The sequence below is a fragment of the Chryseobacterium endophyticum genome (assembly GCF_056333165.1).
In genome coordinates, this window is the sequence record NZ_JBWGXE010000009.1 from 1 (window position 1) to 115,343 (window position 115,343).

Sequence of the window (115,343 nt, forward strand, 5' to 3'; positions counted from 1 at the left end):
TATTAGATGATATAGATATGACTATCTATAACTTTCAAGATATTAAAAAATGGGAATGGTATAGTTCTTTGGAAACAAAGAAAGGATTTGATATTATTGTAAAAGGCAAATTTAATGCTGGACAATTCATTAGCTTCATCCATTGTCAAAATGTTCCTTTAGATAATATCAGAATTATAGATGCCGATAAACAAGAATTTTATGAGCTAAAAACTATTAAAGATTATACGTCTTATAAAATCCTAAAGTAGTCGTACAGCACAGATAAATTCAATACATACATGAAAAATCCTTAGAAGTTTATTCTAAGAATTTTTTATTAAAGCTATATTTTAAATAATACGTCAAGTTTTTTTTCGTGATGCATAACCTATAAATCAATGTGCTTCATACAAAATGAATATTGAAGATTTTAAAAGAATATTTAACAAAAAAGCAGTAATTATTAAAAAATAAAGTGATGACAGAACAAGGAAACATAAAATATAATACAAAAGGGGAAAAACCTTTAAAAGGCTATCAGATAGTTAGAGTAAGAAATGTAGCTCATTCAAAAGAAGTATTAGACAACTTTAAGAATGCAGTTTTAACAATCTTAAAAAACAAGAACTTAAGTGATGAAGACCCTAAGTGGGAGCAACTACTACCACAGGGAATTGTAAACAAGCTAAAACAATTAAGTGATGATGACTACAAATACGATGAACTTTTATATAGAGTCCATTCAAGTGTTGATAATTTTATTGATAAAGGTATCAGAAGATGGGAATGGTACAGCTCCTTAGAAACAGAGAAAGGATTTGATATCATAGTGAAAGGAAAGTTTAATGCCGGACAGTTTATTAGCTTCATCCACTGTCAAAATGTTCCTTTAGAAGATATCAGGATTATAGATGCTGATAAACAAGAAATTTATGAACTGAAAACTATTAAAGATTATACGTCTTATAAAATCCTAAAGTAGTCCTATAGCACAGATAAATTCAATACATACACGAAAAATCCTTAAGTTTATTCTAAGGATTTTATGATAACAATATTAATTACAAGCTTAACATTCCGCAACATTCACAGCAATTGCCAGCCCTCCTTCAGAAGTTTCCTTAAACCGGTCATTCATAGAGAGTGCGGTTTCCCACATGGTCTGGATTACCTGGTCGAGACTTACTTTGGCTTTGGCAGGATCGCTTTCCAGGGCAATATTTGCGGCGGTAATAGCCTTGATGGCACCCATCGTATTTCTTTCAATACACGGAATCTGAACCAGCCCTTTGATCGGATCGCAGGTCATCCCCAGGTGATGTTCCATGGCAATTTCAGCAGCCATCAGTACCTGCCCTACGCTTCCGCCGAGAATTTCTGTAAGTCCTGCTGCTGCCATCGCCGAAGAGACGCCGACTTCTGCCTGGCAACCTCCCATCGCAGCAGAAATGGTGGCATTTTTCTTGAATAAAGTTCCGATTTCCCCGGCAACCAGTAAGAAACGGATGATGTCGTCATCGCTCGTAAAGGGAGTAAATGCCTGGGCATACATCAGCACTGCCGGAATCACGCCACTGGCCCCATTGGTCGGCGCTGTAATGATTCTTCCGAAACTTGCATTCTCTTCATTTACAGCTAATGCAAAACAGGAAATCCATTTGTTGATATTGGTAAAGTTCTCTTCCGCATCAACGACCTGCTGAAACCATTGGTCTTTGTTTTTATAAATTTTATCACCCAGCAGCTTCCTGTTGATCCCGGCAGCCCGGCGGGAGACATTGAGTCCTCCGGGCAGTGTGCCTTCCTTATTGACTCCTTTGTAGATACATTCTTTGATCTGCTGCCAGATATAGAGTGCCTCCTGTTTGGTTTCTTCCTGGGATCTCCAGCTTTCTTCATTCATTAAAATAAGATCCGAGATTCTTTCAAGCCCAAGCTTTTCGCAGTATTTTACGATGTCAGAAGATTTATGACATGGGTATAAAGTACGGATACAGTGTTTTTCAATAGATTTTTTTTCCTGGCTCATGATGAAACCACCGCCCACAGAATAAAAATCCTGTACCAGTTCGGTTCCGTCTTCAAAAATGGCTTTGAAAATCATTCCGTTGGGGTGATAATCGAGTGATTTATGCATATTTAAAAGCAGGTGATGCCCATAGATAAAAGGAATTTCCTTTTCGCCACCGAGATTAATGGTCTGCGTACTTTTTATTCTTTCGATCTTCTCGTCGATCTTTGTGGTATCGATGGTTTTATAATCTTCCCCATTGAGTCCGAGCATTCCCGCAATATCAGTTCCGTGCCCGATTCCTGTTTTGGCCAGAGAGCCGAAGAATTCCAGGAAGACTTCTTTCACCTCGGCTATTGTCCTTTCTCTTTTTATAATCCTGATAAATGCTGATGCCGCATTCCATGGGCCCATGGTGTGTGAACTGGATGGCCCGATTCCAACTTTTATAATCTCAAAAACCGATATTGATTCCATATAGAAAATTCTTCCTTTTTTCCTTCGTACAAAGATACACGATAAATCCAAACGCAAAAGCCGGAGATGAAAAATCAGCCCCGGCTTTCTAATTAAAACTATATGAACACTAGTAGATTTTTTTGTCAATGGTGAATGGTCAATTCGCTGCGCTTGTCAATTTTTGGTTAAAAAAATTCACTATTGACAATTGACCACATACGTCAATGGTGAATGGTCAGTTCGCTGCGCTTGTCAATTTTATCTTTGGTTTAAAAAATTCACTATTGACCATTGACTTTTCACCCGATATGCCAATGGTGAATGGTCAGTTCACTGTGCTTGTCAATTTTATCTTTGGTTAAAAAAAATCACAATTGACCATTGACTTTTCACCCGATATGTCAATGGTGAATGGTCAGTTCGCTGCGCTTGTCAATTTTATCTTTGGTTTAAAAAATTCACTATTGACCATTGACCATTGACAATTGACTTCCCCCCAACCATTACATTCAGCAGATACGCTCTTCATGTTGGGAAATATCCAATCCCATTTCTTCAGATTCTTCCGAAACCCTTAGAGTAATAATACGGTTTGTTATTTTATACAGAAGAAGCGATCCGAAGAAAGTGAATACAGACACCAAAAGGAGGGCTGCCATGTGATGGGCAAAAACTTCCAGTCCGCCATGTAGGAGACTCGCGTTTTCGCCGTGGGCAAAAATAGCGGTAAGGATCATCCCCATGATTCCTCCTACGCCATGACAGGCAAAGACATCCAGCGTGTCATCGATTTTCTTCAAAGCTTTCCAGTTGACCATCAGATTGGATACGATGGCTGAGATAAACCCGATAAACAGGCTTTCCGAAATGGAAACAAATCCGCATCCGGGCGTAATGGCCACCAGTCCTACGACCGCACCGATACAGGCGCCCATGGCAGATACTTTTCTTTTGTTGATTCTGTCAAAAAAGATCCAGGTCATCATCGCAGAAGCAGAGGCAATGGTGGTTGTTCCGAATGCTGTAGCAGCCGTTGCATTGGCACTGAGTGCAGAGCCAGCATTAAAACCAAACCATCCGAACCAAAGCATCCCGGTTCCCAGCAATACATAAGAAATATTGGAAGGATCGTGATGAGGTTTTTTACGGTTCCCTACCACCATAGCACCGGCAAGGGCCGCAAAACCTGCGCTCATGTGAACAACCGTTCCGCCGGCGAAATCTTTCACTCCGAAATATTTATTTAAAAGCCCGTCCGGATGCCACACCATGTGACAAAGCGGGGTATAAATACATAAGCTGAAAAGTACCATGAACAACAGGTAAGAAATAAAACGGACACGCTCAGCAAAAGATCCGGTGATCAGGGCCGGCGTGATCACGGCAAATTTCATCTGAAACAAAGCAAAAAGAATAAAAGGAATAGTGGAAGCCATATATTTATGAGGCAACACCCCCACCCTGCTGAAAAAAGGGTAACTCAGGGGATTACCGATAATTCCGTAATGCTCGCCGTTCATCGTAAAGCCAATGGAATCACCGAAAGATAATGAGAAACCGATAACGACCCATAATATGGAGATCACGCCTAATGCGATAAAGCTCTGAAACATGGTAGAGATGACATTTTTTTTACCAACCATTCCTCCGTAGAAAAATGACAGGCCGGGAGTCATCAGCAGTACAAGACCTGCTGCGGCAAGAATCCAGGCGACGTCTGCGCCTACGATTTTATCTTCACCCAGAAATTCCCCGGTATTGGGAAAGTCTGCAATAGGACTCCAGAATAATCCGCCAACGGCGACCAGTGTAATAATACAGAAAGAAACGATCCATTTTAAACCGACTGTCATAAAATTTTAAATTTACCCCTTCAAAAGTAAGAATAAATTTTCAAAATATTATAAATTTTAAAACAAACCCCTTTAAACTTAACATCAAAATAATATTTAATTATTATTTCACTCGAACACCCCCTTTAAAATACCGGAAACTTCTTTAGATTTTGTTGCGGGAAACAAATGGGTACCGCCTTTGATAATATAATCCGGCCGACAGTTTTTAATGGGAAATACAATATCTTTATCCCCCATGATCTGAATAACCTCCGGATTCTCCTCGAATTTCCAGTCCGATATCTTTTCGATCGACCATTTAAGGTAATAAGGATCCCTGACCTGAAAATACTGAAGAATGCGGGGATTTTTCGGATCGAAAAATCTCCTGATCATAGAATAGATATTTGTCGTCTTTTCATTGAAAAATTTTACCGGCAGCAATTTGGGAATCCTGGTGATCTGACCCGTTTTTATCAACCTCGATTTCTCACGGTTAGATTTTATACTTCCCATAATCACCACTTTTCTGGCAGGCTTTATCTTATTGATTTCCTGAACCAGAATTCCGCCGAAAGAATACCCCAGAAGATAAAAAGGCTGTGAGTCGTCGATCTTTTCGGCCATCCTGTTTACGTAATGCAGGAAGTCTTCATGATACTCCGGAATGATCCAATCGATAAAAACGACCTCATGATGTTCCGGAAATTTAATCTTTTCAAGTACTTTGAAGTCTGCGCCAAGTCCGCTTACCACATATATTTTCATACTACTAAAATAAAAAAAGGAGACAAAAAAAATGAGCGGTTTCCCAAGAAATCGCTCATTTTTTTATTAAAACTTCTGTTTTATTTTTTCTTTTTAACAGGCGTTCTGTTTTCGTTATCCAATTTCTCAGTAGAAAGCTTGAACTGGATATCCATTTCGTTTTTAATGAAATAATCTTTTAAGGAAGACTGATAGAATACTTTGAAATCTCTTCTGTTTAATGAGAATTTTGCAGATTCTATCACTACCGTAAACTGTGTGATGTATACATTGGCAGGGAAAGTAATGGTTTTTCTCACGCCTTTAATCGTCACATCTCCGTACACTGTAGAATTATAATCGCTGTTTGCCAGTGGAATAATCTTCGTCAAATGAAATTTTGCCAACGGAAATTTTTTAACTTCAAAGAAATTGGTACTCTTCAGATCGTTGGTCAGTTTTACCATATCTTCATCCTGGCTTGATACGTCACCGGCCATGATCGATTTCATATCGATAACAAACTCTCCGTCTACCAGGACTGTTTTATCAAAAGTGAACTTTCCGCTTTTCAGTTTTACCGTTCCAGAGTGTGTTGTAGGAACTGTTTTCACTACTTTATATCCCCACCATCTGATTTCCGATGATGTTACTTTTACCACCTTATCTCCTTTCTTCTGACCGAAAACAAATGACATGCTGATACACATCATAGCAAACAATAGTAATCTTTTCATTCTTTTTTATTTACAATTCAACAAAAATAAAAAAAAGTGTAGAACTTCTACACTTTTAACAATCTTTTTTTGATTAAATTATTTTGCTGTTACTTTTACCTGCAAATCCATATCATCTTTCACAAGAACGTCCTGCATAGTAGATTTGTAAGCGACATCAAATTTTTGTCTGTCGATAGAGAATTTTTTAGACATTAAGCTTACGGTTCCGTTAGCATAAGTAATTTTTGCAGGGAAAGAAATGGTGTTGGTTTTTCCTTTTACTGTCAGGTTACCCGTTACTAAAGAATTGTACACTTTGTCGTTGTTTTTCTTTACACCTGTGATTTTAAAAGTTGCTGTAGGATACTTCTCAACCTCGAAGAAATCTCCGTTTTTAAGGTGTCCGTTAAGCTTTTGCTGGTACTCACCGGTAAGATCCGTCGCATTGATCGAAGTCATATCTAAAACGAAAGTACCGCCAACCAACTGGTTTCCTTTCATGATCATATCACCTGATTTCACCTTTACCGTTCCGTTGTGAGAGCTTGCCTCAGACTTTGCGATTTTATAACCCCACCACTGAACGTCAGAGCTTACTACTTTTTTTGCCTGTCCGAATGCTAAACCACTAGCTAAAACTGCTAATAAGAATATTTTTTTCATTTGAATAAAAATTATTTGCTTGTTTATTATTTACTGGTGCAAATGTAGTCAACAGAAGTGATAGATTTCGTTGATGTATATCAATAAATGCAATAATTTTTATAAATAAAAAACTCCGGATAACCGGAGTTTAAAGTTAGTCTTGATAATAAGCGGTGTATAGCGCTGCGCCATTCAAAGCTGTATTTTCATTTTTATTCAGATAAATCGGAATGTTTCTGAGCATTTCTTCCATTTTATCACTGATCTTGAATTTTTCGTAGAACTTATCTTTATCAATATATTCCCGGATCGCCTGAGGAATATCGCCTGAAATGAGCAATCCTCCTGTTGCCTTTAATTTCAGCGTAAGGTTATTGGCTTCTCTGGCCAGGAATTCAAGGAAAGTATCCAGGGCTATTTTGCAGATCAGCACGTCGTCTTCAACCGCCGCTCTGTATAATTCATGGACAAAATTTCCTTCTGCCAGTCTCTCGGCAAGCCATTCCGGTTCAGGATGTCTCTTTACGTCTCTCAGGAAACGGTAGATATTAAAAAGACCGGTTTTGGACAACACGTTTTCCCAGCTTACAATTCCGTAGATATTGTTCAGAAACTGGTAGAATTCAACTTCCACATTCGTTCGCGGAGAAAATTCAGAATGACCTCCTTCGGTGGCAAAAGGTCTTATAAAACTTCCGTCAAAGAAATACCCTGCTTCTCCCAACCCGTTTCCAGGAGCCAGAATAGCAACATTTCCTTTTTCAAGATGACCACTCGTATAGATGGGATCGAGATCACTGTCTTCCAGAAGACCCATACCGTACGCAGAAGCCTCCTGGTCATTCAGCATATCTACGCTTTCGAAATCAAAATCTCTTTTAAAATCTTCCACATCAAGGTTCCACCCAAGTCTCTCCGGCGTACTTTTCCCATTGATGACAGGTCCCGGAACGGCCATTCCAAGTCTTTTCACATTTTCCAGCTGATTATCCTGAATAAATGCTTTTAAGATATCTGTAAAGGAAGCATACTCTTTAGTAGGATAATTATGTTGGATTTTAATCTCCAGGCCCTGGTTCGCAGAAACAAAATAGCCTAAAGTTGTCATATCTTCACGAAGGTTGGCGCCGATGATAGAAATGTTATCATTGCCATCGTTTTTTACTCCTGGTAAATAAAGCGGAAATTTCGGATTCAAAATCATAACCTCAAATTTTATCAAATATAATAATAGTTTTCGTAAATTTTCGTTAGAAATAAAAAACCTTCTCAAAAATTCGAAAAGGTTTGGCTGATAATTGCTTATATTTAAATCTAACTACTTTCCTAACGGAATATTGTAAGAAAATCCTACTCCAATGTTACCTACATTGTAGTCCTGATTTGGCAAATCACCTTTGCTTCCTACAAATACTTTCTGATACTGTACAAAGAAATTCCAGTCCTGGTTGTGGTACCCGATCTCCGGCTTGATGTAAAAACCTCCGTCAGGTCTGTCAAGAGAAGCGTTGGACGCAACTTTTTCATCGCCCACCAGGAAACCGTATCCTAAGTCGGTCCCGAAATAAAAACCGGTTTGTTTCGGATAAATCCTGATCAATGCACCCACCGGTACAACACCTACGTCATTGTTATTATATCCGTTGTTGTCTTTCCCAAAATAATGAGTATATCCGGTCGCGATACCCAATCCGAATCCCGGCGTGATTAAATTCTGATAAGCTACATCTACGCCAACAGCCATAGAAGTATTATCAGACGGAACTGCTAAACCAACATTAGCGCCTACTTTGATCATATTGTTCATCTGCGCACTCTGTGCACTCAATGCTCCGGCAGTGAAAATCCCTGCAAATAAAATGGCATGCTTTAACACTTTCATAACTTTTATTTTAAAATTTTACTTAGCTCAAAACTGTAAAAATCGTGCCAACCAATTTTGTAAACAGTGCATCAGATCCGATAATTCCTACAAAATCATGATTTTCAGTTTTTTAAAATATGGTAAAATTTAAATAAGTGTTTAATTAAAGTATTCGTTTCTTCCGCTACGCCCATTTAAAATTTTCACATCTCACATCCATATTAACAATTCTTAACCGTTATTAATTTTAACCTTACCATTGGACAGAGATCCAAAATATAAAATACGACTATGGCCGTACCGTCATTAATTAACAACAAGCATCTCCTTTGGCGAGCAGGCTTCGGCCCGGGAATCAACCAATTTGCGAAACTTAAAAACAAGGACCGCACAATGCTTTTGCATGAGTTGTTTAAAGAAGACTCCTTTACCTATATAGACTACCAGGTTCCTGACACAGATTCCCTTGATTATATGAATAATCAGTCACCAGCGGAAAAGAAAAAGGAAATTCAGAAGATCAGCCGGCAGCAAAATGAAGAACTTAATCTTAATTTCCTGAATCAAATGGTCACCGGAAACGACCAGCTCAGAGAGAAAATGGCTTTTTTCTGGCATGGTCATTTCGCATCGAGAGTACAGAATCCCAAATTCAACCGCCAGCTTTTGAATGTGATCCGTAAAAATGCATTGGGAAACTTCAGGGAACTGCTGTTTGAAGTAAGCAAATCTCCGGCTATGCTGAGTTTTTTAAATAATCAGCAAAATAAAAAAGATCATCCCAATGAAAATTTTGCGCGGGAAGTAATGGAACTTTTCACCATGGGAAGAGGAAATTATACGGAAAAAGATATCAGGGAAGGCGCACGGGCTTTCACGGGATGGGGATACGACAAACAAGGAAACTTCCAGGAGCGGAAAAAACTTCATGACGAGGAAACCAAAACCTTTCTCGGCAAAACCGGAAATCTTACGGGAAATGACGTTCTAAATATTATTCTCGAACAGAAGGCTACTTCAAGGTTTATTACCACTAAAATTTATAAGTTTTTCGTGAATGAAAATGCTGATGAATCGATCATCAGCACCCTAAGCGAAAACTTTTATGAATCCGGTTATGATATTAAAAATCTAATGACCGAAATTTTTTCAAGCGAATGGTTTTATGATGAGAAAAATATCGGGAACAGGATTAAATCTCCTATAGAACTGATGGCCGGAATGATGCGCACGCTTCCGATGAATATTCAAAATCCGGAAAATCTTATTGTTTACCAGAAGCTGCTGGGTCAGATGCTTCTATATCCGCCAAATGTTTCCGGCTGGCCCAACGGAAAATCCTGGATCGACAGCTCGACACTCATGCTGAGGCTTCAGATCCCGCAGATATGGTCAGGACTGAGACCTTTGGAGTACAGTCCGAGACCGGATGACGATATTGATATGGGAATGAAATCCAGGGAGAGTGCATTAAACAAAACCTTTAAAAACCCCAACATCACGGTTAACTGGGATCGTGTAGAAAAAGTTTTTAATGGTAAAAACATCGAAGAATACCTGATACAGAACACAAAATCCCTTGATATGAATTCCATAAAAAGCTTTTCGGACCAAAGTGTAAAAATGAACGTCATTAATCTTATGTCTACTCCCGAATACCAGCTGATGTAGTTTACCTTTAACTTAATACCAGACCGTATGTTAATTAAAAGAAGAGAATTCCTCAAAATAAGTTCACTGGCAACCGCCTCACTGCTGATGCCCAATTTCCTCAAAGCCCTGACGATTGATGATGCCCTGGAACCTGAACAGAAGATATTGATCGTTCTGCAGTTTACAGGCGGAAACGACGGATTAAACACCATCATTCCCACCGGAAACGATATTTATTTCAAACAAAGAAACAGCATTGCGATCCAAAACGCTTTACCACTGAGTGACGAAGCGGGAATCAATCCCGCCCTTTCCTACTTTAAGGAACTTTACGATAATGGTGAACTTTCGGTCATGAACAATGTGGGATATCCCAATCCTGATAAATCCCATTTCAGAAGTATGGACATCTGGCAATCTGCCAGCAAAAGCGATGAGTACCTTGATACCGGCTGGCTCGGCAGGTTTCTGGACGAAGAGTGTTATCGCTGCGAACATCCTACGCAGGCCCTGGAAGTGGATGATATGCTCAGTTTAGCTTTAAAAGGTGAAAAAAACAAAGCGTTTGCCTTTAAAGATCCCAAAAGACTCTACCAAACCAGCCAGGAAAAATATTTCAAATCCCTGTATGACCATCATCATGATGACGAAACGGTTTCCTATTTATATCAGACGTTAGGTTCTACCATCAACAATGCCGATTATATCTTTGAAAAAAGCAAGACTAAAAAAAGTACCGAAACCTATCCGAATTCCCAGCTGGGAAAAGATTTTAAAACGGTTGCCTCGCTCATTAAATCTGACATCAACACAAGGGTTTATTATCTTTCCATAGGAAGTTTTGATACACACGTGAACCAGAATGAAAGACAGCAAAAACTTTTCAGTGATATCAATGAAACCGTAAGATCATTTGTAGCCGATATGAAAAGTAATGGTCTTTTCGATCAGATTATGTTGATGACATTTTCAGAGTTTGGACGCCGTGTAGCCCAGAATGCCAGTAACGGTACCGACCACGGCACAGCCAATCAAATGTTTTTTATCAGCGGCGGATTAAAGAAAAAAGGGATTTTAAATGCACTTCCCGACCTTACCAGACTGAACGAAGGCGATCTTATCTACACCGAAGATTTCAGAAAAGTATATGCTACAGTTTTAAAAAATTGGCTGAAAGCAGATTCATCGAAAGTATTGGGCTGGAAAAACGGGATTTATGATTTTGTATAAAAAAAAGAGGCAGTTTATTGTAGATAACGCCTCTTTTTCATAATATTTAAATTAACTACTCCCAATTTTGCACGGGAACTTGTTTTTTGTCTTCCGCTGGTTTTTCATCAAATTTCTCAGCGATTTTTTTGATGATAAATTCTATCACCAAAGGGGCTACGACCGCTACCACAGCTTTTAGTATTCTTGATTTCATATATTTATTTTTGTTTTTTGGATAATACAATTTCCAAGCCACAACGATTACTGCGGTTCCTTGTTTTCTTCCGCATCAAGATTCTGGTAATTTTTAAAACCTGCCCTGAATTTCTCACGCATCCTTTCCCTGAGTCTCTTTGGCTGATGCACAATCAGGCAATCACCAAAGCCTAACAGAAGCCGTTCCAGTTCATAATTGATCTGTACACAAATTCTGAAAACTGTCGCTTCAGCTGTTTCCGACACTGTTTCCTGGCTTTTATGCAAAGGTTTTGTCCGCACATAAGGAGCATTGGAAGCGTCTACGGAAAAAACGACATATCTCGGTTTTGTTTCAGAAACCGTAACGCCTACAATATTTTTAAAATATTCATCTCCATCCAGATTCCTGTCAATATATTCTGCCTTTTCCTCCTGCTCTATATGCTCCATCCGGTCAAGGGCCAGGTTATACATTTTTCCTTTATAAAGACAGATCAGAAACCAGCGGTTGTTATATTCTTTTAGCAGCTGTGGATGAACGGTAAAAATATTTGCATCTCTTGCCGTGAAGCTTTTGTACTGAATCCTGAGCACTTTCTTACTGATAATACTTTCATACAGCACATCAATATGCTCAAGCCCTTTCAGTTGTTCATTTTTGTCCAAATGAATGATCGATTTCTGATGGGTAGAATGGATCGAGTCTTCCAGCTTCTGGATCACCCCGTTCATTTCCTTGAACATCGAAAAATCCTTGAACTGCTTCAGGATCTGTACGGCATTGTTCATCGCTTTCAGGTCGCTTTCATTCACCGAAATGTTGTGGATGCTGTAGTCGGGGTCGCTGTAGCGGTAATACTTCCGTTCATACACTTCGATTGGCGCTTCATAGCCGAATTTCTCACTCCTCATATTCTGCAGGTCGAGCTGTACGGTACGTCTGCTGACGAAAGATTCCTTGCCCTCGAATTCAAAAAGGGCTTCGGAACACTCGTCGATAAGATCATCCAGCGTATATTTCCGGTATTTGTTTTTCAGGCATTTATCCAGCGTTTTGTAGCGGATCAAAGCATTTTTATTGGATGACATTTTACTGATTTTAAAATTAATAAGCAGTTAAAAATGAGTTTTCCTAGCTGAATTTACTCCAAATCTTCTCCTGTAATGGTTTTATAAAAATGATCCGTTGAATACATCCTGCCTTCATATTCAAATCTTTTGGAAAACGGATCTACTTCCACTGAATAATACCTGGAACCATCGGGATAAATTCTGAACTTTATCTTTAAAACCTTTTCATCCACCTCCTCAATATGATCAAGATTAAAGTGTGAAATGAAAGGAAGGATTTGTTCGCCCGTCACTGCATTTTCCAATCCGAAACCGTTAATCCATAATGACATTCTAAATTCATTCATTTCTGTAACGAGCCTGAAGCTCCCGTTACAAAATATTTTCTCCTGTCTGTACCGCATTTTAAATTGTGGCTTTTTCAAGGGTTCTTAATTTATTTTCTCTGTAAAGCTTTTCCTTCAAAAGAAATTCCTTCCCAGCCGGTCTGCATGAAGTTTCTGATATTCTGGTGATCGGCTCCATCAGGATTTTTCAGCACATCTTCCCGGTAAAACTCCCCGAAAAGATTCAGCGTTTCTTGCGAAGAAAGATCATTCAACTGAGCAAAACTGAAAACTTTACACGAACCATTGTTCTGTCCGGCTTCGTTTACGGTATTGCCATTGGTAAATTTTGTCGGCGTAAAATCGTAGTTTTCATCAATAAAAGCAATAACATCTTTGAACTGAATGTCGTCCGCTGATTTTTCTAAGTTTTCAAATAACATTGTCTATAATTTTTTCAAAAATAATTAAAAAAAAAATTTATCTGCGCAAAAACATTGCATACTTACAGTCTTACTTTGCATCAACAAAACAACAGAACATGGATTTTAACGGAAACAACTTAATCGAATTAGGATACCGACCGGCAAAATGGTTTAAAGAAGCCATCCAATTCATTAACGAAAATCATTTAGATGAAACTCAGATCAAAATATATTTAGAGCAGTTCAGGCAGCCGGAAATCATTCCGCTTCATGAAACGGCGAAGGATTTTATAATTAATATCAGAGCAGAACATGATAGTGAGAACGACAATGTGGAAAAGGTGATCAGCACGATGAAAGTCCTGATGAAAACGCCCACCCTGATCGGAGGAGCGCTGATGCCGGATGCCTGCCCTACAGGTCCTGCGGGACATATCCCGGTAGGAGGCGTGGTGGTTGCAGAAAATGCCATTCACCCAGGATTCCATAGCGCGGATATCTGCTGTTCGGTGATGCTTACGGACTTCGGGAAAGCCGATCCTAAGGAAGTATTGGATATTGCCCATTCGGTGACGCATTTCGGGTACGGAGGAAGGCCAAGAGGAGAACAGATGCCGATGTCGCAGGAATTGATGGATGCCTTTAGGGAAAACGACTTCCTGAATGACGAAAAATTAATCAGTATTGCCCGTTCGCATATGGGAACCCAGGGCGACGGAAACCATTTCCTGTTCGTCGGGATCTCCAGAAATACCGGAAACACGATGCTGGTGACACATCACGGATCAAGAGCGCCCGGAGCTGCCTTGTATGATAAAGGAATGAAAGTGGCCAACCGATTCAGAATGGAAATGTCACCGGAAACTTTAAGGGAAAATGCGTGGATTCCGTACGATACCGAAGAAGGAAAATCGTATTGGGAAGCCCTGCAGCTGATCAGAGCTTGGACGAAAGAAAACCATACTTCAATTCACGACGCTGTTTTGAATAAAATGAAAGTTGAAAAAGAAGACCGTTACTGGAACGAGCATAATTTCGTCTTCAAGGATGGGGATTTATTCTACCATGCTAAAGGAGCGACTCCATTGGATGATAAGTTCATGCCGGATATTACCGGGCCGAGGCTGATCCCTTTAAATATGTCGGAACCCGTTCTGATCGTGAAAGGAACCACCAACGAAAGAAACTTAGGTTTTGCCCCGCACGGGGCCGGAAGAAATTTCAGCAGGACACAGCATAAAAAGTCACTGGCACATAAAACGATCGAAGAAGTCTTCGCCGAAGAAACCCAGGGACTGGATGTCCGTTTCTTCACCAACGAAATCGATATTTCCGAGCTGCCGACCGCTTATAAAAGCGCCAAAAACGTAAGAGCGCAGATCGAAGAATACGGATTGTGTGAAGTCCTGGATGAAGTGATGCCGTACGGATGTATCATGGCAGGAGATGTGCAGAAAAATGCGCCGTGGAAGAAAAAGAAGAAATTCAGAAAGGCTTAGTACTTTCTTTATATGAAAACTAAAAGTCGGATATAAGATGATTTAGATTCTAAATAAAAAATTTCCTTCGTAAAAAACTTTTACCCAAGTGCTAAACAATTTTATCCTGGTGTAAATCGATATTATCCTTGAAAAATAGATTTTACCCTAGTGAAGTAAGCCTTTATCCTAGTGAAAAACCGTTTTATCCTGGCGCAAACCGATATTATCCTTGAAAAATAGATTTTACCCTAGTGAAGTAAGCCTTTATCCTAGTGAAAAACCGTTTTATCCTGGTGTAAATCGACATTATCCTTGAAAAATAGATTTTACCCTAGTGAAGTAAGCCTTTATCCTGGTGAAAAACCGTTTTATCCTGGCGCAAACCGATATTATCCTTATAAAATAGATTTTACCCTAGTGAAGTAAGCCTTTATCCTGGTGAAAAACCGTTTTATCCTGGTGTAAATCGACATTATCCTTGAAAAATAGATTTTACCCTAGTGAAGTAAGTCTTTATCCTGGTGCAAATCGATATTATCCTGGTGAAGTAACTTTTGCCCGGATGTGAAAACATTTTAATGAACATAAATTCTTTACTATTTAATTTTCATTCGTTTTTATTAGAAAAAAATACCCCCCAAAGGCATTTACCATTGGGGGATTTTATTTTCATTAAATTATTTATTCCTGTGGTATTATTCTCTGTTTTTAAGCATAATCCAACCGGACTGGCTCATATTTACTTTTGATTTCGGGTACTGGAAGTTGAACTTGTACCAGTAAGTTGCCGTTGGAAGTTTCTTACCGCCTACAGTACCGTCCCACACAGGACTTTGTTTTGAGAATCTGAACATTTCAGAACCGTAACGGTCGTAAATAGATCCCGTAAAGTTATTAAATCCTCCAAGAGCGGTAAGGTCAAGAGTATCATGAATTCCGTCCTGATTTGGAGTGATGACATTTCTTACGTGGAAGGTAAAGAATTCCAAAGCACCTACGCAATGCGTACCCACGGATCTCACCTGGATCTGGTACGTGGTATTGTCCTGAAGACCTGTAAATATATTAGTCGGCTGCCATGAGATTCCTCCGTCGATAGAATACTCTACAGTCTGAGGAATGTTATTGATCATTGGAACTTCCGCCGTAATGGTTAAGGTATTATTACTGTAATCAAGATTAGAAACAAACGGAGAAGCTGCACCCAATACATTTACCGTGAATGTTTTTTCACAATATCCATTGTTGATTTTTACACTATAAATTCCATATTGGTCTACATTGATCGTTTGTGTAACGGCACCTGTACTCCAGAGATAAGTATAGTTCGGTCCTGATCCTGCGTCAAGAACTACCCGGTCTCCCTGGCACATCTCCACGTCTCTCAGCGGAGAAGTAAGTTCCGGAACCACTTCTACCGTAATGCTTGCCGGCTGCAAAGATTTACATCCTTTCGCTCCCAAAGAATATACCGTAAAAGTTGTGGTATTGTAAACGGTTGCCGTCTGCGTATTTCCTGTTCCCTGGAAATTTGCCCATTCGTAAGTAACACCTCCGGTCGCCGTAAGCTGTACCTGAGTACCCGGGCAAACTTTAATCTTGGAAGCCACTACACTTACGGTTGGGGTTGCTTCCTTAAGGAGGGTTAACTCAATCATTTTACTACAGAAGCCTCCGTTAGAAACTACAACATAGAGAATCTGGCCATCGTTACCGTTGTAATGTAAAATATCCTGGATGTAATCGCCATTCTGGGCAATAGCATCGTTCTGGTCTTCATAAAAACGGAATACAGCACCAGCCGTCGTACTGATCGATGGCATCGCATTCGTTAAATCGAACCATGTAATATCCGGAGTGGTACAAAGCAGTAAAGAAGCATCAGCCGCTATAGGCGTTGTTCCTCCGTTGATTTTAATATTAGCCTTTCCAGGACATGGATTCCCCGGGAAACTCACTTGGATTTCATAGTTACCCGGCTGATTTGCCGTGATCGTCGGTGTGGTTGCCCCCTGAATAGCAGTCCCGTTATAGAACCACTGGTACGTAAGGTTCGGGTCGCTTACAGATGCCGTGATTACCTGAGGAACGTTATCACAAACGTTGATCTCTGCCGGTAAAACAGCTCCCGAAGGATCCTGTAATTCTACTCCGATATTGAAAGATCCTCCTTCCAGGAAAACCGCTGAATCATAACGGTAATCAATAGCATCCGCCACAACCATTTTAAAATGATAAGACTGTCCTGGAACAACGGTTGCCGTTGCCTGCAATGGGACTGTTCTACCGTTATAGTTTGTTTCGATAGCTGAGGTGTTATAGCCATCGAAAAAGGATACATTGGGCGCGCCACAACCCATGTCATCTCCAGCAAAACTGTTTTGAGGGTGGATATTGGTAACACTTACAGGTCCGCTACCCGGTGCCGGCAAAACCGCCATATTAACGTAAGGTCCTCCGCTTGTAGGTCTCAGCAACAACGCAAATGCATCAGAGAAACCACAAGGAAAGGTCGATGTATATTCTTCAGAAGCAAATAAGTAATTAAACTTGACCTGGCTTGAAGTTGGTACGAAATCAAATTCTAAAACAACGGCATCATTAAGACTGCCAGAAGGATTTGTGGCGGCTACAAGATCGGGATCACTCCCTGTAGGCAAATCATCTTCTAAAGTTTCACTTATAAATGCATTTCCAGATTTACGAACATAACCGGTGGAAAGAACGATACCGTCTTTAAACGGAAAATTGGTTGTTCCTCTATTAAAATATCCCCAAGACCTTTGCACATTACTGGCCGGTAAATTTGGGCTTACCTGAACGTTAGACACACTAGGTGTAACACATGAGTTTGTACCGGAAGAAATTAAAACATCTTTAACTAATTGTATGGGAGTATAATCTGTTGGTGCATATCCAGCCGCATTGACATCAATAAAAGCACCAGCCTTCATCGTTAAACCTGAAGCTTTTTCCTGTTGCCCCTTTCTGGGAGTAATTTTTTGTGAATAAAAGAGACTCGACGACGAGGCCATGAGTAAAGAAAACAATAGTAAGCATCTCTTCATAAAATAAGTAATTTCAACAAAATTAATTTTTTTTTATCAATACCATATACATATTTGAAATTTTTATAAAAAAAACAAAAAAAACCTCTCAATTTGAGAGGTCTATTGTTTGTCGTATTTAGTTTCTGTTTTTCAGTAAAATCCATCCGCTTCGCTGCTCGAGCTTTTTACTGGCGGGGTTTTCCCATTGTACACGGTACCAATAAGTCGCTGTCGGAAGAATAAGGGTGCCTTTAAGCAAACCGTTCCAGCTGGTTTCGTTTTTGCCGGCTTTGAAAACCTCCTGTCCGTATCTGTCGAAAATAGACGCTGCAAAATTGTTATACTTACTGATTCCTGTAAAATCCACGGTATCATTCTTACCGTCAGAATTTGGTGTAATGGCATTGATAACCACAAAGGTAAAGAAAGACAACGTTGTTCCACATTTGGCATCTTTTGCCCTTACCATTAGATTGTAATTCGCATTATCAAGAATATTGTAGAATATATTTGAAAGTTGCCATGTCACTCCTCCATCTACAGAATACTCCAAAGGCCCACCGGTAGGATTTGTTGTCGACAGGGTAAGTACATGATTGTTATATGCTACATCGGTAAACTGCGGAAGTGCCGGGTTGATCAGCTGCGCACTGAATACTTTAGAACAGGTTCCGTTACTGATGGTTACGGAATAGGTGCCTGCGGTATTGACTGATATGGTTTGTGTAGTAGCTCCTGTGCTCCACAGATAAGTATAATTTGGTCCTGAGCCCGCATCCAGAATTGCAGAATCTCCGGCACACGCATACACATCCTTCAGCGTAGATTCAATTGCCGGAACAACCTGAATGGTAATTGAAGTAGGATCATCCACCTTACAGCCGTTTCCACCTAAAGCATATACGGAGTAAATGGTGTTCTCTGTTGGCGATACTACCTGGGTATTTCCATTGCCCGGTAAACCGACCCATTCGTAGGTAACGCCGCCGGTGGCCGTTAATGTAACAGATTCTCCCACGCAGATTTTAGATTTTGATGCTGCAAGCACAGCAACAGGCGGACCCACTACAATTGTAATCGTTGCCGTATTTGATGATACACAACCATTGGCTCCCGTCGCAGTAACCGTATAAACCGTAGTATTGGCAGGCGATACCGTCTGTGTACTTCCATTCCCCGGAAGCGTCCCCCAGTTGTAGGTAGCACCTCCGGAAGCTGTCAAAGTAACAGATTCTCCCGGACAGATCTGCAACACCGGTGCTGTAAGCGTAACTACGGGAGGCGTAGTATTCTGCACTACCGTTACATTGGCAGTATATGAACAGTTTAAATTACCCGGCTGATTAACATTTGTTACCGTCAAAGTATAAACACCGCCTGTATTTACCACAGGTGTCAGTGTATTAGCCCCGGAGACAATATTTCCTCCGCCTGTTGCATTCCAGGCAATGGTAGAACCGGTTGGAATTACGGAAGACGAGGCATTTAATGTGATTTGTGGTGTATTGCATGTGATTTGTTGAGGCTGTGCAATCGTTAAGGTAGTTTCAGGAGTTGACAACAGCTGTAAAGTCACCACATACCGGCAGCCCCCATTTGACACCAAAACGTAAATCGTCTGATTCCCGGCACTGTTGAATGATGTCGTATTGGATATCGTATTGTTATTCCCTGCATTAGCATCTGAAACATTTAAATAATAAGAGAAAGTCACCCCAGTGGCAGATGTGATCTGAGACTGAGCCTCCGTTAAATTATAATTAATTCCTCCGGTCTGATAACATTTAAATAAAGTAGCATTCTGAACAGTGATCGGCTGTGAAACCTGTATCGTGATCGTGGCAGGATTCTGTGACACACACCCATTCGCTCCAACAGCGGTTACGGTATAGGTCGTGTTGGTCGTTGGCGAAACCGTTTGTGTATTTCCATTTCCGGTAAGGCCTACCCAATTATAGGTGGCGCCTCCGGATGCTGTTAAGGTAACAGATTCTCCGGCGCAGATCAAAACTTTTGAGGCTGTGAGACCTGTAGTGGGAGGAGCACTGTCACCGGTTACAGTAACGCTTGCAGTAGTTGTACACGTAAGATTTCCGGGCTGATAAGTATTCGAAATCGTCAACGTGTATAGTCCCGCCGTATTGATGACAGGATTTAATGTATTGGCTCCGGAAACAATATTTCCGTTTGTTGTCGTCCAGGCAAAAGTAGAACCGGCAGGATAAGTGGACGCAGAAGCATCTAATGTAATCTGCGAATTTGCACAGGTTAAGACAGGCGGTGCCGCAATGCTGGCTGTGACCTGTGGCGCTTTGATTAATTGCAACTGGGCAACTTTTGAACAGAATCCGTTTTTAACGAGAACATATACCGTCTGGCCGGCACTCTGGAATATAGTCGGACTGGTGATCGTATTGCCATTACCCGCTAAAGCATCCGACTGATTAATATAATAAGCGAAAGTAGCCCCCGGCGTTGTGCTTATTGAGCTTTGTGCAGAGGTAAGATTAAAGGTTGCGTTTCCTTGGGCATAGCACGCCGTCAGTGTAGCATTCTGTACGGTTGGTGAGGTTCCCCCCACAATCGTTACAGAGGCTGTACCCGGACAATTATTTCCCGGTAAAAATACCTGAACGGTATACACGCCGGGCTGTGTTGCGGTATAAGAAGCACTGTTTGCTCCGGGAATAGGATTATTCCCTAATAACCACTGATATGTAGCCCCATTACCCTGAACCGAAGCAGTAAGTATCTGAGGAGCATTGTCACATACATTAATAGATGAAGGAAGCTGAACACCGGCAGGATTGAGAAGCTGTACACCAATATTAAAAGATCCGGCTTCAAGAAAAACCGCAGAATCGAAATTTGAATCTTCATAATCGGCTAAAACCATTTTGAAGTGATATGTCTGGCCCGGAATTACGGTCGCCGTTGCTGTTAAGGGAATCGTACGCCCGTTAAAGTTAGTTTGGATTTGAGGATTGTTCAATCCTGCAAAATACTGGGCATTTTGAGGACCACAAGGTAAATTTGAAGGGATAATATTGGTAACACTTACAGGATCGCCATTGGGTAAAACGGCTAAATTGGTGTAGGTAGGATCTCCTACTTTTTTCAGTAATAATGCAAAACCGTCAGAGATTGTACACGTAAAATTGCCCTGATACTCTTTTGATGCAAATAAATACCGGAATGTAACCGTTGTAGAGACCGGTACGAAATCAAATTCTATGTAGGTGGCATCCCTTAAACTTGCATTGCTTACATTCAGGGCTGTCGCGAGGTCGTTGTCTCCACCCGAAGGAAGAGGATCACTTAAGTTTGCCTCAAAAGTATTTCCTGTTTTTCTGGCATATCCAGTAGTAAGGACGATACCTTTAGCAAAAGGGAAGTTGGTTGTGGCTTTGTTAAAATATCCCCAGCTTCTGTCCTGGTCACTTATTGCTAAATTGGGAGAAACAACCACATTGCTCACATTGGCCGAAGCACATCCGGAACCACCACTGATAAGAACATCTTTTACCAATTGTGTGATACTGTAGCTTGATTCGGGATATCCGGCTGCATTTACATCGATAAAAGCTCCTGCTTTCATACTCGCAGCCGTAGGTTTTTGAACAATACCTTTACTTTGTCTGTTCTGAGCAACAAAGCATTGGGTAAAGATTAAAAATAAAGCCAGAAGTAAATTTCTTGTCCTCCTATTTAACATTTTAAATTATTTTAAACAAAAATACTATTTTTTTTGATTGAATATCAATTCAGCATAAATTACATTATCACTAATGCAATAATATGAATTCATTATATCAACAACGAAAAAAAGACCGACAAATTGTCGGTCTTTCAATAAAATCGGTTTTATCTTATTCTATATTTTTAAGTAAGATCCATCCTGTTTTCAATGCCGGCTTTTTGCTGGCAGGATCTTCAAAACTTACCTGGTACCAGTAGGAAGATGTTGGCAGGCGCTTGCCCTGGAAGTACCCGTCCCAATAAGGCTGAAGGCTGCTTGCTTTATATACTTCTTTACCGTAACGGTCGAAGATGGATGCTTTGAAATCCTTATTCTGGTTCACCCCTCTGAAATCAATAATATCATTGATGTTGTCACCATTCGGTGTGATTACATTCTGCATGATAAACGTGAAATAATCCAGAGAACCGACACAGCTTGTTTTCTTTACGCGAACTTTTATGGAGACAACCGTATTTCTAGGTACATTGCTGAAAGTATTTGAATTTTGCCATGTAAGACCATTATTTATAGAGTATTCCAAAGGCCCGTTGCTTGGATTGCTGGCCGTAAGGATCATCGTTCCGTTCTCATTATAATTGACATTGATGATTTCAGGAACAATAGCCTGGATTACTTGTGTGGTGTATACTTTCGAGCAGACTCCGTTACTGATCGTCACGGAATAGGTTCCAGGAGTTCCCACTGAAATAGTCTGTGAAGTATCTCCCGTACTCCAGAGATAAGTATAATTCGGGCCTGCACCGGCATCCAGTGTAATGACATCACCCTGGCAAATCAGTCCTCCTGAAAGATTTGAGGTAATGGCAGGAACAACTTCGATCGTGATTGATGCAGGCTGCAACGATTTACATCCCTGCGCTCCGATGGCATAAACCGAATATGTTGTCGTCTGGGTAGGAGAAACCGTGTATGAAGCGCCTGTACCTGTTACTCCTGTCCATTGGTAAGTTACTCCGTTAGCGGCTGTTAAAGTGGTAGATTCACCTACGCATATTTTCATTTTGGTTGCCGTAAGCTGGGCAACAGGAGTCGCTTCTTTTTTCAGCGTTAAAGTCACCATCTTGCTGCAGAAAGCTCCATTGGAAACTACAGCATACAGCACCTGGCCGTCGGTACCGGTGTAACTGCTTGCTGCGGCAGTACTGAGGTAATTATCATTTTGTTCAACAGCATCGGATTGGTTAACATAATAATGTATAATAGCTGTTGTAGAAGTTGTGATTAAAGGGTTGGCATCATTCAGATTGAATGAATTAACCGAAGGCGTAGTACAAAGCTTTAAGGTAGCATCCTGAGCCGGCGGAGTCGTTCCTCCCACAATGGTAATAACCGCAGAAGCAGGACACTGATTGCCCGGAACTGCTACTTTTACTTCATAAGCTCCCGGAGAAGTTGCCGTATAGGAGACATTGGTTGCTCCATTGATGGCTACTCCGTCTTTGTACCACTGGAAGGTCATGCCCGGAGCTACGGTAAGCAATGCCGTCAATACCTGTGGCGTATTGTCACACATATTTACGGTATCCGGTAAAATCACTCCGTTCTGATCTACAATTTTAATCCCGATGTCGAAAGATCCTCCTTCAAGAAAAACGGCAGAATCCAATCGCTGATCGGTATAATCGGATAATACCATTTTAAAATGATAAGCAACCCCAGGCGTTACATCGGCAATGGCTGTTAAAGGCACTACCCTCCCGTTATAATTGGTTTCTATACTTGAAGTATTATATCCTCCGAAGAAGGAAACATTCGGTGCACCACATCCCATATCAGCTCCTGAGAAACTGTTCTGAGGGTGAATATTGGTAACACTTACAGGTCCTCCCGCTCCGGGAAGAACAGCTATATTGGTATAAGGACCACCTGCTACAGGCCTAATAAGTAAGGCAAAAGCATCCGAGAAACTACAAGGGAAAAATCCGGAATATTCTTCCGAAGCAAAGAGATAATTGAATTTTACCTGATTTGAGTTGGGTACGAAATCAAACTCTAAAGAGACAGCATCATGCAGACTATTAATATTGGTATTGGTGGCTGCAGCCAGATCGGCATCTCCGCTCATTGAAATTGTACCTTCGAGATCTGCGGAAATTGCTGAATTCCCAGCTTGTCTGGCATATCCTGTTGTTAAAACAATTCCGTCTTCAAATGGGAAACTGGTAGTTGCCTTATTAAAATACCCCCAGAATCTGTTGTTTTCGGTGACCGGCTGATTCGGGCTTATCGTTACATTGCTCACACTCGGCGTTGCACAGCTCGACTGTCCGTTGATAAGAACCTGCTGCACCAGCTGTTGAGGCGTATAAGATGATTCCGGATAAGAGGCCGCGTTGACATCAATAAAAGCACCCGCTTTCATACTTTCAGAGGTCAGCTTTACTTTACCGGCCTTCCTGGAAGCCTTTTGAGCAAATGCAGACCCGGAAACCAAAAGCAATACTAAAAATAACAAGTAGTTTTTTAGTCTATAATTTAACATTTTGTTGTTGTTTGTTCAAAAATAATAATTTTATGATTAAAATTTGACAAAAAACAGAAAGATTTTTATTATAAATTTAATCTATTGGTAAATTCTGACTTAACAGATAATATATCTGCCATCATAAAAAAAAGACTAAATTTTTTATTAGTCTTTTTTAGAGTTATCTTTTCCAAGAGCTGAAAGATCATGATGCTATTCAGTTTTCAGTTCATCGATTTTATTCTGGAGTTCCTGAATTTTATCTTTTAGGGCTTTGATCTCATTTTTATTTGAGCTCACGTTACTTTTCAGCATGACATTTTTTGCTCTCTCGCTATGGTCTTCGTCATCTTCATCCTCGTTGATTTCTTCAATATCTTCCTGAATGTCTTCAATATCTTCATTGATTTCTTCAATATCTTCACTGATTTCCTCGATGTCTTCGCTGATCTCTTCGATATCTTCCTGGATATCCTCGATATCTTCCTGAATATCTTCAATTTTTTCATGACTTTTATTCACTGACATCTGGATGAAAATGGCAAGATAAATGGCTTCCAATGAGACGACCGTGGTAAGAATCAGCAGCATTTTATCAAATTCCACAAGTCCCAGAACAGGAAGCAGGAAGGATATGATAAAAAATAGCGTATGGGCGATCAATGAAGGTATTGAGCCTATCCACCAGGTAATACCGTTGGCTATTCTCTCCAGAACCTGGGTTTTTTCTTCGTTATTTTTCATTGGGTTCAGCTTTTATAATAGTTCTTTAGTCACTCCTAATCCGAATAAAGCAAAATCGTATTTCGCAGGATCTTTTTCATCAAATTTCCGGATAACGAGATCGAGTTCTTCTACTGTTTTCCAGTCATTCTGGGTTCTTGCGATCAATCCCAGTTTCCTGGATATATTCCCTGTATGTACATCCAGCGGAATTGAAAGATGTTTCTGATCTGTATTTTCCCAGATTCCAAAATCTACACCACGCTTATCTTTGCGAACCATCCATCGCAGGAACATGATAATCCTTTTGGCTGACGAATTTTTGTAAGGAGAGCTTACATGTTTGTGGCTTCTATGTTTATCCATTCCCAGGAAATTACTTCTGAATCTTTCGATGGCGTGGAGAAAGCTCGTTTCCGAATCATTTATCTTAAACAAATTCTCAAGACTTTCATGTTCAGTATAAATCCTGTTGAATTGCTCTATAAAATAAGTAAAATCCTCTCCGTTGAAAGTCCGGTGGATGCTTTTGTCTTTTATTCCCTGAAGATCTTTTCCCGAATAATTCATCACAAAATCATAAGGAGAGTTTCCCATGATTTCCAGCATTTTCTCTGCTGACTTGATGATGGCTTTGCGGTTTCCCCAGGAAATGGTTGCCGCCAGAAAACCCGCAATTTCTATATCCTGTTTAAGACTGAAGCGATGCGGGATCTGTACCGGATCATTTTCTATAAAATCCGGATGATTGTATTGGTCTGCCTTTTCATTTAAGAAGATTTTTAATTCTTCAGATTTCAGTATCATTTCTTTAAATTTTCACAGGCTCAAGGGCCTTGGGTAAAAAGGTATTGGGGAAAATGGCTCTCGCCTCGTCAGTAAAAACGGTCAGATCTCCGTATCTGTTTGAAAAATGGCCTAAAATAAGTTTTCCGACCTCGGCTTTTTGGGCGATATAGGCCGCTTCAAGTGCTGTCGTATGTCCCGTATAATCTGCCATTTCTTTTAAATCATGCAGAAATGTAGATTCATGATAAAGCACGGTAACATTTTTTATGATCGGAATCACCGTTTCCAGATATCTTGTGTCGCTGCAGAAGGCATAGGAAACAGGAGGAACCGGATCGGTGGTAAGAATTTCATTTTTGAGGACATATCCGTCACTCAATACAAAATCCTTTCCTGCTTTGATGTTGTGGTAATCGCAGGTTTCTATTTCCTTGTACTTTGAAATTTCCTGCATGTTCAGGTGTCGCTCTTTCGGTTTTTCTTTAAACAGATAGCCGTTGCAGTAGATCCTGTGATCGAGAGGAATGGTATAGACCTCTACCCTGTTGTCTTCGTATATTTTCTCCGAATATTCTTTATCCAGTTCGTGATAGACCACCTCAAAACCACGGTGGGTTTCGGTAATGGTGAATATGGTTTCCAGCATCTTTTTAATGCCTTTCGGTCCGTAAACATGGAGCGGTGTTTCTCTTCCCAGCAGCCTGAAAGAGGCAATAAGACCGGGCAAGCCGAAACAATGATCCCCGTGAAGATGTGAGATGAAAATATGATTTATCCTTGAAAATTTCGCTTTTGCTTTTCTCAGCTGAACCTGTGTTCCTTCTCCGCAATCGATCAGGAAAGATCTTTCTTCCATTTCCAGAAGCTGTGCCGTAGGGGAAGAATTGATGGTAGGAATCGCTGAGTTAAAACCTAATATCGTTAAATAAGTGCTCAAAACAATCGTTTATTATACAGACAAATGTACGGAATTTAGGTTAAGATAGGATAAAATTGAGGTTGAGGTTGAGATTAACCTTAACGTTCTTTTAAAAAATCCAGGAAGAGATCGAGTGCCTGTTTTCGGTGACTTATTTTATTTTTGTCCTGGGGTTCCATTTCTGCAAACGTCATTTCATAGCCTTCCGGAACAAATATCGGATCGTAGCCGAAGCCTTTGAAGCCTTTGTTTTCATGGAGGATATTGCCGTGTACCCTTCCGTCAAAATATTGGGGTCCGTTTTCGTCGTAGTAGCATAATACGGTAATGAAATAGGCTTTCCTGTTTTCAATGCCTGTCATTTCGCTTAATACTTTTTCAATATTTTTAGCGAAGTCGTGGTCACCGGCATATCGTGCTGAAAAGATTCCCGGTCTTCCGTCGAGAGATTCTACGACGAGGCCGCTGTCGTCTCCAAGGCTGGGAATTCCTGTTTTTTCGTAGCAGTATCTGGCTTTTATCAGGGCGTTGGCGTTGAAAGAATTGCCGTCTTCTACAATTTCTTCATGAATGTCATAATCGGTGAGGCTTTTTACCAGGAAACCTTCTCCGAGAATCTGCTGGATTTCTTCTTTCTTGTGTATGTTGTGCGTGGCTACGAGCAATTCCATGTTTTTATTGATTTAAAATTTATATTTAAAATACTTACGGGTGGCTAATTTTTAACGCTTGCCGGTAATTTTATTAAGGTTGACAGGTTTAAATATCGAGATAACGGATCTTATTTTTCTTTACAAACAGGTAATAGAATACGGAAAACATAACGATTCCGATGGCGAGGATGATCCATTCTGAAATATGGAACGCGTCTGAAAAGCTTTCGTTTTTGGTATAGATGATGAGTATGGTGGAGCATAAGTTATTAAAGCCGTGAAGCAACATCGGCAGTAACAGGGATTTCGTTTTGTAATACACGAGTCCCAGCACACATCCTAAAAGTACAGCACCGACCAATTGCCACGGATTTCCATGGACCAGCCCGAAAATAACGGATGCGGTGATGATGGCTTTCCAGGGTTCTACGCCTTTATTCATTAATCCTTTCTGGATGATCCCCCGGAAAACAATTTCCTCAAATATGGGTGCACAGATAACAGCGGTGATGATCATCATCACAGGATTAAAGGTAAGCTGCTCCATCAGCTGGTTGAAGAATTCGTAATACTTTCCGAAGAAAGGCCCGGTCGTCGGGATCTGGGAGGTGATAAATTCTGAGATGAACATCATCCCGATCATCATCGGGAATATGAGCAGATAGGTATAAACGTTGGTAGGAGAAAAGTTGAAGTTTAGTTTTTTGCCGGTCGTTCTTCTTACGATGAGAAAATCAAAGAAAGCGATGGCGGTAAGAAATCCGGATGCGTTGGTAAGCATGAAGAACCAGTCTTTGTACTGCAGGTTTTCTTTGAAGGTAAACATCCAGAAAACATTAAAGAAAGAAACGGCCATTGTGCCGACCATGAGCCCCGCCAAAAGGACAAGCCCTCCTATCCATGTAAATGTAAACTGCGGATATCTGCTGTTTTGCATGTTTTACGTTAAATTTATTTTAACAAAGATAACGGTTTTTGAGAAGTTTATTTTATGCTTTGGATAATGTGAATGGGAAAGAGGTTATTTGTTGTGCGGTACGGAGCCGTAATTTTGTCTTAATCAGAAGGCTAATGATATTTTGTCTAAATATGACGGATTAATTTAAGGGTGATTATTTTTACCGCAAAGGGAGACTAAGGTTTTTTTTTGATCTGCTTTACTGAACATTTTTAAGATAAACAAAGGCGTAAACTTATTGATGTAAGACAAAGTCGGTGATATATTTTGAAATATACCTTTTACACAGTGAAGGTTGTTTTATATTTTTTTTTGAGGATGCTTCATACAGTTTGGCGGATGCCTTATCTATTTTGGAGGACGCCTTATTTACTTTAGCGAATGCCTTATCTACTTTGGAGGATGGCTTATTTACTTTAGCGGATGCCTTATCTATTTTGGAGGATGTCTTATTTACTTTGGACAATGCCTTTTTCACTTTAGCCAAAGCTTTATACACTTTAGACGGTGTCTTATTTACTTTGGACGATGCCTTTATACTTTAGCCAAAGCTTTATACACTTTGGAAGGTGTCATATTTACTTTGGACAATGCCTTTTTCGTTTTAGCCAAAGCCTTATACACTTTGGACGGTGCCTTTTACACTTTAGCCAAAGCTTTATACATTTTGGACGATGTCATATTTACTTTGGACAATGCCTTTTTCGTTTTAGCCAAAGCCTTATACATTTTGGACGGTGTCATATTTACTTTGGCCAATACCTTTTACACTTTAGCCAAAGCCTTATACATTTTGGACGGTGCCTTATTTATTTTGGAGGATATTTTATACAGTGGGGATGCAGATAGTGTTTTTAAAGTGATAAGGTGTGGGGTGTATGAAATTGATTTTCACATTCCATTAAAAATTACGATTTTTGCAACTTCAAAATACGATATGTCAGACTTAATCAAAGAAATAGAGAAAAGAAAAACTTTCGGGATTATTTCCCACCCGGATGCCGGAAAAACGACGCTTACGGAGAAGCTTCTGCTTTTCGGGGGTGCGATCCAGGAAGCGGGTGCGGTAAAATCCAACAAGATAAAAAAGGGGGCGACCTCCGACTTCATGGAAATTGAGAGACAGAGGGGGATCTCGGTGGCCACTTCGGTATTGGCTTTTGAATACAGGGATCACAAAATCAATATCCTGGATACGCCGGGTCACAAGGATTTTGCAGAGGATACATACAGGACTTTAACGGCTGTGGATTCTGTGATCGTGGTGATTGATGTGGCTAAAGGGGTCGAGGAACAGACGGAAAAGCTGGTACAGGTGTGCAGAATGAGAAATATCCCTATGCTTGTTTTCATTAATAAGCTTGACCGTGAGGGGAAGGATGCTTTTGATCTTCTGGACGAGGTGGAACAGAAACTGGGCCTTACGGTTTGTCCGCTTTCTTTGCCGATTGGTATGGGGGCTGATTTCCAGGGGATCTACAATATCTGGGAAAACAACATCCAGTTGTTTTTGGAAGAAAAGAAACAGAAGGTTGGAGACTCTGTTAAATTTGATGACATTAATGATACTTCTATTGATGAGGCCATCGGTGAAAAAGCGGCAGCTACTTTAAGGGAGGAACTGGACCTGGTTCAGTCGGTTTATCCTGAGTTTAGCCGTGAGGATTATATGAAGGGGGATCTTCAGCCGGTATTTTTCGGTTCGGCTTTAAATAATTTCGGGGTTCGTGAATTGCTGGATGCTTTTATCGATATTGCGCCGATGCCACAGCCTAAGGAGAGTGAGACGCGTCTTGTAAAGCCGGAGGAAAGTACTTTCACGGGGTTTGTTTTTAAAATCCACGCGAATATGGACCCGAAGCACAGAGACCGTCTGGCGTTCGTAAAAATTGTTTCGGGTACTTTTAAGAGAAATGAGAATTATCTGCTGGTAAGGGAGGGTAAAAAGATGAAGTTTTCTTCGCCGAATGCTTTTTTTGCGGATAAGAAGGAGGTAGTGGACGAGAGTTTCCCGGGAGATATCGTGGGGCTTCATGATACGGGAAGTTTCCGTATCGGGGATACTTTAACGGGCGGTGAAAAGCTTAGTTTCAAAGGGATTCCTAGTTTCTCTCCTGAGCATTTCAGATATATTAACAATACGGATCCGCTTAAGGCGAAACAACTGGCGAAGGGAATCGATCAGCTGATGGATGAGGGTGTTGCGCAGCTGTTTACGCTTGAGATGAACGGAAGAAAGATCATCGGAACGGTGGGAGCGCTTCAGTACGAGGTGATCCAGTACCGTCTGGAGCACGAATATGGTGCGAAATGTTCTTATGAACCGCTTTCGATGCACAAGGCATGCTGGGTAGAAGCGGATGAGAAGTCGGAAGAGTTTAAGGAGTTTGCAAGGCTGAAGCAACGATTCCTGGCGAGAGACAAATACAACCAACTGGTATTTCTTGCTGATTCTTCTTTTACGATTCACATGACACAGGAGAAGTTCCCGAATGTGAAGCTGCATTTTATCAGTGAGTTCAGGAATGCTTAAATCCGCATACGACATAAATAAAAACCGTTCATTTTGGTGAACGGTTTTTTTATGTTTAGATGTATGGGATAAAGATATTATTCTTTCATCCACTTTACGGTTTTATTGATGTTTTTAGATTTAATATTAACCATATACTCTCCTTTTACTAATTGAGAAAGATTGAAAGTTCCGGTCTTGTCCTGGCTTAAAGTATTATTTGATTTACTGAATACCATTCTGCCGCTTGCGTCATAAATGGTGATATCGTATTTCTCATTTTGATTGATAAATCTGATATTGAGAAGGTCTTTACCCGGGTTCGGGAATACGGCAAACTCATCTTTGGTTCCACCTGTTTCGTTTACCGCCAGCACCTGCGTGATGGTGAAATTCACGGGATTAATATTGAAGAATACATTCCCGACACCTGCTACCATGATTCTGGCCTGGGTGGTACTGACGTTCGGGATGGTAATGGTTTGCGAACCGTCGTTGGGTGTGGAAGCGAGGATGGTGGTAGGATAAGTAAGTCCGCCATCCGTTGAAAGGAGGATACTTACGTTGGCACAGCTTACGGGTGAAGCGGTGGTGTTTGCTACATTCCAGTTAATGGTTTGGGTGGAATTGCCTGTCCAGTTTACTGCTGAAGCAGGTGCGGTAACGGTAAACGGTCCTGAGTTTCCATCGACGGTGATTTTCGCATCATCATTGGCTACGCCGGCGCAACCTGCATTGTTATCTCTTACGGTCAGCCTGAATTCCATGGTTCTTCCGTATGAAGGCAGAATTTCGCCTATTGTTGAGGTATTATTGATGACATTGGTAATCTTCGGAAAATACCGGTAGGGCACGGTGGTGGGTAAAAATGACCTGAACAGCGCGGCATTTCCTGTAGGGGCATTCCAGTTTCCTGCGGGTCCTGTATCATTTTGTTCCCAGCAGTAGGATAATGCATTTCCCTGTGCGTCGGTTGCAGAACCTGTTAACTTGAAGGGTGTACTTTTGGGGATGGTGTAATCATTTCCGGCGTTTACAACGGGAGCTGTATTGGAAACCGGGTTTGTCACCTGGCAGGTTGTCGACTGTACTGTTTGGGTAATGGACTGGAATGAGTTGGTATGGAAAATCGGGATACTGTTATTGGCCAGATCGTTTGTACTTCCGCAGATTCCCGCATAAGCCATAATAGTGACCCCACTCCCCGGCTCTACTGCGTGTGATCCGTCACGATTCCCCTGACAGCTGCCTGTGGTTGCGTTAAAGGTATGGGGACCACCAAACTGATGCCCCACTTCATGCGCGACATAATCGATATCATAAGGATCCCCAACCGGATTTGGCGAGCCGGTAATACCGCTTCCTTTCGATGAGTTGTCACAGATCACTCCAAGACCAGCCAATCCGCCGCCGCCGGTACTGAAGGTATGGCCAACGTCATAATTGGCTGTTCCTATGATGGTATCGATCTGATCCTGGCTTTCATCAATGAGGAGGCCTGCATCATCATTTCCGTCGAAAGGATCTGTATTAGGGTCTGTAAAGATCACTGAGGTCTCATTGGCGACCAATACCAGTCTTACGGCGACTTCCTGTTCGTATACTCCGTTTACCCTGTTTACGGAGGTTACAATAGCTGACAGCGTCTGGGCAACGGTAGGAGAAGACAATCCTGTTGCGGCCTGTGCATATTCTCCGGTACAAGCCACTGCAAAACGGAAAATCCTGATCTGATTTCCTACGCCGGGCGTTACTGTTTTCTGTGCATTCTTATGGACTAATTCCGAAGCGTCTTCTTTTACGCCGCAGGTCCTGGGATTTTTATTGATTAAATCAGCTTTTTTATAGACGATGTAATGGGTGTTATTATTTTTCGCATACGGATCAATATATACATCGCCGGTCACTATTGATTTGATCTGGGCATGAAATCCCATTTCCGTAAAATCGAGTTTTACCGTTGCGTATCTGTCATCGATTCCCTGGCCGGTAAAAGTAACGATCTGTGGGAATTTCTGCGCTAATTCCGGAGCCATCACGGAGGATTTCCAGATCCTGAATCTGGCTTTTGTTCCATCAGGCATTGGCAGGATCATCACCGGTGCGTTTTCTTTGAAATCCTGATCTCCCAATTCCGGAACGGATTTGAAATAATTTTCAGCAGCATTAACATCCAACTGATAGGTAAGAAATCTTTCAGGCTGTACTGTTCTGCTGCGAACATCTGTTCTGATTGATTTTTCATCAACGGACGAAAAAAAATCCTGTGCCTTGCTTACCGAAAAGCTCAGGACGAATAGTCCTAATAAGAGTGTTTTTTTTGTAATCATAGATTGATCATTTAAAGATTGATAAATTATTCTCTGATGATAAGGACTGCTCATTTATTTAAGTATTGTACATTCTTTTAAATACATGAAAACATCCCTGATCTCCACTGTAAATATAATAAAAATCATGTTCAAAATAATCAATAAGCCTCTAATTACAAGAAACTTACACAAAACAATATTTTATCTATCAATATATTGATTTTAAAGAAAAAAATACATGGTTTTATGATTAGAAAAGAAAAATAGTTATGTACAGGAATACTTGTCAGGTTCTTTATTGTAAAATAATGCCTGCGCGAAATTATTTTTTTGTAAAACGCTTGTAAAATAATTATAACCAATTCGTTTTTAAAATCTTATCATTTTACGAGTTGAATACATCTCCTTTACAATCTTTACAAGAATGGCAGTCCTAATTTTACCTCAACGAAAAAAATTAATGTTATGAAAAAATTCATCTTACTTGTTGCCGTATCAGGAACATTCATTATGTGTAAAAAGGGAGAATCCACTGTATCAAGGTTTGAAGACAGCGTAAAGTCGGCCGACAGTACTATTTCCGATGCTTCTGAAAAAATAAATAACCTCAATGACGAAGCTAAGGCTTCACTGGATTCCGCTCATTTAAAAATCAGGGATTTTCAGGAGACAGGAAATGATTTAAAAAAAGACATGGAGAGCACTTCTGAAATCGTGGATTCGCTGTCTGAAAAAATATCATCGGTAAAGCTGGAATCGAAAACCGGAAAGAAAGATTCTGTAAAGAAAGAGGAAAAGATTATCGTAAACGTTCAGGCCCCAAAAGTGATCCGGGAAACAAAAGTGGTTTATAAAAATCAACCGAAAAAGAAGAATGACGAACTGAATGCCCAAACCGACAGACTTATGAAAAAGGGAACCCTTGACCTAACCGTAGATGATGCCGAAACAGCGAAGGAAATCGTAAAGGAAGAGGTGACCAAGTACGATGGATTTATCAGAAGCGAAAATATATCGCTGCAAAATGATGATAAAAAGACCGCTTACCTGAAGGTAAAGGTTCCGATTCAGAAATTTGATTACCTGATGTCTGATCTGAGTTATAATCTGGGTAAAGTTGAGAATAAAAGCATTGAGGTATCAGGAATACATGCGGTTGAAAATACGCTCTGTGAAATTGACATCACATTGTACGGGCAGGAAGGTGAAGTGGTGACCGATAAAGATCATGAAACTTTCGGCGATAAATCTTTTGCTGCGGTTTCTTCAGGATGGAATGTTATTACTTCTCTTTTTCTCTTTATTCTTCCGCTCTGGCCACTGTTTGTGATCGCAGGTATCGGTTATTATTTTTATAAAAAGAGAAATTCTTCCGACAAACATTCATCATAATGACAATATTTTAATAATATTTTAATGAAATTTCCGTTTTTCCAGCATATGTTATTCTTAATTTTACATTATAAATTTGAATTAACGATTTAACTTTAGTTAAAGAATTTAATCAAACAAGTGTTAAAACAACATATTATTAATATTTTGTGGTTCGTGTGAAAGTAAAAAGGCTCCCATTTCTGAGAGCCTTTTACTATTTCAAATATAATAAGCCATTATTTGGCAATGCTTCTTGAGATCACGATCTTCTGAATTTCGGAAGTTCCTTCATAGATCTGAGTGATTTTTGCATCTCTCATTAATCTTTCCACATGATATTCTTTCACATATCCGTATCCTCCATGAATCTGTACCGCTTCGATCGTCGTATCCATGGCTACCTGAGAGGCGTATAATTTTGCCATAGCGCCGCTTTCGGAGATATCTTTACCGGCATCCTTCTCTACTGCGGCTTTGAAGCAAAGCATTCTTGCTGCCGTGATCTGGGTTGCCATATCAGCCAGTTTGAAGGCGATTGCCTGGTGGTTGATGATTTCTGTTTTGAAAGCCTTTCTGGTTTTTGCGTATTTCAGTGCCATTTCATAAGCACCTGCAGCAATTCCTAAAGCCTGGGAAGCAATACCGATTCTTCCTCCGTTCAATACAGCCATCGCAAAATTGAATCCGAAACCATCTTCACCGATTCTGTTTTCCTTAGGAATTTTTACATTGTTGAAGATCAAAGAATGCGTGTCACTTCCTCTGATTCCCAATTTGTCTTCTTTTGGCCCGATTTCAAATCCTTCCCATCCTCTTTCAACGATGAATGCATTGATTCCTTTATGTTTTTTCTCAGGGTCGGTCTGAGCGATAACAATATAATAAGAAGCTGTACCTCCGTTGGTGATCCAGTTTTTAATTCCGTTCAGCAAATAATAGTCTCCTTTATCTTCTGCTGTTGTTTTCTGTGAAGTGGCATCGGAACCGGCTTCAGGCTCGGAAAGGGCAAATGCCCCGATTACCTGACCGCTGGCAAGAGGGGTAAGATATTTCACTTTCTGCTCTTCGGAAGCGAATTTTTCAAGACCTGCACATACCAGGGAGTTGTTTACAGACATTACCACCGCTGCAGAGGCATCGATTTTTGCAATCTCCTCCATCGCCAAAACATAAGAAACGCTGTCCATCCCTGCGCCGCCGTATTTAGGGTCTACCATCATACCCAGAAGCCCCATTTCACCCATTTTCTTTACCTGTTCCGTAGGGAATTTCTGGTCGCGGTCTCTCTCGATTACTCCAGGTAATAATTCGTTCTGTGCAAAATCCCTGGCTGCCTGCTGAATCATCAGCTGTTCTTCCGATAAATTAAAGTCCATAAAAATTGAATAATTAGATGGTCGCTAATTTACACTTTTTGGGCAAATCTGAAAACAGAATTAAAACTTAGTCGTTATCTTCTGAAAGCCAATTATTAAACACATTTCACCAAACCGTTTTATTTACTAAATTATCATCAGTAAATTCCATATAAATTCCATTACATTTCAATTATACATGCCATACATGCTATTAATTGTTAATTTAAAATTCAAAATTTCGCCAGTTAAAAAAAATGCTTATATTTAAAATCCTTTAACTACTTACTTTTAAATCATGACCATCAAACGATTATTCGATATACCACATTATGCTTTAGCGAACTATCCCAAAACGGATATGTTTGTCACGAAATACCAGGGAGAATGGAAAAAGACCTCTACCCAGGAATTCATCAACGAAGCGAATAAAATTTCGCGCGGACTTTTAAAACTGGGGATCAAGCCCGGCGATAAAATTGCGCTCATCACCACAAATTCACGTACCGAATGGGCTATCATGGATCTTGGACTCTCCCAGATCGGAGTGGTTTCGGTGCCTGTATATCCGAGTATTTCTCCTGAAGATTATGAATTTATCTTTACCAATGCAGAAATCAAATATTGCTTTTTGTCTGATAAGGATCTTTTGGATAAAGTGGTTAAAGTGAAGCACAACATCCCTTCGTTACAGGGAGTTTTCACTTTCGAAAACATCACCGGGGCCGCCAACTGGAAAGAAGTTTTGGATCTCGGTGAAGACGATTCTACCCAGATAGAAGTAGAAGATCTTTCGAACACCATTAATTCGGAGGACCTGGCGACTATTATTTACACTTCCGGAACTACGGGAAGACCTAAAGGGGTTATGCTTACCCACCACAATATTGTGTCGAATGTTTTGGGTTCAATTCCAAGAATTCCGAAAAAGAAAAATCTCGATTATAAAGACACAAGGGTTCTGAGTTTTTTACCTATCTGCCATATTTTTGAAAGAATGCTGTTTTACCTTTTCCAGTACAACGGGTTTTCCATTTATTTTGCAGAAAGCATTGATAAAATGGGAGAAAATGTGAAGGATGTAAAACCTCACTATATGAGCGTCGTTCCCAGGCTTGTGGAAAAAGTGTATGATAAAATCTATACGACGGGATCGTCTGCGGGCGGCCTGAAGCAGAAAATATTCTTCTGGGCACTCAACCTTATCTCTAAAAAGAAAACGATCTCCAAACCTTCAGGATTACAGGAAATCATTGCCGACAAGCTTGTTTTCAAGAAATGGCGTGAAGGTCTTGGCGGTGAGATCATCACCTTGGTTTCCGGCTCGGCAGCTTTGTCGACAAGGCTCAACCTAATGTTTCAGAATGCGGGAATTCCTATTCTGGAAGGCTATGGCCTCACGGAAACGTCACCGGTTATTTCAGTAAATGCCTTCGGAAAGATGAAAATCGGAACGGTGGGTCTGCCATTGGACAATGTTCAGGTAAAAATCCAGGAAGACGGAGAAATTACAGTGAAAGGGCCTTCTATTTTTAAGGGTTATTTTAAAAATGACGAAATGACGAAAGAAGTCTTCACAGAAGACGGCTACTTCAAAACCGGTGATATAGGCCATATCGACAGCGACGGATTCCTTCAGATCACCGACCGTAAAAAAGAAATGTTCAAAACTTCCGGTGGAAAATACATCGCTCCGCAAACCATTGAAAACCTGGCAAAAGCTTCCAAATTCATTGAACAAATCATGGTGGTCGGCGATGGCGAAAAAATGCCGACTGCACTTGTACAGCCTGATTTTGAGTTTGCCAAAAGCTGGGCCATGAGAAACAACCTGAATATCGGATCCACTCCCCAGGAAATTGCCAAAAGTAAAGAACTGAAGGAAAGAATTGAAAAAGAGATTGAAAATACCAATGAACATTTAGGGAATTGGGAAAAGATCAAGAAAATCGAGCTTACCCCTGAAATCTGGAGTATTGAAACCGGGCTTCTGACACCCACCCTAAAGCTGAAAAGAAAGGCTATTAAAGAGAAGTTTATTGATCTGTATAATAAGATGTATGATCATCATGAATAAATAGAACCGCCTTTTTTGAAGGCGGTTTTATTTATTCATCACTAATTTCTAAAGGATTTGCGTATTTTTTGTTTTCTTCCATTTCCTTTTCTCTTTGTCGTATCATTTCCTGTCCTTTAACAATAGTAGCTCCATAATTTGAAAGTACTCCTGCTGCATTGGCATCTGCATTTCTCTGGGCCTGTTTTAATTTAACCTGTGTTGTTTCTATAGCTCCCTTATATCTGCTTTCTCTTATATTGATGAATTCACCTCTCAATTTTGAGACGGGTAGCGACTTTATCAATTCAAAATCATAATCTCCTTTATCATCTGTTACTTTAACGATTAATCCTGGTAAATCACTAAATTTCATAGGACCATAAGGCAAAGGAATTTCAGGAGCATACCATGCAGTCCAATTTCTTCCTTTAAACCTTAATTCTGCTTTTTTACAGATAACAGTACTGATTACTTTGGTCTCATCAACAAGTTTCCAATTCTTTATTACAGGTTCTTTATAAGTAAATAAAGACGTTCCAGCTGAATCAAAATATTGTACATTTTCACTTGTTTGTATGATAGTAAAGTTAAAATTTGTTTTCGGAATTACTACTCCTGCTTTCCAGCCAAGAATAATGCTTCCATCTGTATTATTTGATGTTATTCCTGCACTTGTCATTACGGAGTCGCCCTTGAGAGATATAACACTTGTGAAAAATGCGCGATTATCTCCTATTTTTAATAAAAATTCTTCTTCGTATCGGTAATCAGTTCGTGTATCGAATTTAGCTTTTAATCGATAAGTGAACTCACCACGCAATGTATCCTGTTTGTTTGATTGTGCGTAAGATAAAGCACAATAAAATATAGTTAATAGTTTTAGCAGTTTTTTGTGATAATGCATAGAAGATATTTTTATAAAAAAATTGCACTTACAATAGATTCTCTTCATTATAAGTGCATAAATTTAAATAATTAAGCTAAATTAGTACTAGGACCGCTATGCGTAGCTGGCTTGCAGTAATTTTGTTCAAGCTTGATGAGCCATTCATTTGCTTGCTCTGCTGTCCAATCCTGAGTAGTTGTAGCAATTACACCACAAGAAGTTTCAGCATACCATACCTGACCTGCTTTAACTGATTTAAGATTTTCACGAGTTAGTTTTTTAAAATTTTTCACTATTAAATAATTTTATATTTCACCTACTTATTTTGCTAAAATTTCAGCAAAGAAATTCTGACTTTCCTTTCGGAGGTAGGTTTTCGGCTTTATTCCTACCTTTCTGTTGCAACATATTTTTTAACATGAATCAATAATCAAATATTAATTCAACTTATTATTAATTAATAGTAAAAACAGCTTTTTGAAAGTAAGTTCTTGTGTTTTTCGGTAGTAAATATATATAGAAATAAAATGCTAAAAACAACAATTCTTCATATTGAGAATTGCATTCCGTACTTTATAACTTTTTAACTTTATTAATTAAGCCAACATTGATTATGAGTTAAAAATATTAATTTATAAAAAACTCGAATACAAAAAAAGCTGCCTCGATTGAAGCAGCTTTCGTATTTTTTAAATTGTAATCGGTATTAAAACTTGATTACCGATTTCATTTTTTCGTTTTCTTCCATGACCAATTCGTCGTCTACAAGGATTTTCCCAGAATGCTCATCGATAATGATTTTCTTTCTCTGGGCGATTTCCATCTGCTTCTGAGGCGGAATTGTGAAGAATGATCCTTTCGGAGCTCCTCTTTCCAATCCTACGACAGCAAGACCGTTTGGTGAATTTGTTCTGATTCTGTTATAAGAAGCCAATAATCTTTCATCGATTTTTGCAGCAAATTCTTTAGACTGCTCGATTAAATATTCTTCTTCTTTCTGAGTTTCAGAAACCAGGCCTTCCAATTCTTCTTTTTTGAATTTAAGGTGATTTCTAAGATCATTGATTTTTCCGTTCAGCTCGTCCAGTGTTTCGTTTTTGTGCCCGATCTTGGCCCCGAATTCTTTGATTCTCTTTTCAGCAAGCTGAATTTCAAGCTCCTGATATTCAATCTCTTTCCCTAATGCTTCAAACTCTTTATTGTTTCTTACATTATCCTGCTGAGATCTGTATTTTTCAATTAAAGTTTTTGCATGGTTGATCACTTCATGCTTCGTTTTGATCTGGTCGTCCTGATCTTTGATTTCTGCATGAAATTTTTCAGCTCTTTTTTCAAGACCTTCGATTTCAATTTCAAGATCCTCTACTTCGATTGGCAATTCTCCTCTTGTATTTCGGATTTCGTCCAATCTAGAATCAATGATCTGCAAATCGTATAAAGCTCTTAACTTCTCTTCAACTGAAATATCGTTGGTTTTTGCCATATTTTAAATGAAATAATTTACCGGGTTCGTTTTCTCAATAGATTTTGAGATTGCAAATGTACTAAATTTTTGTGACAAAATTTCAAATAATTGTTGAGTCACAAATTGTTCTGATTCGAAATGCCCTATATCACAGATCATCATTTTGGATTCAGCCAGGAAAAAATCGTGATACTTGACATCGCCGGTGAGATAAGCATCACATTTTTTGGAAATTGCAGATTTTATTCCGCTGGCTCCCGAGCCGCCTAAAACACCTACCCTTTTTATTTTTCTGCCATTAAAATCAGAATGTCTGATGACTTCAAGATTGAATTTTTCTTTTACGAATTTCAGGAAATCTTTTTCATCCATCGGTTCCTCAAAGTCTCCGTACATTCCAAGACCGGCATACTGATTGGCATTGTCCAGGCTGTAGATCTGGTGCGCCACTTCTTCATAAGGATGTGCAGATTTCATAGCGGCTACGACCTGTCCCTGCTTATATCCTTCAAAGATCACAGAAATCATGTCTTCATCTGCGTTTTCGCGGATATTCTGCTGGCCGGAGAAAGGCTCCGAACCTTCTTTAGGCCGGAACGTGCCATTGCCGTTTACCGTGAAACTACATTCGTCATAGAAACCAATACTTCCGGCTCCGGCGGCAAAAAGTGATTCCTTTACTTTCCCGGAATAGTCTTTTGGGACAAATACCGTCAGCTGTTTCAGATCATTCTTTTTAGGCTGAAGAATTTTAAGGTTCTTAAGTCCGAGCTGCTGACAGATTCCGGCATTTACTCCAAAAAAATCATTATCAAAAGCAGTGTGAATCGCGTAAATAGCCACTTTGTTTTCTATAGCTTTTATAACCGCTTTTTCCACGTAATTTTTCCCGGTTAAAGATTTTAAGCCTGAAAAGATAATCGGGTGAAAACATACAATCAGATTACAGTTTTTTAAAATCGCTTCATCGACCACTTTTTCAAGAGCATCGTGACAAACCAGTATTCCACTTACATCGCGGTCGTACGATCCGCACAGCAATCCTACATTATCAAAATCTTCCGCCAGTTGCAGCGGAATACGTTTTTCTATCCTGGAAATGACGTCTCTAATTTTCATTTTATTCTGTATGTTTGTCACGAAAATAAGGATAATTTGTTATATTTAAAAAAACATTAGAATGGACAGAGAGCATAATCTTGTTCCGGAAGACGCATGGTGGAAGCGATATCTCTACAGAATCATTTACCGTTCAGATACAAAGCTCGGGAAGCTGTTCGACATCACCCTGCTGTCCCTTATCCTTATCAGTACGGCTATTATCATGATGGAAAGCATACCAAGGCTTGACAAGAGGTTTCACTATACTTTTATTATTCTGGAATGGATCATTTCCATCTTTTTTTCAGCAGAATATATTTCAAGAATTGCAGTGGTAAAAAACAAACGTCATTATATTTTCAGTTTTTTCGGGATCATTGATTTCCTGGCGCTGATTCCGTTTTACCTGAGTTTTATCTTTCCTGTCACAAAATACTTTTTAATTTTCAGGATGCTGAGAATGCTGAGGGTTTTCAGGGTTTTCAACCTTATGGATTTCATGAACGACGGCACCGTGATTGTGCGGGCATTAAAAAACAGTTCGAGAAAAATTTATATTTTCCTTTTATTTTTAATTATTTTTTCGGTAATCGTTGGCTCGCTGATGTTTATGGTGGAAGGCGGCAGGCCGGGTTTTGAAACGATTCCGCAGTCGATCTACTGGGCTGTGGTAACGGTGACTACCGTTGGTTATGGTGACGTTTCTCCGATTACGCCCATGGGAAAATTTTTCGCTGTTGTTTTAATGCTGGCGGGTTATTCCATCATTGCGGTTCCTACAGGAATCGTAACTGCCGAGATGCGCAACAAGAGACAAAATCTGGAAAAAATATGTGACCGATGCGGAAATGAAGATATTGATGACGATGCACGATATTGCAAGCAGTGTGGCAAGAAATTGGCTTAGTGTAAATAATAATCATCTATTAACAAATACTCAACATCATGGAACCAAAAAAGAAGAACAAACCCAATAATTTAGTAATCATATTATTTTCTTTAATTGTACTAATGGTTGTCATTTATTTTATTCTTGTTACGTTTTTTCCGGCAGTCTTTGAAAGCCTGAATAGGGGAGATTTACAACCCGTTCCTGCAGACAAATAGCATTATTACAACTTATTTAACTAAAAAAGGCGATCTTAAAAAGACCGCCTTTCATTTTAGTATTATTTACAATTATTTTTTGATTGTTTTTACGGTTTGTTTTGAACCGTCTTTCATTGTAAGTGTCAATAAATACATTCCCTGTCTCAATTCTCCTAAGTTAATTGAAGCTCCCGGGTTATCAATCACTTTCAGCAGTCTTCCTGAAACATCAGAAACGGAAACCGATTTTACGTTTCCAGCATCGGCTATATTTACTACATCTGTGAAAGGATTCGGATATACTTTAATAGTTTTCTTTTCAGATTTTACATCAGAAGTCCCTAACGTACCTTTTGTAATATCAATTGTGAAAACACCTTCAGGCTGATCATCAAAGCCACTGTAATGACCCACGTTCACATAATAAGTATTTCCGGCTAATGTAGGAACAGAGAGCGTTTCAGTACCACCCGCAAATCCATTATCTACAGTATCTTCGCATGATAAAGCAGAGCATACGCCACTGTACACCCCAATCTGAGGATCAAAATTGCTTCCAGCCGGCATTGTAACCGTAATGTTATAGGTATCGCCATCACCAACGAAAGTAAACCATGCTCCATCATTCATACCATTACTGCATACATCTACAATACCCGCGTTATTTGTAATTCCCTCAGCATCTGTCTGCTGATAAGTATATGGGAAAACCGTAACAGGAAGAGCTCCTGCGCAGTCATCATTTGCAGGCGGCGGCGGATAAGTACCTACACAGATATCAAAAGCCTGATGAGCATCTGCCCCGCCGTAGCTATACACTCTTACGAGATAAGTTTCACCCGGTGTAAGATCTGTAACCTCATTCGAACTGTCGTATGAACATAAGATACTTGATAAGGCTCCACATCCTCCGCTGAATACCTGAAAATATGTTTCGTTATTACTTGTGTCGGTTCCTATACCCTGAATATTTAAAAGTGATATTTTATGTCTTGTCTGTGTAGCAACAAAGCTAAACCAAACATCATCATCAGGATTTCCATAACAAGGATCAGGATCTGTTCCCGAGTCGGTAGCACCTAGCGTATATCCAGGAGTTACCGTACCGCAGCTCAAATCAGGATTTACCGTTAAAGCAACTGCTGTTGCACACTCATCATTGGTCGGCAATGGCGGTGCAGAGGTAAACATTATTTCTGAACATCCTGAAGATTCCCCCCCTGCACCTACAGCCACAACTTTAAGGTAAAGATTGGTGTTAGAAGGAAACGGAGTTGACGGTGTATAACTGTTTGTGGTTACGGAAACTGCGTTCGCAATATCGGTGCCACCGGAAGTTGTGCCAATATAAACTTTATAACTTGTCGCTCCCGGAGCAGTATTCCAGTTGATCGTACCTAACAAAGGAAAGTAAGCAGAATTATTTCCAGGATAAGTAATAACAGGACAATTAGGAATAGGACTCAATGTCAAACCTTCCAATGTGATTACAGATTTATAATTCTGGAGATTACCATCAGGAGGAGAAGTCGGATCCGGATTGTCATTGTCATTTCTAAAGGTAAGAGTAGAATTTGGCATTCCGGTATATACATACATCGCTTCATCAAAATCATTAAAATCGTATCCCGGAGAATTTTCTTCTGCTGCCACCACCAGATTATCCACATTATTGTACGGGAAAGGTGTAGCAAAAGTAATTTCAATGACACCATTAGCATTGGTTACAGTTCCCGAAAACACCTGTGTAAGCTGTGAAGCCGGAATCCAGTCTGAATCTGAAGTAAAGTCTGTTTTTGAAGTCTGTCCAAGATATACCACCCACTCTGCCGAATTTTCAATTGACATTGAAGGATCCAGGTAGAATTTCAGTCCTGTAATATTACCGGCTGCATTCGCATTAATTTCCTGTTTGGTGTAAATCTGCTGTGTATACGAATAGCCGTAATAAGTACTGATCGGAGCTATTCCGACATCTGTGCTGCCTTCACCCAAAGTTATTTGTGCGTGAAGCATCATACTTAAAAACAATAAGCATGAGAGTAGAAATTTTGTCATAAATTTATTTTTGCTGATTAATACACTAAATTAGTAATAATTTACATATTACATATTATTTTTTTAAAAAAATCAACAACAGACAGTTAAAAACACGGAAAACTCAATATTTACCTACAAAACTTATCGATTTCACTTTTTTATCATTAAATAGTGAAATAAATTTTATATTTCCAGACTTTTATAAATATCACATCTTCTTATATATACCAACTATCTGTAAATCATACGATTTATTTTTTTATTTAAATTTTAAATCACTTACATAGTCATAAAAACATTCAGTGAAGATTCTGTTGAAAAAAAATAGCGGACAGAAACCTGGCCGCTAAATTTATGATAAGGATTAAAAGTTATTTTTTAATTGCCTTTATGGTTTGTTTTGAACCATCTTTCATTTCTAAGGTCACTAAATACACTCCTTGTTTTAGTTCACCCAGTTGAAACTGAGATCCAGGATTTGCTATTGTTTTTACTAATCTACCGGCAAAATCCGTCACAAAAACATTTTTAACTTTTGAAACATCAGATATATTTAATACATCGTTAAATGGATTCGGATAAACCACTAAAGCTTTTTTACCACGTGAAGATTCATTTGTCGCCAAGACAGAAGAATCATACGCTGAAATCTGGAAAGCTCCGTCTGTTGCTGTAGAGAACCTCCAAACACTTACCAACAATACAGCACCAGGAGTCTGCCCTGTCAAGACGATTTTAGAGAAGTTACCATTACCCGTATCATCATCACAAGCTACAGAAGTCGTGGTATTACAGTCAGCAAACACAGATAAAACGGTATCCGTTAATGGAGAGCCTGCCACTGCATCAGTTTCAATGGTTAAACTACCAGAAGCAGGAACCGTAACTTTATACCATACATTACCTCCAACATTTGTAGGTGTAAATAAGCAACTTGCACCGAGTGCCGGCGTATTCGTAGCGCCAACGATAGTTCCGGTCACAGCATTTTGCGCAAAATTACCACCCGGAACTAAATTAACAGCATCTGAACAATTATCATTAGCAGGCGGAGGCGTAATGCTTATAGGCCCTACCCACGAACTCTGTGCACCACCACAGTTAGATCTTACCCATACGTAATAAGTAGACATTGAAGAAAAGGTCAATACTTTTGAAGTCGCCATTACAGCAGATATAGAAGCTGTAGTAGAAGCTGTAGGCGCAGTGTTTGTATTACTGTAATAAATGTCATATCCACTTGATGGAGCTACCGCTGGTGCTGTCCAGGACACTGTTGCTTGCGTTGTCGTAACCGAAGAAGAAACTAACGCTGTCGGGGTATCACAAGCCGGAATGGTCTCAACAATAAAATTATCCACAAAGAAATCATAATCTTGCGTATCGTCTACTGTACCATCGCTACCGTACATTGCAAAAATCACGTTAGTTCCTGTATAGGCACTCAGGTTAAGAATATAAGTATTGGTCGTATTAGTAGGAGCATTAGCCGCATTCCAGGTCTGAAGAACATTCCATGTCGTTCCTCCATTGGTTGAAACTAAAAGCTGCACAACATCATCAGATCCCATGGCACTTGGCGTAGTTACAAAAAAACCTGTCAATCCATAATCAAATTTAAGTCTGTATCCTCCCGCTGACAAATTGAATGTTGGCGAAAGCAGCCAGCCGTTTCTTCCTGTTGAAAAAAGATTGATTTTTGCTGCACCAGTGGAGCCTGAATTTAAGAATCCAGCTTCTACCCAGTAATTAGTGGTACCCGTTCCAGGACCTGTAGAAGGTGTTCCTCCATTGAGACGTGACCAGCAAGCTCCCGGGAATGGAGAAAAGTTATTTGTGTAGTTTGGTGTTAAAGTAGTACAAACGGTTGTAAAGTTTCTTACTGTACAGGATGAAGAAGTTGAATTTGGATTATAAGCATTAACCGTATAATAATAGGTAGTAGAAGTATTCAATGGCGTACCTAAAGTATAGGTTGTCACGTTTCCTAGATCTACGTTATTTAAAACATCCGTTCCTCCAGATGTCGTTCCCATAGAAATCTTATACCCTGTCGCACCCGCAGAGGCAGCCCATGTAATGGTAGGAGTTGTAGAAACACCCGTAGCGGCCGAGAGGGGAGCACTTACAGAAGGACAGCTGATATTTGCCGTCGTGAAAGCCCGCTCTGTGCATCCTGTAGAACTTCCTATAGCATTCTTCGAAATTACAGTAAGATAATATTGTTGATTGAAGTTAAGAGGAGCACCGGCAGGTATTGTGTAAGATGTAACATTACCAACATCAACTCCGTTCATAACGTCTGTACCTCCTGAAGTTGTTCCTAAATTAACAACATAGCTGGTAGCTCCGTTTTGCCCCAGAACGCCAGACCATGTAAAAGTAGGCGTTACTGAAACACCGGTAGCATTAGCCGTCGGTGATGCAATCGTCGTACAAGGAGGAGCAGCAACTGCAGCAGGATAGGTTACATCAAAACCAATTACAGGTCTTCTGTAATTTGAACTGGTGAGTGTTGCCGTAAAAGCACCTGTCGTATTCAGATACTTAGTGGTATTGCTATTTGTGGTAGAAATACAGGTTGTACCATATTCATAATCCCAGGTAATACTTGAAGAAGGAGCAGTAGTCTGGGTATACTCTAAATATACTGCTAAGTTACTCCCCGTCGTATACGCGAAATTGACAGAGTGAGAAAACTGTTTGAATCCGGCAGTAGCACCTACCGCCGTAGCAGGATCTGAATCATACACCAATGTCGCTGTTGAAATTTCAGTAGCCCAATCAGGCGAGCCCGAACCAAAATCTGTAGCAGATGTGTTTTTCAGATAAATTTTAAAAGTCGTGCCCGAAGGAAGCGATCCTGAAGTAGCAAGCCTTCTGAAATAGGTCCCTGTAATTGTACCCCCGCTTAGCGCAGAAATCTGGGAAGCAGGAAGAATAAATGCGGTTCTGTTTTTACTGTTAGCCGTCGAATTACTGTTCATGGGTCCGTACACATTAGACGAAACCCCCGTTAAACAGGTCGTGACCGTAAAATTTTGTCCCTGATATGTTTGACATGCAAATAAGCACATCAAAAACAGAAACAGTAAATTAAGTTTTTTCATACTCAGTTAAATTAAAATTAGGCGATAAAATTATACATAAATTACATAATATTAAAATTTAACCCAATTTTAATATTTAAAAATCAATAAAAAAGCCTAAAAAATGAATAAAATTAAATAAATGTTTAATTTTATAATTAAATTCTCAAATTAATGAATTATTTTAAATACTCATTCTCAAACATTTACAATGAAAAAAAATCCATGAGCTAACAAGCAGAATTACCATTTAACATAAAAAAATAATTTCTTTGATATAAAAAAAATAGCGGCTAAAAAAGCCGCTATCAATATCATAAATGAATTACAATCTATTTTTTGATTGTTTTAAAGGTTTGCTTAGAACCATCTTTCATTTCCAAAGTAACCAAATACATTCCCTGTTTCAATTCTCCAAGCTGAAGCTGAGATCCCGGGTTTGCAATAGTTTTCACTAAACGACCCGTAAGATCCGAAACATAAGCATTCTTAACATTAGACACATCAGAAATACTCAACACATCACTGAACGGATTCGGATACACTTTAATGCTGTTTTTAGCACCTTTGGTTTCATTTGTCGCCAAAACAATCGATGAATCATACGCAGAAATCTGGAATGCTCCATCTGTCGCTGTAGAATACTTCCAAACACTCACCAATAGAGTCGCGCCCGGAGTCTGTCCTGTTAATTCAATTTTAGAGAAGTTACCATTACCGGTATCATCATCACATTCGATAGAAGTGGTAGTACCGCAATCAGTAAATACAGACATCACAGTATCCGCCAGAGGAGAACCAGTCACCGCAGCAGTTTCAATAGTCAAGTCACCAGAAGCAGGAACTACTACGGAATACCACACATTACCTCCTACATTGGTAGGCGTAAACAGACAATCAGCAGTCAAAGCATTAGAATTTGAAGAGCTTAACGTTGTTCCTGAAACAGCAAATTGGTCAAATATCGAACCTACAGTCAATGGCACCGCATTTGAACACTCGTCATTTGAAGGTGGCGGAGGAAGAGTTCCTACACAAATATCAAATGTCGCGGTTGTAGTTACCGTAGAAGAGTAAGTCCAAACTCTTACTTTGTACTCCTGGCCAACTGTTAATCCGGTTAAATCAACAGAATCAGGATCAGTACAAACGACCTGTACTAAATTTCCGCAATCACCACTATAAACAGCCATTGCCATATCAGTAGATCCTGACACATTAGAAAGTGAGATTCTATGGGCAGTACTGGTAGCCGTAAACTTGAACCAGACATCATCATTCACCCCATTAGGACCACAACTTGGCGCTGTTTCCGCGGACGGACTTGCAGCGATCGTCGTTCCTGAAGATGTAGTACCACACAACAAATCAGGATTTACAGTTAATGTTATCGCACCTGCACAATCATCATTGGAAGGAGCAGCAACTGTTGTAAAAGAGATCTCTGAACATCCCGTAGCGTCACCAACAGCATTATACGGGGTTACGGTCGCATAATATGTAGTGCCGGCATTTAAATTCCCTGTGATATTATAAGTAAGCACATTTCCGGCGTCGATATTATCGACAACATCATTTCCTCCGGGAGATGTACCTACCTTTACTTTATATCCGTTTGCCGCCGCAACAAAACTCCAGTTTAAAACCCCGTCCGGATTCACTCCTGTAGCACCGCTTGTCGGCGAGGTAATCGTCGTACACGGTGGAGCCGTTGTAGGAACAGCATCTACCACAAATGTATCTGCATACAATTGATATTGATCCGTATCCGTTGCATGAACAGCAACATACACCGTTTGACCCGCATAGGCCGACAAACTAAATGTCTTCTTCGTCCAAGTTGACGGCGCCTTTTCCGTAGCCTGAAGTACCGTTGTGAAAGCACCGGCAGTCTGATCAGTCGTAGAGAGCAAAACCTCATAATTTTCGAGAAAAGAAGAACTTCTTGACTTTACATAAAAAGAAATCCTATCGCTTAAACCGGCTGTCACAGGAATAGCCTTTGTAATCAAATAATCATTATGAGCCGTAGAATTATACGTAATCGACGCAACATTAGCTCCTGATTGCGCAGATCCGGCACCCGGGGCCCCAAATACCCAGCCATTGGCGCCTCCGTTATTGATAACAGCCCAACCAGAAGGCATCGTGGTATCGGCATCAAAGTTTTCTGTCCATTGCCCAAAACTTAAAGCAGGCAATCCCAGAATAAGGAATAACAGTTTTTTCATTCGTTAGTAAATTAAAATTAGGGGATAAAAGTATTAATAAATTATATAATATGAAAGGTTATGTTAATTTTTTTAATAAAAAATCATAAAAAATATTAAATAAATAACTAATAATAATCAATTACGTTAAAAAACATTATTATTCTAAATTAAATGATATATTTACAAAATTGATTATCAACAACATATAAACTAAAAATCCGAAAATCAATCATTATTTCACCTATTTTTAACAATAATCTATCAACAGTCTATTTTCTTTATATACTTATGTTTCACATCATAAATTAATCGTTTAACAAGTGTTTAGTATTAACGAAACTATCACAAACAAAAAAAAGTGACTTTAAAAGCCACTTTTTCATTACGTTTTAATTGAATTTAATTTAAATAAAATTCATATTTATTCAGCAATTGAATCTCCTTAATAAGTTCACCGCTAAGATTGACCGAATGTTTCATCGACTGTACTTCGAGATGCTCCACCTTTGAATCATCGTCGATATTTTTAATATAAAACTTCAACTTCTGATTCCCCTGATTTCTTTCAAGAACCGTTCTGAAAAAAGTAAGATCCTCGGGCCTGAAATCCATGACATCCATCACAAGAGAAATGCTCTTGGCAAATCTCTCGAATGCTTCCTGAAGCTCGATCACGTCATTTACATTCACAAAAACCCTTCCATCTTTCACTTGGGCAAATTTAATTTTAAAGATCACGAACCGCTGAACTTCGAGTTTTTCCTTCAGTCGCATATAATCACGGTCACCAAGCCTGAAGGAATAAGAACCTGAATAATCCTCCAGGGTTACAAAGGCAACCTTTTCGCCACTTCTGAAACCATCCTGCACACGATATTCGGTAATAAGACCTGCTACGGTATATTCTTTTCCGCCGCCTCCATTTTCTCTTTCTTTCTGAAGCGTTTTCCAGTCTTTTTTCTTTTCCTCGAAAAGCTCTTCCTGCTTGTTGGCAAAAGCCTGTTCCTTATATGCATCCACCTCATCAAGATTCAGAAAATGAAAGATACCTTTAGGTTCCGCTTTTTTGGTAACTTCCTCAACAATTTCTTCTTCACCGGCCACCAATTCATCGGAAACGATTTCCACAAGATCAGCAACATCCGGTACATCCTGTTCGAGAATAGGAGGTTCGTCAATAACTATTTTAATCTCTTCTTCTTTCTCCAAAACCGCCTTTTTAGACAATTGACCCTGCATGAACTGGTATTGAAACTTAAACTCATCCAGCGGATGCGCAGAAAGATAAAACCCAATGGTTTCCTTTTCTTTATTCAGCTTGTGCATATTCGGCCATTCTGGACACGGCGGCAGTTTCGGCTGCTCGATCTGAACTTCTTCCGCAAAATCTGCAAACAGCGAATTTTCCATTTCATTTTTACTTTCCTGGAAACTCTGCCCGTATCTGATCAGTCTTTCCAGATTTGTTCTTCCCGCCATATCAATATCGAAGTACTGACCTCTGTGAAAGGAATCCAGCTCATCAAAAGCTCCTGCCAGAACCAAACTTTCCGCCACTCTTTTGTTCATCTGAGAAGGAAGAATTCTTTCAAAGAAGTCATAAATATTTTTAAATCTTCCGTTTGCCCGCTCTCTTGTAATGGCTTCACTCGGTCCTTCCCCAATACCTTTGATAGCTCCTAAACCAAAACGGATCTGTCCTTTTTCGTTTACCGAAAACTTATACTGAGATTCATTCACATCGGGACCCAGAACATCCACTCCCATACTTTTACAGTCCTCCATAAACATGGTGATCGAATCTGTATTGTTGATGTTATTACTCATCACACTTGCCATGTATTCTGCCGGGTAATTGGCTTTTAAAAATGCAGTCTGATAAGCAATAAACGCATAACAGGTTGAGTGGGATTTATTGAAAGCATATTCAGCGAATGCTTTCCAGTCGTTCCATATTTTTTCTAATCTTTCTTCATCAAGATTGTTTTTTCTTCCGCCTTCAATAAATTTAGGATACATTTTATTAAGAACATCAATCTGCTTTTTTCCCATTGCTTTTCTTAGCGTATCGGCTTCACCTTTTGTAAAGTTGGCCAATTTCTGGGACAAAAGCATTACCTGCTCCTGGTACACCGTAATTCCGTAAGTTTCTTTTAAATACTCTTCAGTTTCCGGCAAATCATATACAATCTCCTCGATCCCGTGCTTCCGGTTGATAAAGTTCGGAATATATTTAATCGGGCCGGGGCGGTAAAGTGCATTCATCGCAATAAGGTCAGCAAAAACCGTTGGCTTAAGCTCTCTCATATACTTTTGCATTCCGGGACTTTCATACTGAAAAATACCGATCGTCCTCCCTTCTTTAAACAGCTGATAAGTTTTAGTATCGTCCAAAGGAATTTCATCAGGATCAATATCGACACCATGTCTTTCTTTAACGAGCTTAAGTGCATCTTTAATGATAGTCAGCGTTCTCAATCCCAGGAAGTCCATCTTCAGAAGGCCCGCACTTTCCGCAACTGAGTTATCAAACTGGGAAACCAGAATATCCGCGTCTTTCGCGGCAATCGTTACCGGAACCAGATTACTGACATCTTCCGGTGTAATGATTACTCCACAGGCGTGAATTCCTGTATTCCTGATACATCCTTCCATTTTTTTCGCACTCGCCAAGACATCATGACGGGGATCCGAAGGACTGTCGAGAACAAATCTCATTTCATCAACAAGCTGCTGTTCTTCCGGTTTTAATTTATCGTATTTCGCCAAAGCTTTCGCAATATTCATCCCGGGTGTGGAAGGAATCAGCTTGGCAATATTATTCGTATCAGGAATCGGAACATCGAGAACCCTTCCGGCATCTTTAATGGCTGATTTACCTCCCAGAACCGAATACGTAATAATCTGTGCCACCTGGTTCTGTCCGTATTTATCGATTACCCATTTGATGATCCGGTCACGTCCTTCATCATCAAAATCAATATCAATATCCGGCATGGAAACCCTTTCCGGGTTAAGGAATCTCTCGAAAAGGAGATCGTATTTAATCGGGTCTACATTCGTAATTCCGATACAGTATGCTACCGCGGAACCTGCTGCCGAACCCCGTCCCGGACCAACCCAAACTCCCATTTTACGGGCTTCATTACAAAAATCCTGTACAATAAGGAAGTATCCCGGATACCCTGTATTTGCAATAACTTCAAGTTCGAAATCAAGACGCTCTTTTATGTCTGCCGTAATGCCGTCAGTTCCATATCTTTTCCTGGCCCCTTCGTACGTTAAATAGGTGAGATAAGCCATCTCACCACGTTTTCCTCCATCCACTTCATCTTCTGCATGAACGAATTCCTGTGGGATATCAAATTTTGGAAGAAGAACATCTCTCTTTAAAGTGTAAGGTTTAAATTTTGCAGTAAACTCTTCATAAGCATCAAAAGCATCGGGATATGCTAAAAAAGCTTCTTTGATTTCATCTGAATTTTTAATATAATACTCTCCTGTTGCAAGACCTCTTCTTTTACCAAAGCCCTTACCTACCGGTGTTGAAAGTTTTTCCCCATCTTTGATACAGCTTACGATATCCTGGATATTGGAGTCGTCTTTATTGGTATAAAACGTTTCGTTCTGCGCTAAAATCTTAACATTATATTTATCTGCAAAGTGAAGGAGAACATCATTCAAATGTTCTTCTTCAGGCAGCTTATGGTTCTGGATCTGAACATAGAAATCATCCCGGAAGGTATCTTTCCACCATTTGAAAAGCTCCTCCCCTTTCTGTTCCCCGGTATTTAAAATCGCATCCGGAATATCACCGTTGATACCCGAAGTCAGAGCAATCATCCCTTCTTTATATTGTGCGATCAATTCCCGGCTTATCCTCGGAACTCCAAAATAAAATCCTTTGAGAAAACCGATACTTGAAAGTTTCGCTAAATTTTTATATCCGTTAAAATCTTTTGCCAGCAAAACAACCTGCGTTCTCCTGTCGGGATCATCCTTAGTAAACTGCTTTTGCTCATACCGGTCGGATATATAAAACTCGCAGCCTACGACAGGAATCAGCGGTTCTGAAACCGGCTCTGTTTCATTAAAAACTTCACCTTTTTCTTCAGCTTCCTGTTTTTTTGCTAAATATTCTTTATATTTTTTCGTCCTGTCGCCATTTACACTTTCTACTGCAGAAACGAATTTAAAAGCTCCCATCATATTACCTAAATCCACCATTCCGACGGCCGGGAAATTATCATCAGTAGCTTTTTTAATCAGATCATTAATGCTGGAAGTCGCCGAAAGAGTAGAGAAAACACTGTGATTGTTAAAATTGAAATATTTCCCGAGATCAATCTCATCAATACTTCCGAAATCCTGTTGTTTTTTCTTATTGTTAAAATCAGCAACCTGCCTTCTGATAACAATATTGAAAGGTTTTATAGGATCCGGATAAAGTGTCTTGAAATACGTAAGCTGATCTTCGGAAATTTTCAAAACCTCCGAAGGAATCACTCCGATCCTCATCATTTCGAAGAAAACCTGGGCAGTGGCATTTACGTCAGCCGCGGCATTATGGGCTTCGTCGAATTTATGTCCGTAAAGTTTCTCATAAAGCTCCTCAAGTTTTGGAGGTTTAAATCTACCGCCACGACCTCCGCCAAGCTGGCAGAAATCGGTCCCCAGAACCATCGTGTCGGCTCTAGGCTTTTCCTGAAGATTATCCTTAATATTTTTGCGGTAAAATTCTGCCCCGACAATATTATAGTCGAACTCGACATTATGTCCGGAAACAACTCTTACTTTCTCTAAAACTTTAGAAAATTCATTTAAAATTTCAGTAAGATCGCGACCTTCCTCATTGGCTATTTTTGTCGTAATCCCGTGAATTCTTGCGGCGTTGAAAGGAATATCGTATCCTTCCGGTTTTATAATATAATCCTGATTTTCAATTAATGTTCCGTCATCATCATGCAACTGCCACGCAATCTGTACCATTCTTGGCCAGTTGTCTGAATCTGAAAGCGGAGCGTTGAAATTCTTCGGTAAACCTGTGGTTTCTGTGTCAAAAACTAAATACATGTATTTTTCTAGCTTTTATTAAAAGAGAATGTAAAGTTACTTCATTTTTTATTGCTATACTATTTTCAGATTGTTTTTAAAATAAATATCAAATCTGCTTCAAAAAATAGTTTTAAGAATACAGATCGATTTGCTAAAAACATTAAGATTAATTAAAATTTTATTAATATCAATTATCAGATCTATAACTATTTTTTGAAAATTACATATTTTAATTACATTTGTGATGCAAAATTTTATAATTACTAACCGGCATGAAGAAAAGTCTAGTCTTTATTAGTACATTACTCATCACTTTAATTGGCGCACAGAACAATGATGCCTTGATGAGAGAGTTTGAGATACAAAAAATAGAAAACAATAAGAAATTCGACAGCTACGTATCTAAAAAATACGGCGAAAATAAATCCCCGGAAACATTAAAGGAAATCGAAGAGCAGAGAGCTAATCTTGCAGGGTTCGATCCTGACGGCAAACCCTATTTTCTTAAAGCTGAAGATATGGATCAGATCAAAAATTCAAATTCGGATTTTTTACAGAATGGCACTATAGGAGGACTAACAGGTTCATTTAATGGAGAAGATATTAAATTCACTGTTTTTGACGGTGGAAGAGCATTTGCAGGCCACGTTTTTTTCAACAATCTCCCAAACAGGATCACCAACAAAGAAGCCAGCACCATGAATTTCAGTAGTCATGCCACATCTGTGTGCGGGTTTATTGGAGCAAAAACCTTTAGCCAGAACGTAACGTTTACGGATGGCTCCAGCAGATTAATCAATTTCCAGGGAATCGCAAAAAATTCTTTTATTGATTCCTATGCATTTGCAACAACACAACTCCCGGGTCTTTCAACACAAAGCACGGTTTTTCAAAAGATCCTAATAGCCCAGCCAAAAATATCCAATCACTCATACGGTTCAAATCAAGGATGGGATGTAAAAACAGTCAACGGAACCAATGCATGGGTTTGGAATGGCGCATATGGCAGCCCTAATACATCCTTTGATTTACAGGGAACTTATTTCACAAGTGATCAAAATTACGATCAGATTGTCTATACCAACCCTTCATATATTATTGTTAAATCATCAGGAAATTATTTCGGTTTAGGACCTGACTATCCAGGAACGTCAACATTTCCAAAATATTACCAAGATAATACGGGTACAATGGTTGAGTTTGACTCTACAGACACACTTCCTATAACAAATTGCAGCCCCGGATACGACTGTATTGGTCCTGGTTCTTTAGCAAAAAACATTATCGTCGTTGGAGCGACAGACAGAATTGTTATAAATAATGGAAGATACACTACCGCAAGTGATGTTGTGCATTCTGATTATAGTAGTGCCGGCCCTAGAGATGACGGAGGTATTAAACCGGATATCACAGCAGTAGGCACAAGAGTAGGAAGTGCTTCAACAGCAGAAAATTTAGTAGGAAGCCAATCTATAACAGTTGGAGACGGCACGTCATTTTCAGCTCCTGTGGTAACGGGGATTATTGGGCTTTGGACACAAATCAATAAGCAATTGTTCAATAATGAGGAGCTGAATGCAGCTTCTGCAAAAACGTTAATGATTCATTCTGCTGCCGAAGCAGGAAACGTAGGCCCTGATCCATTATTCGGGTGGGGATTTATTGATGCTAAAAAAGGGGCTGAGCTATTAGTTGGAAAATCTAATGGTTCAGTTATTTTTAGTAATGAAACCCTCAATAATGGAGGAAATAATAAAAAATCGATTGTAGCAGCCGGAGACCAGCCGATTAAAGTAACGATCTCATGGATCGACCCTGAGTTTAAAATAACTTCCAATCTTTGGTCAAACCTATATAACAACAGAAACTCAAGACTCGTCAACGATTTAGATCTTAGGGTAATTGATAATGAAACCGGAACAGTTTATTTACCTTGGAAGCTAAATGCAACAAGCCCAAACACCGCAGTTAAAGGTGACAACACAGTAGACAACGTTGAACAGGTTGTTATTGACAACCCGGTTGCTGGCAGAACTTATCGAATTGAAGTAACCCATAAAGGAACTTTGGTAAATAATGCAGCCTCGCCGGTTACAAGTCCTCAGAATTATTCCATCATAGCAACAGGATACGGCTCAATTCTGGGCACGGCAGAAATTACAAATTCAGCCAGCGGAATTATAATATCACCTACCCTTACTAAGGATTTTGTTAAAGTTCTTAAAGCTCCATCGAAGTCTACTTACAATGTTTATGATCTTTCGGGTAAAAAACTTCAAAGTGGAAGAATCAGTAACGGCGAAACTTCTGTAGATTTATCTTCATACATCAAAGGAATCTACATTATAGAGGTAAAAACAGATCGTGACACCATCTCTAAAAAGGTGATTAAAGAATAAAAAAAACAGCTTTTTCAGCGGCATACAAAACAAAACACTAACGATTGTTAGTGTTTTGTTTTTTTGTTTATCTTTGCTTTCTATGGAAAATACACTTCACGAAAAAGTTTCCCAGGAAATTTTGCTTAAAGCCTACAACCATATGATGCTTGCCAAAGCAATGGCAGACATTTACGAGGAAAACAGAAATGTTACCAAATATGTTCACAGCACATCAAGAGGACATGAAGCGATTCAGCTGGCCACTGCTTACCAGTTGAAAAAGGAAGACTGGGTTTCTCCGTATTACAGAGACGAAAGCATCCTATTGGGAATAGGTTTTGAACCTTACCAGCTCATGCTTCAGCTATTGGCAAAAGCCGATGATCCTTTTTCAGGAGGAAGATCCTATTACGCTCATCCATCAAGCAGGGATGAAAATAAACCAAAAATCATTCACCAGAGCTCCGCTACCGGAATGCAGACGATTCCTACAGCAGGCGTTGCGCAGGGAATAAAATACATCCAGGATTTTAATCTTCAGCAATTTGAAAATAATCCGGTCGTAGTATGCAGCCTCGGAGACAACTCCGTAACAGAAGGTGAAGTGAGTGAAGCCCTTCAGTTTTCTGCCCTGCATCAGCTTCCCATAATTTTTCTGGTTCAGGATAATGAATGGGGAATTTCCGTAACGAAAGACGAAGCCAGAACCTGTGACGCCTACGATTTCGTAGCAGGATTTACCGGATTGAGCAGAATGAGGGTTGACGGAACAGATTTCATTGAAAGCTTTGAAGTGATGAAAAAGGCGGTCGATTTTGTGCGTAACGAAAGAAAACCTTTGGTAGTCTGCGCAAAAACCGTTCTCATAGGTCACCATACTTCAGGAGTCCGTAGGGAATTCTACAGAGACGAAGAAGATTTAGCAAAACACAGAGCTAAAGATCCGGGAGAAATCCTCAGGAATCAGCTGCTGGACTCAGGAGTTGATGAAGAATTATTAAAACAGATCACCAAGAAAGCGCGTCTGGAAGCAGAAGAAGCCTTTGAAAGAGCTCAAAATGCCGAAGACCCGCAACCTCAAACCGTTATGGACCATGTTTTCGCGCCCACTCCGATTACTGAAGAAGTAGGAACCCGTGAACCGCATGGTGGTGAAAAAATAGTAATGGTAGATGCCGCCATCCACGCCATTCAGGAACTGATGTGGAAGCATCCGGAGGCTTTGCTATACGGCCAGGATGTCGGAGAAAGAATCGGGGGTGTTTTCCGGGAAACGGTTACTTTAGGAAAAAAATTCGGCAGCAAAAGAGTATTTAATACTGCCATTCAGGAAGCTTACATCATCGGTTCCACGACCGGTATGAGTGCCGTAGGATTAAAACCGATTGTAGAAGTACAGTTTGCCGATTATATTTATCCGGGAATCAATCAATTGATCACGGAAATTTCAAAATCAAGCTATTTAAGCCAGGGAAAATTCCCGGTAAGCAATATCATCCGTGTGCCGATCGGCGCCTATGGCGGAGGAGGTCCCTACCATAGCGGGAGCGTTGAAAGCATCCTCGCCAACATCAAAGGCATAAAGATCGCTTATCCTAGTAATGCTGCAGATTTTAAAGGACTGTTAAAGGCTGCATATTACGACCCGAACCCTGTTGTCATGCTTGAACATAAAGGTCTTTACTGGAGCAAAGTTCCGGGAACAGAAGATGCAAAAACGATAGAGCCTGCCGAAGACTATATTTTGCCTTTCGGTAAAGGAAAAGTGATCATTGAAGCAGATAAGGATGAAACGGAAAAAGGCAGAACTTTACTGGTCGTTACTTACGGCATGGGAGTTTACTGGGCCAGGGAAGCAGCGAAAAACTTCAACGGGAGAGTGGAGGTTATTGATTTAAGAACTTTAATTCCGCTTGATGAAGAACTGGTTTTCGAAAGGGTAAAAGAACACGGAAAATGCCTCGTTCTTACCGAAGAGCAATTAACCAATTCCTTTGCAGAGGCTTTTGCACATAGAATCTCCAAAAACTGCTTCAAATATCTTGACGCGCCGGTCGAAACTATGGGATCCCTTGATACACCGGCTGTTCCGATCAATCTTGTGCTGGAAAAAGCGATGCTCCCCAATGCTGAAAAGCTGAGTGCGAAAATCGAAGAAATGCTGAAATATTAATTCAGGAAAAATAAATGTAACCTCTAAAACTTTTTAGAGGTTTTTTTGTACGCTTTTTGTTACTTTGAATAATCCTTATAAAAGCGTACTCTATATGATCACTACAAAATATGTCAATTACAAACAGATTCTTAATCTATCAGGATTTCATGTAATCCTTATTTCCATCTGGTGTACATTGATTGCCGTTCTCTTTCATTTTTTTCACTGGAACTGGATGATCATTCCCTGGGTTCCGGTGGCCCTTATCGGTACTGCCGAAGCGTTTTTAGTTGGTTTTAAAAACAACCAGGCTTACGACAGATTATGGGAAGCCCGTAAAATTTGGGGAGGTATCGTCAATTCCAGCCGAATGCTGGGATCTATGGTATACGCTTTTGATGCTGAAAATGAAACCATAGGAAAGTTTGAACTTGAAGACCGGAGAAGAAAAATTGTATGCCGCCACATTGCATGGCTGTACGCCTTCAGGGATCAGCTTCTCATTCCTACCGAATGGGAACATATTAAGGTTGAAGAAGAACTCACCAAAAAAACCGATCACAGACGAAACCGCCTGATCAAGGCAGGATTCCCGGATTACATGAGAACGCCTTTATTTCTTAATAAATATTTATCCGAAGAAGAAGCAGAATCAAGATCTCATTACAAAAATTTCGCCACCTATCTCATTGCCCAGCAATCCAGGGACGTCAATGAGTTGAAAAATATGGGCGCTATTTCGGAATTCAACCAAATGCAGCTTCAGGATTGCCTGAACGAATTTTACACTTTGCAGGGACAGGCCGAAAGAATCAAAAAATTCCCATTGCCAAGACAGTTTGCCAGTACGGCTTTTGTATTTAATGTTATTTTCATCATGCTCCTCCCGTTAGGATTGGTCAGTGAATTCGCGCAGTTGGGAGATTGGGGAATCTGGGTTTCTATCCCTTTTTGCATCATGATCGGCTGGATGTATATCATCATGGAGCTTGTGGGAGACTATTCCGAAAACCCTTTTGAAGGATTAATGTTTGACATCCCGATGTTATCAATCTGCCGAACCATTGAAATCGACCTTTTACAGATGACCGGAGAAACAGAATTACCGGAGCCTATTGCCTCTAAAAACGGTGTTCTGGTTTAAAGCTACATTTATAAAACAATGACCGTCGTATTTTTCACCTCAGAGATCATAAAGGAACTGTGGGTGCTTGCAATATGTTTTAAAGTAGTAAGTTTAGACAACATAAAATGACGGTAGTCTTCCATGTCTTTAACGGTGATCTTTAAAATATAATCATAATCCCCGCTTACATGGAAACATTCCGTGACTTCCTGTAAATTCAGGATCTCTTTTTCAAATTGCAGTACATATTCCTTTTTATGCTGGGTCAGTTTTACGTGGCATAATACCGTGAAATTCCTGTCAATTTTCTGACGGTCAAGAAGAGCTACATATTTAGAAATAACTCCTGTATTTTCTAATTTCCTAACGCGCTCATAAACAGCAGTAACAGACAGACCCAACTTATAGGAGAGTTCTTTGGTGGTTTGTTTCGAATCTTCCTGTAAAAAATAAAGCAGTTTTTTGTCAATATCATCCAAAGCCATAGATAAATTTTTGTTAAAAGTTTACATTAATCAAATATAATAAACTTTATTTCTATCAAATTAACCAAACATAGATTTATATTCTAATAATTCAGCTTTATGTTGTAAAAAACCTGGAATAATTTCATTTTAGCCAAAACTAAAGTATATGAAAGAATTTAATGCAGCAAATGAAATTCAGGACTTACAGTATTTCGGTGAGTTCGGTGGCGTAAATCCGTCGATATCAGACAGCTCTACCTACACTTTTCTTTCCGCAAAAACAATGTTTGACACCTTTGAAGGGAATGCAGACGGTTGCTATTTATACTCAAGACATTCATCTCCCATGAACGTGTATCTTTCACAGGCCCTGGCGAAAATGGAAAACACGGAGGCAGCCAATGTAACGGCTTCAGGAATGGGAGCTATCACTTCCGTATTGCTTCAGCTCTGCAAAAGCGGTGACCATATCATTTCCAGCAGAACAATTTACGGCGGAACGTATGCTTTCATGAAAAATTTTCTGCCTCCATTTCATATTGATACTACTTTCGTGGACATCAATAATTTTGAGTCTGTCGAAAATTCCATAAAACCCAACACAAAGATTATATACTGTGAAAGTGTGAGCAACCCGCTATTAGAGGTTGCCGACCTCAGAAAGTTGTCTGAAATCTGTAAAAAGCACGATATTAAGCTGATCGTCGACAATACCTTCTCACCGCTTTCCATCTCACCCATTGTATTGGGAGCGGATATCGTGATCCATTCCCTTACAAAATTCATCAATGGAAGCAGCGATACCGTTGGCGGTGTCTACTGCGGAAACCAGGAGTTCATCAATGACACCAAAAATGTCAATACGGGAGCCTGTATGCTTCTGGGACCTACAATGGATAGCCTCCGTTCTGCAAGCATTCTGAAAAACCTCAGAACACTCCATATCAGGATGAAACAGCATAGCCACAACGCGCTCTATCTCGCTGAAAGATTTGAAGAAGACGGACTGAAAGTTTCCTATCCCGGACTGAAATCCCATAAAAACCACGAACTGATGAAAAGCATGATGCACCATGAGTACGGTTTCGGAGGATTATTAACCCTGGACGCAGGAACCATGGAAAAAGCCAATGAACTGATGGAACTGATGCAGAAAGAAAACCTGGGCTATCTTGCGGTAAGCCTCGGGTTCTACAAAACCTTATTCTCATGCTCAGGAAGCTCAACATCTTCTGAAATACCTGAAGAAGAACGTGCTGAAATGGGAATCTCCGACGGTCTGATAAGATTTTCCATCGGCCTCGATCACGACATCGAGAGAACTTACGAAAAGATGAGGGAATGTATGTTCAAAACAGGCATTCTCAACCATGAAACCATATCCATATCTTAATTATTATCTTAAAAGCTGTTGTTCATCCGACAGCTTTTTTTATTGTTACATTTTATGGAAGTGTTTTGGGAAAGCGTCTTCGGGTTTCATTTTAAAGATATTCAGTAAAATCCATGATTTTAAGAAACCATAGCCGTAGGAAAACATCTGGATATAAGTAGAAATCACGGCCATGCCGGCAATGCTGATATTTTTAGTCACGAACATCGCGTGGAAAAGGACCATAAAAGTATACAACCCATAAAACGCCAGGATAATCCCTTTCCCCATAATGAAGTACTCAAGGAAGCCCATGATATACCCCAATAAAAACAAAGTCGGGAAAGCGAAAGATATTTTTACGTAATTCGGGTGTCTTTGGTTAAGAATAGGCCTGGCGCAACCAAATTGATATACCTGCTTGGAAAACTTTCCGAAGTCTACCCTTCTCTTATGGTATACGGCAATGTTATCGAAAAATGCCGTTTTAAAACCGTTTTCCCAAAGCGTCATCGAAAGATCCGGATCCTCCCCGATTCTCATCTCCGAAAAACCGCCGACCTTTTCAAATACTTCCTTTTTAACACCCATATTAAAGCTTCTGGGCTGAAATTTGGAAACCGCCTTCTTGCTGCCGCGAATTCCGCCTGTGGTAAACACCGAGGTCATCGAATATGAAATAGCCTTCTGCATCAGGTTGAAACCCTTATGTGCTTTATCAGCTCCTCCGAAAGCATCACACGGAATGGTTTCAATATCCTTTTTTATATTTTCGATATAATCTTTTTCCACGATCACATCACTGTCCACAAAAACCAGCCAGTCATTTCCCGCTCTTCTCGATCCGAAATTCCTGGACAGGCCCGGCCCTGAATTTTCTTTCCTGAAGTATTTAATATTCAGAAAACTTTCAAAATTTTCGATGGTCGGACGCAGGTCAACGAGTGAGCCATCATCTACAATAATAATTTCAAAATCCTTATCCGTCTGGGCGGTAAGGGAAGTCAGGAGCTCAAAAAGCTCGTCTTTACGGTTAAAAATGGCAACGATAATGGAAATGGTAGGCCTCAAATCTGAAAATTTTTCAAAAATACTTATTCATAGAAGAATGACAAAGCTTTTATGATAATTTATAAGTGAGATCTATTTCAATAATAGCAGCCATCATTTAATTCAAATCTGAAGATTCCTGTCAGAAGATCCCCGAACTAAAATAGCCCCATAAAACAAAGGTTATGCAAAATGATAGAACTGAAAAACTAAAAAACAGCCATTGGAAAACATTTTTAAAATAATACTTATTCAAAAAATATAAGATCACAAAAATAAGGAGAGAAATGACAAGGCCTGATGATGACACCAGCAGGACAGACTGAACGGAATATTCTGAAGAAAGAGGTTTTTTAATCATCAGGAAAACCAAAACTGCCGAAAGAACATATAAGAAAACACTGACTTTCTCAGTAACGTATTTTCTTTTTTTCCTTGTATGAGACGAATTTCCAAAGTCCAGGCTGAGGAGTTCCATACATAGGTTTAATACATCAAAAAAGTCGAAATTCATAGGAGAATTTCGACAAAAATAAAAATTATTCTGTAAAACCGGAACTTAGTTCCGGTATGATTATTTAACCAGTTCGATCTCTACTGCTGAAAAACCTTTTGGAGATTTTTCCTTTTCGTAGGATACCTTATTACCTTTTTTCACAAGGTCTTTACAGTTGTTGCTGTGGAAGAAGATATTTTCCTTGCTCTTATCTTCCGTGATAAACCCGTAGCCTTTCTCACTGAAAAAAGTAACGATACCTGTTTTTCTGATTTCCTCTGCTTCGATAGGAGCTGCCCCCAACTGGATATCATCAATATTGATTTCCGCTTTCTCAGCATGATCAGGTGGAGTTGATGTCAGTTGACCGTTTGCATCTACATACATCAACATGTCATCAAGACTTTTACCTTTGTTGTTGCTCGTTTTACGCTCTTCACGCTTAAGAGCTTTCTCCTTTTGTTTTTGAATTTTCTTTTTGAAATTTTCTTTTTTAGAAAAAGAATCCGCCATATATTATTATAAAATTTAATTGTTACTGAATAAAACCTTTCCGCCGAACGAAAAGAATAAAAAGCTTTGAATAAGATCTCTGATTACGCCAATGCGCTCAGTAAAATAGTATTGAATCTGTCAGCTGTAAAAGCAAAAAACCGATTGGTAAATAGAAATTCTAAACTTATACAGAGAAGGCCATGACCTTTTATTACCTACAAAGATACGAAAAAACACCCAAACTTCCTAGTAATGAATTGTATTTCAATTTGTTTTTTAGCTAATCTGCTGTTTACGGCATAGATCCGGTTCAGAAGTCTCGCGTGATAACCATACGGAATTACTTAAAAACTAAACATAAAATGGCTTTAAAGATCTTAAATTACTTTTGTGACTGAATCTTAAATGCCTCCTTTTTCGTTTTTGCCAAGTTTTTAATGAAAATCTCGAAAATTTTAACATTATTACCTAAAAATTTAGCTTAGAGACTTAAAATTTTAGCCAAGACACTTAAAACTTTAGCTAAAAGACTTAAAACTTTGGCCTAAAGACCTAAACGGAAGGTAGAAACACCTAAACGGAAGATAAAAACACTTAAACCCATCGACGGCCCGTTATGCTGTACACGCGCGGATTTGACTTCCATCGGCGGGTTGCAGGCGCTGTGTCCCCCACCTTTTGTATCATCCTCCCAGAGTATAAAAATGAGTTCTTTCCGCGGCATCCCTGTCTACAATTTCGCCTTATTTAATTTTATTTTATTTTTACTTGAAATTAGATTGTCTATGTATGTATTTTCTAATGTATAGATTTTATTTTCTTTATTTATCTTAAGGAGATTATTGTCCTCCATATTAAATATTATACTATCAACACTCTGTTCCTTTAATTTTAATTTAAAAGATTTTTCTTCCACATAACTTGAAATATTAAAAACTGCTGAATCTTTATTAATATTTATAGTAACCGTTGCCCATCCTCTTGGATCAGCTGATTCATCTTTTAATTTCAAAAAACTTCCTTCATAACGTCCATACCATTGGTTTTCTTTGGGATTGGTTTTGGTTGTTACATTTTTATTAAAATTCAAATAATCATCATTTAAAATACTGCTAATTAAAAAATTACCATCTTTGTTTTTAGATAATAAAAGATCAATATCAGTTCTTTTTTCGCCTTTTTCTTCAAATAAATAAAAACTAACTCTATATTCATCTTTATTTTTTAAAGGTTCAATTTTCAGTGTTTTTTTAATAACATCTCCTGAATAATCCTGTGCTTTTATAAAAGGATCATAGTCTAAAATAAGATTATCATTGTCTCTAAGACTATCAATTATTTTAATAACTCTTTCAGAAACATATAATTTCATCTTATTTTTGTCCTGTATATTATTATCATTACCATAAAAATTGATATAAAAATTTTTGATAATACTAATTGCTTTTGTATTGTCATTTTCTACATTTGTGGTAGAAGTATTTAAATTTTTATCAATAGTTACTGGCGCTTTCTTACAGCTTATCATTATAAGCAAACCAAAAATTAATACGGCTATTTTTTTCATTGTATTTTTAGCATCATTCAATTTCATTTCCATATAATAAAAGTTTATTTAGAAAATCAGGTTTCCATTTTTCTATATGTATATTTTGAAGTTCCGATGCCTGTCCCGATGTCTCTTTTTTTTCACCATTTAAATTAGTAGAGCAATAAAATTTACCAGTAATAAAATTGAATGATTTGGAGTAACTGCTTTTGTTCTGTTTTTTATAACTTAGATCATAACCTATGATTTGTACCTTCTTACTCTTGTCATTAAATCTAAACTTAATCTTTTCAATTATATTTTTTTTGTCTCCAGAAATATCAGGTTTTGTTGTTTGATCTGCATACTCCACACGTAATTCTACAATTTTACCTTGTATAATTGGGTCACTGACGTAATAAACTGAATAATCATTATTATATAAAATACTATTGTTTAAGACAGGTGCTTTGATTGTTTCATTTAAGGTTGATAAATGAAAAGATAACTCAAAATTTAACATTTCTTTGTCTGGTTTTGCGAGAATTTTTACATCATCATTTATTTTATCATTATCAAAAAATAAACTTTTGTTTGGTTCATATAATGTGTCAATATTATATTTTGTAAAATTGTCATTAAAATGTTTCTGACAAGAAATATTAATTATAACCATACATGTTATACAAAAAAATATTTTTTTCATTTTATTTATCTTTATTCTTTTACTGGTATATTTGATGTTTTTTTTATAACCTTTCTTGGATAGTGTTTCTGGTTTCTGACGCAGCTCACGGAAACTCCCTTTATCACGTACATATATTTTCCAGTTAGCAAAATCTACTTTTTCTTTGTCATTAAGATCATAAATTCTGCTGACTGAAAAGGCTTTTTATAATTTTTCATTCTAACTTCTTGAGTTTGAGTTTGAGTTTTTTTCCATCATTAAAGTATAGATCAATATATGGGCTTTCCCAAATGTAGTTTTTCCCATTAAATATAATTGTACCAAGATCTTTTGTTTTTTCTAAAGCCCAACTATCTGTATTGTCTAAATTATTTTCAAATTTCAATTTAATTTGATTATTTTCATAAATTCCGGACAAATAAAATAATTGGTAAAGCTGATAGCCTTTCGCTTCATAAATAATTGAATCATTCTTTATAGTTAATGATAAATCATGAATATCCCTCCAGTCCTTGCTATTTTCATTTAAGGAAATTATGTAAGCCCCATTCCAATTATTACGATGATTGCTACTTTTAGTTATTAAAATCCTACGATAACTTTTATATATACCATTTAGTTTTTCTTTAGCAAGAATTGAAGTATTAAAATATTCCTTTTTTTGTGATTTTACTTTAGGATTTGAATTGATATAAATTGGTTCTTCATATTTATAAATTTCACATTCACCCGTTTTTAATTTTTTATTAAAAGTAAATTTATATAAAGACTTGCCCATTTCTCCCAACACTTCACTCTCTACTGTAGAATCTTTATTGATCTTATTTATAAATAATTTAACATTTTCACCTTCTGTAGAATTTATAAATACAGTTGTATCTTTTATTAGCTTTAGAGTATCAGTAGTAGTATTTTCTTTCTCTACTGATAAAAGCTTTTTAGAATTATCTTTTTTGCATGAGATAATAATACCCCAAAGTACAATTAGTATTATGCTTAAACTATTTTTCATCTTTTCTTAAACTGATTAATATTGAGGTAAATTTGGCACATTATCACTTGTCTTAGCCCAATTTATAAGGTAACCATTTTGAGTTACTTTTAAATCTTGTCGATCAATTTTTATTAGATCACTTTTTATATAAAATTTATTGTCTTTATCTTTGGAAATAATTGCTAAAGGATTTCTTACTTTATTATTACGATCAAATATATACAGGACGTTGTCTTTTACATTAATTTCGACTTTGTAATTAAATTCATTATCACCACTAAAACCAAATTCTTTATTATTCTTAAAAATATTTATGTAATAATTACCTATTTTTTGACTATTAAGATCATAAGGGTATATCCAATAAATGCCTTCCCAATCTAAATATTCTTCTCTATTTAAAGTTTTATTTATGTCACCTAATTCATTTTGTCTCTCATTTTCTTCTTTCAAAAACTTAATAACATAGCTTTTATTTGTGTTAAGATCTTTTAAATTAATAATCATGAATTTATAATCTGGATATGTAATTAGGTCTTTTTCTAAATCGAGATTATAAATATTTTTTTTGTTAATTTTTGATATTTTTTGATACTTATTAAAGTCTGAAATACAACAAGATTTCAATTCATTTTCAGGTATGTTTTTGTAATATCTTAAAAAAGTACTATATGCTTGGTAATATATTTTTTGTCTATTTAACTTTTTGAAAGTTTGAAATTCACTGCTTTTTGATAATTTGTTTAAAGGAGATATTACAAAATTTGGGGTTATTTTTTCCTTTATAATAAAATCTATAGGTAAAAATTGTGTCCTTTTTTCATCTCCAGAGAAATTAAATCCTATATTATATTTAATTGTTATATTAAATTTATGATCACCTTCAATCTTTATATTTTTCCCATCAAAATTGTCAGATTCGAGGAATCTTTTTTTAACTATTATAGTGTCATTTCTATTTATAATTTCAAAATCTTTTTTAATATTTGGGTTAACACTTGTCAATTCGCCAATAAATAAATTTAAATCTTTATCAAGATTAATTTCTAAATAATTATTTAAATTCTCTTTATTATTATTTATTCTTGCTTGTATCTTCTGTTCCTTTTTTTGGCAACTGATAAGAGAAAAAAAAACTAATTAATATACACAATAGGTATTTCATTATTCTATAATTTTAACATTAACTGATTTTACTTCTTCTAACTTTATATTATTTAATCCAATGTGTCCATGATCATGATGAGCTCCAACATTAGGATTTACACCATATATTCTAAAATCTAACATTCCCGTAGCATAATTATTCATTAGATTTAGTTTATTTTATTGTTACTATCCATTAATATTATTTAATTTTAATTAAGGGCATTTCGTTGTTTCCTGGATTAATAAAGTATATAGGATTTCCCGAAATATAATACTCATTATAAGATTTTTCAACATAAATTGTTCCCATATCATCTGATGAAGGATCGTAAATTATTTTAATTTTGTTAAAATCAAATTTTTCAGCCTTTACATTTGAATATTTAGTTTTTATGCCCTCTTCAGTAAGATTTATCGAAATGTCATTTAATGAATTTATGGTGATGTCAAAAATTGTTTTTACATTATCTTTATTTGATGCTTCAAATTGAAATGTTCCTTTCCATGGACTATTCTCTGTCCGTATAGTCTTTTCAGAATCTTCTAAAGAAAATTTTTTTTGCTTTATTCTAACAATTTTTCCTTCTGAATTTATTTTATTATGCGACCATTTTTCCACATTTGTTCCAGATTCATCTTCAGCTATATCAAGTAAATAAATGTTATCATTACTAATAAAATAATTTCTTTCTTTTACTGTTAAGGCTTCAGAAAAATTTATCGAGCGATAAATTATAATAGAATCTGTAATATTCTTATTAATTTCTATATACAATGTTGCTTGATTATATACATCTGCATTCTGAGTATTGTTAGGTTTAGTAGTTTTAATGAAAATTTTAGCGCTGGAACCTTTATTTCCAATGGAAATTTTAGATTTTAAAGAACTTAATTTTTCATAATTAAATTTTATTCTTGACAAAGCACATTTTAAGTTGTCATCTTTTACTTGATTATCTGCACGTCCAAAGAGAGAACCATTTAATTTACATGTTGGCTCAATTGAATTTACAAAATTCAAATCTGAGATTAATGGATCACCTTGCCATGCTTTATTTAATTCAAACGTCTTTGAAATTGCATTTATACTAATCTTTTCTTGTGTTTTTTTGCAAGAAAATATGCTTAAATAGCATAAAATAATTATTATTTTTTTCATTGTTCTTTTATAATTTTTATTATTGAACTATCAAAATTTCCTGAATGTAGATGACTATTATGAAGCGCTCCACCGTTACCTGCCCTTTTCAGTTTCTCACAATAACTATTTATTCCTTTTAATACTTCAGTAAAGTGAAAAAATTTAGCATTATCAATTACTTTTTGGTCTTGTTCAGTTACACCTAAATAGAGTGTATCAACACTTCTACCATTACAATGCTCGGATTGACATTTCGCCAAAGGTAAAAGTTCCATCTCCGGTTTTTTTAATATTTGTTGAAGTAAACTTCCCATTGCTTCTCTTTTTGAAAAGCTCCCAGGTTACCATCGCAGGATTTCTCTCACCTTGTGGAGTGTCTTCATACCAACCTGCAATGTGATAGGTATTTTTCTCTCCGACAATAGGAGTAGAGTTTCCCGAAACCATGGAAACTCCGTGCTTGCCTTTATTCGCAAGCTGTTTTTTTACCTCTGCTTCGTGTATTCTTTTTTCTTCTGCTAACTTTAATAGGAGTATCATCGTGAATAAACAATTCTATACGATCAATTTTCTTGTTCTTTCCTGGGAGTACTTTTACTTTCAATCCGGGAGGAGCAGATTTTTCAGGTTCGTACAAGTAAGCTTCTATTAAAATTTCCTTACCTACAAGCTTTTGGTTGTTAATGGTTAGAGGTATTTTATAACCTTTCTTAGGTGGCGTTCCTGGTTTCTGACGCAGCTCACGGAAACTCCCTTTATCGCGTACATATATTTTCCAGTTACCAAAATCTACTTTTTCTTTGTCATTAAGATCATAAATTCTGCCGACTTCATAATAAACAGTTTCTCCCAGATGTATTTCTTCCGGACCTTTGATTTTTGAGATTCCTTTTTTAAAGACTTAATTAAAATGATATAGCATTTTTATATGGTTTAAGGAATTAATTATTTTTAGTTAATTCAAGCCAATTCATATTTAAAAACCTTTTACCTCTTATAAAGTATTTACCATTTTCTTTTTTTATGTCAAAACTACTGTCTTCAATATTACTGGTACAAATACCTGACTCTCCTGTGTGTACTAGATGTATAATTTTTTTTTTATCAATAACAGAATAGTCGCCTTCACAATATGCCTCAATAGAATTTTTAGTACCTATACCTAAGACTGCTTTACTTTTATTTATATTGATATAATATTCCATATCAATCTGATCCTCACTCTCTATGCTTTCAACTTTGGTTTTTATATAGTAATCACCATCCCAATTTTGCGTAGTATTGTCTGAATTCAATTTATATAATTCTGGAAAAGAATCTTTGAAAAATTTATTATTAGCATAGGGTGGAAGGATTTCTATTTTGACACGTTTTTTTAAATCCCATTTTTTTGAATTGGGATTATACAAAAATAAATTTGCGTGAGCTCCTTTTTTAAGATCAATACTTTCTTCGGTACAGCCGTTAGAATTATCTAAATCATTTTTTTCTATTTGCAATAAAAATATATTATAGGTATCTAGTTTTCCATTTAATATTTTTGAAATAGTCTTATTCTCTGTTTGTAGATCGTCATAGTTATATTTGTTTAATTTAAAATATTCATTTTCCCAAAAAAAGAATGATTTTTTTTCTTTAGGAATAAAATGTATTGAAAAATAACCTTCATTACTACAATTTAAATAGCTATAAAAAGGATGATCTGCAGGAGTTGACTCGTCTACAGACATTTTATATCCTGAAAAATATTTTTTATTAAAAAAATCGAAATTATTTTCTGTTTTAGACTCTATTATTTTTTTTTGAGCTTCTCCTTTGCAAGAAATTAAAAAAACGAGGATAAATAGATAGAATATTTTATTTGATTGCATTTCCATTTTTGTCAAATTTTGTTTTCATATAATTTTCTGCTTTTACTCTATATGCACCTAAGTGATAGAAATTGTTGTATCCATCTCCTTTTGTCGCTGCTTCGATGTGCACATGCCAATAATTTTTATTAATTCCATGTGCAGCCTTTCCGTTTGGAAATTCAGAACTGGAAGCATTTCCTGTTGAACCAGATAAAGCTACTTTTTGACCATGCTTAACATTGTCTCCTTTTTTTACATATATTTTATCTAAATGACAATATAAGATAAAGATAATTTTCCCTTCCTTATCTTTAGATTTAATCATTAATGTATTTCCTAAACTATGTTCTTTATACTCATTTGTTTTAAAACTATCTACTATGGATACTACTTTACCACACATCAAAGAATGTACATCTTTATAAGTTGAACCTGAAACAATATCAATACCTTTATGGCCTCTTACTGAATTATAACCAAACCGATTATTATTTTTACCATGATTATCCGAGCTTATTTCTGGGTTTTCCCATACATCAGCATAGTTAAAACATTGTGAATAATCATCGGGGCAATTTCCAATTGATACGTTTTCTTTCTTTACTATTATACCGCAAACAAATTGACTTTCTTTATTTATTAAGCCCTCTGAATAACTTGATCTATACCTAGATAATATCTCAACTCTTTGAATAATACCATCATTATTATTTTCTTGATCAACACTCTTATTAGCGTTATAGTCTCTGGTATTTTCTTTATTTTTACCTTTAGTATAAAGGGGGAAGTCATCTTTTTTTCCAACCCCAATTGGAGCAAATATATGTAAATATATATCCTCAGTAGTTTTAATTCTTTCATTTGCAGAATGTAATTGAAAATATTTTTTAACATAATCTAGTTGCATGATTTCTGTCATTAAGGCAAGTTTTCTTTTTGTTAGACGTAATGAGAACTCTTTGTTCATTTCGTTTATTGATGCAGGGGTAAATTGAATCAGACCTACAGGACCAGAAAAATTTTCATCTAGTTTACTAACTTCATCTTTAGAAAGCCCTACATTTTTTTTTTATTTTTACCATTTGAATTTTTGTATTCTTGTAGAATAATTTTTGAAGCCGAAAATGTATGAGCAGTTTCCACGCTCATAACCGCCATCAATCCATTTGCCATTTCAATTTTCCTGCTTTCTCCCCACAGATCAGCACAAATCTCCACAACCTTCTTCCTAAACTCACAACTCACTTTATCTCCCCAAACCAAATCATACTGCTGGCACAAACATTGACCCTCCCGTTTCTTTATCGGCTGACTCTTCACCCCCACAGTCGACCTCCCATGTGTCCTATTCACCGTAACCTCCTTATTCTTCTGTGCTTTTCCCTTTATCTCCGCCCAATCATGGAGAAGATAGCCATCTGCCTGATGGATCAGAAGATTCTTCTCCTCTCTTTTGGATGGAGGTTTTTGTTCTGCTGGAGAACCTGATGCTTTAGGATGGGATACCTTCTTTTCCGGAACTTTATGGAAAGGATTACGAACATTTATATTCTTAGAATCATGAGTCTTGCCTTTGTAATATTCTACCGTTACATAAAACTCAAATTCTTTGGCGTCAGCTTCACCTTTCATGGCTTTCTGCATCAAACCTTTCGTTAGGGTAAATTCTACGACGGCCAGCCCGTTATGCTGTACGCGTGCGGATTTGACTTCTATCGGCTGGTTGCCGGCGCTGTGTCCGCCTCCTTTTGAATCATCCTCCCAGAGTATAAAAATGAGTTCTTTCCGCAACATCCCTATGGTATGTGCTTTTGCCCGAAGCCGATCATAGAAGCTGAAAGTATCACTCTTTTTATCATCCACATAATGAAGTTCTACTTTTCCTATCTTGGGAATAGCTGAGGGTTTAGGATTGATGATCAGCCCACCGCCTTCCGGCCTGTAGAGATAGGCCTCCAGACGATAGGTATTTCGGATGGACATTTCGCCAAAGGTAAAAGTTCCGTCTCCGGTTTTTTTAATATTTGTTGGAGTAAATTTCCCATTGCTTCTCTTCTTGAAAAGCTCCCAGGTTACCAATGCAGGATTTCTATCAACCTGTGGTGTGTCCTCATACCAACCTGCAATGTGATAGGTATTTTTCTCTCCCACAATAGGAGTAGAGTTTCCTGAAATCATTGAAATACCATGCTTTCCCTTAGCGGCAAGCTTTTTATTTGCCTCCACTTCCTGCATTCTTTTTTCTTCTGCCAATTCTCTGTAATATTCCTGCTCATATTTTTCATTTTCATCAGCAAGAAAACTAAACTTTCTTTTTGCCATATTTTGTGTTTTTTAAATTAATAAGCATCCAGTTGTCCTTCATCTATATCATCAATAAAACTCCTTAAATCCACCAACGGATTGATATAGCTGTGGAAATTTCTGTCCGCATTCCTGAAGTTCTGTTTGGTCAGCTCTTCCCGCTGACCGTGATCCAGTACTTTTATTTTTCCGCCGATGGTGCATTGGAGCTCTGAGATTTCGGTGATAAGGGCATTGTCCATAACTTTTACATCCTGATAGAACTTCTGCCATTTGCCAGCGGGAGAAAAAGTGCAGGGTTTTCCGTTTTGAAGCGAACAACTTCCAAACGGCACTACAGACGGATTGAAGCACACATCATTTTGGGTTACTGCAAGGTAATCGTCAGACGAACCTTCGTCATTGACATAAAGCTTCTTGTGGCTGATAACCTTAAATTGTGGAAACTTAGCCCCTTTATCACAAATGGCCTTCCCTTTCTGGATGACAAAGAGCTTTCCGTCGTGTTCACTCTCAGATTTCTCTTCAGATTCGTTTTTCTTTTCCTGCTGATCTTCATTGGTTTCTGTCTGATGATTTTCTGAAATTTCCTTTGCATTTAATGCTGCAATCTTCTTTGCTTTATTGCCCTCTATTTCATTGTTGATTTTCTCCACTTCATGAGGTTCCGGGATGGTAAGAATCATTCCTTCACGGATATCATCTCCGATACCTTTCTCTATAGGGCCATTAAAATTGTGGAATCTTTTCAGCGTATAGGCATCAGGTAATCCTATATCATGGGCGATAGACGATAAAGTCTCGCCTTTCTTTACTTTATATTCTCTCATTTGTGCGTTTTTGTGTGTTGAACGTATGTAAAAATTATTTCAAATGTATATGTATTTCCTTTGTCTCATAACCTAATGATTCTACTTTTATTTCGGCCTTTTGCAGTATCTTCTTCTTTTTATCCAAAAAGTATTGAGCCGTGATCGTAGATTCGGGTACTTCACCTCCATCTTGTTCCTCCTTTGTACTTTTGATATTCCCAAAGCTTTCGTCCAGGCCGCATTTATCAATAGACTCAGACTCCTGCTTTATCATAATCAGTTCATCACTGATGTCGATTTCATACGAATTTTCGTATTGTATTTCATCAAAAAAGAAATTACTTACATTTTCAGATTTCCCTCTAGAATACCTTTTAAAATAAACCGAAAGATAAAACTGAAAAAAAATTTCTTTCCTCATATAAAAGGCCAGAAGATCCCTGTTCTCTATAACCGTGTTCATCTCATCAATATATTGTAGAGATAGAGGGTCTTCATAGAGGTTGCAGAGGTTTTGTTTTAGGGTTTTCCATTTGCTGTAAAGCTCTCTGTAGTTATGGATATGAGACAATAAACCATTTTTATCAATCCCTACCTCAACATCAAAAAACACAGAAGTACATTTCGATGCCAGATCATAGACTTTCAGATCCGGGCTTTCACCATTTAACAAGATCTTTCCTTTTCTGAATTTAAAAATATAATGAGAATCATTTCTATCCACATATCGTAACAGAACTTCAAATTGCGTATGATCTGTTTTAGTTTCGGAAATATCTTTTATTTCAACGATATAAGTATGATCAATAGCCCGAAAATCAGGGGCTAAATCTCCATTTTTGATCAGATCCTGATTTTTTATATTATTTAATTCAATATTGAAATTTCTTTTTTCTAAAATAGTACGGATATCCTCCTGATCCGGGATAAAAATTTCCTGTCCGGTAAAAAGAGTGGTCCCCAGATGATTGCTGTTTTTAGGTACATGCTGATAATGGAAATGTTTTAAAACATCTATATCCGGAATCTCATAGAGTTCAGCAATCTGCTCCAAAGTCTCTCCCTTTTTTACAATATGGCATTTTAGATAAAAGCTCATACCGTAAAAAATGTTTTGAAAGTCAGCCCTGAAATTAAAGAAGAAAAAATAGAAGTCTCCTGAAAAGGGAAATTTTGTGAAAGTATATTTTTCATGTATTTGCATTTCTGTTGGCTCAAAAATATAAAAATTAATTTAAATTTTTGCTGCAAACATAAAATCCGGTAAATTCAAGGGTATAGATATTTTTTTTGAATTTAAATAAAAACGGAACTACATATTCGCTTATACACAATTTCAGCAAACATAAAAAAGCTTTTAGCTTAGGTTTAAATTGGGAAAAATCTATGAGTTCTTAAGCTAGATTTTGGCAATGCGGTGGAATATTCTTGCATAGAAAAGTAATATTCTTGCGTAGCAAACTTTATTTTTTGTGAAGAAATAATCTCATCGCTATCCCTGCTCATAATTCCGCAGTCTGGATTTGCAACCTCTGCCACCCTTCAATTAAAATAACTATTTCATAATACCCCCCAAACAAAAAACCACCGGAATTCCGGTGGTTTAATATTGTGATTGATAACAATGATCTTATTCTTCAGTAGAAGGATTCTGATCTCCTGCCGGCTGATCACCTTCAGGTCTTCTTTCTCTTTCCTGTCTTCTCTCTCCGTCATTTCTCCTTTCTCCATCATGTCTTCTTTCACGGTCTCCTTCAGGTCTTCTTTGTCCTTCGGGTCTTCTCTGGCCTTCAGGTCTATTCGGTCTGTCAGAACGCTCAGGTCTTCCCTGTCCTTCCGCTTTAGGAGGTCTTGGTAAAAGAACTTTTCTGGAAAGCTTCATTTTCTTACGGTCATCATACCCCATGAACTTCACTTCCACTTCATCGCCTTCGTTGTAAGGAACTTTGTCCAAACGGGACCATTCGATCTCAGAGATGTGAAGAAGCCCTTCAGTACCTTTTGCAATCGCTACGAAAGCTCCGAAGTCCATTACCTTCACTACTTTCCCGTTATACACTTCTCCAACGACCGGTACGAAAGTAATCTCGTTGATTTTCGCAATCGCTTCATTGATCTTCTCTCTGCTAACCCCGGAAATTTCGATTCTTCCGATCTCACCGATTTCTTCAATGGCAATAACGGTATCGGTATCTTTCTGCATCTGCTGAATGATCTTTCCTCCAGGCCCGATTACGGCACCGATGAACTCTTTAGGGATTTCCATCATCACCATTTTCGGAGCGTGTGGCTTCACATCAGCTCTAGGTTCAGCGATGGTTTCCGTGATTTTATCTAAAATGTGCAATCTGCCATCTTTAGCCTGCATCAAAGCTTTTTCCATAATGTCCATGGACAGTCCCTGGATTTTGATATCCATCTGGCAAGCGGTGATTCCGTCTGCCGTTCCGGTAACTTTAAAGTCCATATCCCCCAGGTGATCTTCATCCCCTAAGATATCTGATAATACGGTGAAATTTCCAGTTTTGGTATCCGTTACCAGTCCCATCGCAATCCCGGAAACCGGCTTTGCAATCTGGATCCCGGCATCCATCAGCGCAAGCGTTCCTGCACAAACGGTAGCCATGGAAGACGAACCGTTGGATTCAAGGATATCGGAAACAATTCTGATCGTGTATGGATTTTCTTCAGGAATCATGTTCGCCAAAGCTCTCTGAGCAAGGTTTCCGTGACCAACCTCTCTTCTGGAAGTTCCTCTTAAAGGTCTTGCTTCCCCTGTTGAGAACGGTGGGAAATTATAATGTAAGAAGAATCTTTCGTCGTAATTTACCATAACGCTGTCTACCATGTTGGCATCTTTAATAGATCCCAGCGTTACAGCGGTAAGAGACTGCGTTTCCCCTCTCGTGAAAACAGCAGATCCGTGAGCTCCCGGTAAATAATCGATCTCACTCCAGATCGGACGGATGGTTTCAGGATCACGACCGTCAAGACGGATTTTTTCATTTAAAATCATCTGACGCATCGCCTCTTTTTCCACATCGTGGTAATATACTTTTACGAAAGGCGTTACTCTTTCCAGCTCTTCAGGATTATCTACGTACTGCGCAAGGAATTCTTCACGTACCGCTTTGAATTTTTCCGCTCTTTCTTCTTTTCCTGAAGGGGTTTTCGCTACTTCGTATACTTTATCGTATGTTTCTTTCCACACTTTTTCACGGATGGCTTCATCGTGGGTTTCGTGGATGTATTCTCTTTTCGGGAAAGATTTACCTACTTTTTCAGCCAGTCTTTCCTGTGCTTCCACCTGCTTTTTGATTTCCGCATGCGCGAAAGTAATGGCTTCCAGCATTTCCTGCTCGGAGATTTCTTTCATTTCCCCTTCTACCATTACGATAGAATCTTTAGTTGCTCCAACCATAATATCCAGGTCGGAATCTTTAAGATCTGCATAATTCGGGTTGATGGAAAGTTCGCCGTTGATTCTTACCACTCTCACTTCAGACATCGGTCCGTTGAAAGGAATATCGGTAATGGCAATCGCTGAAGATGCCGCAAGACCGGCAAGGTCATCAGGAATCGACTGTCCGTCGTAAGAGATCAGGGAAATCATCACCTGAACTTCTGCGTGGAAATCTTCCGGGAATAAAGGTCTTAATACTCTGTCTACAAGACGCATCGTCAGAATTTCCTGATCGGAAGGACGTGCCTCTCTTCTGAAAAAGTTTCCGGGGATCTTACCGCCGGCATAAAACTTCTCTCTGTAATCTACCGTTAACGGTAAAAAATCCACTCCTGGATTTGCTTCTTTGTTTGCGACAACCGTTGCCAACAGCATGGTTCCGCCCATTTTTACGACAACAGATCCGTCGGCCTGCTTGGCCAGTTTTCCTGTTTCAATAGTGATTTCTCTGCCGTCTGCAAGAGTAATCAGCTCTGTAATTGCTTGAGGTACACTCATAAATTTGTTTGTGTTGCACTCCGTATTGAGTGCTTTAAGATTATATTTCGTCTAAATTTACCTGCAAATTTAAGGTAATTATTTGGATTAAGCCCTTATGTCTTTTAAATATCGTTACGGAATAAGGCTTCCGGCTTGTTTTTACTGAAATGAATTCATGATTTTGGAAAGCTCTGAGGCTGTGATTTGATTTTAACGCTACCGACGCTAAGGAATTTATTTAGCATGATACGAATTTTCCGGTCGCAAGGGCGTTTCACTCAGCAAATGATAGCAGTGGATAGGTTTAAAGCTAAATTAACTTTTTCCAGGCACTATGGAAATATAGCCAAATGGCTTGAATTTCAATAGTATTTAATCCGTTTCAGCAAATTAAAGTAGCCAGGAATTTTTAAATAAAATTGTCCATTATATAGAATACAGATAAAATCATCTGAACATTAAGACTGCCAACAATAATTTTAACAAAAAAAACTTCCGGCGTCCTACTTCCCTCTCCCAGCCTTAATCCTGAATTACGTTAAATAAAAAAGCAACTCCTATCGAAGTTGCTTTATTTTTAAATCTCTGTAGATTATTTTCTTAAACCTAATTCAGCGATGATTGCTCTATATCTTGTAATATCTTTTTTCTTAAGATAATCCAATAAGCTTTTTCTTTTACCTACTAATTTCACCAAAGATCTTTCAGTATTGAAATCATGACGATTAGCTTTCAAGTGCTGAGATAAGTGGTTAATTCTGAAAGTGAAAAGAGCAACTTGTCCTTCAGCGCTTCCTGTGTCTTGTGCAGATTTTCCATGTTTTGCGAAAATTTCTGCTTTTTTTTCTGTTGTTAAGTACATTCCAATATTGTTTAATGATTATTATGTAACGGCTGCAAAAGTACAACAATTTTCTGAGACTGCAAACATTATTGATTTCATGAATTGAAATTGATAGAAAAAAATGTTAAAAATTTCTTAAAAACGTTATGCTATACCACTAAAAGGCAGTAATTTTGCATGAGAATTAATAATGTTAAAATCTACTACTTTTACGATATTCGCCATTTTTGTTTTGTCAGGCTTTTCTTTATTGAAAGCACAAAAAAGCTATGATGCAAAAATAAAAAAAGTTCTTTACTTCAATCCTCAGGTCGAGCCAGACATTGAAGAGATAAAAGAACCGACGAATACAGCCTTCTTCAGTGCCGTCTCGGATAATTTAAGCGAAAGAAAAAACAGAATGCTCAAAACGGAAACCCAGATCTCCTTTGATAGTATTGACAAAAAAACCATCGCCGATTATTGCATCAATAATGACGCGGATTTTGCCATTGTTCCTAAAGTAAAATATTTCAAAGTAGGAATCGGAAAATATGTTTTCTCCAATCAGGTGATTGTCAGCATGAAACTTTTTGATGCTGAGGGAAATCTTATTACAGAAACCGATTACGATACGTACCGGAAAAACATGAGACTTCTCGGATCCACGGTCAATTCGGTAAAGATCGGCACAAATGGTGCTATCAAAGGCATACTTAAGCAACTAAAAAAAATAAAACCTTCCGACGATAACGGTTTTTAAAATTCACCAGTCTTATCAACAATCAGCCGTAATATCATGATAAATACTACTGATATTATGCATAACATTGATTTTCATAAATTTATATTCATTAATAGGTGAATAATTTAAATAAATTGATTATTTTAGTATACAATTCATTCAAACTATCTCAATTCAAATTCTTCTTACACTCGCCTTGTTGTGAGTGTTTTTCATTTTACAAGTCACGTAATACGCTAAAAGCAATTTTTATCATCAAAAAGTGAATAATTAAATGTTTTTTATTACCTTTATAATGAACCAATTAAACTAAATCATATGAAAAATTTAAAGAAACTTGACCGCAACCGGCAGAAAGCCATCAACGGCGGTGTGCTGCAGCGATGTAAATATCACTTCGAATGTCCGGGAGGGTCCTGCTGTCAGGATGTCTGTGTATATTACAATTGTCCGGAAGTATAATTTAAAATACAATCAACCATAATCTATTACTATGAAAAATTTAAAAAAATTAACAAGAAAACAGCAAGAAGCAATCAATGGCGGAGCCATTACTAAATGTAGAACTCATTCAGATTGCGTTATAGGCTGGTGCTGCAACATGATGTGTGCACCATACGCCTGTATAGAAGACTAAATATTAACCAAATTTTCTCAAAAGCATCTGTTTACAGGTGCTTTTTTTTTATTGATCAGTTTAATAAATTCTTAAATTTATAGCAGCGATGGCTTGTTTTAAAAATTTGGACTATTTTTGCATAATCAAAATCTGAACGTTTTGAATTCTAAAGACGAACTTATCTTCAACCCCGCCGATATTGCCGAAACCCTCAGCGAACTTCACGCTGACGAGAGGCTTTTGGCGTTCCTGAAAGTTCCGAAAGAATACAAAGCAGAAGTTTTTTCGCACCTCGATCCCGATTTCCAGGAAGAAACCATCAGAAGCATCGGCAGCGATGAAGTTTCGGAGATCCTGAACGCCATGACGCCGGATGACCGGACGGCGCTCTTTGAAGATTTCCCGGACGAGCTCATTAAATATTCCATCAACCACCTCAATCCGCAGGAACGGAGAATTGCCCTGAAGCTTCTCGGCTACGATTCCGATTCCATAGCCCGTCTGATGACGCCGTATTACATCCAGATCCGCAAGGAATGGACGATTAAAAGATGTCTTCAGCAGATCAAGAAAGTCGGAAGCAAGGTGGAAACCATGAACTACCTGTATGTGGTGGACGAAAGAAACCGCCTGATCGACGATATTGCCTTGGGAAGCCTTCTGCTCGCTGAAGAAGATACAATGGTTTCCGAAATTACCGACAATCATTTCGTAGCGATTACTACCACCACTACAAAAGAAGACGCCGTACAATATTTTGAGAAGTATGACCGTGCTGCCCTTCCGATTATCACCGAAGCCGGAGTGTTGGTAGGCATCGTAACGATTGACGATATTCTGGACCAGATTGAACAGCAGAATACAGAGGATATCCAGAAGTTCGGGGGATTGGAAGCCCTGGATCTTCCATACACACAGACTTCTCTTATAGAAATGGTTAAAAAAAGAGGCATGTGGCTGATCATCCTTTTCTTTTCCGAAATGCTGACTGCTTCTGCGATGGGATATTTTGAGGATGAAATCCAGAAAGCCGTGGTTTTGGCCTTATTTGTTCCGCTTATTATTTCCAGTGGCGGTAATTCCGGTTCGCAGGCGGCAACCCTTATTATCCGGGCAATGGCCCTTCAGGAGATTGGGCTGAAAGACTGGTGGTACGTGATGCGGAAGGAAATTTTCACCGGGCTGCTTCTTGGAGGAATCCTGGGTATAATCGGCTTCCTGAGAATTATGATCTGGCATAAGGCCGGCTTTTTCAATTACGGAATGCACTGGGCCTATGTAGGACTGAGTGTCGGAGTTTCCCTGGTGATGATCGTCCTTTGGGGTACCCTTTCCGGATCGATGGTTCCTTTTATCCTTAAAAAATTAAAACTCGACCCGGCGACTTCTTCCGCTCCGTTCGTAGCTACGCTGGTGGACGTAACGGGATTAATTATCTATTTTTCGGTAGCCGGACTTTTCTTAACGGGCAAACTTTTGTAATTTTAGGCCACCTCTAAAATATCAACATGAAAATAGTTTCTTTGGTTCCTTCCATTACGGAGGCTTTATTTGACTTAGGCTTAACGGAAGATGAAATCGTCGGAAGGACAAAATTCTGCATCCACCCTGCTGAAAAAGTTAAAAATGTTGCGGTGATCGGCGGAACGAAAAACATCAATATCGATAAGATCAAAGCTTTACAGCCCGATCTTATTTTAGCCAACAAGGAAGAGAATATAAAAGAGCAGGTGGAAGCTTTAATGGATGACTTTAAAGTAACCGTTACCAACGTTGAGAATATCGAAGACAATTATTACCTTCTGAAAAATCTAGGCCAACTGCTTCATAAAGAAGAACTCGCACAATTATTCAACCTAAAAATTTACGATGTTCTCAACCAGGCAAAAACACAGTCAAAAATAAAAACGGCCTATCTGATCTGGAACAATCCTTATATGACCGTCGGTTCCGATACCTTTATCCATAAAATACTGGAAGAAATAGGCTTTGAAAACATTTTCAGCCACCGGAAACGTTATCCCGAGATTACCACGGAAGATTTAGCCGAAGCGGATCTCATTATGCTTTCCTCGGAACCCTTCCCTTTCAAAGAAAAACATGTGGAAGAATTGAAGGCCTTCTATCCCGATAAAAAGATCATGATCGTGGATGGAGAAGCTTTCTCCTGGTACGGAACGCATATCGCAAAATGCGAGAATTACTTTAAAGGACTGATCGATGAAGTGAATGCTGAGGTTGTCAAATAACTTTCCTGAAATCTTAAATTATGAAAGATCTGTAAAATTGATGATGAACAGACTGTCATGCAGTCATGCGGCGAAGTATTTATGATATCGCCCCTTCAGGGCTTTCTAAAATTAACCAGACGAGGATTAGCAGACTGATTTTAAAGACAGGACAAACTAAGCCGAGCGATTCTCTAATATGATGGTTAGATCCCTACGGGATGGACAAACAAGGTGCTGTTACGAAAATTTAACCTCTATAAATAGGCAAACTTTTTTGAAAATCTGTGTAAATCTGTGGGAGAATAGTAACGTTTTAATTATTACACTGTTTAATTTCAGGTAATCTATTGATTGACAGAGACCATAAATTCCACTCTTTGGAGGGGTGTTAAAAATTCTTTCAGAATTTTTAACAGGGGTGGTCTGAGAATGACCGATTTCCCAATTTTGCCGCAACGCCAAATCTCCCGACAAATGCCCTAGCCCGGATAGAAACGGTTACCCCACAGCAGGCGAAGGCCATCGTGGCGGCGCGAGGAGTAAGAGTGGATAGCCGGAAACAGCTCCTGAAAAGTTTGAGGGTGATGGGTATTATCGTCATAGAAACAAAAACTCCGGCTCGGTGGAGAGTCGGAGTGTTTATTTTTCATTGAAGACGGTTGTTACAAAATTTTGGAAACTTCGTTACAAAGCCATTCCAGCAACTCGCGGTCTTCTGCCGTAAACGGATCGATGGTGTGGGAATCGATGTCGATCTGGCCGATGTTTTGCCCGTCTTTGAAGATCGGAACGACGATTTCCGCTTTGGTATCGATGGAGCAGCTCAGGTAATTGCTTTCTTCGTGCACATCGGGAACCACAAATGTTTCATTGGAAACTGCGACCTGTCCGCAAATTCCTTTTCCGTAAGGAATGATGGTGTGGTCGGTAGGTGCGCCCACGTAAGGACCCAGCTTCAGCTCGTCTTTGCCCCCGTTTTTAAAATAAAAACCCGTCCAGTTGAAATAGGAAATTTCCTGATCCAGCAGGTGACAGACTTTCTCCAATTTTTCTTCGGTGTTATGTTTCGGACTTTCCAGTATTGACAAAAGTCTTTTCTTTAATTCTGACATTGTATTTTGTTGTTTTTAAGAGAATTGTTTCAGCGAAAGTTCTTCTTTATAGCCGAACATTCCGCGTTCCTTTATCATTTCCGCAACGCCTTCAGGAACCTGTGTCTCCCAGCCTTTGATGTTGCAGCCTATTTTCTTTAAAATATCTCTTGAATAAATCTCCAGAAACTCAGGATTGTAGTTGGTGATGTCTACAATACGCTCGTTATGCTTGAAGTATTTATACAGTTCCTTTAAATTTTCTTCTACTTTTAAGGTATCAGAATTCAGCAATTCATGCGTCTCCGGATCTTTGTAAGGATACAGATATACCCTAAGTCCGTTTCTGAAAAATTTACCGAAAGCCTCCAGGATTCCCCCTGAAAGATTCTTATAATATTTTTCGTCGAATACCATCAACAGGTTGTTCACCCCCATGGCGACCCCGATATTTCCGCTGGTGTACGAAGCGAAATAATCGATCAGCCGGTAATATTCCGAATAATTGGAAATGATCACCGTATACCCTAGTTTGCCCAATACATCGACCCTGTCCAGGAAATCCCTTTCATCAATATCACCGTCTGCACGAAGATTGGAAATGGTAATTTCGATCAGCACTTCTGTATCGTCCGGACTACATGCTGAATCTTTCAGGAACATGTCCATCCCGTTTTTCAGCATATCGATGTTCACCTTGGTCACCGGCCTGAAACTTCCCCGTACCGCGAAAATATTTTTCTTGTATAAAATATCGGCAGGAAGCATGTTGTTCCCTTCCGAATTAAAGATCACGGCATCCGTCATTCCATGTTTTACAAGCTGTAAAGACATCAGCCGGTTATCGACGTATTCAAAAGCCGGACCGCTGAAATCGATCATGTCGATCTCCAGATTGTCCTTCGCTACTTCATCGTAAAGAGATTCTACCAGATTTCTCGGGTTATCATAATAATGAAACGCTCCAAAAATAAGATTGACCCCAAGATTTCCTAAAGTTTCCTGCTGTAGCGTGGCATCATTTTCTTTAAACTTAACGTGAATAACAATTTCATTGTAATCTTCGTTTTCTTTTACCTGAAAACGGATGCCTACCCATCCGTGGCCTTTAACAGTTTTATCAAAATTAATGGTGGTAACGGTGTTGGCGTAGGAAAAGAACTTTCGGTTCGGATTGTTTTCCCTGGAAATTCGCTCTTCAATCAAAGCCACTTCATAACGAAGCATTTTCCGAAGACGGTTTTGGGTAACGTACCTGTTTTTTACTTCTTTTCCGTAGATGGCATCACTAAAATCTTTGTCGTAAGCCGACATGGCCTTAGCGATTGTACCGGAAGCTCCCCCTGCTCTAAAAAAGTGCCGAACAGTCTCCTGCCCTGCTCCAATTTCCGCGAAAGTACCATAAATAGTAGGATCTAGATTAATTGTTAATGCTTTTTGTTTAGGAGTTAGTTTCTGATACATTAGGACATTAAATTTTTCGTAAATTTACCAAAATTAAACCAACCTCAAAAGAAATGAAGTTGAAATTTTTAGGAACGGGAACATCCCAGGGCGTACCCGTGATCGGCTGCACCTGCGAAGTATGCACATCGGAAAATCCGAAAGACAACCGGTTGCGGTCTTCTGTGATGGTAACTACTGATAAAAACAGGAAAATCCTGATCGACTGCGGGCCCGATTTCCGGCAGCAGATGCTTACCCATAAAGAAAACCACGTTGATATTGCCCTGCTTACCCACGAGCACAACGACCATGTGATCGGTCTTGACGATATGCGCCCGCTGATTTTCAAAACGGGAAAGGATATGCCTTTGTACTGCTATTCAAGGGTCGGAAATGAGGTTAAAAAACGCTTTCCCTATGCCTTTGCCGATGTAAGATATCCTGGTGCACCCGCTTTTGAGTTGCACGAAATTGAAAATCAGCCTTTCACGGTTCTGGATACGGAAATTACGCCGGTTGAAGTGATTCATTTTAAAATTACGGCCTTCGGATATAAGTTTAAAAACCTGGCTTATATTACCGATGCCGGGTTTATTTCAGATACGGAAAAGGAAAAATTACAGAATCTGGATACCCTTATCATCAATTGCATCCGGAAATTTGATCCGCATCCTGCCCATTTTATTCTTCCGGATGCCATCAAACTACTTGAGGAGCTAAAACCTAAGCAATTATTTTTGACCCACCTCAGCCATCATTTTGGGCTGCATGATGTTGAAGACAAACTACTTCCGGCCGGAATGCACCTTGCCTACGACGGGCTGGAGATCAATTTTTAGAAAAATCCTTTTGAAAAGCTTTGGAGTATTGAGAAAAGTTTCTATATTTGCACACCGATTCAAACAAAGGTTACACTTGCCCAGGTGGCGGAATTGGTAGACGCGCTGGTCTCAAACACCAGTTCTTAGGAGTACCGGTTCGATCCCGGTCCTGGGTACAAAACCGGAAAAAGGTGACTTCCACTTTCTTTCCGGTTTTTTTTATCTCTAAAACTTCAGAAAGAATGATTAGGTTGTAATTTACAGGTAATTATTCGGGCTCATATCTTTTTCAAACGTTGCTGGGTACTCCATTTTTTAGGCTTCATTCCGAAATGTTGCTCAAACAACCTTCCGAAATAGCTCAGATTGGTGAAGCCTAGCTGATATCCGGTCTCAGAAACGGAAAGCTGTTTATCCCGCATCAGTCTCGCTGCTTCCTGCATCCTTAAGTATTGGCAATATTCATAAATGCCCTTTCCAAAAACCTGTGTAAAAAGCTTCCTAAGTTTAAGTATATTCATGCCACTGATTTTTACCAGCCGATCCTGTGTCAAAGGCTGATCGAGCGAAAATGAAACCGCATCCCTGACACGGTAAAGGCCGGCTATTTCATCACTTCTCAGGTTCTGGTGAACAACTTGCTGCCGTTCGGAAAGGTTTTTAAAAAGCAGGTAAAGCAGTTCTAATCCTTTCAATTTATAATGTGCTTCAGAAAGCTTGCCCCATTTCGGAGTTGCGGCAGTCTCATTGACAAGCGCGGCCATCTCCGGAGACATAAATTCTTCAATAAGAAATGTTTTTTCGTCCCTGAAAAGATAGGCGAAAGTCTTGTGATCATTGCCTAAAAAACTTTTAAGAAAATCGAGTTCGATGAGTATTGTGATTTGATTAATCGCAGATCCTTTGGGAAACAGCACCTCAGTTTCCTGATGGAAAGGTGTTATCCGCACATGAGGAGTCTGAATGGATTTGTTATGATCCGGCTTTTCCTGATGATCTGAAGAATGGCTGAAAATATTTTGAAAAGAGAAAAGCAATCCCCTTTTTGCAGCATTTATCGGTCTCCTTTTATAAGTAAACGTCTCTTTTGCAACCACAGAGCGGATCATCAACAGCATTTCCGGAAGCATATCCACAACATGAATCTCATTGAGATGCAAAAGATCCAAGGTATTGCTAAAGTCAGATGCGGGCAGCCCTAATTTCTCTGCGAGCTCACGCATGTGTTTCCTATTCTCATCTAGATTCATTATAGACTATTTTTATTCCGAAATGGACTATTTTATACTTAAATGTAAAACTATTTTTGCAATAAGCATTAAAAATTTATACATGAAAAAGAAGATTTTAATATCAGGTGGAGGCATTGCAGGATTAACTGCCGCCAAATTACTGTCTGCACAAGGACACCAGGTCACGGTAATCGACAGAGCTTTATCTTTTACGAATGCAGGATTCCTGATTTCCCTAAAAAGTTTTGGCATCCGGATCATGGAAGAACTCGGCTTGCTGCAACAACTGCAGGCGGCATCTTCTCCATCCGAAGTCGTGAGCTTTTTAGAAAAAGATGAGCAGGTTATTCAAAGCCTCAGTTATGAAAAAATGAACCACAATATCGAACGCTCGATACTGATTTCACGTGGCGGACTTCATCAGGTTCTATATGAGCATATAAAAGATAACGTCAATATTCTTTTCGATACTACAATTTTAGAGGTCACCTCAAAAGATAGCAGGACAAGCGTAATACTTTCCGACGGGCGCGGTATGGAGGCCGATCTCGTTATTGTTTCCGAAGGCTTACGTTCATCAACGCGGGAACGTTATTTTACCGGTTCACAAATGGAAGACTTCAATACGCTGTATATGGGTGGAAGACTGCAGACAGAACATTCTTATCCTGTAGGTGCTTTTAAAATCTATATTGATGTCAATAAAATGCTCTCCATCTATCCCATTGCGAAGGACGAAATCGCCATCCAGTGTTACATTCACCACAGCGGTGATCTCGCAACGATAAAACAAAGACCGTCAGAACTGCTGCAAAACTCTTTTAGTGATTACAGCATTGAAGTAAAGAACCTTCTGAATGGCTTTACTAAAAAAGGCATGATGTTCGTCGACAAAATGGGAATGGTAAAAGCAGACAACCTGGTGAATGGAAATATGGTCCTGCTGGGTGACGCCGGATACTGCCCCACGGCTCTTTCCGGAATGGGAGCTTCCCTTTCAATTTACGGAGCAAAGGCCTTATCGCATTTTATCAGCGAAAATCCGGATGATCTGGGGCCCGCCTGCAGTAATTACAATCAATGGATGCAGCCGGTCATCCGTAAATTTCAGGAAAATGCCAGAAATAACGCCTCATCTTTTATCCCGGCAGATGCGCAACGCCTCGATCAGTTTGTCAGCACCTTCAGGGCGGCATCCGACATTGAGCTTCAGAAAATAATGACCGATCCTATCGTACTCACTGAAGACCAGTTGAATTTTAAAATTTTATAATTGATGAGCTTCAAAACAATACTTTCCGTCCCCGTCGGATTTGGAACCATCGGTCTTTTAAGTTCGGCACTTGCTAAAATACAGGGAATTCTGTTTCCGGTTTCATTACAGCTTTTTAACAAATCCGTCCTGACTTCTGATGATATTATCCAGCTGGTGATTAAATTAGTCTGCGTTTATCTCAGTTGTATCGCAGGAGGTTTCGTCACTGCATTATGCGGCGGGGAAAACAGACAGCAATATATCGTAGGGATCAGCATGACCCTGATCGTAATATGGTTATGGATCAGTACCGTTCAACCGTTCTGGTTCTGGATATTACTGCTTCCGGGAATCCTTCCCCTTGTTTTGATCGGAGGTAAAATTAAACAAAAACAGCATTGATTTTTACATGATGGCATCTGACGCGATGCAATGTAAGACAGGGTTGCATGAAATGGTGAAGATCAGTCAAGTGGGAGCAGTTTACAGAAAAAATCCTCCCACTAATTTTACAAATACCTCCCGGTTTCCGATTCTGTAAATGGTTAAAATACTTCCGTCTGATAATTGTTTCATCTTCTGATCAAATGGGCCTCTTGATCCCGTCTGAACCAATTTTTCAAGTTGTTGCAATACTTCCGCTTGAGATAAAACACAAATAGCAGTCTCTTCACTCTTTCCGTCTCCGCTCTTTTCTATGGTTTGGCTGATCAGGTTAGCCTGCCTTTCACATAGATCTGCTTTTTCATTTTGATTTAATGCCCGGTAAATGTTGATCATATCTTTCAGCAGATTTTTGTTAAGGGGATTTTTTGAATATTTAATTTCTGCCTCCGCTACCATTTTCTCGGCTTTACTTTTAGGTATTCTTTTTTGGGCTGGTTTCCAGAATGTTCCCGATTCCCTGTTGTAATCACCGATGGTATACTCCATTTTTATAAACTTGCTTCCGTAATACAGTTGGTTCAGTTGTTCCTGCGTAAGATCGGAAGGGTGTACCTTGAAAATATCCAAAAGGTTATAAAAATTTTCCTGGGGATCATCAATTACATTTTTCTTTATTAATTCCGTATTGATTTGCCCGTAGGAAAAGGTAAAAAACAGATTCAGAAGTAGGGTTAAGATTAGTTTTTTCATATTTAAACTATTTGTAAAGTCACTGTTTTCATAGTCCTTCAAAGATACATATTGGGATCAATAATATGAAGTATAAAAGTCGGAAATATTTAGCAGAAGTGAAAGGTCATGAAGATTGATCAAGACTTGTTTTTATCAGGATATCGGACTTAAAAGTTGGCATTATCTGCCGGTTATATTACTAATATCATTTTGAATTTTAAATGAAACAGGGCTTTTGTAATGTTTGTAAATTGCATTTTAATCCAAACAACCCTGTTTCAGTTTAATGCAATTTGAATTTTAACTAAAACAAGGTTGTTTGTAATGTTTGTAAATTGCATTTTAATCCAAACAACCGTGTTTCAGCTTAATGCAATTTGAATTTTAACTAAAACAAGGTTGTTTGTAATGCTTGTCAATGTTATTTTAATTCAAACAACCCTGTTTTAGCTTAATGCAATCTGATTTTTAATAAAAACCAGACCGTTTGCTTTATTTGTCAAAGGCATTTCAATCCTGACCCGGATTTTAATTAATTGATCATTCCGTGATAAGACGTAAAAAAACTGAGGCCAACAACAGTTCGGCAGCCCCTTTGGTTTTATTGTCTGATGAATTTAAAAGACTGTATTTTCCCTTTTGTCGTAAGCTGCAAAATATAATTTCCCGGAACAAGATTACGGACATCAATCTTATCCTGATTCAGAATGTTCTCATCATAAATCCTGCCGCTGGCATCGAAAATTTTATAATTGGCATTTGAACTTTTCAGGTTCTTTATATAAATAAAGTCCGTAACCGGATTGGGATAGATGTTTAGATCGGCTGAAAAAGGAGTTTCAGCAGTTTTCAACACGCAGCTTCCTACAATATCTTCTAAAAATAGCCAGCCTTTACCGATTAACAGATCTCTTTTGGGAATAACGTTAGCGGCATACTGTAAAGGCTGTAGCACCCCCAGGTCGATATTATCCGGGGTATCCGGATGATCTGCCCATCCGGCAAGTGTTTTACTGTAATTCTCACAGCTCATCCCGGACATTACGAAGATTTGTTTTGCAAATTCCAGGGAGGAGATATTCCAGTTGCCGAGTGACTGATTGAAAGAAGCCGCATTGGCAAACATGGAAGTCATTTTTTTTACATTGCTGACATCCCACATTTCCAGAGGCTGATTAAAGGCTTGAGCACCGCTGAAAACACCACCCATATTCAACACTTCGGAGGTGTCCCAATTATTCAGTGGCTGATTAAATGCCGATGCCGAAAAAAACATATTATACATGTACTTTAGACTTGAAGTATTCCAGCTGTTAAGGGGCTGGTTAAAACTACTGCAGGAAATAAACATCCATGCGGTCGTAAATACATGAGAGACATCCCATGAACTGATGTCCTGATTAAAAACATCTCTTCCTCCAAACATATAGCTGAGGTTGGTGGCTGAAGACATGTTCCATTTATTTAAGTTGGGCGGATTGAATAGACCGAGATCAGGAGAATAGATCATTCCCGGAATATGCTGCAGCGCAAACATAAAACTGAAATTCTCAATGGTTGAGGTATCCCAGTTCTGCATAAAATCATTTCCGGCAAAACTATTTGCTCTGTAAAACATTAACGATGCATCGGTAACATTGCTGAGGTCCGGTGAGTCTGAGGCCGTCATTTCAACCCTCTGGCAATTGGCAAATGCAGCGTTCATAGAAGTCCATTCAATATTTCCCCACTGCTCGATGTTCAGAAGTTTATCTGCGCTGCCTTTCATCTGTAATGAGGGCACAAGAACTTCAAAATTAAAATTCAGCACCTGGTGGGTGGCAAACTGTATCTTCTGAAAAACACCGTTACCGTTTGAAACCTTCACACGGTAGGTAGGGTTGGAACCGTCCTCTCTTGAAGGTTTGCCGAAGTCGATCAGGACCTGGCCGCTGGAAGTTACATTGTCCATAACCCCGGAATGCTGCGGAAAACCTATTTCTTCCCACCGGATCGTATAATTTTGTCCGGTCCCGGGAAACCAGATCTGGTTGGCATCCGCCTGAAAAGGAGCATTGACAAGTACCGCAGGAGTTGAAACAATTCCGGGCTGCCAGACGGTGATGAACTCATCCTGAGCATTGGCTATCACAGAAAAAACAACGGAAATAAAGACTAAAATTTTTCTAAACATATCAATATTTTGTGAATTATAAAAGTAAGTAAAATAAAAAAACTCACCAAATCCGGCGAGCATAAATTACTTTATTCCTGCATTATATTTTTACGGACAAATAGGTAAAGGTTTATTTTTAAACTTTACAGAATGGCGCGATCGATCTTTACATCAAGCCATGACGCTGAAAATTATCAGGAATTATACTGAATAAAATCTTACTTTCGTTTTGAAGATTTCCGGATGTACAACTGCGGCGCAAGAACAACCTTCTTCTCGATGGAAATACCCGAGCCGTTTTCTTTTACATTTTCAAGAAATACCTGGCCTGCCATTTTCCCCATCATCACAGGAGTCTGATCAACCGAACTGATCGGCAGCTCCATAAACTGGGTAAAAGGCTCGTTGGAAAAACCGATCACAGCCACTTCCTGCGGGATTTTAATTTTTTTCTTCTTTAATTCCTGGCAGGCGCCCAGCGCAGCAAAATCACTCGCTGAAAAGATGGCATCCGGAACGGATTTCCTGTCCCAAAGCTTTTTAATGGCCTCAATACCCGCTTCAATAGAACTGCCCGTAGCCATGATATTTTCCTCTTTTACCTGAAAGTCATGATCGATCAGTGCTTGCTTATACCCATTCAGACGGTTCTGATAAATTTCAAGATTCAGATCCCCTGAAAAGTGGCAGATATTCTTGTATCCTTCCTTGATCAGATGTTCTGTTGCTAGGTAGCCGCCCCGGTAATCATCAATAGTTACCGTGCTGATGCCCGAAATATCTTTCTTACGGTCAAAAAATATAATCGGGGTATTGGTGGTATCGAGTATGCTCTGAATATGAGCCGTATCAATCGTGGTTTTGGATACCGACATAAAGATCCCGTCGACCTGCGCATTTAAGAGGGTATTCAGATGTCTTTTCTCAATATTCACGTCTTCGTGGCTCTGGCAGATGATCACATGATAACCGAAAGGGGAAAGCTCTTCTTCTATCCCGCGGATCACGGAGGAAAAGAAATTGGTATTGACGAAGGGAACGATAATGCCGACATTTTTGGTTTCCCCGCTTTTCAAAGCTTTGGCCAGATTGTTCTGCTTATAATTCATCTCCTTTGCCGTTTTGGTAACCAGGTCTTTGGTGGCCTGGCTTATCCGGGGATGATTGTTAAGGGCTCTTGAAACAGTTGCCACACTTACGTTTAGCTTCTTCGAAATATCATAGATGGTGGCATTTTTCTTATTCATACGGGGTTCTGAGTTATGTCTCTAAATGAATGTGCATTATTGACGTAAATTTAATCAAATTATGTCTACCATAAAGGAAATTATGCATTTTATATGACATTTAAAAATAAGCAGTCCAAACCCGGTTAAAAATAAGGATGATGATTTTTTTTACGATCCTGAATCAAACCCGGATCGATCATAAAGCCGTATTCCTATTCTTCGTTTCCCGACGGAATATTTAATCCTTCCTCCTGCGCTGAAGATCCGTTGATTCTATTAATAATCAGCGTTCTTAAACGGTCCTGATGCTGATCGCCCCACTGGCCTAATGCACTCACAACGGGAATCAGGCTTTTGCCAAATTCGGTAAGGCTATACTCTACTTTCGGGGGAACAACCGGGTAGATGATCTTTGAGATCAGTTCGTGATCTTCCAGTTCCTTCAGCTGTACATTTAAAACCCTGCGGGAAGCGTCCGGTATTTTGCGCTGCAGTTCGCTGGGTCTTTTATGTCCCTCATTGATAAACCACAGCAAACGGATTTTCCATTTGCCGTAAAGCACTTCACCGATCAGATCCAGTCCGCAGTTGAGGTTGGGAATTATTTTTCTCTCGTACATATTGCAAAATTAAACGTATGCTTCAATTTACGCAATAGGGGATCAATTTATCCCTATATGAATCGTAATTCCGTACTTGTGCAAACTGTTTTTATACCTCAATTTTGGCCTATAACAATTCTTAAAAAAATGGAACAATTTAATTTCAACAATGAATTATCGGGCAAGATTGCCTTAGTGACCGGAGGTACCAAAGGAGCAGGACGGGCCATTGCCGAAAGACTCTTACAAGCCGGAGCCACGGTGATTATCACCGCCAGAAACGCGCCGGAAAATGAAAATCCCAACTTTCATTTTATGGCCGCTGATTTAAGTAAACCGGAAGAAGCAAAGCACATCATCGACAAAGTCTTGTCGACTTATGGAAGGCTTGATATCCTGGTCAATAATCTTGGTTCATCCGAAACACCGGCGGGCGGTTTTGCGGTGCTCAGCGATGAAGACTGGGAATCTACCTTACAGGCGAATCTGCTTGCACCGGTAAGGCTTGACCGGGGATTTTTACCCCAAATGATTGAGCGGAAAAGCGGTGTTATCATTCATATTGCTTCGATCCAGGGTAAACTTCCTTTGTACAATTCTACACTGCCGTACGCAAGTGCAAAAGCAGGATTAATCAACTACAGCAAAAGCCTGTCAAATGAAGTGACACCAAAAGGGGTGCGTGTGCTTACGGTTTCCCCGGGATGGATCAACACAACGGCCTCGAAAGCCTGGTTGGGTGAAATCGCCAGAAAGGCAAACAGTACGGTGGAAGAAGCACAGCAAAGCGTAATGGATGCATTGGGCGGAATCCCTTTCGGAAGACCTGCCGAACCACTGGAAGTGGCAGAATTAGTCGGTTTTCTGGTTTCACCACGGGCTGATTATCTAACGGGTACCAATTTCGTTATCGACGGGGGAACCGTTCCTACTATTTAACAACCTTAAAAATATATCGTTATGAACTTACCAAAAGTACTCGCCGATTTGGTTGAAACACAGAACCGTTTCGACAGCGCAGGCTATGCCCAATGTTTTTCAGAAACCGCCGTTGTTTTTGATGAAAGTAAAACCCACACCGGAAGAAAAGAAATCGAACAGTGGATTGAAAAGGCCAACAACGACTACCGAGCCGTCATGAAACCTCTCGAATATTCGGAAAATGAAGAAATCCTGAAAGCCGAGGTTTCCGGAAATTTCCCGGGCAGCCCGATCGTAATGTCTTATGATTTAACCTTAAAAGACGGACTCATCCAATCATTGAAAATAACGGGATAATAGAAAGACGAATCAAATAATCTCTAAAAGCATGAGGCTATCCAAAAAATTGGAAGCCTCTTTTTTTACGCCAGAAAATTGAACCGGTAATTTTTTATGTTCCGGAGGATCAAAATCTGTGTAGCAGAAAAAAAACAATGGAATATTGCAAGCAGGCGGTAGTGTGCTATGATAAGATAGAACTCCGACGAGTTCCGGTACAAGATGCTGATATTGATCTACACAGATATTGCTCCTGAGGAGCAAATCCTACGCTGTGCGATAAAAATCATTATTTAAATCAGATAAAATCGTGGCGATTACAAAAAATGACTATCGTGACTTTTAGAACAGCTTCTTGCCTGCTGAACCTGTGGTCAGTCTTACACCTTTTGTAGTCCTCCGGATACGTTATTTATCCCTCGGGCCCCGTCTTTAACCCTTTCGGTAACGTTATTCAGCAGTCCGGAGACGTTAGGTGGAGCTCCGGAGACATTTTTCATCCCTTGCGACCCGTTGTTCACCGGTCGGGAGAGGTTGGCAACGTACCGTTTGACGTTATTAACCCCTACCGCCCCGTTGAGAACCCTGCCAGACCCGTTAAGAACGTATCGCGACACGTCCTGCAACGGGTCGGAAGCGCTGATGAACGTATCGGGAGGCGTGAAGAACGGGTCCGGACACGTTCCGGACGTGTCGGTTGACGTCCGGAACGTGGAATGTGTTGAAAAAGGATATTGCTAAAAAGTATACGACTCATCCGCAGAAAGGAATTGCTCTTTTGTAGAGAGGCATTTAAATTTCAATCTTTTAAAAGGCGGCGAAAATTCAAAAAAATTTCTGACGGCTCCGGTTGTTTTCATCGTTTTATGGATGTATATTTATAAAAACAACCAATGGATACAAACGATTTACCAAAGACCATTCCTGAACTTGAACAATGGATGAAAGATCATTGTTACAATTTCAACAGCTATTCCGTTAACGGAAATCCTATTTATGAAGGCTTTGGAATGGAAAAGTCGGATGGTCATTTTACCTGGTATTATACGGAACGGGGGAAGAAAGAGCCTTTGGAATCCTTCAACACCGAGGCGGAAATCGTGGCGCATGCTTTTCATCAGATCACTTCAGACCGATGGGCGAAGACCCATTGTATCGGCTTTTCCGCTGACATCCGTAAAATCTCCGACCTGAAAAACACATTAGACCGCCTGGACATCGAATATTTTGAAGATAAAATACCCTATTACGGACTGGAAAGACCGGTGTACAGAATATTTGTTTCAGGTTGTGACATTCTGAAAACAGAACATTTAAAGAAAACATACCGGACGGAGAAATAAACGGTGGCGATATCTCGATTAAATCAATCGTTTTCTACAAATACTTTCTTATAACCACCCCGTCTTAATCGTTTCCCGCTTTTATAATGGTCATATTTAGTTTTAATTTTTGAAGGAAAATTCCAGCTTTTGTATCGAAGCCAGTTAAATTCCACTCCTGTGGAGGGGTGGGAAAAATTCAAAGAATTTTTGACGGGGTGGTTTATGTACTTTAAATTAAAAGAGCTAGGCTCATTTTAATTTAAAATAAATCAGTAATCTCCTGGCTCTTTACAAAATTCGCTTCATGCCTATTCCAAAACAAAGAAAATGCTCCCCGCCGAAGCCGGAAGCATTTTCAACCCTAATATTTAATATAATTAACCCATTACAGGGAGACCCCACGTCTCCATGGAATGAAATCATTCTGATTCAGTAAGTCGGCTTTGGTTTTGACCTGGCCGCTGGCTACCCGGATGATGTATTCTAACAGCTCATCTGCCGCTTCGGGGATGGTTTTATCTCCGCTGATCACGGTTCCGGCATTAAAATCAATGATGTCCGGCATTTTTTCTGCCAATGCGGTATTAGAAGAAATCTTTACGACCGGGGCAATAGGATTCCCCATCGGTGTTCCGAGGCCTGTGGTAAAAAGGACGACGGTTGCGCCTGATCCTACCAAAGCCGTGGTACATTCGGCGTCGTTTCCGGGCGTACAGAGAAGGTTGAGGCCTGGTTTTGTGGCATACTCTGTAAAATCCAGCACTTCAACGATGGGCGCGGCACCTCCCTTTTTGGCGGCACCCGCAGATTTCATCGCATCGGTAATGAGACCGTCTTTGATGTTTCCGGGAGACGGGTTCATATCGAAGCCTGAGCCAGCTGCTACGACCGATTTTTCAAAATCTTTCATGAGCTGAAGGAATTTCACACCATCTTCATCATTGATGCAGCGGTTGACCAGTTCCTGCTCTACCCCACACAATTCCGGGAATTCGGCAAGCATGGTGGTACCGCCCACAGCAGCCATGATATCGGAAACTTCCCCCAAAACCGGGTTGGCAGAAATTCCTGAAAAACCATCGGAGCCTCCGCATTCCAAACCGATGTTCAGTTTGGTAATGGGTGCCGGTTTTCTTTCTATATGATTGGCCTGTTTAATTCCTTCATAGGAATCTTTGATAACGCCGGTAAGCATCTCATCAATCGTTCCCGATTTCTGCTGTTCGTAAACGACGATCGGTTTTTTGTTATCCGGGGCCAAAGCATGCAGCGCATCCATAAAGATCTGCACCTGAAGATTCTGGCAACCCAGGCTGAGTACGGTAGCACCCGCTACATTCGGGTTGTTGACATATCCTGCAAACAGCCTTCCCAACGCTTCGGCATCCTGACGGATTCCCCCACAACCACCCTGGTGGGTAATGAATCTTACGTCGATATTTTTGAATACTCTTGTATCGTTTTGCTCCTCTTCCACGGAAACATCAGCTTCCGAACCGCCATTTAATAATGATCTTAATAATAACTGATGCTTGCTTGCTTTTTCGTGCAGTAGTTCTTTTTCAAAGATGTCTTTGAGGGTTTCGATATTCTTGTTTTCACAGAATACCAAAGGAAAGAATAACCAGACATTTTCTGTTCCCACCTGCCCGTCCTCACGGTGATAGCCCATGAAAGTACGGTCTTTCCATTTGTCTGCATTGGGTGGATTCCAGCCCAGGGTTTCGGTTTTGCCTTCCACTTTTGCGCTCTGGTGCTTTACGTTTTCCGTGGTGATCACCTCTCCTTTTCTGATGGTTTGGCTGGCTTTTCCGACGATGACACCATACATGATGATCTGCTCGCCGGCCTCAAAATCTTGGGCAGCGAATTTATGTTTAGCTTTAATATCTTTGACCACCGTATAATCTGTACCGTCAAGATGTACCGATTCTCCGGCAGGTAAATCCACCAACGCTACAATGACGTTGTCTTTAGGATTTACTTTCAGTACTTTCTTTTGCATGATTTTTAAGAATTAAATTCTACAAAATTGTTATATGCTGTTTCCATATCATGATGATCGATCTCGTACAGTGCTTTGGAAACGGCTGCTTTTAAACCTTCAACCTCTGTAAGATCTGTGTCCCAGAATCGTTTTTCGCTTAATGCCAATTCTGCTATGTTCCCGTAATTTTCGTTTGTCCAGATTTCTTTGAATCTGTTGATGATTGCTTCTTCATCATTCAACGGAAGCGTTTTTTCTCCAAAACTTCCCTGGTAGAACCTGATTAAACATGCCAAAGAGAATGTTAAATTCAAAGGTAGCTTATTGTGGGTTTCAACATATTTTAACAAACTCGGAAGCACTCTTACTTTAAATTTAGATACAAAATATAAAGCGATGCTTGCCAGATGATGTTTAATGAAAGGATTTCTGAATCTGTCGAAAACTTCTTCCGCGAATTTTTTTAATTCTGTTTCATCCAGACCTAAAGTCTGATTAACTTCATTAAAGATAGAATCGCTTAAAAATTTACCGATAAATTCGTTATCAATGGAGTCCTTTACGGTTTCTTTTCCAGCTAAAATTGCAGGAGCCAGCATCAAAGTATGCCCGCCATTCAGAATTCTGACTTTTCTCAGACGGTAGGGCTGAATATCATCAACCACTAAAATCTGTTCGTTGATCTTGTTGAAAGGAATTCTTTCATTTAAATTTCCGGCATCCTGAATAACCCATAAGAGGAAAGTTTCGGAAACCACCATCATCCGGTCTTCATAATCCAGCTGATCTTCGTAAGATTCTGCATCGTCTTTCGGATACCCCGGAACGATTCTGTCTACCAAAGTATTGTGGAAATAGTTGTTTTCATCGATCCACTGGGCAAAGCTTTCTTCTAAATTCCAAAGTGTTGCATATTTTAAAATAATATCTCTTAAGACAAACGCATTGTCTTCGATCAGTTCACACGGAATAATTCTCAGTCCTTTATCTTCTGCCCCGTTAAAATGTTTGAATCTTTCATGTAACAGAACTGTTACTTTCGCAGGAAAATTTTTGTGCGGACCTGTATAAGAATTTTCTGATTCGTCGTACGCAATTCCGGTTTCCGTAGTGTTGGAAAAAATAAACTCCAGCTCTTCTTCTTTGGCCAGCGCCAAGAATTCATCATAGTTTGTATATGGATTCACAGATTTCTGAATGGCAGAAATGATCTGCTTTTCGTCAATAATTTCTCCTTTTTTGATTCCTCTGGTGAAAAGGGTATATACATTATTCTGTTCTTCCAGCTTATGAACCGAACCGTTCGGCGTCGGCTGAACATTTACTATTCCGGCATTGAATCCGGTTTCTTTATTTAACCTGTCAATCACATAATCGGTGAATCCTCTCATGAAATTTCCTCCGCCAAACTGTACAATTTTAATGGGAAGTTTTTCCTGAGCATTTATTAATTCACGATTTAGTTTTTGTTTTATCTGATTTTCCATTTTCTAATTTTTATTGCGGGGTTGGTTTGCGCTGTGCTTTTTTGAACGCAGAGGCCGCAAAGGTTTTTTAACTGCTTACGATTTTATTATTCTTAACTTCTTAAATCACCTTAATGATTGGGGTTGAAAGCAGAGGCCGCTTAGTTTTTTTTAAATTCGCACTGCATATTTTAAGTTCGCAAAGGCGTTTCACTTAGCAGAGAACGCAGAGTTCTTTTATTAACAGTTGGGTTCTTAATTTAAACGTAAGGTTTTTACTTAGCGATGACATCATTGTTTTTTGTACTTCCTCAGATCCAGTTATTTGATTACTTTATATTTCGGGACTAATGTTTTCATCACTGCCCACGCGATGAGGTATGCTACGGCACAGATCGAGAAGATAATCATGTATCCTTTGTCGATTCCGTCCACGACTACGGCTCCGGATTTTTCCAGCTGCTCGAAGAATTTGTCCGGCAATCTTTCGTTGATGTATTCCGGATATTTTTCCAATAAAGGAGTTCCATCCACGGTTGTCCACGCTTTATGGGCATGATCGAATAAAATACCTGAGGATATATTAATTAAAAATGATCCGATTCCGCCTGCCATTCCTCCGATTCCGGTGATGGTAGCGATGGCTTTTTTTGGGAACATATCGCCGACGGTCGAGAAAATATTAGCCGACCAGGCCTGATGGGCTGCTCCGGCAACTCCGATGATGAGCACAGGAATCCAGTATGTGATAGAGCCCAAAGGCTGCGCCAATAATGCTAAGAGTGGGAAAAATGCAAAGATCAGCATGGCTTTCATCCTTCCGGAGTAAGCGTTCATTCCTTTCTTTTCCACAAAATATTTCGGAAGCCATCCCCCGATAATTGAGAATAATGTGATCATGTACAGGACAAACAGCGGAAATGCACTTTGGGTGGAGTCCATTTTATAGACCGAACTTAAATAAGCCGGTGTCCAGAAGAGAAAGAACCACCACACCCCATCGGTCATAAATTTCCCGAAGGCAAATGCCCACGTCTGTCTGTAGCTGAAACATTCCCGGTAGGTAAATTTTCTTTCTTCCACGGTCTCTCTCTCCGTTTCCACAAGCACTTCTTCCTGATCCTGCTGGATGTAAGTAAGCTCATGCTCATTCACTTTATGGTGGTCGTGCGGTTTTTTATAGTAGAATACCCAAAGGCCCATCCATACAAATCCTAACGCCCCAATAATGATGAATGCCCATTCCCACCCCATTGATTTTGCAATAAAAGGAATGGTAACAGGGGCTGCCAAAGCACCTACGGTAGCCCCGGCATTCCAGATGCTGGTAGAGAAGGCCCTGTCTTTCTTGGGAAAATATTCGGCCGTTGTTTTAATGGCTGCGGGAAAATTCCCGGCTTCCCCAATAGCCAACACGAAACGCGCAAAAATAAACAGCGAAACACTGGTGCTGATAATGGCAGAAGTATTGGAAACTTTCGCGATCAATTCTTTGGAACCGTGAAAACCGGCCATCCAGTTTCCGGTAAGGATTCCCGATGTTGCGATTCCGCAGAAAGCGTGTAAAATAGCACCTACCGACCAGATTCCGATAGCCCAAAGAAAACCTTTTTTGGTATCCATGAAGTCGACAAATTTTCCTGCGAAAAGCATTCCTATCGCATAGAAAATGGAAAATAAAGCCGTGATATTTCCATAGTCGTTGTTGTTCCAGTGAAATTCGGGAGCGATAAAATCTTTCCATGTTAATGATAAAACCTGACGGTCCAGATAATTGATCGTGGTGGCAATGAACAGCAAAACGCAGATCGTCCATCTGAAATTCGTCGGTTTTAGGGATTTAACTGAACTCATATTTATTTTTTTGAATTAGTTGGCTGTTGGTTTAATTTTTACTGTTGGTTGGTTTGAACGCAAAGGTTCGCAAAGGCGTTTCACATAGCAGAGACCATAGAGTTTTTCCTTAATCAATTGTTATTTTTCCTAACTTCTTAATCATTAATGGTGGGTTGAATGCAACGTTTTTTATGATCTTAAAGTCTGAATAATGTCCAGTACTTTTCTGGTTTCATTTTCGATGCCTGCATAATTTTTTGCCAGCATAGCTTCTTTACTTATCAATTTGCTTCCCATCCCGACGGCAGAAACTCCGGCTTTAAACCAGCTTTCAATGCTTTCTTTGGTAGCATCTACCCCACCGGTTGGCATAAACTTCAGATGTGGGAACACCTCTTTGATGGCACTCATAAATGCGGATCCGAGAACATTTCCCGGGAATAATTTGATGAAGGTGACGCCTGATCTTTCAGCTTCTATGATCTCAGTCGGCGTCATGCATCCCGGACTGTATAAGAGGTCTTTCGGAATTAAAAATTCGGACACTTCTTTTACAAATCCCGGACTGATAAAAAAATCGGCACCTGCGTTGTAATATTCTTCTGCCTGCTTTACATCTTTTATCGTTCCTATTCCTAAAAGCATTTCCGGCATTTCTTCATTGCGGACTTCAATCATTTTGTGAAAATTGCCCAGGGCAGATTCACCGCGGCTCGTATATTCCACCGCACGTATTCCCGCTTTGTATAGGGATTTTAATATTTCTATCGTTACCGTCTCGTCAGCATGATAATACAGCGGTAAAATCCCCTGGCTGATGATGACGTTCGTAACAGCTTGAATTTTTGTCATTTTTATTTCATTATTTATTGGAAATAATCTTTTTTTGAACACAGAGTTCGCAAAGGTATTTTTATTGCGGACTGCCATTAGTTTCGCAAAGCCGCTTCGCTTATAAAAGAACAAAGCTTTATCAGTTATAAACATATCATTCTAAACTGATTAATTCAATTGCTAAAAGCTAGCAGCTAGCAGCCAAAAGCCATTTACCTTTTTATTCTTCCTCCGGAGTCTCCGTTCATGACTTCGAGAATATCTTCTGCGCTGCTGTAATTGATGTCCCCTACAATGGTGTGTTTGATGGCACATGCTGCATTGGCAAAGTTCAGGGCTTTTTCATCATCAAAATGAATCAGTCCATAGATAAGTCCGGCAGCAAAGGCATCTCCGGTCCCTATCCTGTCGACCACCGGGCTGACTTCCAGCAAATCCGTTTCGAAATAATTCCCGTTGAGCAGGGCTCTTCCCTGTGTTTTCTGGGCACTCGCCGTAACGCCGATTCTTATTTTGTCGAAGATCTTATGGATTGAGGGACAATGCTTCTGCAATGCTTCAGAGGCTTGTATAAAACCTTCTTTATCAAAAGAAAACTGTTTACCCAGGATTTCATTGATTTCGTTGACCCCTCCGATGAAGATCGTGGAATAAGAAACCAGTTCTTTCAGAATTTCCTGCCCGCTTTTGCCGTATTTCCACAGGTTGGAACGGTAGGCAGGATCGGCAGTAATTTCCATTTCCATTTCACGGGCGGTTTTTAAAGCTTCTCTCAGGCTTTCGTAGGCTGCGCGCGAAATTCCGGGGCTGATACCTGTCCAGTGGAAATACCGGTGGCCTTCCAAAACCTCTTCCCAATCAATCTGTTGAGGTTTGATGTTTGCAAAGGAGCCGTTCAGTCTGTTGTAAGCGATTCTGCCTGCGCGAACCGATGCGCCTGTTTCAAGAAAATACAATCCCAAAGGATGCTCATTTTTACTGATAAAAGCGGTATCGATCCCAAAACTTTTGATAAATGACAGCGCAGATTCCCCGACAAAATCATCTGAAACACAACTCACATGCCTTACCCTGCATCCCATGGTAGCGAGTGATGCCGCTACATTCAGCTCTGTTCCGCCGAAAAAAAATTCCATCTCATGGCTTTGCTTCATGGTACGGTTTCCGGTAGGTGAAAGCCTCATGATGACTTCTCCGAATGTGACTATTTTATTGCTCATTGTTTAAATTAATGATCATTTAAATACTTGCTATTTAATGCAAAGGGTCGTTAATATTTTTTACTACTAATTGTTTTTAGTTCTTAAAGCGTTTCACTTAACTAATACCTCTCAAATTTGACAGATTACGCAATTTTTTTTACATAATCATCTGCTGGATTTGCTCAATCTTCGAGAGTTCTTATTTAATTTAAAAATCAAAATAATTTTTAGCATTATGGTAGCAGATATCGGAAATAATTTTCCCGACATGTTCCATATCATCCGGCAGTTCTCCTTTTCTCATTTCTTCACCGAAAAGGTTGCACAGCACTCTTCTGAAATACTCATGTCTCGGGAAAGAAAGGAAACTTCTGGAATCGGTAAGCATACCGACAAAACAGCTGATCAATCCCATATTGGAAAGGGCATTCATCTGCTTGATCATGCCGTCCTTCTGATCCAGGAACCACCATCCCGACCCAAACTGTACTTTTCCTTTAATGCTTCCATCATTGAAATTCCCGATCATGGTGGCAAAAATCTCGTTGTCGGCAGGGTTTAAGTTATAAATAATCGTTTTTGTTAATTTATCTTTTCCGTCTAAGGTGTTTAAAAATTTAGACAAAGTTTCGGCCTGTACAAAATCACCGATAGAGTCCCAACCCGTATCCGGACCGAGAATTCTGTGCATTCTCTCGTTGTTGTTCCTTAAAGCACCTAAATGGAACTGCTGTACCCATCCGTATTTGTGATAGGTTTCACTTAAAAACAAAAGAATAGCCGTTTTGAATTGGTTGACCTGCTTTTCAGCGATTACCTTTCCATCCAACTTATCACTGAAGATGGCATTGATTTCAGCTTGCGTAGATTCTTCAAAAGAAATATTGTTTAATCCGTGGTCACAGAGCCTGCAGCCGTTTTCGTGGAAATATTCGATTCTTTTTAGTAAGGCATCACACAGCGTCTGGTAAGAATTAATTTCAATACCTGCAGCTTCAGCCAGCTTTGCAAGATAATCTGCAAAGTTGTGGTTTTCAATTAAAATGGCTTTATCCGGACGAAAAGCTGTGCTTACTTTAATGCTGAAATCGCTCTTCGCCAGATCCTGATGATAATTGAGGGTATCGGTAGGATCTTCGGTGGTACAAAGTGATTCTATGTTCATCATTTTCAACAGTCCTCTTGTGGATTTTTCCGGGGTCTGGAGCTGCGAAGTGATGTTGTCGTAAATGTCTGAGGCATTATCCTCATTCAACAATTCATCGATTCCGAAATACCTTTTCAGTTCGAGGTGTGTCCAGTGATAAAGCGGGTTTCTCAGGGTAAAGGGCACTGTTTTTGCCCAGGCCTGGAATTTTTCTTTATCGGTAGCATACCCGGTGATGAATTTTTCGCTGACGCCCAGGGTACGCATGGCTCTCCACTTGTAATGGTCGCCGGCGATCCAGACTTTGGAAATATTTTCGAAAACAGTATCTTCGGCAATATCTTTAGGGATCAAATGATTATGATAATCAATGATGGGTTGTTTTTCTGCATATCTGAAGTACAATTCTTCAGCGTATTTATTCTGTAGTAAAAATTGATCTGTTATAAAAGGTTTCATTCTATCTGATTCTGTAGTTATTCATTAGCGGGTTTCCCGATGGTTGCCAGAATTCCGCCGTCAACGTAGATGATCTGTCCGTTGATGAACTTACTGGCTTCAGAGGCCAGGAAAATTGCGGTTCCGGCGAGGTCTTCGGGGTTTCCCCAACGCCCTTCGGGTGTTCTGCTGATGATAAAATCGTTAAAGGGATTTCCATCCACTCTTATCGGCTCTGTCTGCGATGTGGCAAAGTATCCGGGACCGATACCGTTTACCTGGATGTTGTGTTTGGCCCATTCGGTGGCCAGGTTTTTGGTGAGCATCTTAAGCCCGCCTTTTGCAGAGGCGTAGGCCACCACATTATCGCGGCCCAGCTCACTCATCATAGAGCAGATGTTGATGATCTTCCCTGATTTTCTTTTGATCATGTATTTTCCGACAAGCTTCGACATGATAAAAGGACCGGTAAGGTCTACATCGATTACTTTTCTAAAATCTTCGACCTCCATTTCAATGGCCGGAATGCGTTTGATGATGCCTGCATTATTGACCAGGATGTCTATTTTTCCGTGGGTTGCTTCCATTAAAGCGACTTTCTGAGCAGCTTCCAGTTCGTCGGTCACATCAAAGAGATAGCCTGTTGCCTTATATCCTTTATCATGATAATACTGCAAAGCTTCTTCTAATTTCGATGGCGTGGTACTCGTAATGGCCAGTTCAGCACCGGCAGCGGCAAGTCCTTCTGCCATTGCCATTCCCAGACCGTGCGTGCCTCCGGTAACGACCGCTACTTTTCCGGATAAATCAAATAAATTCATTGGAAATTACTTTAATTCGTTGGTTTTAATTCCGTCCATATCGCCGTAATCCATATTCTCTCCGGCCATTCCCCATATAAAGGTATAATTGGAGGTTCCCACTCCCGAATGGATAGACCATTCCGGAGAAAGTACCGCCTGCCTGTTGGTCATAAAAATGTGGCGTGTTTCGTGAGGCTGGCCCATAAAATGGCTTACCGTCTGGCCTTCCTCAAGGTCAAAATAAAAATAGGCTTCCATTCTTCTGGTATGGGTGTGTGCCGGCATGGTATTCCAGACGCTTCCGGGCTGCAGTTCGGTCATTCCCATCTGCAGCTGGCAGGTTTCCAGAACGGAATTCACAATCAGTTTGTTGATGACGCGTTTATTGGCGTATTTTTCGTCTCCCAGTTCTACGATCTCGGCTTCGTTTTTCGTGATTTTGCGGGTTGGGTACGTATGGTGCGCAGGTGCAGAATTGATGTAAAAATAAGGCTGTTCGCTTCCTGATTTTTCAAAAACAATCTCCTTTGCGCCTTTCCCGATGTACAAAGCCTCTTTGTTGGCCAGCCCGTACACTTCACCGTCTACTGTAACTTTTCCATTGCCTCCGACGTTGATGATCCCCAGCTCTCTCCTGTCCAGGAAATGTTCAGCTTTCAGATCGTCCGTCGGTTCCAGAGTCAGGGCTTTTGCGGAAGGCATAATACCGCCGACAATCAGCCTGTCGTACATACAATAGACCAGTTTTATCTTATCTTCATTAAATAAATCATCGATCAGAAACTCCTTTCTGAGATCTTCCGTCGTATATTTTTTTACATCTTCGGGATGATGGGCATAACGAAATTCTGATGGTGCCATACTTCTTTTTATTTTTCTTTTATGGTGGTTTTTATTAAACCTGTTAAACATTGCGTAATCGATTGCATAAAATTACACTAAAATTCACAGAAATACTTGTGGGATAAATATATCATTATTCTTTAATTAGTTAACAAAAATTTAATTTAAATTTATAAAAAGCTCATATTCAACTAATTAAAATTCAAAAACAAGCATTAATACTTTAGTAAAAAAAGAAATTCATTCCCGGATATTAACCAAAACTGATGTTCAAAACGCAGAAAAATATAAAATCATGCCAGAAAATAAGCAATCCTGGCTATTAAATATCATCAAAACTGAACTTAAATCGAGCAGTCTTCCGCTTTCATTATCAAATCCGTCTTTCAGCGTCTGAAATATTCGCTTTAATAATCATTCAAAAGATGATAAAAATCAGGAAATGAGATTAAATTTCGATGCTGTCTTTCAATTTTGGTAAATATCAGATCGGCAAAATGAGATGATTTTAATTAAATTTTAAGGTAAATTCTACTACAGCCATCAACTTTTCATTTATTTTTTAAAGAAGCTTCAGTTACTTAAAATTAATATATAATCAAATGTATATCAATTATTTATATATAATTTTCAAATTAAATAATACTTTATATAAATCACCTCTTAACACAAATTAATGAAAAAATAATATTTTTTTCTTTGCATATTGGAAAATAATATTAGTTTAGGAGCCAGGATATTTATATGAAAATTTACGCAATCGATTGCACTATGGTAAGCGTCAATTTAAAAGAATATTTCCACTAGAAAAAACAACAGAATACTTGAATCCGCAAAAAAAGAAGATTGAAAAAAAATTTCAACCAAAATTAAAACTATAAGGATACAAAATGGATAAAAAAGTACAATCCGTAAAGTGGTTATATTTAACTGTCTTTCTACTTCCTGTCCTTGCCATGGCTCAAGAGAAAGAGCCCCGAAAGGAAAAAGAATCCAAGATCGACGAAGTGGTTCTGGTAGGTTATACCAAGGTTTCTAAAAAGGATGTTACCAATGCGGTCTCTTCCGTGAAAGGGGAAGCACTAAAAGATATGCCTTCTACCAATGCCGCGGAGGCCATACAGGGACGTCTTGCCGGCGTGCAGGTTTCTTTAAGTGAGGGATCGCCCGGCGCAGACGTAGACATCGTGGTACGAGGAGGAAATTCTATTACCGGAAGCAATGCTCCGTTGTATATCGTCGATGGTATTCAGATGGATAATGCGCTGACGATCCTGTCGCCCAAAGAAATAGAGTCGATTGAAGTTCTTAAAGATGCTTCTTCTACCAGCATTTATGGGGCACGTGGGGCGAACGGCGTGGTCCTTATAACCACGAAAGGCGGCCGCAAAAGAGCCAAAACATCGATCAACTACAATGGATTTCTGGGTGTGAGATCTATCCAAAAGACCATTGATGTCCTGGATCCTTACCAATATGTGCTTTATCAGTACGAGATTTATAATAAAGGCGGTGTGCAGACTGATATTGATGCTTTTAATACCCGATACGGAAGTTTCCAGGATATTGCTAAAAATTACGGGAACCTGAAGAAGATTAACTGGCAGGACGAGGTTTTCGGAAGAGAGGCTTTCAATTTCACGCACAATGTATCGGTTACGGGCGGCTCTGACAATTCATCTTTCTCACTGTCACTAAACAATGTTCAGGAAGACGGAATCATGATCGGTTCGGGACTCAAAAGAAACATGGCCAACTTCAAATATGATTACGATCTTTCTAAAAAACTGAGCCTGACGCTGAATGCAAGATACAGCAGGCAGACCATCTTCGGCGCCGGAACTTCCGCTACAGGTTCCCAGAGCACTAACCGTCTTAGAAATGCGGTCAGATATCAGCCGTTCGAGGGAGGGCCTGCTAAAAATATCGATGAATTCGATCCATTGTTTGCCAACGAGACCAACCTGGTAAACCCTATCATCCTGGCAGATAATGAAGTGAAGGAAAACGGCCGTAATGACCTTTTGCTGAACGGTATCATTGAATATAAGATCAATAAAGACTTCACCTTCAGAAGTGTAATAGGCTATGTACAGCGGGATGAATTTGTCAATCAGTTTTCAGGAACGGTGACGAGTCTTGCGCGACAAAATAACGATCAGCCGGTTGTTTTTTTAAGTAAAGCACAATCCAGAAGGATCACCAATACCAATACCTTAAATTTCAGAAAAACATACGGCAATCACAAAGTAGACTTTTTACTGGGCCAGGAAACCGTAAAAACCGATGCAGAATCTTTGATGATGAACATCAAATGGCTTCCGAAATCGATCAGCCCGCAGGAGGCATTCGCCAACATCCAGTCGGCCAACCCGCCTTCCGGACTCGTACAGGAAAATCCGAAGGCTGATGTTTTACCGGACAGGATCGTATCTTTTTTCGGAAGGGCCAACTATATCTTTAAAAATAAGTATATCGTAACGGCATCCATGAGGATGGACGGATCCAGCGTTTTCGGTCCAGGAAACCGCTGGGGTTATTTCCCGGCTGCTTCCGTGGCGTGGAAGATCAATGAAGAAAATTTCCTGAAAGAAAGCAGGGTCATCAGCGAACTTAAGCTGAGAGCAGGCTACGGTCTCTCCGGAAACAACAGGATCAAAGCCTTTTTATATGATACCTTCTTCACCACCTCGTCGGATTACGGATATGCCTTCGGAACCAATGTTACACCAGGTGCGACGACCGGAAACATCATGTCTAACCAGGCGGTAAAATGGGAATCGGCCTCTTCAAAAAATGCAGGTCTGGATTTCGGGTTGTTTAAAGGGAAAGTATACGGTTCCCTGGATGTTTACCAGACTGACACGAAAGACCTTTTGCTTTTGGCTAAAATTCCTCAGACCACAGGATATGAATACCAGTACCAAAATTCGGGAAGCACAACCAACAAAGGAATAGAGTTCTCCATCGGAAGCGCCATCATCAATAAGGAAAACTTCAGCTGGAAGATCGATGCCAACATTTCTTCCAATCAGAATACGATTAAAAGCCTGGGAAACAGTGCTTCGGCAAGTTCCAACTACTACCTGTTTCCTTCAGGATGGCAGAACAACCTCAATGACTTCCTGGTACAGGTCGGAAAACCGGTGGGAACCTACTGGGGATATGTGACGGCAGGAAGATATGAGGTCAGTGATTTTGACTACAACCCTACTACACAGGCTTACACCCTGAAAGCAGGCATTCCAAGCTCAGCCGCCGCAGCGAACGGCGCAAAACCCGTACAGCCGGGTGATCTGAAACTTCAGGATCTTAACGGCGATGGTGTTATCGATAACAATGATATGACCGACTTGGGAAATGCCCAGCCGAAATTCTACGGTGGTTTTAATCAGACCTTCCGCTACAAAAACTGGGATATGAGCGTTATGTTCAACTTCTCTGTCGGAAATAAAGTATACAACGCGAATAAAATAGAATACTCCACACAATACCTTTACAGAGACAACAATATGCTTGCCGAGGTAGCCGACCGCTGGAGATGGTTTGATGACAACGGAACTAAAGTAAATGATCCTGCCGCTCTTGCCGCCATGAATGCCAATACCACCATGTGGACCCCACCGGCCGGTGCTTATTTCCTGCATTCTTACGCCATTGAAGACGGATCTTTCCTGAGACTCAATAACCTTACCATCGGCTATTCACTCGGAAAAGACTTTACCAGCCAGCTGGGACTTTCAAATTTCAGGCTGTATTTTACGATGAACAATGTATTCACCATTACCGGCTATTCGGGATATGACCCGGAAGCCAATACCCGAAGAAATCCTTTGACACCGGGAGTAGATTATGCTGCCTATCCGAGAAGCAGATTCATTTTGTCAGGTGTTGATATCACTTTTTAAATCTAATATTATGAAGAAAAATAAATTTCTAACAATTGTTTTTTCCATTGCAGGGCTTATCTCGATCAATTCCTGTGAAGAGTATCTGGATGTAGAAAGCTTATCCAATACTGCTGAAAAGCAACAGTTTGACTCCGTATCAGATACTTTCTCTGCTCTCGTGGGAGTTTACAACAGTACCATGGGCGACAACACCTACGGACAGAGAATGAACCTTATCCTGTCCCAATCCGGTGATGACCTGAGAACTTCAGGAGATTACAACGCCAATGACAGAAGAGGAGTAAGCTGCTTCGGGGCTATTCCTACCAATACGGAACTTTTAAGGCCGTTTTTGGATACCTATACCGGAATTGAAAGAGCCAATCTTGTGATTAAAAACATCCCGATCTCGCCTGTTTTCCAGACGGGTTCTGAAGCAGACAAGCAACTCATGAACAGATACCTTGGGGAAGCGCTCACCCTGAGAGCTCATTTTTATCATGATCTCATCAAAAACTGGGGCGATGTGCCTTTCCATGATGTGCCTTCATCCGATCTTCCCAACCTCTATGAAGCTAAAACAGACAGGGATATCATTTACGATAAAATACTTAATGACCTGTTGAAAGCGGAAAGTCTTGTTCCGTGGAGATCGGAAGGAAATACGACCCCACAGAGAATTTCGAAAGCTGCTGTGAAAGGTTTAAGAGCCAGGATAGCTTTAGCAAGAGCAGGATATTCATTACGAAGAAATCCACAGATGATGATGCAGGGTTCCGAACCTCAAAAGTATTATCAGATCGCCTACGATGAGTGCAGGGATATTATTAATTCCGGCCAGCACCAGCTTAATCCAAGCTATGAAGGATTGTTCAGGTCGCTGCATACAAACACCCCGGATGCAACCAATGAGATTATCTATGCCATTGGCGCTTTTGGAGGAAACTCTAGAACAGACAGTAAAATCGGTTACTACAACGGCCTTCGACATGATGATACCGACTGGAAATCTTCCGGAGGAATCAGTGCGATCCCGGTGTATTTTTATGAATTTTCAAAATACGATTTGAGAAGAGATGTCAATATCGCGATCTTCAGGGTAAACACCTCGAAGCAGCAGGAATTGCAGACTGCCATCAACTGGAACGACGGAAAATTCAGAAAATCATGGACTTCCATCACCGGAACTTCCCAGAATTTAGGAATCGACTGGCCTCTTTTGAGATATGCGGACATTCTTCTGATGTTTGCGGAAGCGGACAATGAAATACACAACGGCCCGTCACAGGAAGCCATCAATGCCGTAATGGCCGTAAGACAGAGAGCTTATGCCGGAAATCCCGGAGAGGTAGGAACCATCCCAACTGACAAACCCGGGTTTTTCAACTATATCGTAAAAGAAAGAATGCTTGAGTTCGGGGGTGAAGGCCTTAGAAAATATGACCTCATCCGCTGGAATTTACTGGAAACAAAAATTAACGAAACCAGGCAGAAACTGACCCAGTTTATGAACGGAACAGGGATCTACGCCAACGTACCGGAATATATTTTCTATAAAAAACCGGCTGCCGGAGTGGCCAATTATGCGCCTTCCAAAACGGCACAGCAAAACGTGTTAGACATTGACTTTTACCTCAATGGAATTGCAAAAACGGATATCTTCTACAGTCCTAATCAGAGTGTTGCTACCCCGTCAGGATATACGAAGGTCAACTGGAGACTGGCCATGACACAGCCTTACATCAGCGGTGACCCTATAAAAAGCTATGCTTATTACTTCCAGCCTAACCGGAAGGAGCTTCTGCCTATTGCAGCAGATATCATCAACTCCAATTATAATCTTACCCAGGATTACGGATATTAGAACAAAGTTTCACATTCATATCAAAATACAGACTTCTGTCTCAGCGTGGAAGTCTGTATTTTAAAACAAAAAAGAGGTTATGAAAAGCTTCGCAATTTTTAAAAACCTTCTCCTGCTTTCAATGGCTCTGATCGTAATTTTCAGTGTTCTTTCTTTTAAAACCGGCGACCGGCTGATCGTGGTTTCAAAAGACGGAAAAGGTGATTTTATGACCATTCAGGAAGCTGTCGACGCAGTAGGAAACGGTTCTTCCCAAAGAACGAAAATTTTTATCAAAGCCGGACTTTACAAAGAAAAGATCATCATCCCGGAAACCAAAGGCCCCATCCTGCTGGAGGGAGAAAAAGCAGAAAAAACCATCATCACTTTTGATGATTTTGCCTCTAAAAAAAATGCAGACGGAAAAGACATCGGAACAACAGGCTCGGCAACAGTCTTTATTTTTTCCAATGATTTTACCGCAAAGAATATTTCCTTTGAAAACAGCGCCGGAAAAGTAGGCCAGGCTGTAGCGGTTTTAACGACCGGTGACAGGATTGCTTTTGAAAACTGCCGGCTGCTCGGAAACCAGGACACCCTTTACTTGAAAGGGACACAGGATCTTGAAGATAAGACCAAACCTTCCAGGACCTATTTTAAAAACTGCTATATTGAAGGAACAACCGACTATATTTTCGGAGCCGGAACAGCCGTTTTTGAAAACTGTATCATTTATTCCAAAGAAACGGCAAGTTACATTACCGCCGCTTCAACACCGAAAGAAAACAGGTTTGGGTTTGTTTTTATCCACTGTACCCTCACCGGAAATGCTGCAGAAAAATCCGTATATCTCGGAAGACCGTGGAGACCCTTTGCCAAAACGGTATACCTGAACTGCAAACTCGGTTCCATCATAAAACCCGAAGGCTGGCATAATTGGAATAAACCTGATGCCGAAAAAACCACATTTTATGCAGAGTTCCGGTCAAGCGGCGCCGGAGCCGATCCCGCTTCAAGAGTCGGATGGTCCCACCAGCTGGAGCCTGTACAAACCGGGGAATACAATACTGTACTTATTCTGAAAGGACAAGATAACTGGGTTCCCTCAAAAAATTTAAATTAAAATTTTATCTAAATTAAAATAATTGAAACGTATGGCCTTCCACTCCCGGAAAATAATAATGACAGGCTTTTTATGCTTCCTCTCCTATCCGGCAGAGGCTCAAAAAGTCATCAGTTTTCCCGGCGCTGAAGGTTTCGGCCGCTACACCACCGGAGGACGCGGCGGAAAAGTATATTTTGTAACAAAATTAACGGATGACGGCTCCGAAGGAACCCTACGGTATGCTCTAGATCAGAAAGGACCGAGATACATTGTGTTCCGGACCGGCGGAACTATCTCCCTCGAATCTCCCCTGAAAATAAAGGAAGGAAATGTAACGATCGCCGGGCAGACCGCTCCCGGAGACGGAATCACGGTGGCCAACTACGAAACTTTCGTAGCAGCCGATAATGTCGTTATCCGGTACATGCGCTTCAGAATGGGCGACCGGAAAAACTACGAAGGAGACGCTTTGGGTGCGAGGTTTATAAAAAATTTAATCATAGACCACTGTTCCATGAGCTGGTCGACGGACGAAACGGTTTCTGTCTATGCCAATGAAAATACAACCCTTCAATGGTGCGTTATTGCAGAAAGCCTAAGAAACTCCGCACACCGGAAAGGCGCTCACGGATATGGTGGTATCGCGGGGGGAAAATTCTCATCTTTTCACCATAACCTGTATGCCCACCATGACAGCCGGAACCCCCGACTGGGCGAGTATGCCGGAAGCAAATTTGCCCTGACCGACCTTACGGATTTCAGAAACAATGCCCTCTACAACTGGGGTCACAACAGCATCTACGGCGGCGAAGGCATGAACGTAAATATCGTCAGCAACTACTACAAACCCGGACCGGCCACCATCACGACACAGAGAATCGCATCCATCGATAAAAATGAAAACCCAAAAGCAGAAGTTTACCGGATCTGGGGGAAATATTATATCAGCGGAAATGTCGTCGAAGGAAGCCCGGAAGCGACTGCCTATAACTGGTCTGAAGGTGTTTTTAACCAGATGAAACGTTACAACCTTACCGATACCGAGAAAAACCGAATCAAAAAAGACCAACCGCATGATATACAGAATAACGTTAGAACACATGCTGCCGTTGAAGCGTATAAAAAGATCTTGAAAACAGGCGGTGCCAGCCTCAAAAGAGATCTCGTGGATCTTCGGATCATGAAAGACGTACAGAACGGAAGCTTCAGCCATGAAGGATCAAAAGGCAGCCGCAACGGAATCATCGACTCACAGAACGATGTGGGAGGATTTCCCGATCTGAAACCGGGACAGCCGTTGAAAGATTCCGATCACGACGGAATGCCGGATGAATGGGAAATCAGGCACAAACTGAATCCTGGCATTTCCGACTCAAACGGAAGAGATTTAGATAAAAACTATGACAATATTGAAGTATATTTTAATGACATTGTCAAAAATATAACCGACGCACAAAACTAATATCCATGAAAGCTTTCATTAAACAATTTATGTAATGAAAATGTATATGAAACTGAATTTGTTTAAAATGATAATGGCAGGAA

At 39.5% G+C, this 115,343-nt stretch carries 92 protein-coding genes and 1 tRNA gene (1 of these 93 running past the window's edge); 31 read left to right on the forward strand and 62 right to left on the reverse strand.

Annotated elements, in window-relative coordinates:
• Both AC0N32_RS17070 and AC0N32_RS17075 read left to right on the forward strand, forming a co-directional pair.
• Positions 1-251, forward strand: a 251-nt coding sequence (locus tag AC0N32_RS17070) for a hypothetical protein (protein WP_476395049.1), incomplete at its 5' end; no start/stop codon positions are given.
• Positions 252-460: 209 nt separating this feature from the next.
• Positions 461-964 carry a hypothetical protein gene (locus AC0N32_RS17075; protein WP_476395050.1) on the forward strand — a complete coding sequence of 168 codons (504 nt, stop codon included), beginning with the start codon at positions 461-463 and terminating at the stop codon, positions 962-964.
• A gap of 87 nt (positions 965-1,051) precedes the next feature.
• Here AC0N32_RS17075 and AC0N32_RS17080 read toward each other — a convergent pair whose 3' ends face one another.
• From AC0N32_RS17080 to AC0N32_RS17110, 7 genes are all read right to left on the reverse strand, one after another.
• Positions 1,052-2,470: an L-serine ammonia-lyase gene (locus AC0N32_RS17080; protein WP_476395051.1), complete on the reverse strand. Its 1,419-nt coding sequence runs from the start codon at positions 2,468-2,470 to the stop codon at positions 1,052-1,054.
• A 491-nt stretch (positions 2,471-2,961) separates the two neighbouring features.
• Positions 2,962-4,305: an ammonium transporter gene (locus AC0N32_RS17085; RefSeq protein WP_476395052.1), complete on the reverse strand. Its 1,344-nt coding sequence runs from the start codon at positions 4,303-4,305 to the stop codon at positions 2,962-2,964.
• 108 nt (positions 4,306-4,413) lie between these two features.
• Complete coding sequence (locus AC0N32_RS17090; protein ID WP_476395053.1) at positions 4,414-5,055, reverse strand: alpha/beta hydrolase; 642 nt, start codon at positions 5,053-5,055, stop codon at positions 4,414-4,416.
• Positions 5,056-5,135: 80 nt separating this feature from the next.
• Positions 5,136-5,771, reverse strand: a complete 636-nt coding sequence (locus tag AC0N32_RS17095) for a YceI family protein (RefSeq protein WP_476395054.1) — start codon at positions 5,769-5,771, stop codon at positions 5,136-5,138.
• Positions 5,772-5,849: 78 nt separating this feature from the next.
• On the reverse strand, positions 5,850-6,416 hold the full coding sequence (locus tag AC0N32_RS17100) for a YceI family protein (protein ID WP_476395055.1): 567 nt from the start codon (positions 6,414-6,416) through the stop codon (positions 5,850-5,852).
• Between the two features lie 136 nt (positions 6,417-6,552).
• The gene (locus AC0N32_RS17105; protein ID WP_476395056.1) at positions 6,553-7,602 is read right to left on the reverse strand and encodes a glucokinase; all 1,050 of its coding nucleotides are present in this window, start codon (positions 7,600-7,602) and stop codon (positions 6,553-6,555) included.
• Positions 7,603-7,716: 114 nt separating this feature from the next.
• Positions 7,717-8,280, reverse strand: coding sequence for a hypothetical protein (locus AC0N32_RS17110; protein ID WP_476395057.1), 564 nt, complete (start codon positions 8,278-8,280; stop codon positions 7,717-7,719).
• A 273-nt stretch (positions 8,281-8,553) separates the two neighbouring features.
• Between AC0N32_RS17110 and AC0N32_RS17115 the strand changes: the two genes are divergently transcribed.
• Complete coding sequence (locus AC0N32_RS17115; RefSeq protein ID WP_476395058.1) at positions 8,554-9,933, forward strand: DUF1800 domain-containing protein; 1,380 nt, start codon at positions 8,554-8,556, stop codon at positions 9,931-9,933.
• Between the two features lie 27 nt (positions 9,934-9,960).
• Positions 9,961-11,145 (forward strand): DUF1501 domain-containing protein, encoded by a 1,185-nt coding sequence (locus AC0N32_RS17120; RefSeq protein ID WP_476395059.1) that lies wholly within the window; start codon positions 9,961-9,963, stop codon positions 11,143-11,145.
• A 55-nt stretch (positions 11,146-11,200) separates the two neighbouring features.
• Here the strand turns inward: AC0N32_RS17120 and AC0N32_RS17125 are convergent, their stop codons facing one another.
• From AC0N32_RS17125 to AC0N32_RS17140, 4 genes are read right to left on the reverse strand one after another with little or no spacing between them, the layout of a single operon-like run.
• Positions 11,201-11,341, reverse strand: coding sequence for a hypothetical protein (locus tag AC0N32_RS17125; RefSeq protein WP_263603736.1), 141 nt, complete (start codon positions 11,339-11,341; stop codon positions 11,201-11,203).
• A gap of 47 nt (positions 11,342-11,388) precedes the next feature.
• Positions 11,389-12,414 carry a helix-turn-helix transcriptional regulator gene (locus tag AC0N32_RS17130; protein ID WP_476395060.1) on the reverse strand — a complete coding sequence of 342 codons (1,026 nt, stop codon included), beginning with the start codon at positions 12,412-12,414 and terminating at the stop codon, positions 11,389-11,391.
• A gap of 53 nt (positions 12,415-12,467) precedes the next feature.
• Positions 12,468-12,821 (reverse strand): hypothetical protein, encoded by a 354-nt coding sequence (locus tag AC0N32_RS17135; RefSeq protein ID WP_476395061.1) that lies wholly within the window; start codon positions 12,819-12,821, stop codon positions 12,468-12,470.
• Positions 12,822-12,832: 11 nt separating this feature from the next.
• On the reverse strand, positions 12,833-13,165 hold the full coding sequence (locus tag AC0N32_RS17140) for a HopJ type III effector protein (RefSeq protein ID WP_476395062.1): 333 nt from the start codon (positions 13,163-13,165) through the stop codon (positions 12,833-12,835).
• A gap of 98 nt (positions 13,166-13,263) precedes the next feature.
• Between AC0N32_RS17140 and AC0N32_RS17145 the strand changes: the two genes are divergently transcribed.
• The gene (locus tag AC0N32_RS17145) at positions 13,264-14,646 is read left to right on the forward strand and encodes an RtcB family protein (protein WP_476395063.1); all 1,383 of its coding nucleotides are present in this window, start codon (positions 13,264-13,266) and stop codon (positions 14,644-14,646) included.
• A 677-nt stretch (positions 14,647-15,323) separates the two neighbouring features.
• Here the strand turns inward: AC0N32_RS17145 and AC0N32_RS17150 are convergent.
• The 8 genes from AC0N32_RS17150 to AC0N32_RS17185 all read right to left on the reverse strand — a co-directional run bounded on the left by AC0N32_RS17150 (position 15,324) and on the right by AC0N32_RS17185 (position 27,926).
• Positions 15,324-17,696, reverse strand: a complete 2,373-nt coding sequence (locus tag AC0N32_RS17150; RefSeq protein ID WP_476395064.1) for a choice-of-anchor L domain-containing protein — start codon at positions 17,694-17,696, stop codon at positions 15,324-15,326.
• Positions 17,697-17,814: 118 nt separating this feature from the next.
• Positions 17,815-21,393: a choice-of-anchor L domain-containing protein gene (locus AC0N32_RS17155; RefSeq protein WP_476395065.1), complete on the reverse strand. Its 3,579-nt coding sequence runs from the start codon at positions 21,391-21,393 to the stop codon at positions 17,815-17,817.
• 154 nt (positions 21,394-21,547) lie between these two features.
• The gene (locus AC0N32_RS17160; RefSeq protein ID WP_476395066.1) at positions 21,548-23,923 is read right to left on the reverse strand and encodes a choice-of-anchor L domain-containing protein; all 2,376 of its coding nucleotides are present in this window, start codon (positions 23,921-23,923) and stop codon (positions 21,548-21,550) included.
• 195 nt (positions 23,924-24,118) lie between these two features.
• A complete protein-coding gene (locus AC0N32_RS17165) occupies positions 24,119-24,649 on the reverse strand; it encodes a DUF1003 domain-containing protein (RefSeq protein WP_476395067.1) in 531 nt (176 codons plus the stop codon).
• A gap of 12 nt (positions 24,650-24,661) precedes the next feature.
• Positions 24,662-25,429 carry a TIGR02757 family protein gene (locus tag AC0N32_RS17170; RefSeq protein ID WP_476395221.1) on the reverse strand — a complete coding sequence of 256 codons (768 nt, stop codon included), beginning with the start codon at positions 25,427-25,429 and terminating at the stop codon, positions 24,662-24,664.
• Positions 25,430-25,439: 10 nt separating this feature from the next.
• Entirely contained in the window at positions 25,440-26,354 is a 915-nt protein-coding gene (locus AC0N32_RS17175) for a ribonuclease Z (RefSeq protein ID WP_476395068.1), read from the reverse strand.
• Positions 26,355-26,434: 80 nt separating this feature from the next.
• On the reverse strand, positions 26,435-27,007 hold the full coding sequence (gene rdgB, locus AC0N32_RS17180) for an RdgB/HAM1 family non-canonical purine NTP pyrophosphatase (protein ID WP_476395069.1): 573 nt from the start codon (positions 27,005-27,007) through the stop codon (positions 26,435-26,437).
• A gap of 88 nt (positions 27,008-27,095) precedes the next feature.
• On the reverse strand, positions 27,096-27,926 hold the full coding sequence (locus AC0N32_RS17185) for a lysostaphin resistance A-like protein (protein WP_476395070.1): 831 nt from the start codon (positions 27,924-27,926) through the stop codon (positions 27,096-27,098).
• A gap of 374 nt (positions 27,927-28,300) precedes the next feature.
• On the opposite strand from AC0N32_RS17185, the gene AC0N32_RS17190 reads away from it, so the two are divergent.
• Both AC0N32_RS17190 and AC0N32_RS17195 read left to right on the forward strand, forming a co-directional pair.
• Positions 28,301-28,492 (forward strand): hypothetical protein, encoded by a 192-nt coding sequence (locus AC0N32_RS17190; RefSeq protein WP_476395071.1) that lies wholly within the window; start codon positions 28,301-28,303, stop codon positions 28,490-28,492.
• Positions 28,493-28,884: 392 nt separating this feature from the next.
• Positions 28,885-30,480, forward strand: coding sequence for a peptide chain release factor 3 (locus tag AC0N32_RS17195; RefSeq protein WP_476395222.1), 1,596 nt, complete (start codon positions 28,885-28,887; stop codon positions 30,478-30,480).
• Positions 30,481-30,557: 77 nt separating this feature from the next.
• Here AC0N32_RS17195 and AC0N32_RS17200 read toward each other — a convergent pair whose 3' ends face one another.
• Positions 30,558-32,789 carry a reprolysin-like metallopeptidase gene (locus tag AC0N32_RS17200; RefSeq protein ID WP_476395072.1) on the reverse strand — a complete coding sequence of 744 codons (2,232 nt, stop codon included), beginning with the start codon at positions 32,787-32,789 and terminating at the stop codon, positions 30,558-30,560.
• Positions 32,790-33,236: 447 nt separating this feature from the next.
• Between AC0N32_RS17200 and AC0N32_RS17205 the strand changes: the two genes are divergently transcribed.
• Positions 33,237-34,163 (forward strand): DUF4349 domain-containing protein, encoded by a 927-nt coding sequence (locus AC0N32_RS17205; protein ID WP_476395073.1) that lies wholly within the window; start codon positions 33,237-33,239, stop codon positions 34,161-34,163.
• A gap of 218 nt (positions 34,164-34,381) precedes the next feature.
• On the opposite strand, the gene AC0N32_RS17210 is transcribed toward AC0N32_RS17205, so the two are convergent.
• Complete coding sequence (locus AC0N32_RS17210) at positions 34,382-35,521, reverse strand: acyl-CoA dehydrogenase (RefSeq protein WP_476395074.1); 1,140 nt, start codon at positions 35,519-35,521, stop codon at positions 34,382-34,384.
• 277 nt (positions 35,522-35,798) lie between these two features.
• Here AC0N32_RS17210 and AC0N32_RS17215 point away from each other — a divergent pair, with 277 nt between their 5' ends.
• Positions 35,799-37,577 carry an AMP-dependent synthetase/ligase gene (locus AC0N32_RS17215; RefSeq protein WP_476395075.1) on the forward strand — a complete coding sequence of 593 codons (1,779 nt, stop codon included), beginning with the start codon at positions 35,799-35,801 and terminating at the stop codon, positions 37,575-37,577.
• Between the two features lie 31 nt (positions 37,578-37,608).
• Here the strand turns inward: AC0N32_RS17215 and AC0N32_RS17220 are convergent, their stop codons facing one another.
• From AC0N32_RS17220 to AC0N32_RS17235, 4 genes are all read right to left on the reverse strand, one after another.
• Entirely contained in the window at positions 37,609-38,463 is an 855-nt protein-coding gene (locus AC0N32_RS17220) for a GLPGLI family protein (protein WP_476395076.1), read from the reverse strand.
• Positions 38,464-38,534: 71 nt separating this feature from the next.
• Positions 38,535-38,738 carry a bacteriocin-like protein gene (locus AC0N32_RS17225; RefSeq protein WP_476395077.1) on the reverse strand — a complete coding sequence of 68 codons (204 nt, stop codon included), beginning with the start codon at positions 38,736-38,738 and terminating at the stop codon, positions 38,535-38,537.
• Between the two features lie 413 nt (positions 38,739-39,151).
• Entirely contained in the window at positions 39,152-39,928 is a 777-nt protein-coding gene (locus AC0N32_RS17230) for a zinc ribbon domain-containing protein (protein ID WP_476395078.1), read from the reverse strand.
• Between the two features lie 3 nt (positions 39,929-39,931).
• Positions 39,932-41,029, reverse strand: coding sequence for a Nif3-like dinuclear metal center hexameric protein (locus tag AC0N32_RS17235; RefSeq protein ID WP_476395079.1), 1,098 nt, complete (start codon positions 41,027-41,029; stop codon positions 39,932-39,934).
• Positions 41,030-41,090: 61 nt separating this feature from the next.
• Between AC0N32_RS17235 and AC0N32_RS17240 the strand changes: the two genes are divergently transcribed.
• On the forward strand, positions 41,091-41,918 hold the full coding sequence (locus AC0N32_RS17240; RefSeq protein WP_476395080.1) for an ion transporter: 828 nt from the start codon (positions 41,091-41,093) through the stop codon (positions 41,916-41,918).
• Positions 41,919-42,190: 272 nt separating this feature from the next.
• Here the strand turns inward: AC0N32_RS17240 and AC0N32_RS17245 are convergent, their stop codons facing one another.
• The 4 genes from AC0N32_RS17245 to dnaE form a co-directional block, all read right to left on the reverse strand.
• A complete protein-coding gene (locus tag AC0N32_RS17245) occupies positions 42,191-44,158 on the reverse strand; it encodes a T9SS type A sorting domain-containing protein (protein ID WP_476395081.1) in 1,968 nt (655 codons plus the stop codon).
• Between the two features lie 353 nt (positions 44,159-44,511).
• The gene (locus tag AC0N32_RS17250) at positions 44,512-47,250 is read right to left on the reverse strand and encodes a T9SS type A sorting domain-containing protein (protein WP_476395082.1); all 2,739 of its coding nucleotides are present in this window, start codon (positions 47,248-47,250) and stop codon (positions 44,512-44,514) included.
• A 311-nt stretch (positions 47,251-47,561) separates the two neighbouring features.
• The gene (locus tag AC0N32_RS17255) at positions 47,562-49,460 is read right to left on the reverse strand and encodes a choice-of-anchor J domain-containing protein (RefSeq protein WP_476395083.1); all 1,899 of its coding nucleotides are present in this window, start codon (positions 49,458-49,460) and stop codon (positions 47,562-47,564) included.
• A gap of 381 nt (positions 49,461-49,841) precedes the next feature.
• Complete coding sequence (dnaE, locus tag AC0N32_RS17260) at positions 49,842-54,515, reverse strand: DNA polymerase III subunit alpha (RefSeq protein ID WP_476395084.1); 4,674 nt, start codon at positions 54,513-54,515, stop codon at positions 49,842-49,844.
• Between the two features lie 254 nt (positions 54,516-54,769).
• On the opposite strand from dnaE, the gene AC0N32_RS17265 reads away from it, so the two are divergent.
• The 3 genes from AC0N32_RS17265 to AC0N32_RS17275 all read left to right on the forward strand — a co-directional run bounded on the left by AC0N32_RS17265 (position 54,770) and on the right by AC0N32_RS17275 (position 60,177).
• Positions 54,770-56,896, forward strand: a complete 2,127-nt coding sequence (locus AC0N32_RS17265) for a S8 family peptidase (RefSeq protein WP_476395085.1) — start codon at positions 54,770-54,772, stop codon at positions 56,894-56,896.
• 82 nt (positions 56,897-56,978) lie between these two features.
• A complete protein-coding gene (locus tag AC0N32_RS17270) occupies positions 56,979-59,051 on the forward strand; it encodes an alpha-ketoacid dehydrogenase subunit alpha/beta (protein ID WP_476395086.1) in 2,073 nt (690 codons plus the stop codon).
• A 94-nt stretch (positions 59,052-59,145) separates the two neighbouring features.
• Positions 59,146-60,177 carry a bestrophin family protein gene (locus AC0N32_RS17275; protein ID WP_476395087.1) on the forward strand — a complete coding sequence of 344 codons (1,032 nt, stop codon included), beginning with the start codon at positions 59,146-59,148 and terminating at the stop codon, positions 60,175-60,177.
• Positions 60,178-60,185: 8 nt separating this feature from the next.
• Here AC0N32_RS17275 and AC0N32_RS17280 read toward each other — a convergent pair whose 3' ends face one another.
• Complete coding sequence (locus AC0N32_RS17280) at positions 60,186-60,644, reverse strand: Lrp/AsnC family transcriptional regulator (protein ID WP_476395088.1); 459 nt, start codon at positions 60,642-60,644, stop codon at positions 60,186-60,188.
• 148 nt (positions 60,645-60,792) lie between these two features.
• Here AC0N32_RS17280 and AC0N32_RS17285 point away from each other — a divergent pair, with 148 nt between their 5' ends.
• The gene (locus tag AC0N32_RS17285; protein ID WP_476395089.1) at positions 60,793-62,019 is read left to right on the forward strand and encodes an aminotransferase class I/II-fold pyridoxal phosphate-dependent enzyme; all 1,227 of its coding nucleotides are present in this window, start codon (positions 60,793-60,795) and stop codon (positions 62,017-62,019) included.
• 45 nt (positions 62,020-62,064) lie between these two features.
• Here the strand turns inward: AC0N32_RS17285 and AC0N32_RS17290 are convergent, their stop codons facing one another.
• From AC0N32_RS17290 to rpsO, 17 genes are all read right to left on the reverse strand, one after another.
• Positions 62,065-63,069, reverse strand: a complete 1,005-nt coding sequence (locus tag AC0N32_RS17290) for a glycosyltransferase family 2 protein (RefSeq protein ID WP_476395090.1) — start codon at positions 63,067-63,069, stop codon at positions 62,065-62,067.
• Between the two features lie 553 nt (positions 63,070-63,622).
• Entirely contained in the window at positions 63,623-64,057 is a 435-nt protein-coding gene (locus tag AC0N32_RS17295) for a cold shock domain-containing protein (RefSeq protein WP_476395091.1), read from the reverse strand.
• 712 nt (positions 64,058-64,769) lie between these two features.
• Positions 64,770-65,639, reverse strand: coding sequence for a DUF3828 domain-containing protein (locus AC0N32_RS17300; RefSeq protein WP_476395092.1), 870 nt, complete (start codon positions 65,637-65,639; stop codon positions 64,770-64,772).
• The gene (locus tag AC0N32_RS17305) at positions 65,620-66,273 is read right to left on the reverse strand and encodes a hypothetical protein (RefSeq protein ID WP_476395093.1); all 654 of its coding nucleotides are present in this window, start codon (positions 66,271-66,273) and stop codon (positions 65,620-65,622) included. Before AC0N32_RS17305 ends, AC0N32_RS17300 begins: the two co-directional genes overlap by 20 nt.
• Before the next feature lie 196 nt (positions 66,274-66,469).
• Positions 66,470-67,267, reverse strand: a complete 798-nt coding sequence (locus AC0N32_RS17310) for a hypothetical protein (RefSeq protein ID WP_476395094.1) — start codon at positions 67,265-67,267, stop codon at positions 66,470-66,472.
• A 15-nt stretch (positions 67,268-67,282) separates the two neighbouring features.
• Entirely contained in the window at positions 67,283-68,254 is a 972-nt protein-coding gene (locus AC0N32_RS17315; RefSeq protein WP_476395095.1) for a hypothetical protein, read from the reverse strand.
• Positions 68,255-68,413: 159 nt separating this feature from the next.
• Complete coding sequence (locus AC0N32_RS17320; RefSeq protein WP_476395096.1) at positions 68,414-68,560, reverse strand: hypothetical protein; 147 nt, start codon at positions 68,558-68,560, stop codon at positions 68,414-68,416.
• Between the two features lie 37 nt (positions 68,561-68,597).
• Positions 68,598-69,557 carry a hypothetical protein gene (locus tag AC0N32_RS17325; protein ID WP_476395097.1) on the reverse strand — a complete coding sequence of 320 codons (960 nt, stop codon included), beginning with the start codon at positions 69,555-69,557 and terminating at the stop codon, positions 68,598-68,600.
• Positions 69,554-69,814: a hypothetical protein gene (locus tag AC0N32_RS17330; protein ID WP_476395098.1), complete on the reverse strand. Its 261-nt coding sequence runs from the start codon at positions 69,812-69,814 to the stop codon at positions 69,554-69,556. Before AC0N32_RS17330 ends, AC0N32_RS17325 begins: the two co-directional genes overlap by 4 nt.
• Positions 69,771-70,079: a hypothetical protein gene (locus AC0N32_RS17335; RefSeq protein ID WP_476395099.1), complete on the reverse strand. Its 309-nt coding sequence runs from the start codon at positions 70,077-70,079 to the stop codon at positions 69,771-69,773. Before AC0N32_RS17335 ends, AC0N32_RS17330 begins: the two co-directional genes overlap by 44 nt.
• 401 nt (positions 70,080-70,480) lie before the next feature.
• Entirely contained in the window at positions 70,481-71,416 is a 936-nt protein-coding gene (locus AC0N32_RS17340) for a hypothetical protein (RefSeq protein ID WP_476395100.1), read from the reverse strand.
• Complete coding sequence (locus tag AC0N32_RS17345; RefSeq protein ID WP_476395101.1) at positions 71,397-72,359, reverse strand: M23 family metallopeptidase; 963 nt, start codon at positions 72,357-72,359, stop codon at positions 71,397-71,399. Before AC0N32_RS17345 ends, AC0N32_RS17340 begins: the two co-directional genes overlap by 20 nt.
• Before the next feature lie 89 nt (positions 72,360-72,448).
• The gene (locus AC0N32_RS17350) at positions 72,449-73,714 is read right to left on the reverse strand and encodes a hypothetical protein (protein ID WP_476395102.1); all 1,266 of its coding nucleotides are present in this window, start codon (positions 73,712-73,714) and stop codon (positions 72,449-72,451) included.
• 17 nt (positions 73,715-73,731) lie between these two features.
• On the reverse strand, positions 73,732-74,526 hold the full coding sequence (locus AC0N32_RS17355; RefSeq protein WP_476395103.1) for a PAAR-like protein: 795 nt from the start codon (positions 74,524-74,526) through the stop codon (positions 73,732-73,734).
• A 34-nt stretch (positions 74,527-74,560) separates the two neighbouring features.
• Positions 74,561-75,607 (reverse strand): LysM peptidoglycan-binding domain-containing protein, encoded by a 1,047-nt coding sequence (locus AC0N32_RS17360; RefSeq protein WP_476395104.1) that lies wholly within the window; start codon positions 75,605-75,607, stop codon positions 74,561-74,563.
• Positions 75,608-76,138: 531 nt separating this feature from the next.
• Positions 76,139-78,469, reverse strand: a complete 2,331-nt coding sequence (locus AC0N32_RS17365; protein ID WP_476395105.1) for a polyribonucleotide nucleotidyltransferase — start codon at positions 78,467-78,469, stop codon at positions 76,139-76,141.
• Between the two features lie 574 nt (positions 78,470-79,043).
• A complete protein-coding gene (rpsO, locus tag AC0N32_RS17370) occupies positions 79,044-79,313 on the reverse strand; it encodes a 30S ribosomal protein S15 (RefSeq protein WP_034704056.1) in 270 nt (89 codons plus the stop codon).
• A gap of 172 nt (positions 79,314-79,485) precedes the next feature.
• On the opposite strand from rpsO, the gene AC0N32_RS17375 reads away from it, so the two are divergent.
• The 5 genes from AC0N32_RS17375 (at position 79,486) to AC0N32_RS17395 (ending at position 82,887) form a co-directional block, all read left to right on the forward strand.
• On the forward strand, positions 79,486-80,037 hold the full coding sequence (locus tag AC0N32_RS17375) for a pyruvate decarboxylase (protein ID WP_476395106.1): 552 nt from the start codon (positions 79,486-79,488) through the stop codon (positions 80,035-80,037).
• A gap of 300 nt (positions 80,038-80,337) precedes the next feature.
• Positions 80,338-80,481, forward strand: a complete 144-nt coding sequence (locus AC0N32_RS17380; RefSeq protein ID WP_476395107.1) for a bacteriocin-like protein — start codon at positions 80,338-80,340, stop codon at positions 80,479-80,481.
• Between the two features lie 31 nt (positions 80,482-80,512).
• On the forward strand, positions 80,513-80,656 hold the full coding sequence (locus tag AC0N32_RS17385; protein ID WP_476395108.1) for a bacteriocin-like protein: 144 nt from the start codon (positions 80,513-80,515) through the stop codon (positions 80,654-80,656).
• A gap of 141 nt (positions 80,657-80,797) precedes the next feature.
• A complete protein-coding gene (mgtE, locus tag AC0N32_RS17390; protein WP_476395109.1) occupies positions 80,798-82,120 on the forward strand; it encodes a magnesium transporter in 1,323 nt (440 codons plus the stop codon).
• Between the two features lie 26 nt (positions 82,121-82,146).
• Positions 82,147-82,887 (forward strand): ABC transporter substrate-binding protein, encoded by a 741-nt coding sequence (locus AC0N32_RS17395; RefSeq protein ID WP_476395110.1) that lies wholly within the window; start codon positions 82,147-82,149, stop codon positions 82,885-82,887.
• A gap of 644 nt (positions 82,888-83,531) precedes the next feature.
• On the opposite strand, the gene AC0N32_RS17400 is transcribed toward AC0N32_RS17395, so the two are convergent.
• Positions 83,532-83,981: a GAF domain-containing protein gene (locus tag AC0N32_RS17400; RefSeq protein WP_476395111.1), complete on the reverse strand. Its 450-nt coding sequence runs from the start codon at positions 83,979-83,981 to the stop codon at positions 83,532-83,534.
• Between the two features lie 15 nt (positions 83,982-83,996).
• Positions 83,997-85,424, reverse strand: coding sequence for a TonB-dependent receptor (locus AC0N32_RS17405; protein WP_476395112.1), 1,428 nt, complete (start codon positions 85,422-85,424; stop codon positions 83,997-83,999).
• Between the two features lie 53 nt (positions 85,425-85,477).
• On the opposite strand from AC0N32_RS17405, the gene AC0N32_RS17410 reads away from it, so the two are divergent.
• Both AC0N32_RS17410 and AC0N32_RS17415 read left to right on the forward strand, forming a co-directional pair.
• A complete protein-coding gene (locus AC0N32_RS17410; RefSeq protein ID WP_476395113.1) occupies positions 85,478-86,245 on the forward strand; it encodes an MBL fold metallo-hydrolase in 768 nt (255 codons plus the stop codon).
• A gap of 78 nt (positions 86,246-86,323) precedes the next feature.
• Positions 86,324-86,403: transfer RNA gene (locus tag AC0N32_RS17415), tRNA-Leu, on the forward strand.
• Between the two features lie 102 nt (positions 86,404-86,505).
• Here the strand turns inward: AC0N32_RS17415 and AC0N32_RS17420 are convergent.
• Positions 86,506-87,477, reverse strand: a complete 972-nt coding sequence (locus AC0N32_RS17420) for a helix-turn-helix transcriptional regulator (protein WP_476395114.1) — start codon at positions 87,475-87,477, stop codon at positions 86,506-86,508.
• Between the two features lie 82 nt (positions 87,478-87,559).
• Here AC0N32_RS17420 and AC0N32_RS17425 point away from each other — a divergent pair, with 82 nt between their 5' ends.
• Positions 87,560-88,732, forward strand: a complete 1,173-nt coding sequence (locus AC0N32_RS17425; RefSeq protein ID WP_476395115.1) for an FAD-dependent monooxygenase — start codon at positions 87,560-87,562, stop codon at positions 88,730-88,732.
• 3 nt (positions 88,733-88,735) lie between these two features.
• Positions 88,736-89,116 carry a hypothetical protein gene (locus AC0N32_RS17430; protein WP_476395116.1) on the forward strand — a complete coding sequence of 127 codons (381 nt, stop codon included), beginning with the start codon at positions 88,736-88,738 and terminating at the stop codon, positions 89,114-89,116.
• An 81-nt stretch (positions 89,117-89,197) separates the two neighbouring features.
• Here AC0N32_RS17430 and AC0N32_RS17435 read toward each other — a convergent pair whose 3' ends face one another.
• The 4 genes from AC0N32_RS17435 to AC0N32_RS17450 all read right to left on the reverse strand — a co-directional run bounded on the left by AC0N32_RS17435 (position 89,198) and on the right by AC0N32_RS17450 (position 93,837).
• Positions 89,198-89,851 carry a DUF4919 domain-containing protein gene (locus AC0N32_RS17435; protein WP_476395117.1) on the reverse strand — a complete coding sequence of 218 codons (654 nt, stop codon included), beginning with the start codon at positions 89,849-89,851 and terminating at the stop codon, positions 89,198-89,200.
• A gap of 583 nt (positions 89,852-90,434) precedes the next feature.
• On the reverse strand, positions 90,435-92,006 hold the full coding sequence (locus AC0N32_RS17440; RefSeq protein ID WP_476395118.1) for a BspA family leucine-rich repeat surface protein: 1,572 nt from the start codon (positions 92,004-92,006) through the stop codon (positions 90,435-90,437).
• Between the two features lie 200 nt (positions 92,007-92,206).
• Positions 92,207-93,235, reverse strand: coding sequence for a LacI family DNA-binding transcriptional regulator (locus AC0N32_RS17445; RefSeq protein ID WP_476395119.1), 1,029 nt, complete (start codon positions 93,233-93,235; stop codon positions 92,207-92,209).
• Positions 93,236-93,429: 194 nt separating this feature from the next.
• Positions 93,430-93,837 carry a winged helix-turn-helix transcriptional regulator gene (locus AC0N32_RS17450; protein WP_476395120.1) on the reverse strand — a complete coding sequence of 136 codons (408 nt, stop codon included), beginning with the start codon at positions 93,835-93,837 and terminating at the stop codon, positions 93,430-93,432.
• A gap of 129 nt (positions 93,838-93,966) precedes the next feature.
• Between AC0N32_RS17450 and AC0N32_RS17455 the strand changes: the two genes are divergently transcribed.
• The 3 genes from AC0N32_RS17455 (at position 93,967) to AC0N32_RS17465 (ending at position 96,422) form a co-directional block, all read left to right on the forward strand.
• The gene (locus tag AC0N32_RS17455; RefSeq protein ID WP_476395121.1) at positions 93,967-94,758 is read left to right on the forward strand and encodes an SDR family oxidoreductase; all 792 of its coding nucleotides are present in this window, start codon (positions 93,967-93,969) and stop codon (positions 94,756-94,758) included.
• A 21-nt stretch (positions 94,759-94,779) separates the two neighbouring features.
• Positions 94,780-95,097: a nuclear transport factor 2 family protein gene (locus AC0N32_RS17460; RefSeq protein ID WP_476395122.1), complete on the forward strand. Its 318-nt coding sequence runs from the start codon at positions 94,780-94,782 to the stop codon at positions 95,095-95,097.
• Positions 95,098-95,972: 875 nt separating this feature from the next.
• Positions 95,973-96,422 carry a hypothetical protein gene (locus AC0N32_RS17465; RefSeq protein ID WP_476395123.1) on the forward strand — a complete coding sequence of 150 codons (450 nt, stop codon included), beginning with the start codon at positions 95,973-95,975 and terminating at the stop codon, positions 96,420-96,422.
• A 367-nt stretch (positions 96,423-96,789) separates the two neighbouring features.
• Here the strand turns inward: AC0N32_RS17465 and AC0N32_RS17470 are convergent, their stop codons facing one another.
• The 8 genes from AC0N32_RS17470 to kduI all read right to left on the reverse strand — a co-directional run bounded on the left by AC0N32_RS17470 (position 96,790) and on the right by kduI (position 106,978).
• Positions 96,790-98,409, reverse strand: coding sequence for a UxaA family hydrolase (locus AC0N32_RS17470; protein WP_476395124.1), 1,620 nt, complete (start codon positions 98,407-98,409; stop codon positions 96,790-96,792).
• Positions 98,410-98,414: 5 nt separating this feature from the next.
• A complete protein-coding gene (locus AC0N32_RS17475; protein WP_476395125.1) occupies positions 98,415-99,878 on the reverse strand; it encodes a tagaturonate reductase in 1,464 nt (487 codons plus the stop codon).
• Between the two features lie 300 nt (positions 99,879-100,178).
• Positions 100,179-101,711: an MFS transporter gene (locus AC0N32_RS17480; protein ID WP_476395126.1), complete on the reverse strand. Its 1,533-nt coding sequence runs from the start codon at positions 101,709-101,711 to the stop codon at positions 100,179-100,181.
• A 171-nt stretch (positions 101,712-101,882) separates the two neighbouring features.
• Complete coding sequence (locus AC0N32_RS17485; RefSeq protein WP_476395127.1) at positions 101,883-102,545, reverse strand: beta/alpha barrel domain-containing protein; 663 nt, start codon at positions 102,543-102,545, stop codon at positions 101,883-101,885.
• 194 nt (positions 102,546-102,739) lie between these two features.
• Positions 102,740-103,747 carry a sugar kinase gene (locus tag AC0N32_RS17490; protein WP_476395128.1) on the reverse strand — a complete coding sequence of 336 codons (1,008 nt, stop codon included), beginning with the start codon at positions 103,745-103,747 and terminating at the stop codon, positions 102,740-102,742.
• Between the two features lie 190 nt (positions 103,748-103,937).
• Positions 103,938-105,335, reverse strand: coding sequence for a glucuronate isomerase (gene uxaC / locus AC0N32_RS17495; protein ID WP_476395129.1), 1,398 nt, complete (start codon positions 105,333-105,335; stop codon positions 103,938-103,940).
• Positions 105,336-105,352: 17 nt separating this feature from the next.
• Positions 105,353-106,135, reverse strand: coding sequence for a gluconate 5-dehydrogenase (locus tag AC0N32_RS17500; RefSeq protein ID WP_476395130.1), 783 nt, complete (start codon positions 106,133-106,135; stop codon positions 105,353-105,355).
• Between the two features lie 6 nt (positions 106,136-106,141).
• Positions 106,142-106,978: a 5-dehydro-4-deoxy-D-glucuronate isomerase gene (gene kduI, locus AC0N32_RS17505; RefSeq protein WP_476395131.1), complete on the reverse strand. Its 837-nt coding sequence runs from the start codon at positions 106,976-106,978 to the stop codon at positions 106,142-106,144.
• 872 nt (positions 106,979-107,850) lie between these two features.
• Between kduI and AC0N32_RS17510 the strand changes: the two genes are divergently transcribed.
• The 5 genes from AC0N32_RS17510 to AC0N32_RS17530 all read left to right on the forward strand — a co-directional run.
• Complete coding sequence (locus tag AC0N32_RS17510; RefSeq protein WP_476395132.1) at positions 107,851-110,868, forward strand: SusC/RagA family TonB-linked outer membrane protein; 3,018 nt, start codon at positions 107,851-107,853, stop codon at positions 110,866-110,868.
• A 10-nt stretch (positions 110,869-110,878) separates the two neighbouring features.
• Entirely contained in the window at positions 110,879-112,714 is a 1,836-nt protein-coding gene (locus AC0N32_RS17515) for a RagB/SusD family nutrient uptake outer membrane protein (RefSeq protein ID WP_476395133.1), read from the forward strand.
• A 79-nt stretch (positions 112,715-112,793) separates the two neighbouring features.
• A complete protein-coding gene (locus AC0N32_RS17520) occupies positions 112,794-113,816 on the forward strand; it encodes a pectinesterase family protein (RefSeq protein ID WP_476395134.1) in 1,023 nt (340 codons plus the stop codon).
• Positions 113,817-113,874: 58 nt separating this feature from the next.
• Positions 113,875-115,260 carry a pectate lyase family protein gene (locus AC0N32_RS17525; RefSeq protein ID WP_476395135.1) on the forward strand — a complete coding sequence of 462 codons (1,386 nt, stop codon included), beginning with the start codon at positions 113,875-113,877 and terminating at the stop codon, positions 115,258-115,260.
• Between the two features lie 73 nt (positions 115,261-115,333).
• Positions 115,334-115,343, forward strand: partial view of a DUF4861 family protein gene (locus tag AC0N32_RS17530; protein WP_476395136.1) — the beginning only. 959 nt of this gene lie beyond the right edge of the window; the window shows 10 of its 969 coding nt (coding positions 1-10); the start codon lies at positions 115,334-115,336; its stop codon lies beyond the right edge, outside the window.

Coding starts and splice junctions, on each gene's coding strand:
- AC0N32_RS17140 (WP_476395062.1), bottom strand. CDS start 13,165: ATGTTATTTGAAAACTTAGAAAAATCAGCGGACGACATTCAGTTCAAA.
- AC0N32_RS17360 (WP_476395104.1), bottom strand. CDS start 75,607: ATGAGCTTTTATCTAAAATGCCATATTGTAAAAAAGGGAGAGACTTTG.
- AC0N32_RS17455 (WP_476395121.1), top strand. CDS start 93,967: ATGGAACAATTTAATTTCAACAATGAATTATCGGGCAAGATTGCCTTA.
- AC0N32_RS17440 (WP_476395118.1), bottom strand. CDS start 92,006: ATGTTTAGAAAAATTTTAGTCTTTATTTCCGTTGTTTTTTCTGTGATA.
- AC0N32_RS17205 (WP_476395073.1), top strand. CDS start 33,237: ATGAAAAAATTCATCTTACTTGTTGCCGTATCAGGAACATTCATTATG.
- AC0N32_RS17095 (WP_476395054.1), bottom strand. CDS start 5,771: ATGAAAAGATTACTATTGTTTGCTATGATGTGTATCAGCATGTCATTT.
- AC0N32_RS17425 (WP_476395115.1), top strand. CDS start 87,560: ATGAAAAAGAAGATTTTAATATCAGGTGGAGGCATTGCAGGATTAACT.
- AC0N32_RS17100 (WP_476395055.1), bottom strand. CDS start 6,416: ATGAAAAAAATATTCTTATTAGCAGTTTTAGCTAGTGGTTTAGCATTC.
- AC0N32_RS17220 (WP_476395076.1), bottom strand. CDS start 38,463: ATGCATTATCACAAAAAACTGCTAAAACTATTAACTATATTTTATTGT.
- AC0N32_RS17395 (WP_476395110.1), top strand. CDS start 82,147: ATGAAAATAGTTTCTTTGGTTCCTTCCATTACGGAGGCTTTATTTGAC.
- AC0N32_RS17430 (WP_476395116.1), top strand. CDS start 88,736: ATGAGCTTCAAAACAATACTTTCCGTCCCCGTCGGATTTGGAACCATC.
- AC0N32_RS17500 (WP_476395130.1), bottom strand. CDS start 106,135: ATGAATTTATTTGATTTATCCGGAAAAGTAGCGGTCGTTACCGGAGGC.
- AC0N32_RS17235 (WP_476395079.1), bottom strand. CDS start 41,029: ATGAAAATTAGAGACGTCATTTCCAGGATAGAAAAACGTATTCCGCTG.
- AC0N32_RS17120 (WP_476395059.1), top strand. CDS start 9,961: ATGTTAATTAAAAGAAGAGAATTCCTCAAAATAAGTTCACTGGCAACC.
- AC0N32_RS17445 (WP_476395119.1), bottom strand. CDS start 93,235: ATGAATAAGAAAAATGCCACCATCTATGATATTTCGAAGAAGCTAAAC.
- AC0N32_RS17375 (WP_476395106.1), top strand. CDS start 79,486: ATGTTAAAATCTACTACTTTTACGATATTCGCCATTTTTGTTTTGTCA.
- AC0N32_RS17350 (WP_476395102.1), bottom strand. CDS start 73,714: ATGGCAAAAAGAAAGTTTAGTTTTCTTGCTGATGAAAATGAAAAATAT.
- AC0N32_RS17385 (WP_476395108.1), top strand. CDS start 80,513: ATGAAAAATTTAAAAAAATTAACAAGAAAACAGCAAGAAGCAATCAAT.
- AC0N32_RS17520 (WP_476395134.1), top strand. CDS start 112,794: ATGAAAAGCTTCGCAATTTTTAAAAACCTTCTCCTGCTTTCAATGGCT.
- AC0N32_RS17250 (WP_476395082.1), bottom strand. CDS start 47,250: ATGAAAAAACTTAATTTACTGTTTCTGTTTTTGATGTGCTTATTTGCA.
- AC0N32_RS17405 (WP_476395112.1), bottom strand. CDS start 85,424: ATGTATCAGAAACTAACTCCTAAACAAAAAGCATTAACAATTAATCTA.
- AC0N32_RS17310 (WP_476395094.1), bottom strand. CDS start 67,267: ATGAAAAATAGTTTAAGCATAATACTAATTGTACTTTGGGGTATTATT.
- AC0N32_RS17215 (WP_476395075.1), top strand. CDS start 35,799: ATGACCATCAAACGATTATTCGATATACCACATTATGCTTTAGCGAAC.
- AC0N32_RS17305 (WP_476395093.1), bottom strand. CDS start 66,273: ATGAAAAAAATATTTTTTTGTATAACATGTATGGTTATAATTAATATT.
- AC0N32_RS17230 (WP_476395078.1), bottom strand. CDS start 39,928: ATGGCAAAAACCAACGATATTTCAGTTGAAGAGAAGTTAAGAGCTTTA.
- AC0N32_RS17150 (WP_476395064.1), bottom strand. CDS start 17,696: ATGAAGAGATGCTTACTATTGTTTTCTTTACTCATGGCCTCGTCGTCG.
- AC0N32_RS17210 (WP_476395074.1), bottom strand. CDS start 35,521: ATGGACTTTAATTTATCGGAAGAACAGCTGATGATTCAGCAGGCAGCC.
- AC0N32_RS17515 (WP_476395133.1), top strand. CDS start 110,879: ATGAAGAAAAATAAATTTCTAACAATTGTTTTTTCCATTGCAGGGCTT.
- AC0N32_RS17105 (WP_476395056.1), bottom strand. CDS start 7,602: ATGATTTTGAATCCGAAATTTCCGCTTTATTTACCAGGAGTAAAAAAC.
- AC0N32_RS17185 (WP_476395070.1), bottom strand. CDS start 27,926: ATGCAAAACAGCAGATATCCGCAGTTTACATTTACATGGATAGGAGGG.
- AC0N32_RS17485 (WP_476395127.1), bottom strand. CDS start 102,545: ATGACAAAAATTCAAGCTGTTACGAACGTCATCATCAGCCAGGGGATT.
- AC0N32_RS17475 (WP_476395125.1), bottom strand. CDS start 99,878: ATGGAAAATCAGATAAAACAAAAACTAAATCGTGAATTAATAAATGCT.
- AC0N32_RS17275 (WP_476395087.1), top strand. CDS start 59,146: ATGATCACTACAAAATATGTCAATTACAAACAGATTCTTAATCTATCA.
- AC0N32_RS17420 (WP_476395114.1), bottom strand. CDS start 87,477: ATGAATCTAGATGAGAATAGGAAACACATGCGTGAGCTCGCAGAGAAA.
- AC0N32_RS17525 (WP_476395135.1), top strand. CDS start 113,875: ATGACAGGCTTTTTATGCTTCCTCTCCTATCCGGCAGAGGCTCAAAAA.
- AC0N32_RS17480 (WP_476395126.1), bottom strand. CDS start 101,711: ATGAGTTCAGTTAAATCCCTAAAACCGACGAATTTCAGATGGACGATC.
- AC0N32_RS17335 (WP_476395099.1), bottom strand. CDS start 70,079: ATGATACTCCTATTAAAGTTAGCAGAAGAAAAAAGAATACACGAAGCA.
- AC0N32_RS17410 (WP_476395113.1), top strand. CDS start 85,478: ATGAAGTTGAAATTTTTAGGAACGGGAACATCCCAGGGCGTACCCGTG.
- AC0N32_RS17450 (WP_476395120.1), bottom strand. CDS start 93,837: ATGTACGAGAGAAAAATAATTCCCAACCTCAACTGCGGACTGGATCTG.
- AC0N32_RS17165 (WP_476395067.1), bottom strand. CDS start 24,649: ATGAAAAATAACGAAGAAAAAACCCAGGTTCTGGAGAGAATAGCCAAC.
- AC0N32_RS17465 (WP_476395123.1), top strand. CDS start 95,973: ATGGATACAAACGATTTACCAAAGACCATTCCTGAACTTGAACAATGG.
- rpsO (WP_034704056.1), bottom strand. CDS start 79,313: ATGTACTTAACAACAGAAAAAAAAGCAGAAATTTTCGCAAAACATGGA.
- AC0N32_RS17400 (WP_476395111.1), bottom strand. CDS start 83,981: ATGTCAGAATTAAAGAAAAGACTTTTGTCAATACTGGAAAGTCCGAAA.
- AC0N32_RS17110 (WP_476395057.1), bottom strand. CDS start 8,280: ATGAAAGTGTTAAAGCATGCCATTTTATTTGCAGGGATTTTCACTGCC.
- AC0N32_RS17075 (WP_476395050.1), top strand. CDS start 461: ATGACAGAACAAGGAAACATAAAATATAATACAAAAGGGGAAAAACCT.
- AC0N32_RS17155 (WP_476395065.1), bottom strand. CDS start 21,393: ATGTTAAATAGGAGGACAAGAAATTTACTTCTGGCTTTATTTTTAATC.
- AC0N32_RS17130 (WP_476395060.1), bottom strand. CDS start 12,414: ATGTCATCCAATAAAAATGCTTTGATCCGCTACAAAACGCTGGATAAA.
- AC0N32_RS17325 (WP_476395097.1), bottom strand. CDS start 69,557: ATGAAAAAAATAATAATTATTTTATGCTATTTAAGCATATTTTCTTGC.
- AC0N32_RS17340 (WP_476395100.1), bottom strand. CDS start 71,416: ATGGAAATGCAATCAAATAAAATATTCTATCTATTTATCCTCGTTTTT.
- AC0N32_RS17320 (WP_476395096.1), bottom strand. CDS start 68,560: ATGAATAATTATGCTACGGGAATGTTAGATTTTAGAATATATGGTGTA.
- AC0N32_RS17345 (WP_476395101.1), bottom strand. CDS start 72,359: ATGAACAAAGAGTTCTCATTACGTCTAACAAAAAGAAAACTTGCCTTA.
- AC0N32_RS17125 (WP_263603736.1), bottom strand. CDS start 11,341: ATGAAATCAAGAATACTAAAAGCTGTGGTAGCGGTCGTAGCCCCTTTG.
- AC0N32_RS17270 (WP_476395086.1), top strand. CDS start 56,979: ATGGAAAATACACTTCACGAAAAAGTTTCCCAGGAAATTTTGCTTAAA.
- kduI (WP_476395131.1), bottom strand. CDS start 106,978: ATGGCACCATCAGAATTTCGTTATGCCCATCATCCCGAAGATGTAAAA.
- AC0N32_RS17265 (WP_476395085.1), top strand. CDS start 54,770: ATGAAGAAAAGTCTAGTCTTTATTAGTACATTACTCATCACTTTAATT.
- AC0N32_RS17490 (WP_476395128.1), bottom strand. CDS start 103,747: ATGAGCAATAAAATAGTCACATTCGGAGAAGTCATCATGAGGCTTTCA.
- AC0N32_RS17085 (WP_476395052.1), bottom strand. CDS start 4,305: ATGACAGTCGGTTTAAAATGGATCGTTTCTTTCTGTATTATTACACTG.
- AC0N32_RS17160 (WP_476395066.1), bottom strand. CDS start 23,923: ATGTTAAATTATAGACTAAAAAACTACTTGTTATTTTTAGTATTGCTT.
- AC0N32_RS17200 (WP_476395072.1), bottom strand. CDS start 32,789: ATGATTACAAAAAAAACACTCTTATTAGGACTATTCGTCCTGAGCTTT.
- AC0N32_RS17510 (WP_476395132.1), top strand. CDS start 107,851: ATGGATAAAAAAGTACAATCCGTAAAGTGGTTATATTTAACTGTCTTT.
- uxaC (WP_476395129.1), bottom strand. CDS start 105,335: ATGAAACCTTTTATAACAGATCAATTTTTACTACAGAATAAATACGCT.
- AC0N32_RS17245 (WP_476395081.1), bottom strand. CDS start 44,158: ATGACAAAATTTCTACTCTCATGCTTATTGTTTTTAAGTATGATGCTT.
- AC0N32_RS17295 (WP_476395091.1), bottom strand. CDS start 64,057: ATGGCGGATTCTTTTTCTAAAAAAGAAAATTTCAAAAAGAAAATTCAA.
- AC0N32_RS17090 (WP_476395053.1), bottom strand. CDS start 5,055: ATGAAAATATATGTGGTAAGCGGACTTGGCGCAGACTTCAAAGTACTT.
- dnaE (WP_476395084.1), bottom strand. CDS start 54,515: ATGTATTTAGTTTTTGACACAGAAACCACAGGTTTACCGAAGAATTTC.
- rdgB (WP_476395069.1), bottom strand. CDS start 27,007: ATGGAATTGCTCGTAGCCACGCACAACATACACAAGAAAGAAGAAATC.
- AC0N32_RS17080 (WP_476395051.1), bottom strand. CDS start 2,470: ATGGAATCAATATCGGTTTTTGAGATTATAAAAGTTGGAATCGGGCCA.
- AC0N32_RS17195 (WP_476395222.1), top strand. CDS start 28,885: ATGTCAGACTTAATCAAAGAAATAGAGAAAAGAAAAACTTTCGGGATT.
- AC0N32_RS17365 (WP_476395105.1), bottom strand. CDS start 78,469: ATGAGTGTACCTCAAGCAATTACAGAGCTGATTACTCTTGCAGACGGC.
- AC0N32_RS17255 (WP_476395083.1), bottom strand. CDS start 49,460: ATGAAAAAACTGTTATTCCTTATTCTGGGATTGCCTGCTTTAAGTTTT.
- AC0N32_RS17380 (WP_476395107.1), top strand. CDS start 80,338: ATGAAAAATTTAAAGAAACTTGACCGCAACCGGCAGAAAGCCATCAAC.
- AC0N32_RS17435 (WP_476395117.1), bottom strand. CDS start 89,851: ATGAAAAAACTAATCTTAACCCTACTTCTGAATCTGTTTTTTACCTTT.
- AC0N32_RS17470 (WP_476395124.1), bottom strand. CDS start 98,409: ATGCAAAAGAAAGTACTGAAAGTAAATCCTAAAGACAACGTCATTGTA.
- AC0N32_RS17115 (WP_476395058.1), top strand. CDS start 8,554: ATGGCCGTACCGTCATTAATTAACAACAAGCATCTCCTTTGGCGAGCA.
- AC0N32_RS17460 (WP_476395122.1), top strand. CDS start 94,780: ATGAACTTACCAAAAGTACTCGCCGATTTGGTTGAAACACAGAACCGT.
- AC0N32_RS17285 (WP_476395089.1), top strand. CDS start 60,793: ATGAAAGAATTTAATGCAGCAAATGAAATTCAGGACTTACAGTATTTC.
- AC0N32_RS17300 (WP_476395092.1), bottom strand. CDS start 65,639: ATGGAAATGAAATTGAATGATGCTAAAAATACAATGAAAAAAATAGCC.
- AC0N32_RS17330 (WP_476395098.1), bottom strand. CDS start 69,814: ATGGAACTTTTACCTTTGGCGAAATGTCAATCCGAGCATTGTAATGGT.
- AC0N32_RS17355 (WP_476395103.1), bottom strand. CDS start 74,526: ATGAGAGAATATAAAGTAAAGAAAGGCGAGACTTTATCGTCTATCGCC.
- AC0N32_RS17145 (WP_476395063.1), top strand. CDS start 13,264: ATGGATTTTAACGGAAACAACTTAATCGAATTAGGATACCGACCGGCA.
- AC0N32_RS17240 (WP_476395080.1), top strand. CDS start 41,091: ATGGACAGAGAGCATAATCTTGTTCCGGAAGACGCATGGTGGAAGCGA.
- AC0N32_RS17280 (WP_476395088.1), bottom strand. CDS start 60,644: ATGGCTTTGGATGATATTGACAAAAAACTGCTTTATTTTTTACAGGAA.